Genomic DNA, 115,343 nt, shown 5'->3' on the forward strand with positions numbered 1-115,343 from the left:
GCTTTCCAGATGAGAATCATCATGAAATATGTAAGTTGTGATCTTTGTTCGTTCGGTGTTTCGTACCGCGAACAGTTGATATAATACTAAATCAGACGTCAGATGTCAACACTTTTTTTGACAAAAATTGTATTAAAATAAATACAATCTTATATGTACTCTAACGCCTGACTGATATTCGATACTCCTACTACTTTTATGCCCTCTATACTCTTAAGATGCTCTGCATTTGTCTTTGGCATAATACATGTCTGGAATCCCATTTTTACCGCTTCTCTTACACGCTGCTCTGCTGCGGATACGCCACGGACTTCTCCTGAAAGTCCTACTTCACCGAATACGACCATACTCTCATCCAATGGACGATTACGAAAACTGGAAACAAGTGCAAATACAATTCCAAGATCTGCTGCCGGATCATCAAGCCGCATACCACCGGCTATATTGACATATGCATCACTTCCTGATAACACCATTCCCGCTCTCTTTTCAAGTACCGCAAGAAGAAGGTTCACACGATTATAGTCCAAACCAACTGTTGTACGTCTCGGCAGATTAAAGCTGGTCTGGCAGACCAGTGCCTGGATCTCCAGCAGGATCGGTCTGGTTCCTTCTAAAGAACATACTACAACCGAACCGGATGTCTGAAGCGGTCTACCTGCCAGCATAACCTTTGATGGATTATTCACCTCTGACAAGCCGGTTTCAAGCATTTCAAATACACCAATCTCATTTGTTGAGCCAAATCGGTTCTTTACCGCACGAAGAATACGGAAACCTGCATTACGATCGCCTTCAAAGTACAACACCGTATCTACCATATGTTCCAGATTTCTCGGACCTGCTACCGTTCCTTCCTTCGTAACATGTCCAACGATAAAGATCGCTATATCCATCTGTTTTGCCATCTGCATCAAACGTGCTGTTACCTCTTTTACCTGAGATACGCTTCCCGGCGCCGATGCTATATCCTCTACTACTATTGTCTGAATCGAGTCGATAACAATAACCTTCGGTTTGTCTTTCTTGACATATTCTTCTACATCTTCCAGATTATTTACACACAAAAGCAGCATATCCTTCTGAAATGTACCAATTCGTTCCGCACGCATCTTGATCTGTGACAAAGATTCCTCACCTGAAACATAAAGAATCTTATGACCGTCCGCTGATAGATTTCTGCACATCTGAAGCAGGATTGTCGACTTACCGATACCGGGATCTCCCCCTACCAAAACAAGAGAACCGTTTACGATTCCTCCTCCAAGTACTCTGTTCAATTCTTCCAGTCCTGTGGAAAATCTTGTCTCATCAGCCGTTTTTACTTCTAAAATACTTGTAGGCACCACAGCAGTCCGTCCTCCGGACTGTTTTCTGGCGCCTACCGTTACTTTTTCTTCACAGAACGTATTCCAGGATCTGCATCCCGGACACTGTCCCATCCATTTTGCTGACTCAAATCCACATTCCCGGCAAAAAAAGATCTGTTTTTCTTTTGCCATATAAACTCCTAGTCAAATGCTTTTCTGACGTCTACCTTTACTTCTCTGCCCGGCTCAAGATCTACACTGATGCTTAACTTGCCACCGAGATTTGTTTTATTCTTTCCTACATATATATCATCAATATGAATCTTGTAATCTGTTTCCGGTTCCAGCTCCAGTGTAATAGATGAGGTCTCTGTTCCTTCTACTATAAATGATACATCTTCTTCTGATGAACGGAAGCCATGTACTGCTGTACCCGGTACTGATTCATATACAAACATACCATTCTTCTCAAGCTTGGTGATCTCATTGAAAGTCTTGATCTTATAGATATCACCTTTATATTCAATACCATCTTTCTTTGTCTTTGTTGCTAATTCATAATTTCCGAAATCCAGTGAATCGGACTCTATGTTAATTAAATCGTTGATTACTGACATTTTTATCCTCCTGTACATTATACTCATGCCTTACCCGGCACTTTTATAATCTGATTATACAATAATGCTCCGGCTTTTGCCACACCAAATATAATCAGTTCACAATTATTTTATAGATTTGGAAGCAACTACTTTTCAGGTTCATTTTTTACTACAAACTTCACCTTATCGTTGCGCACAGTCACCTGAACGGTATCTCCCCGTTTGATCTCACCTTTTAAGACTGCTTCTGCAAGCTCATCTTCTATATTCGTCTGAATCGCACGTTTCAACGGTCTTGCTCCGTATTTCTTATCGTAGCCTTTCTCAAAGATCAGTTTCTTAACTGCATCTCCAAACTTCAACTGAATCTCCATCTGCGATGCAACACGCTGCTTTAATTCTTTTAATAGAAGATTCGAAATATTTCTTACATCCTCCTCCGTCAGTGCACGGAATACGATAATGTCGTCAATACGGTTCAAGAACTCCGGCTTGAAGTTCTGTTTTACCTCATCCATAACATTCTTCTTCATATCTTCGTGCTCTGTATCTGCATTTGACGCGGTAACAAATCCAAGCTTCTTCGGATCAATAATCCTCTGTGCGCCTGTATTAGATGTCATGATAATAATCGTGTTCTTAAAATCTACTTTTCTGCCCTGAGAATCTGTGATATGTCCATCATCCAATACCTGTAATAATATATTAAACACATCACTGTGTGCCTTTTCTATCTCATCAAACAATATAACAGAGTATGGATTGGAACGAACCTTCTCACTAAGCTGTCCACCTTCCTCAAAGCCAACATAGCCCGGAGGTGACCCGATCAGCTTCGACACACTGTGTTTCTCCATGTACTCCGACATATCAACACGGATCAATGCGTCCTCACTGCCAAATACTGCTTCTGCAAGAGCTTTCGACAATTCAGTCTTACCTACACCGGTAGGCCCAAGGAATAAGAACGAACCAACCGGACGTTTTGGATCTTTTAAGCCTACACGGCTTCTCTTGATAGCCCTTGCTACCGCATCAACTGCCTCATTCTGACCGACAACTCTCTTATGCAACTCCTCTTCCAGACGTTCCAGACGTTTGGATTCCTGTTCGGTCAGTTTGTTTACCGGAATCTTCGTCCATACAGATACAACATCCGCAATATCCTCTGCATCTACTACAACACTTTTCGCATTTTTATTCTGCTTCATTTTATCGAGCTTTGTTTCCAGCTTTCTCTGTTTCTTTAACAGTTCTGCCGCTTCATCAATATCTCCAGCCTCTAAAAGGTTCTCAATATCATCGGAAAACGCCTGTATCTCAAGCTCCAATGGCAGTGTCTTCTTTGCTTTCTTTCCGAATCCCAGACGTTTTCTGGAACAGGCTTCATCCATCAGATCAATAGCTTTATCCGGCAGGAAACGGTCACTGATATATCGAACCGATAATGATACCGCTGCTTCCAGTGCCTGATCACTGATCTCTACATGATGATGTTCCTCGTATGCAGAGCGAAGTCCCTTTAAGATCTCTACTGTTTCTTCATTGGTCGGCTCTTCCACATAGACCGGCTGAAATCTTCGCTCCAACGCTGCATCCTTTTCTATATATTTTCTGTATTCTGCACGCGTCGTCGCTCCGATCATCTGGATCTCTCCGCGCGATAAGGATGGTTTTAAGATATTAGATGCATCGATTGCTCCCTCTGCTCCACCGGCTCCGATGATCGTATGAAGCTCATCCACAAACAGAATGACGTTTCCGGCATTTTTTACCTCTGCGATCACCTTCTTGATCCGTTCCTCAAATTCTCCACGGTACTTGGAACCCGCTACCATACTGGATAAATCTAGCGACAACAGTCGCTTATCCCGTACTGTATCCGGCACATCTCCCGCAGCGATCAGGTAAGCAATCCCCTCTGCTACCGCAGTCTTACCTACACCCGGTTCTCCAACCATACATGGGTTGTTCTTCATACGTCTGCTTAAAATCTGAAGCACACGCTCTATCTCTTTCTCTCTGCCTATAACCGGATCTAGATTTCCCATACGGGCATCCATCGTCATATCTCTGGAGAACTGATCCAACGTCGGTGTTGCCGATGCCTTGGATTTATTCTTTCCCTTTTTCAGACTTACAAATTCTTTCTTTGCCGTACTGCCATCCACTCCACATGCAGACATGATGTCTACATATATTTTCTGTATATTTGCCTTTAATGACAGTATGATTTTTACCGCCGTACAATCCAGATGCTTCAAAATGGCAATCAGAAGATGCTCACTTCCTACCTCTGTACTTTCCAGACGTTTTGCTTCATTTCCCGCAAGCTCCAGAATCGACTCTGCGGATTTTGTATATTTGCTTTTCTCTGCGCCAAAGGTTCCTCCGGCTAATGGTATCTGGCTTAAGATATTAATGATCGACTGTATCGTTACTCCATTTTCCTGTAAAACAACAAACGGTGCCGTATCACTGACAAAGGTAAGTGCCATCAACAGATGTTCACTTCCTATATAGTTCTGCCCCAGCTTCTTGGATATCCGTTTGGCTTCTTTTAATATTTCCTGTAATTTTTCACTGTTCGGAAGTTTCAAATTATGTCACCTCTTTTTTCATAGTATATGACATTTTCTGCCTACTATCTTCTGTTATGATACAAAAGTCCCCGGCTCCCATATATTAGTATGTTCCCCAGAGACTTTTTTCTTTCGTATATCTTTCAATAATAATTAACACTCATCAATCGCTTTACCGATATCATGACGCATATATTTATTCTCAAATGTGATCCACTCGGTTGCCTTGTATGCATTTGCACGGGCTTCATGAAGATCCTTTCCTGTAGCTGTTACTCCAAGTACACGACCGCCATTTGTTACAACTTTGCCGTCTTCAAACTTAGTTCCGGCATGGAATACATAGTATCCGTCCTTGTCTTTGAATGTCTCTAGACCTGAGATCGGATATCCTTTCTTATAGGAAACCGGATAACCGTCAGATGCAAGTACTACACATACAGCAGCGTTGTCTTCAAATTCAAGTTCTACCTGATCCAGAGTTCCGTCAATACACGCCTCAAATACATCAATGATATCATTCTTCATTCTAGGAAGAACAACCTGCGCCTCCGGATCTCCAAATCTTGCATTATATTCCAGTACCTTTACGCCCTGTGGCGTGATCATAAGTCCGCAGAATAATACACCCTTGAATTCTCTTTTCTCTGCCTTCATGGCTGCCATTGTAGGCTTGTATATATTCTCCATGCAATAATCTGCGATCTCATCTGTATAAAATGGGCTTGGTGAAAATGTTCCCATTCCACCGGTATTCAATCCTTGATCACCGTCCTGTGCACGCTTATGATCCTGTGCGGAAGTCATAGGTTTGATCGTTGTACCATCACAGAATGCAAGAACAGACACCTCACGTCCTGTCATGAATTCCTCGATAACCATAGTATTTCCCGCATTTCCAAAATGCTTATCCAGCATGATCTCTTTTACACCGGCTTTTGCTTCTTCCAGATCCTTACAGATCAGAACACCTTTACCAAGTGCCAGTCCATCTGCTTTTAATACGATCGGGAAGCTTGCCGTTTCAAGATATGCAAGTGCTGATTCTGCATCTGTAAAATTCTCATATGCGGCTGTAGGTATATTGTATTTTTTCATAAGATCCTTGGAAAATGCCTTTGAGCCTTCGATGATCGCTGCATTTGCTCGAGGGCCGAATGCGCGGATGCCCGCTGCTTCAAATGCATCAACTGCACCGGCAACCAACGGGTCATCCGGAGCTACAACTGCAAGATCAACTGCTTCCTTCTTTGCGAAATCAACCAGTTTATCAAATTCCATAACACCGATATCCACACATTCTGCCAATTCTGCAATACCTGCATTTCCCGGTGCACAATAGATTTTTGTTACTTTACTGCTCTTTGCAATACTTGTAATAATAGCATGCTCTCTTCCGCCGCCACCTACAACTAAAATCTTCATTTGTTTTCCTCCTGTCAGTCTTCCACAACTGTTATACCGTCTTCGATCCGAACCTTTCCATGTGCAATCTTATCAATAGCAGCAGGTAGAATATTCCACTCTGCCTGCTCCATGACTCTCTGCTGAAGCACCTTCGGAGTATCTCCGTTTTGTACCGCAACCGCTTTCTGCATAATGATCGGACCGGTATCGGTTCCTTTATCTACAAAATGTACCGTAGCACCTACTACTTTTACACCTCTTTTTAACGCTGCCTCATGAACCTTGAGTCCATAATAGCCTGTACCACAAAAAGCAGGAATCAGAGAAGGATGGATATTGATAATCCGGTTCTCAAATGCATCAATCACAATCTCCGGAATAACTACAAGGTATCCCGCAAGTACGATCAGATCCGGATTCACTTCCTGTAAAATCTTCAACAGATTCTCATTAAATACATCTCTTGTTTCAAAATCCTTTGGTGATACTACGATATCTTTTATACCTGCCTGTTTTGCACGTTCCAGTGCATAGGCATTTCTATTATTACTGATAACTGCTGCAATCTCGGTGTCTGTGATCTTTCCTGCTGCGATTGCATCAATGATCGCCTGTAAGTTCGTACCGCCACCGGAAACCAGAACTGCTATTCTTAGCATAAATCTACTCCCTTTTCACCGGCTACTACTGTACCGAGAACAAATGCCTTGTCTCCGGCACTCTCTATAGCTGCTATTGTCTTATCTGCATCTGTAGGATCTATTGCAAGGCACATACCAACTCCCATGTTATATGTATTGTACATCATATGCTCATCTATATCGCCCTTCTTTGCAAGGAGCTTGAATATAGCAGGCACTTCATATGAGTCCTTCTTCACCTGCGCACGAGCTCCGTCCGGAAGCATTCTTGGAATGTTCTCATAGAAACCGCCGCCTGTGATATGGCTGCAACCCTTAATCATTACACCGGCATCCTTTACTGCCTTTAATGCTTTTACATAAATTCTTGTCGGAGCAAGAAGTGCTTCGCCAAGTGTTGTTCCAAGTTCATCATAATATGTATCCAGAGATTCCTTTGTCATCTCAAATACTTTACGAACCAGTGAAAAACCATTGCTGTGTACACCGCTTGAAGCGATACCGATCAATGTATCTCCGGCTTTGATATTCTCTCCTGTGATAAGTTCATCCTTCTCTACGACACCAACAGCAAATCCTGCAAGGTCATACTCATTCTCCGGCATAAGTCCCGGATGCTCTGCTGTCTCGCCGCCAACTAAAGCTGCGCCGGACTGGTTACAGCCTTCTGCAACACCACTTACGATCGTAGCGATCTTTTCCGGATAATTCTTACCACATGCTATATAATCCAGGAAGAAAAGAGGTTCTCCACCAGAACATGCAATATCATTCACACACATAGCCACAGCATCGATTCCGATCGTATCGTGCTTATCCATGATATATGCAAGCTGTACTTTTGTACCGCATCCATCTGTTCCAGACAGTAATACAGGCTCTTTCATCTCTTTGATCTTTGCAAGACTGAACGCACCAGCAAAACCTCCGATACCACCTAATACCTCTGGTCTCATGGTTGTCTTGATGTGCTTCTTCATAAGTTCTACTGACTTATATCCTGCCTCAATATCAACGCCGGCATTCTTGTAATCCATTGTAAAATCCTCCTGTTTTATCCATTATAAAGTGCATTTTCATGCCAATTGATTCTTATAAATTATACGGGATTAATTTCTGTTTGTAAAGAAGCCATTCTCACAAATATACCAGCCCAAAACAGGTCTCTGTTCGGCACAATTTTATTTGTCAGCAAAGCGTGTTTCTTTTTTTTGAAAAATACTATATAAATATCAAATATAATTTGATAATGATTCCCATTTATGGTAATATAACGTTATATGCAGAGTAACTGTTTTTTTCGTTAACAAGAGGTAGTTGTATGACAAATAATAGATTAAACATCGGATTATTCATATGTCATCTCGACAATGAATATGCAAATGAAATATGTAAAGGAGCTGAATACGCAGCGAAAGAGCTAGACGTGAATCTTATCGTCTTTCCGGGCATGTTTTTAAATGCTTCATTTAACGATCCTGAAAACGAAATTTATGATTATCAGTACAACTCTGTTTTTTATTATGCTAAAAAAGAAAATCTGGATGCCCTGATCGTGTCCGTTGGCACGATCGCATCTTTTATATCACAAAAAAGTATTGAAGCATTTTTGGATACTTTTAAAGATATTCCGATCCTTACTCTGGAATCTAAGGTTTCAGGTTATCCTTGTTTACAGACCGACAGTACTGCCGGTCTTCGAGATGCCATCGAACATCTGATTATTCATCACAACCGAAAGCATATCTGTTTTGTTGCCGGAAGAAAGACAAATGAAGATGCTCTGGAACGTTTGAATGTATACCGAACTACAATGAAAGCTCACAACATACCGGTCACCGAAGATATGATCGTATACGGTGATTATTCTGAATACAGTCGTGAGATTGTCGGCAAACTGCTTGATGATAATCCGGATGCTGATGCAATTATTTTCTCTAACGATCAGATGGCTATCGGCGGCTATCAGGAATTGAAAAGCCGTAACATCCGAATCGGAGTTGATATCAGTGTAATCGGTTTTGACAACGCTCCCGGTTCCGTAACTATGGTTCCACCCCTTACAACCGTAAACGCGAACACCCCTGCATTGGGCTATCGTGCCGTTGGCAAGATCATTCAGGATATTAAGGCAGGCGAATTCTGTTCTTCTGTCTTGGATTCCCACTTTGTAAAACGATTATCATGTGGGTGCAGTCTGCATGAAAATACCGAACATATGCCGATTGACAATTTCTCTACTGTAACAGATATTCTGGAATACTGTGATGATTCTATTTTAGGCAACATTAAAAACAGCTTTTTTGGTACGATTGTTCTTGATCAGATCAACAGCATCTGGAAGGATATAATAGAAATTGCTGTTTTACCAAAGGCAAAACCATATCCAAAGAATCTGATTGTAGACAAACTGATGTCATTATTGTCATCTCCTGTCACAAGTTTCTTTTCAGTAACCAATATTGCATTTTCATTCCGTTGTTTTTCCGGTGTCATCATAGCATTAATCAACGATCCGGATAAACGGTCTGAATACTATCGGCTAAATTCTCATATTACAAGTGCTATCGCACAGTTTTTGTCAACTTCTTTGTACCAACAGGAACATGACAGCAAAACGGGATCATGGTCTTCAATCTATATTACAAGAGATACTCTTACATATGGAACCGATACAGCAAAAACCTTTTCATCTATGCTTGCTAAATTAAAAGACCTTGGATTTGCAGCATCTTATTTATATGCGTACGATGAACCCGTCGCCATTCAACCGGACGGAAGCTGGAAAACGCCGGATACTTTGTATCTTCAAGCTTTTTACAATCCAAAACATACAGCTGTTTTATCAGGTGAAACACGTCGTATTGCATCTACCGATATCTTTGACAATGAATATACCGGTTTTGAAGATAGATTTACCGCTGTTATTGTTCCTATTTTTACAAATGAACAACATCATGGTCTGTTTGTATGTAATACAGATGTAGATCACTTTGGACACATTTATACAACTTCTCTTCATCTTGGGGCTTCTTTTAAATATTTATCACTTTTAAAAGAACAGATCCAGACAAAAGAACAATTAGTAATGTCCTTAAATGAGATCCATGAAAAAAATGAGCTGTTAAATCACCTGTCTACCTCCGATGAACTGACCGGCGTCAATAACAGACGTGGATTAATGGAAAAAGTAGAATACCTGATCAATAAACCTGCCAATCATGGACGTAAGGCAATGCTACTGTTTGCAGACATGGACAGCTTAAAGATCGTAAACGATAAATTCGGACACAACGATGGAGATTTTGCTTTAAAGAATATTGCAAATATCCTGATGACAAGTTTCCGGGCGAGTGACATTGTCGGTCGAATCGGCGGTGATGAGTTTGTATGTTTTGCTTTCATTGATGATCTTGATTTTCCTAAGACTGTACAGGCAAGGATTCAGGAATTGTCCACTGAATTAAATGAAACCTGTGGCAAACCATATTATATCGAAATGAGTGTCGGTGTATCGGAATTTTCCTGCGATCCGAATATCAAGATTGAGGATCTGTTAAGCCAGGCAGACAGCGCACTGTATTCAAATAAACGATATAAGCGAATGTCTGTTTTAAAATAATAAAATACGATACGAATACTAACTTCTTTATAAAAGCACAGATAAACGCTGTGAAATAAAATAAACCATATAAATGATAGTTTCTCTCCCATGTTCAGGATGATGAATCCACTCTCATTTATATGGTTTATTTTTTATTTTTCCTCTTTAAACGGCTCATTTAACATCTCTGTTCCCGGAAGAACAAATCTGCCATTTTCGATAATGGCAACTCTCGTTCCATCTGCATGAACCGAATAAATGCCTCCGATCTCATCATATGGTATCGTAATATCGGTATGACAGTTAAAATATGCCTTGCTGATATCCGTCTTTCGAAGGATCGAGCACTCATTATCCTTTGCAACGATTTCCTTGCCGTCCGGATTATGAAGGATATTTTCTTCGCTCCAGCTATAGCAGGTATCACCGACTGCAAAATGCGGTCCCATCTTCTCTACGATCAGTATCGGCAATTTATATACCATGTTATATTTATTTGCAAGTACATATGCGGTCGTATTCGTTCCGATCGCAAACTCTCCGATCGGCAGTGTATCCCGTCCGCCCAAAAGATTATCCTTTACAAATTTTACATTATCTTCTTCTCTGTCAAAGTTCTTACAGGTGTAAGTTTTGATCTTTCCATCTTCAAAGGTCAGCTTAAGATCAACATATTTCAGATCATTCAGATAGACCTCACTCACATTTAAAACTCCATGCGTTCCGGTAAGCTTCGGCGATGTAAAAACCTCGCCAAGAGGAATATTCACATCCGCCAGACAGTTCTCAAAATTTGTCTCTGTCTCCGGGCGCTCTAACACATGCATCGATACCTTCATATCAGTCTGATTACCATTCTGTCCAATCACATGTACCCATTCTGCCTGATCCAGCTCATCGATGATCATCTGGTGAACCGGACGGTATACATCACTTTCCAGATTGTTGATCCGGATGATCTGTTCAAATATTTCTTCATAATCATCTCCGATCTCCGGCATTGGATATGCGATGATCGTAAAGCTGTACTCATCCCCCGGTATATATTCATTCACGATCTGTGACAGTTCATTGGTATATTCCACACCAAGCTCCTGCTGCTTCTTGCTAAGCGTAAGCTGTCCCGGCTTGCTTACCGGTTCAAACGGTGTCTCACCAAAGATCTCGATACACGCCGGTCCTGCATATACAGACGCCTCATATCTGTATTTCTCATAAGCGCCACGCATTATCTCTAACTTTCGTTCCATCAGCTTACGATCAAGGAATAACGCCTGATCCATCTGATGATCGTAATCCATCTGCTTATTTACCGGAGTACCTACATAACCAATCCGGTTCATTCTGATCCGATTGATCCGGTTGGTATCATAACGGAAGCATAACGGTTCCAGCCCCATATCACGGAACTGGAGGATTGCAGCTTTTACGATGCGCTCCATACCAATCGAATACCGGATATTTACATGCTTCTTTTTTGACATATCAATTCCGGCCGCTACAAAGCCCTGTCGAAACCCTTCTGTATAAGTCCGGGCAATCGACGCCACTTTTTCTGATGACATCCTGCGAAGAAACGCTTCCGTTTCCAATTCATTCTTTCCGATGTATTCGCCATATTCATATAAATAGCTGTTATCTCCGTCTTCACATTCCATGACAATATCTGTCGCAAAGGAAAGAATCGGATCCATCTTCTCACGCACACGATAATCCATGAAGAACTCCGCATAATCATGTTCAAAATAATAAATGGCATCTTTTACTGCTTTAACAGATGGAAAATCCTCAAAGATCCCATATACCTCCACAAACAATTCAAACCATACAGTAAGGTCTACAACTCTTCCTTCAAATGCTGCCGCGATCAGTCCATGGAATTCATAACAAAGAAATGTCAGATAGTCAGCAAATAAATATTCCCGCTTGTCTATGTCTTCAATCTCGTCCTCTGCTATTTTCTCACCAAACATCTGTCTGGTGTATTCATAGTTGCAATAACTCGTTTCGTAATTTTCAGGCATAACATCCTGATAAAGTGCTGCATTTATCTGCTGTAATTCTCCCGCTGTACAGCTCTCCGAAATGGACATCCCACTTTTTACCTTTTCGATCACTTTATCTAACTGCAGTAAAAATTCTCCAGTTCTTACAAAATAATCCCGATACCGCATGTCCACTGTTTCTTCTTTTGTGATCGAACGGATCCGCTCAACCATCAGTTCGTAACGATCTTCGATATCTTCATATTCTGCTGTTATATCCTTATAATATGTCATTTATTGTCTCCCTTTATGTTTCCAAGTTGAATGTTCTTCCGGAACACCTCATCAATCACCTGATATAACGTCTCTGATCCCTCTGGTGTCCGCTTGTTTCTACCATACACCTGGTTCTCGAAAACGCCATGCTCTTTCCAGCTTTTTCCTCCAACGGCATCACTTAACATAACCGGCGCCAGATTATCCATTACATGTGCAAATTTGGCTTCCGGCGTCTGATACTCCTCAAATTCATCCCAGAGTCCACGAAGCTTCTTCGCCTGATCTTCCGGCAGGATATTAAATATCCGGTCAGCAGCCTTTAATTCCCGTTCTCTTTTTGTTGCATTTGCATTTTTATCATATGCATATGTATCACCTGCATCTATCTCGATCAGATCATGAACCAGCAGCATGGAAACCACTCTTAATACGTCAACCGGTTCATTTGAATATTCCGCCAGTAAGATTGCCATAAGTGCAATATGCCAGGAATGTTCTGCATCATCTTCTTTTCTGATTCCATCTGTCAGATACGTCTGTCTGACTACAAATTTGCTCTTGTCAACCTCCAGTATAAAATCCAGTTGTTTCTTCAGTCTCTCATCCACACTCTTATATTCCCTTCATAAAAAAGATGCCTGATATAATAAAAACTATGATATTCAGATAAACCGCCATTTTCTTAGATGTAACCCCACCTTCTTCTGCATGATACCCGATCACGCCGAATACAATTCCGGTAAATGCCATCAAAAATGCACTGATCATCAATACCCCATAGATACGTTCTACCGTACCTCTTGATATAATGGATTTGATCACGGAAAGTATTATAAAGATTCCGCCCAAAATTCCCAATATATATGAAATGATCGTATCTCCTGAACTTCCGGGTGGAGAAACCCTGAAATCACTGTTTTTCAATCTTTTTTCTCCTTTTTCTGTCAAATCGTGCCAGAATATAATATATGATATATCCAAGCATGCCGCCAAAGGTATTCATGATAATATCATCAACATCAAACACCCCAAGTTTTGTTATCAACTGTACCAGTTCAATACTTAACGAAAACGCAAATGCCGCCAGAGTCGCTGTAAAAAATCCGGTCTTTTTACCTCTGACCCAACGGATCAACATTCCAAATGGTACAAAAGCAAGAACATTTCCAACCAGATTCAACATCACGCTTGTGTTCGTCATATAACTTCTGTACTTTACGAAACGCTTAATCTCGAGAAACGGTGTCAGATTGTACCGCATCTCTTCATATCCATGTCCCCTTCCAAACATATCGCTGAATATCAGGAAATAAACAATGGATATACTGTATAAAATGAATAGCACCAGGCATAACACCCGCAGCTTTTTCTTATTTTCTATGCTCAACGCCAGCCTCCAGGTTAATATTATTTCCTCATTTTTATTAACTGGGTAAGAAGTCTGTCTGCACACTCCTCTTTACTCATCTGTGGCAATTCAATATCTTCATCCTGTGTGATCAATGTCAGCACATTGGTATCTGTTCCAAATCCAGCTCCCGCTGTCTTTAAGTTATTTGCTGCGACTATATCGATCTTCTTCTTTTCCAGTTTCTTTCTGGAATTCTCCAGCAGATTCTGTGTCTCCATCGAAAATCCGCATATAATCTGTCTGGCAAGTCTGCTGTCCCCATCTGTCTTTCTTGCCTCTTCTCTCTGCATTCCAAGGAATGCAAGAATATCTTTTGTTCTTGTAAGTGGAATGCTCATATCAGCATCCGATTTCTTGATCTTGTTATCTGATACTTCTGCCGGTTTGTAATCTGCAACGGCGGCAGCCTTGATAATGATATCCTGATCTGCACTGGCAGCCGTTACTGCTTCATACATATCCTGTGCAGAGGTAACCGGCACTACTGTTACGAATTCTGGCGGTGTGATCGCTACCTTTCCTGTTACAAGTGTCACATCCGCCCCACGAAGCATCGCCTGTCTGGCGATTGCATATCCCATTTTACCGGTTGAATGATTGGAAATAAAGCGAACCGGGTCGATTGCTTCCATCGTAGGACCTGCAGTAACAAGTACTTTTATTCCCTGCATATCCTTCTCTGCTGCAATATACTTTAATATATAATCAACTAACAACTGTTCATTCGGAAGCTTCCCCTTGCCTGTATCTCCACAGGCAAGGTATCCGCTTGCCGACTCTATGATCTCATAGCCGTAGGACTGTAATTTCCTGATGTTATCCTGAACGATCGGATTCTCTAACATATTCGTGTTCATTGCAGGTGCGATCAGTTTCGGACATTTTGCTGCCATGATCGTAGTACTCAACATATCATCTGCAATGCCGCCTGCGATCTTCCCAATGATATTTGCCGATGCAGGAGCAACCATAAAGATATCTGCCCGTTTTGCAAGTGCAACGTGTTCTACGTTAAACTGAAAATTACGGTCAAAGGTATCCACCAGACACTTATTTCCTGTTAAGGTCTCAAATGTGATCGGATTGATAAAATTGGTCGCATTTTCTGTCATGATGACATTTACATCTGCATGCAGTTTTACAAGCATACTGGCAACATTTGCCATCTTATATGCTGCTATACTTCCTGTTACACCTAAAACAACGGTCTTATTCTTTAACATCATTTTCTCCATTCTGCATCGTATCATTGAAAATCATTCTGTCCGGGGCGAATGCTGATCCGGCTGTTATTTGTTCATATCAAGGATAAAGTTATCGATCAATCTTGCCTTGCCAAATCTGACTGCCATAGCACAAAGGACATGTCCCTCTACTATATCGATTGACTTCATGGTATCCATATCCACCATCTCAACATAATCAATATCTGCAAGTGGCTCTGATCCGATCAGGTCTTTCATTGCTGCTACAATCTTCTTCGCATCTCGCTCACCATCTTCGATCATTTTCTGTCCAAGCTTAACTGACTTGCTCAGTACAACTGCTGCCTGACGTTCTTCCGGCTTCAGATAAATATTTCTGGAACTCTTGGCAAGGCCATCTGCCTCACGGATGATCGGACATCCAACAATCTCAATATCCATGTTCAGATCTGTAACCATACGCATGATGATCGCAAGCTGCTGTGCATCCTTCTGACCAAAATAAGCACGATCCGGCTGAACGATATTGAATAATTTATTTACAACTGTACATACACCTTTGAAATGTACCGGACGAGTCAGTCCGCATAATGCATCCGGAAGCCCTGTCATATTGACATAAGAACAAAATCCCGGCTTATACATTTCTTCCGGTTCCGGATGAAAAATCACATCTGCACCTGTTGTCTCGCATAACTTTGCATCTGCATCAAGATCTCTTGGATAACTCTCCAGATCCTCTGTTGGTCCAAACTGCATCGGATTGACAAATACAGATACAACGGTTCTGTCATTCTGTTCTACGGATTTCCTGATCAGACTCTGATGTCCCTCATGGAGATATCCCATTGTTGGTACAAGTCCAACACTTAAGCCCTCTTTCTTCCATGCCTTAACCTGACTTCTTACTTCATCTACTGTTTTTAAAATCTTCATTTCTGATTTCCAGTCCTTTCCTGATCCTGTCTCCCGGTTTTTACCGGTTCAGGCAGCTTCTATCTCTTAGTATAATTTATCGATTACTTCATCATCAATTTTGTAGCAGTGTTCTTCTGCCGGAAATGTTCCATCGTCAATCTCTGCTATATAAGTCTTTACTGCTTCACGAATCACGTCTCCTGCATTAGCAAAATGCTTTACAAACTTCGGCTTGAAATCACTGAACATGCCAAGCATATCGTAAATTACAAGAACCTGTCCGTCGCATCCTGCTCCTGCTCCGATTCCGATCGTAGGAATGTTGATGCTCTCTGTTACAAGCTTTGCAAGCTTTGCAGGGACACACTCCAGCACCAGTAAAAACGCACCTGCTTCTTCTACTGCCTTGGCATCCTCGATCAGCTTCTTAGCTGCTGTTTCTGTCTTACCCTGAACCTTAAAGCCACCAAAAGTATTGATCGACTGCGGAGTCAGTCCCAGATGTGCAACAACAGGGATTCCTGCTGATACGATTGCTTTAATCTGTGGACAGACTTCTTTACCACCTTCTAACTTTACAGCTCCGGCTCTGCCTTCCTTCATCAGACGACCTGCATTTACGACTGCGTCATATACACTGGTCTGATAGGACATAAATGGAAGATCGGTTACAACCAGTGCATTCTTGGCTCCTCTTGCAACGGCTGCGCTATGATGGATCATGTCTTCTACGGTTACAGAGATCGTATCCTCATATCCAAGGATTACATTTCCGAGGGAATCACCGACAAGAATCGTGTTGACTCCTGCTTCATCCAATAATCTTGCTGTCGTATAATCATATGCTGTCAGCATAGAAATCTTATGCCCGGAATTCTTCATCTGCATAATTGATGTTGTTGTGTTCTTCATACGTCTTATTCTCCTATTCTGAAATCATTTCATTTTTTGTTCATTTCAAAATCCAGCATTGCCATAACTTACTGCTTTCCCTGCCATCGTTCCCGGCATTGCAGTATTCCCATTTCTCATTCCTGTCCTGAAAGAATTTTCTTCATCTCAGAATAATCACGGTTGGGATATTTCTGCTCTGCTAAAGCAAGTACAGCTCCTGATACGCTGATATAAATATGTTTCTCATTTGCATCAAGAACATTCAGATGTTTCTTTACTGTCGTTGTGTCATTTCTCTCGATTGGTCCGGTCAGACCTGCCACTGGGCCATCTTCTGCTATATGCGATGCATTTCCCATAAATAACGGAACAAGTGCCTGCTCTGCCTGTTTCTCTTCAAATCCGCAGTCTTCCAGTAATGAAACTGCCGATCCATACAGACCATTCACCAGATTGCTGGCAAATACTGCAGCTGCATGATATTTTGTTTTATTTTCTGTTGAGAGAAGTACACAGTCATTTCCTAAAAGACGAATAAAGCGGCAAAGTTTATTTCCCCACTCTTCAGCACCTTCCACGGTAAAAAAACATTTCTGCATTTCCCTGTAGGATTTTGTCGTTGAACTGATTGCATACATAGGATGAATCGAATAACCAAAGGCTCCTGCCTCTGTTACACCTGAAAAAATATTAGATGTCATCGCACCACTACAATGACAGATCAGTTTGCCCTTGATATCAAAGGCTTTTATGCTGTCCCATACTGCTTCTATCCTTCCATCCGGAACGGTAAGCATCAGGACGTCACTTGCGCAAACGATCTTCTTCAAATCATCAAATGCTTCGGTATTGGTAAATGCTGCAGCTTCTTTTGCACTCTCCACCTGTCTGCTGTAATATCCGGATACGGTTACTGTCTCCGGAAGGTTCTTTTGTATCTCTTCTTTATTCAGCTTCTGTTCAAGATACTTTCCAAGTGTAAAGCCTACTTTGCCTGCACCGATAAATCCAATCCTCATATGATCACCTGCTATCGCCTGTTCTATCTGTGGTGTACAATCAGGTATAGTTTCTTTCGAATACCATCCGCCATTTACAATACCATTTACAAGGTAAAAAGTAAAGCAGGAGAACCTGAATTTATCATCATTTTTTCTCCTGCTTTTCTTATGTTTTTCCCATACAGATCATAGATCCATATCGGAAATCATCATTTTTATAATACATAAAAATTAGTTATATTTTGCAATTACCTCTGCATTCGCCTTCATGGCTGCAACTTCCATGGACTCACGCTCTGCCAAAAGTTTCTTTCTTACTTCTGCATTGCTGTTTCCTATGATCTGAAGTGCCAGATATGCTGCATTCTTGCTTCCGTTTATTGCTACAGTTGCTACAGGGATACCGGATGGCATCTGAACGATAGAAAGAAGTGCATCCATTCCATCTAATACAGAACCGGAAATTGGTACTCCGATAACCGGGATCACTGTCTGGCTTGCTACAACACCCGGAAGTGCTGCTGCCATACCTGCGGCAGTAATGATAACCTGTGTTCCATTATTATTTGCTTCTTCAATAAACTCTGAAAGTCCTGCATGTGCTCTGTGTGCAGACAGACATCTTACATCAACTGCTACTCCATACTCCTTTAAAATGCCGATTGCAGGCTCAACCTTTGGCAGGTCACTTGTTGATCCCATAATGATCGCTACTCTCATGTTTTTATCCTTCTTTCTTTCTTTTTATGTGTCATATCCCTGTGTCATACATGGCTCCATGCATGGCACAATGGTATTTTACTTACTGTTCAGATACTGATCGATAATCTCACTTGCCCCTTCATAATCCATGGCATCCACCGTCATCTTCAGTGCATTTAAGAACTCAATATCAGCATCATTATACTCGTATCGGTCGATTTCTGCCAGTATTTCTTTTACAGCTCCAACATCGGCATCCCGTAAAAATGTACGCATATCTTTGAGCTGTCCACGATCCACTGCATCCCTGACTGTCTTTTCCTGCTGTTCAACCGGATTGATCTTCGCCAGATATAGTCCGATATCCTTAAACATACGCTTCAGCATGGATACAAATTCATGCGTATTTTCCTTTGCATACTGCATATTTCCTATATTGATCGCCGACTCCAGATTTGCTGCTTTCCGTTCGATGCTGTATGCGCCGATATTTCCACTGCTGCTCTTGATATCATGAATGATATTCCGATACCGTCTGACATCATCATCAATATATTCTTCCAGACGATCTACATCCGGCTCATAGTCTTCCTTGAATGCCGCAATAAAACGGTTAAAGGTATCAAAATTGCCTCCGATCATCTTCAATGCATTTTCAACTACAATACTGTTCTCCAGAATATAAACATCATCCTTAAATCTGGATTCGCTGATATACTGTCTGATATTGCTTGTCTTTTCCTTGATCTTGTCCTCCGGAAGGAACAGACGGAAAATCCCTTCGATTCCATCCATTTCCAATGGTTTTACAAGTACGTCACTGAAGCCCTGCTTTATGATCTCATCTCTGCTGCTGTCTATATTGTTTTCTGAAAGTGCAATGATCGGAACCCGTTTGTATTCTTCTCCATCCAGGCTCCGGATCTCACGGACGGTATCTGCACCATCCATAACCGGCATGACTGTATCAATGAAGATCATATCATATGGAGTTACCATAACCTTGTCAATCGCTTCGAATCCGGATGAAGCAGTATCACAGATCAGCTCATAGGAATCAAATATAACCTTCTGGATCTGTATACTGACATCAGAATCGTCCACAAGAAGGATCCTGACATCCGGAAGCCAAATTCTTGAATTCGAATTACGGAATGCCTGCTCCCGTCGTTTGCTTACATTATAATTAACATAGCTGTAATCAAATACCTGCTGTATAATGGAAAAGCGTATCGTGGTTCCTGCTCCATAGGTACTGTCAACCTCCGGGGTTCCACCCATACTCTCGATCAACTGTCTTGCGATTGCCAGTCCGATACTGATATCAAAATTACCGATATCAGTTCTGTCATAAGAATCGTCCAGATCAAAGAAACTGTCCAGACGTTCTTCCTTTACTCCGGTTCCAGTATCTGATATCACGATATCCAGATAAATGCTGTCCGGTCTGTCGCACTCTTCCGGAGCGATCTTTCTCCAATCCACTTCAATGCTGATCGAACCTTCTTTGGTTGTCTTTGCCGCCCTCTGATACAGATTCATCAGGATCTCCTTCACCTTATCACGATCGCCGATCAGACCATTTGGTATATCATCCTCAATGCTTACCTTTAAGGCAACCAGATCCCGGTTGATCATTTCCTTAAACTGAACCGCAAGCTCCTCGATCATATCTGAAACCGCATATTCCTTCTCCTGCAATTCCAGTGTTCCATCCTGTAAATTCGATAATCTGGAAATTCCATCAATTATACCAAGGATCTCGTAGCTGGAACCATATACCGTGGATAACTGTTTTACCTCTTCTTCCGTTTTTGCCTCATCATTCCGCAAAAGCATCTCGCTGATCGCAAGGATCGAATTTAACGGTACACGGATCTCATGATTCAGATAGTTCACATAATCGTTCTTTGCACGGTTAGAACGCTCTGCCTGTTCATTTTTCTTGCTGAGTTCTTCTACCTGCTCCGTCTTTTTGCCAAGCAGATGCATCACATACCGAGCTACAAATATCACTGCCACGCAGATTGCTATGATCAATACCACAATCAGAACTCTGGAAAATGGAGTCTCCCAGAATTTCAACTGTTTTACAATAACAAAAGACAGCGGTTCTTCACAGGCAACACCATCAGAATTCTCTGCCGAAAGCACAAATGTATAATTTCCGCCCTCCAGATTTGTATACTCTGCTTCCAGATTATCCGTACCCGAAACAACACGATCTTTATCGTCAAATCCATCAAGATAATATTTTACCTGAATATCCCCACGATTTACATAACTCAGAACAGAGAACTTGATCACGATTCGGTTCGTATCACCCGGAACGGTCATCTTACCATCCAGATCCGAGAACGCATACTCTTTATCATCTATCGTAACAGAAGCTATCCGTACCTTCGGTGGAACTTCATTTGTAAATACCTGATTCTGATCCAGCATACTGAAGCCGGTATCACAACAAACATAGACGACTCCATCTTCACTGATATAATTCGTTGAATTATCCGTAATATCAGAGATCAGTCCATCATTTTTCGTATATATCTCGCATTTCGGATCTGCCGAGCTCAACAGATCTCCTTCGTAATATTTCTGGATGCCACGGGAACCGAAGATCCAGAGGTCTCCTGCCTGATCCAGTATCAGATTTGCCACAGAATTCGATGGATCAACTGCACTGATCTGACGGATCACGCCCTCCTGATAATAAAGTCCATTATCTGTTCCGATCCAGATACCATTGCTTCCACCAACAATGGAAGAAACAACATTCGAATTCAGTCCCTCTGACATAGATATCTTTTTCAGATTAGATTCCATGTCTATCGTATAAAGACCGGAACCATTGGACCCTGCATATAAGGTTCCATCCTCCGCCTGATACAGGGATATGATATCTGCATTTTCCATACCGGAAAATCGGCCGTAGCTGACTGTTACCTGTTCATCCTTCAATATGGAAATACCGCTCTCGGTTCCGATCGCCATACTACCATCCTTTAATTCAATGATACAGTTGACAGCATTACTGGTCAACAACGCGCCACTCTTATTATAGAATTTGTATTTACCCTTACTGTTCACCTTGATAACACCATAAATTCGGTAGGAACAGATCCACAGATTATTCTTTGAATCCACACAGAAATCACGGATACTTTTTCCATTTAACATTGTGACAAGATCAGAGTCACGGTCAAGAGTTCCGTCTGCATTTATGATCCGCAGGCCATCATCTGTACCGATATATAACTTTCCGCAATACTCCGTAATGCAGTTGACGATTGTCTCATCCAGACCATATTTCATGCTTCCATTCTGGAATTTGCTTCTGGATAACAGCATCAGTCCTTTTCGATATGAGGTCATCCAGTAGTTCCCTTCAAAATCCTGGATTATGTCACTCATCGACTCATTAAATTCCAGACCGGTAACATACTTCATTTTTTTATTTTTGTTGATATAACCAACACCATCATCCGCAAGAACCCACAATTTATTATCAATCCGCTGAATCTTATTGATACCACTCAGTGCCGCTGTTGATAATAATTCAAAATCTTTGTTCGTCGTAAGATGTATAATTGTATGACCTACCGTACCAATATACCGTTCCCCATTCTCATCTACAAAAAGGCTGTTCAGATCTTCTTCTGTGTATTCCATCTTACTGATCTTGCTTACGATCTGATCATCCTTGATATTTACGATCGTATCGTTATTCACGATCGCATATACATAAGAACGATATCCACTGATCGCTGTTACATCCGGTGCAACAACATCATCATCCGCAACCAGCGTCATTTCACCGGATTCGTAATAATAAATACCGGATGAAGTAGCAAGCCATATTTTTCCTTCTTCATCTTCATACAGTCCACGGACGGTCGTAATCTCATCCTCTGTTGAATTCGATATACGATTAAAGCATCCGTCTTTGTAAATAAATAAGCCATAGTTTTCCGTTCCTACATACAGATCCCCATTCGATGCCGCAAGAATACTGTTGATCATATAGGAACTGCTGTCGCTGTCTTCTCCCAGTGAAAATTTCCGAAACTGACTTCCATCATAACGGTACAGTCCGCTGTCCGTGCCGACCCATATGTATCCACTGGCAGACTGGCTGATGCAGTTTGCTTCCCCACTTTCAAAACCGTCATCTTCTGTGTACTTGGTCTGACTGTAATCTGATGTAAAATTCTCCTGTGCAAACACAGCAAGCCGTGGTGAAAAAAGTATCATCACGGCTACTGCTATTAATATGATCATTCTGATTTTTGAATGTAACTGCTTCATAGTTTTCTTATGCACCTAATAAAAATGCTACATATCCTTTTTTAGTTTCATAAATATCTGCTTTGGAAGTGATCTCCCATGGAGCATGCATGTTTAATACGGCCACACCACAGTCCACAACTTCCATTCCATATAATGATAAAATATAAGCGATCGTACCGCCACCGCCAACATCTACTTTACCAAGCTCTGCAGTCTGATAGTATACTCCGGCATCATCCATTACCTTACGAATAGCTGCAAGATACTCTGCATTTGCATCATTGGAACCGGATTTGCCTCTTGCTCCTGTAAACTTGTTAAATACCATACCTTCACCAAAGATAGCCGCATTCTTCTTGTCAAATGCACTTGCAAAGGTTGGATCATAACCTGCAGATACGTCAGAGGATAACATTCTGGAGGATGCCAGACATCTTCTGAGGGCCAGTTCATTATAACAACCCATCGCATTCATGATCTCAGCAACTGTATTCTCAAAGAAATGAGACTGCATTCCGGTTGCACCCACGCTTCCGATCTCCTCTTTATCTGTCAACAGACAGCAGGTCGTCTTTTCTACATCTTCTGCCTCCAGCATCGCAACCATAGATGTATATGCACATACCCTGTCATCCTGTCCGTATGCCATGATCATACTCTCATCAATTCCGCAGTTTCTTGCCTTTCCTGCCGGAACGATCTCAAGCTCTGCTGAAATGAAATCTTCTTCCTTTATTCCATATTTCTTCTTCAGAAGTGCAAGCACCTGTTCCTTTACGGCTTCTTTCTCTTTTCCCTTTAATGGCTTGCTCGCAAATAAAATATCCAGTTCTTCTCCCTCGATAACTTTATTTGCCTTTTTTTCCATCTGAGCACCGGCAAGATGGATCAGCAGATCGGTAACACAAAATACCGGATCATTCTTGTCTTCCCCAATGTTTACTTCTACAACTTCTCCGTCTGTCTTAGCAACTACACCATGAATAGCAAGTGGTAAGGTTACCCACTGATACTTCTTGATTCCTCCATAATAATGCGTATCCAGATAAGCAAATCCCTCTTTCTCGTATAATGGAATCTGTTTGATATCCATACGTGGGGAATCGATATGTGCGCCAAGAATGTTCATACCCTTTTCGATATCCTTCTTACCGATATTGAACAGTGCTACGGTCTTATTCATCCATACCGCATATACCTTTGAACCTTTTGTCAGCTTCTTTCCTTCTTTGATCACATCCTGAATATCTTCATATCCGGCTTTCTTTACCTGTTTTACGATCTCTTTTACACATTCCCGCTCCGTCTTTCCTGTATCCAGGAATTCACGGTAGGATTTACATAATTTTTCCAGCTTTGCAAGTTCTTCCTTGTCATAACTGTTCCATGCATTTTTATCTTTCATTTTTATGCCTCCTAAACATATAAGTCATTGCTTATACTCTTTTTTATATATATAATGGCACTTCTGCGGATCCTGTATGTCACAAGTCCGAGAATTACCAGATAGATTGCAAAGATCATAAAAGAATCCATCTTTGTAAACTTAAATAAACAAAAACCGACTCCACAAAGGATCATGGATACCAGAATAGCAATCGCCATATTAAAGAATGCATTCAGATTGCCCCTGAGCGCTCCGTATTCATCTTCCCAGTTCAGCTTCGGATGTGTTGCATCCAGCCAGAGTCCGATATAGGTGCAGCATACAACCGATAAGAACCCGATCACAATAAAGTAAATGGCCGAAGGCACATTGATATGCATACAGATGCACAACACAATGATCGTTACTGCAACTGTGATGCCGCTGTATACCAGACTGACACCTGCCTTGATCCCAATCTGCGTCCGATAGCTGACCGGTGCATATTTGATAAAGCTGAAATGATCTCCCTCTCTTGTAAACGAGGTCGATGCAATACTGTTCATTGCTGTTGCAAAGAAGGAAATGATCAGTACCAGCAATAATACGATCAGATCGGATGCTACAAAACCTTTGGAAAGCAGCTTCTCAAATGAAGTCATAAAGTTCTTCGTCGCAGGCAGAACAAACAATGCCACCGCAAGAACCGGCCATATAATATTTACCATTACACAATATTTGCGATATGCCGGTGTCCGGTATAGTATCTTACATTCCTTCAGAAAATATGCTTTGCGAATACTTTTTTTCGCATAAGCTGCATCAGAAACCACATCTTCTTTCTTCTCTGCTTTTCCGACAGATGAAACCAGATATACGCCACGCAGATACAGCTTGCTTCCAAGGAAAAACAACAGACCTGCCATAACCGCATTTAACAGGATGAACAGCAGGGAATATGCAATGTTGTTCGTTTCAAGTGCTTTTAAGAATACAGGAACCGTAAAGAATATCTTTCCCATGATTGCTGTAAACATATTGTTATGATTCATCAGACCATCAATATAATTGTTAATATTGATGCTGTCCATCTGAATAAACGATAATAAAAAGAGTCCGAGGAAAATAACGGTTACCAGTCCTGTCATGGCATCCACATTCCGAAACAGTTTTATCCGGCTTAAAAACGCCATACAAAGTAAGGCAAAAATTCCGCAATATACAAGTGGAAGGATCGGAAGCATCGCTACTCCGACTAATGCCGTCAGTACAGATACCGGCTTGAATCCGGCAGCTATGAAGTAACCTACAAAGCCGCTGAATAAAACCATAAACTCCATAACACTCTCTGCAATATATGCATTTACAAATTTGGCTGCTACGATCTCACCCGGCTTTACCGGAAGCGGAAGCAGATGATCCAGATCCGATGAAAAAAACAGTACATTAAACAGTACCATCACCGAAAAGATCATGCCAAATACGGACATCAACTGTATGATCAGTTCTACGCCTTCCGTCATTCCTCCTGCTTCTATCAGTGCTTCTGTCATAATATATACAATAAATCCAACGACCAGACAACAGGGAACCATGATACAGAACATGGCAAGTGAACCAAGTGTCTTATATGCCTTCGCTTTTTCTCCGGTGTCCGGCATCGTCATCTCTGTATCCTTTGCCATCACTCTGGTCAAATACAAAAAATTCTTCATAAGCACTCTATTCCTCATGTGTCATTTCTATAAATATATCTTCCAGTGACTTATTCTTATGTGCAACAACCAGATCATCCAGCGTTCCCTGATAGATATCATGACCTTTCTTGATCATGATGATATTATCACACAATTTCTCTGCAACTTCCAGAACATGCGTTGAGAAAAATACGCAGTTACCTTCATCCGCATGCTCCCGCATCATCTTCTTTAATTCATATGCCGCATTCGGATCCAATCCGGTCATCGGTTCATCTAAGATCCAGACCGGTGGTTTATGTACTAATGCGCCTATTACCATCATTTTCTGGCGCATACCATGCGAATAGCTGACCATTTGTTTATTTAAGCTGTCTTCCATACCAAAACGCCCAGCCATTTCCTCTAACCGCTTCTTACGGTCAGTCTCTGATACACCATAAATATCTGCAATGAAATTCACATATTCCAGTCCTGTTAACCGTAAAAAGATATCAGGATTATCTGCAATATATCCAATCGACTGTTTTGCCTCAAGCGGCTCTTTCCGGATATCATGACCATTGATCTGAACGCTGCCCTCTGTCGGTTTTAAAATACCGGTCAGCATCTTGATCGTTGTTGTCTTCCCCGCACCATTCTGCCCTACGAATCCGACGATCTCACCTTTCTTAATATGAAAGCTTAAATTGTTTACGGACACAAAATCTTTACCGTAAATTTTCTTTAAGTTATTGGCTATTATCATTCTTTATCTTCTCCCGGTTCTTATCTGTCACACCATCGTTTCTATCTGGTCTGTCATTTATCAAAATACTTCTTTCCATTTGGTTTTAATTATACCAAGCCCCTAATCTCTTTACAATATAAATATACCAAAGGCAGCCTGAAAATACTCTGCATAGTAACAGGCTGCCATCTTCTTTATATGATTGTCCGCGGACATTTTACTGTTTATAAGTTGATACTGTCATCAAAATGAAAGGCATAGATGATCTTCTCTGTTACCATTCTTCCGGTAAGCTGATGTATCGTCTTTGCATACATATCAAGCTGTACATGATAACGGCTGACCAGATCCGATATCTGATCCACCCGGTCTGTCTTGTAGTCCATTAAAACCACCTGATCTCCTTCCAGAAAATAGGCATCGATCACTCCCTGAACTACGACCATATCCTTGCTGTCTTTATACTCCGGTGATATATCTTCCGGCTTCATGCCGATATAAAACTGCTGCTCCCGGTATAAGGTATGGTTCTTCTGTGCTTCTGCCATACGGATTCCGAGTGGGCTGTTGACCATGTTATAAATCTTATCTGCACGAACATGCTCTCTGTACCGTTCTTCCAGATATCCATGATCAAAAAATGACCGGATCTGCTCTCTAATCTCATCCATGCTGTTTCTTGTAAAATCAATAAGCTCCATGATCTTATGGATCACAGTACCCATCTCATTTCCTTTTACAGGCTCCTCCTTCATGCGGGAATGAAGCGCCGGTATTGTAAGCTCTGCTTCTGTCACAGGCGGCTGATACAGGTCAGATCCCGGATTCTCCTCTCCGCGGTGTGCAAGTCGTTTGATCTCTGTAACGGACATCTTATTTTTTACTGCCTGCTCTGTTTTATATGGGTAGGTATAATCTAAAAGTTCCTTATACTTTTCATATAACTGCAGTTCACCCTCTGTCTGTACAGCTTTTTTTTCTGACATATCTATATTTGTCCCGGCAGGTATCTGATTCTGATAGCCGGTCTTTGCAAGTACCCAGGTTGCATAAGTATCCTTTCTGCATACAGTATCTTCTGATACGATATGCATAGATAACGCCGATAAGATCCAGTCCATAAAACAGCCGGCTTCCATTCTGGTGATATATGGAAGCTCCATCCGCATCTGTCCGGACGCTTCAATAAGAAAATCAGTCTGCAGCGGATAATCAAAGACTGCCTTTTCCGCTCCGGGGTCTTTTACCGCCGCTGTCATATATAACTTCTCTTTTGCTCTTGACAGGGCAACATATAAGATACGGATCTCCTCCGCCAGCTTCTCTGCATTCATGACACTGAGCATGGCCGCTCTTGCAAATGTTTTCTTCTTCGCACGGTTCTTCCGGTCAATCGCATAACCTGCCAGATAGCTGTCTGCATTTACCGTCACCGGAGATAAGGCATCCAGATTCGAAAAACGATTTGCCAGTCCACTGACAAATACAACCGGAAATTCCAGTCCCTTGCTCTTATGCATCGTCATCATCACAACAGAATCGTCATCATCTCCAAGCACCGACGCTTCTGCAAAATCCAGATCATTCGTCTTCAGCCGGTCCATGTAACGCAGAAAATTAAACAGTCCACGAAAACTGCTGTCCTCATAGGTATCCGCTTTCTGGATCAGCATATCGATATTTGCCTGTCTTCGTTTTCCCGACTGCATCGCGCCAACAAACCAATAATATCCGGTCTGCTCCAATATCGAATGAAGCAGTTCACTGATACTCATATAGTTTTTATCTGCCTTCCAGCTATCCAGCATACGAAGAAACTGTCGAAGCTCCTCTGAAGCTTCTGAGTCCGGCTTTTCTGCATAATAACAGACCTTCTGATAAAAACTCGCCGTCCGCGCCAGATTCTTCTCATGATCCTTGAAGTCCCGGTCATAGATACCTACAATCTCTGCAAGCTCCTGTTCCTTTACACCTGCAAGCGGTGAACGAAGGACTGCTGCAAGTGCATAATCCTGATGGGAATTATCGATCACCGCCAGCATATCAAGCAGGGTACTGATCTCGATCGCATCAAAATATCCACTCTCGCTCTCTACAAATAATGGAATCCCACGCTCCGCAAATGCTTCCTCAAAGGCTTTCGCATTCTTCTTCACACTTCGCATCAATACCGCAATATCCCGGTAAGAAACCCTTCTGGTCTCTCCGTTATCTCCATCCGGAATATAAAGTGGTTTATCACCCTTCACTAACTCATAGATCTCATCTGCGATCATCCGTGCCTCTATATCCACATTTGTTAACGACCGTATCTCTTCCGGCTGGGATTTCTCCGGATCTGCGCAATCATTCCTTACGATCAGGATCTCGGATCCATACCCCATATTATTCTTGTCCTGTCTTCCGATATGCAGCTTTGCCGATTCATCATAATCGATCCCGCCCAGATTCTCTGACATCAACGGTTCAAAGATCTGGTTGATCGTATCAATCACCTTTCCTGCACTTCGGAAATTATTCGAAAGCAGGATCTTCTGATCTTCTGCATCTTCCCGGTCAGAATATGTATTATATTTATTCAGGAACAGATCCGGTCTTGCCATACGAAAGCGGTAGATGCTCTGCTTGATATCACCTACCATAAACATATTCTTCCGATCTTCTCCGTGACCTGTCACACAATTTAAGATATCTTCCTGTAAAAAGTTGCTGTCCTGATATTCATCGATCAGGATCTCACGATACCGTCTGGCAACCGTCTTTCCTGCTTCCGATGGAATCACACAGCCATTCTCATCCGTTCCTGCACACAGGATGTCATAGGCAAATTCTGAAATGTCCCGGAATTCATACAGATTCCTGTCGAGCTTCTCTTCCTTTAACCGATCCATATAGGAACGTGTCAGGGATAATAACGCTAACAATGGTTCCTTCATCATCGCACATTCTGCAAGTATGACATCTGTCGGACGAAACAATGCTATCATGTCCTTTACACTTCCACGATAGGTCTGCATAGTCGTCTTTACATACTGCTGTTTCTCCGGATCACAGGCTGCGATACGCTTCAGATTGGAAAATTTGGAAACCCGTTTATATGCCTCATCCATATCCTCGGCCTGTCTCAGATTCCGCAGTAATTCCAGATCTGAACGTATAATAGGATCATAACCTGCAGGGCCATCTGCTTCGCCTGCGATCTCTAAGCACTGTTCTGCCTGACCGATCGCTGAATCAAGCGTGTCTGCTACGATCTGCATATAATCCCGATACCATTTTAAGGTATACAGTTCTTCCTTCATTGATACTTCAAGTGCCGCTTCTGCTTCATTTATCCAGCGTTCCGGCTTCGGATAACCGGAAGCAACCCGGTAGATCTGATAGACCAGCTCCCGGATCTTCTCATCCGATTCTTTTCTCGCAAAGCTGTCTACCAGTCCGATAAATTCATCGGATGCTTCCTGATATTTCTGTTCTAATACTTCATCCAATATATCATTCTTGATCAGATCCATCTCTGCATTATCTGCTATATCAAAAGAGGAATCGATCCCGATCATCTGAAAATAATCTTTTACGATTCCAAGGCAGAAACTGTCGATCGTCATAATATCTGCCCGTGGCAGCAGGGATAACTGCTTAACGATATGCTCATCCTCCGGATGATCTTCGGCTGCCTGCTCAAGCTTATCCGCAATCTTCTCTTTCATCTGGGCTGCCGCAGCTCTGGTAAATGTTACAACCAGAACCTCATCAATATCGATTTTCTCCTCTGCCTTATTGCCATCCGCATCAACTCCCATGACCATCTCAAGAATCCGTTCTACAAGGACAGCCGTCTTACCGGAGCCTGCCGCAGCAGATACCAGAAGATTACCATGTCTGGAATTAATGACTGATTTCTGTTCATCTGTCCATGAAATACCCATCTCTGCTACTCCTCCCTGTACCGCTTAAGCTTCTCGTTATCCGGTCTGCGATATTGATTTCCGCCATTCTTGACATCAAAATGACAGATATTCTTAAACTCACAATAATCACAGCCTGTATTGCTCTTATTCTTATATGGCTCGATCGCGATCTTTCCCTCTGCAATCTGACTTCCAAGTTCTTCTATATTCTCTCTTGTCAATTCCATGATCGTCCGGATCTGGTCTGCCGATACCACATTCTCACTTTTCTTGATGTCACCATTTTTATCAAGTTTTACCGGAAGTGACTGATTGCAGGTATGATCCATCTTCTGTATCACGGCAGGTGATTCATTGACAAATCCCTGCAGCTTCATTTTCTCCATTCTCTCAGCGTCTAATTTCTCCTGATCCGAGAATTCCGGCTGCTCTGTATCGGTATCAATCTCCGAAGATTCAATCTCGATCACCGGATCATCAAAGCTGTAATATAATAAACCGGCGATCTGAATATTCTTATCGGGATAGATCATTTTTTCAATCTCATATGCGATCGCAGAATAGGTCACAAGCTGAAGCTGTTCTCCATTCAGGACTTCCTCCAGACTGAGTTTTCTGGTGGATGATTTGTAGTCGATCACCTTGATATAAACCGTTCCATCCTCTTCTTCCACATCTACACGGTCGATCTTACCATTGATACTCATCTGTATCTGATTTGGAAGCTCAAACAGATAAGAACCGACTTCATCCTTTGCGGAATCAAAGGTCTTTTCCAGCATTCCAGGCTTCATGCTGCCAAGTCTTATATGCTTCTGTAACATACCAGCGGATGTCTGTGCCATACGTTCGATCATCTGAAGCATGTAGGCATTTCTTGCATTATCTTCAAAGAAATCTCCTGCCGATTCCTCTGCTGCACGATTTACAAGCTCCGTGACCATCAGCATTCTCTCATCTTCCGGAAAATTCTCCCAGTCATTATTTCTGGTGTCTCTTACCTGCTTAAACAGTCCTTCCATTACACTGTGAAGGATAACTCCGACATTTCTGACATCGACCTGATACATTTCCCGCTCTTTTAAACGCAGACCATATTTTAAGAAATATGCAAATCCGCATCTGGCATATAATTCAAGCTTCGATACTGATGCATGCAGATATCTGCCATATAACAGGGCGATCGTCTCCGGTGGAAGCTGTTCTGCCACGTTTCTGTATGTTCTGCCTTTATAAATGGCTGTCAATTCTCTGGCAAATCCTTTTTCCGTCAAAATTCTTGTCAGAATCCGGCTCTCTGCATCTTCGCTATCATCTTCCTCTGTCCGGAGTATCCGTCTTAATGAACGGTTGACGGTATCCGGCATACAGGAAGCAGCATCATACTCCTCTGCCTGAAGGGATGGAAAAATACTGCTGATCCTTCCAAGCAGATAAGACGGACGCATGCTTTCAAGTGATGCGCTTAATTTATGATACGATATATACAGATGATCGGATGGTTTCGTCAATATCGTATAGATATAAAACTGCTCGATATAGCTGTTCTGTTTGTCGGATGGAGCAAGTTCCAGGCCGCAGTCTGACAAAATATCCCGGTCTCTGTCACTTAGGATTCTTCCCTTTTTCGGTGCTTTTGGCACGATTCCATCATTGACCGATGTAAAGAATAACACCTTTATGTGATTTAATCTTGACCTTGTGATATCTCCGATCAACACCCGGTCAACCGTAGGCGGTACAACACCGACTTCAATATCTGAAAGTCCGGTATCCACGATCTCATAGAACTCTTTCACGCTCATCTTCGTATCGCCTAAGAGTTCCGCGATCTTATCAAATAACCGAACCGTTTTCTCAAAGATCTGACCATAAGCATCTCCTTCACTGATCCGGTTTTCTTCATATAATTCATTCTTTCTGGCTTCTAACTTCTCATACATATGGATCTGAAGCAGAAAGTCATAAAGGGCTTCCACATAATCTTTTGTGACTGCCTTTTTATCTGCAAAGGCCTTACGGATATCCCCAAACATCTTCATAAATGCCTGACGGATCTCTTCTACATTTACCGGAGAGGTCTTCTCATAGTTTTCAGATACTGCCCGGTTCCATCTGCTGTAGCCACGGACACCACGCTTTAATGCATAATTTTCCAGAAGCTCTATATCCTCAAAGGACAGATCTGTCATACCCGCTTTTAAGAACCGGAACACACTGTCATAGGAGAAATCATCTGCCAGAACCGCCAGTACACTTCGGATCGTTTCCGCACATGGATTTGCTTTCAGGCAGGCATTTGCATCGATAAATACAGGGATCTCATATTCATCCATCACCCGTTCATAGATGTGGGATGCCTGTTCCAGCTCTCCCGCTACGATCGCGATATCCTTATAACGGTATCCTTCCTCCCGTACGAGCCTCCTTATCGTAGATGCGACAAATACGATCTCGTCCTGCGCATCTCCTGTCGCTGTCAGATGGATCCGCTCCAATGGCTGCTTCCATTTCTGATACGGACTACGGAACAAATTCCGCTCCAGGAAAAACAGTTCCCGGTTCTCCCCCAGACGATAGTTGATTGTTCCAGGCAGAACGACCGGAGACTCAATCTCCACACCAGCGGCTGCTGCCGCTTCTGTTAATTTCTTTATCGTAGTCTTTGTCAGATAGAATAATTCGTAGTCTTTTATATGCTCATACTTCTGATCTCTGTCATCTAATGTAAAGGAAAAGGTCAGATCATCCGCACAGGTCATCAACTTCTCAACAAGTTCAAGCTGTACCGGCGTAAATCCGGTAAACCCATCAAAATACAGCGAACTGCCACACACAAGTTTAGACTGGCCAACATGTCTGGTCAACAGTTCCACCAACTGTTCTGCCACAATATAGCGTTCACCTGCAAATGCTTCAAATTCTTCGTAAATGTGTCTGATATCCTGCATTTTACCTGCAACAACGCTATCCTCCGGAATCTGCTCCATGATCTCATCGATCGTATCCTGCTTGATATTATACTGAAAGATCTCCGACATCATGGATTTCATCTCATCCACAAATCCAAGCTTGTCGTAATAGCTTCCATATACCTGTAAGGTGTCCTGCTGTTCACATAAGATCTTCTTGATCAGCATACTTTTTCCAAAGTCTTCCAGCACCTGTCCGGTGCTGATCCCCAGTTCATCAAATACACGATATGCCAGCCGGTTCATGCCGATCGCATCAATATTCATCATGCCTCCGGCCGGATGCATGGTAACCAGTTCTCTCTGTGCTTCCATCGTATACTGTTCCGGCACGATCAGATAAAAATTCCGCTCCGGTTCTTTTATCGATGCCTGAATGATTTCATTGTAAATCTGTCTGGATTTTCCTGAGCCGGATGCTCCAAGTAAGAATCGAACTGACATAACGGTCTCCTTTCACTCATCTGTCAAGCAATACTCTTTTTCTGGCTTTCTCTTTGCTAAGCCATATTTACTTCAATATTGTTTTACTAACCATCTGTTCTTTGGTTATATTTTATTTTCTCTGTGAATACAATATAGTAATAATAAATGAGGGGAATATTTATATGGCATCCACAAAGCTTATCGTTTTAAAATCTAAAGAAATCATATACACGGTTATTTTTCTCGGACTTGTCGCCCTGTTTATCATCATACTGACGATCATGTTCAAAAAACCTGCCACCGTTTCAGAAACTGCTTCTTCGAATACCGCTTCTGAAACAACGGAGCCTTCTTATAACCCCGGTACATATGATTCAACTATCACGCTCGGCGAATCTACTCTGTCTGTTATGGTTACGGTTGATGATCATTCTATCCAGGATGTTGCGCTCTCCAATCTGGACGAAAGTGTCACCACCATGTATCCGCTCCTGTCGTCTTCTTTAGAGGCGATCAACACTGACCTGCAGTATGTGTCATCGATTGACGACCTCACTGTTTCCGGCGATACCAAGTATACCTCGATGCTGCTGATCAACGCCATCAAAGAGGCACTCGCCAAGGCTGTGGTTCAATGAAATAGAACGATATATGCCAGACAACTGACTATTGTTACGCAAAACGTTCCCACTCTATCCTCGACGTAGCGGTACATAAGGCTGCAAAAAACGCAGCCTAAGTACCGACGCTCGGACAGGTTTGCTACACAATATCAGTTATCCGGCATATATCTGTTTATTGACATAACACCGTTTCCAGCCTTGGCTATTGATACGGTACAACCACCTAAGTAGTATGCTCCTTATGTAGCAGAACGCTCTCATAAGTCCTTGAATCAAAATGAAAGATACATTACATATTATTCCGTAAGACGCTTCCGCTCGTATCCTCGTGCAGCGGTACATAAAGTTGCAAAAAACGCAACTTAAGTACCGGCCTCGGATAATGCTTACGTCATAATAGTAATGCTATCTTCCATTTTAACTTAAAGTACTAACATCTGGACAGGTCTGCTACATAAGGACATTCTACTCAGGTGATTTGTGTTTCTATACCAAGATGTGTTATGTAACATTTCTGTACGTCAGATTTTTGTGCGCTGAGCCAGTATTCTTCCCATCCTTGTCTGCGCTGCCTTTTAATCATAAATTATGTAACCAAGCATCTCTTTGTATGCTTACCACAATACAGAAGGATGATAGGTGTAGCCGGTACGCAGCTTTGTATCAAAGACAGAGAATGTGTGTAGATATTTTTATTTGACGGCCTTTTCTCACGTCGGTACTTAACGAATCGCATAAGCGATGAGTTTAGAACCGCTACGTGAGAATAGAGTGAAAACGACCGGAAAATAAAAGATATCTACATCACATTCTCGTCCTTATACCATATCGTAACGGCTAGCGTCTAATGCTTGGTTACGATGTCGTTCCGGTCTTTGTAGATGCTGTTTGATGACACATAGCCTCTGACACGGGACAATGGGTAGATGTTTGAATGTGAACCGATCACGGTTCCCGGATTTAAAACGCTGTTACAACCAACCTCTACATAGTCACCAAGCATTGCACCAAATTTCTTCATACCGGTTGCAATATCGAAGTCCGCGCCTTTGACATGCACCAGTGTTTTGTCTGACTTGACATTAGAGGTAATGCTGCCTGCTCCCATATGAGAATGGAAGCCAAGGATCGAATCACCTACATAGTTATAATGTGGAACCTGCACATTATTAAAGATAATGACATTCTTTAACTCTGTGGAGTTACCAACAACGCAGTTATCTCCCACTAAAGCACTTCCACGAATAAATGCACACTGTCTGACCTCTGTATCTTTTCCAATAATACATGGGCCTGCAATATAAGCAGAATCAAATACAGTTGCTGATTTATGAATCCAGATATTTTCACCACGTTTCTCATACTCTTCCGGATCTAAGCTGTTTCCAAGTTCAATGATAAAGTCCTTGATCTTCGGAAGCGCTTCCCACGGATATGTAACGCTTTCAAGCAATGGCTTTGCTGCTGTTTCTGTCAGATCATATAATTCTTTGATCGTTACCTGTTTTACTGTTTCATTATTCATTTTCTTATACCTCACTATCTTTTTCAGAATTTAATAGAAAACAATCATTCGCCCGCAAAGGACAATTTTTATCTAAAAAAAATCATTTATCCGCAAAGAATAATTCTTTTCTAAAAAGCAATCATCTATCCACAAAGGATAATTCTTTCTATTAAGCAACTATGTTCAAGGTTATTTTTTATAATATACCCTTGTTCTGTCAAATACTGTTGTAATCTGGTTCTGATTGCTGATTCCCTTTACCAGATTTGTATATTTGATCACAAAGGTGTTCATCTTGTCTGTATATTCTTCTTTCGTGATCGAACCATCAGCGACACCACACAAGCCTTTTTCCCAGCTTGCTGTCAGATCCGCCCGAAGCAGTCCATTGATCGAATAATAAACAACATCATAAATGATCTCGCCGAGAAATGTCGGTGTTACAATCTGCGTTTTCTTATTCAGAGCAATGTATTTGTTATTTACAAGCTTGGTGATGATTCCATCTCTGGTCGCACTGGTTCCGATACCTGCGCCCTTGATCTGCTCACGAAGCTCCTCGTCCTCGATAAACTGTCCGGCATTTTCCATCGTCAGGATAAGCGTACCGGAATTGTACCGTTTTGGAGGTGATGTCTCACCCTCTTTGATCTCGAATTTGTCAAGTGAAAGGATATCTCCCTTTTTCAAATGTCCGATCGTCTCGATGAATTCCGGGCTGTATTTGGTATCATCCTTTTTCCTTGCAAAGCGGTTCGTGGCAACCTTCAGGTAACCTTCTTTTAACATATATTTGAAATTGGCAAATAAGAATTCATCCTGCTTTGCCAGTGTCATTGAAAGCTTCTGATATTCTGCTGCCGGATAAAAGATGCTTAAGAATCGTCTGCAAATGATCTCATACACATTTGCCGCAATCTCAGACAGTCCTCTTAACGCACCCATGCCCTGTCCGGTCGGAATGATCGCATAGTGGTCTGTGATCTGTTTGTCATTTACATACTTGGTCTTTGCGATCGTCTTATAGCTTCCCATGTTAAGAACCTCATCAGCATAGGCAGCCATCGGTGTATATCGTTTCAAACCGGATATATTCTTATAAATTTCCTTTGCCACAGCCGTTGACAACACTCTGGCATCCGTTCTCGGATATGTCACCAGCTTCTTCTCGTATAACTCCTGCACGATCTTTAAGGTGTCGGACGGACTGATCTTAAAAAGTGAAGAACAGTCATTCTGAAGCTCGGCAAGATTATACAGCATTGGCGGAGCCTTCTTTTCTTTCTTCTTCTCGCTTGCAACAAGAGTGGCTTCCATTCCATTTGCCGACAGCTTTTTCACCAGATCTTCTGCATCCTTCTTCTGCTTGAAGCCATTTTCTTTATACAGAAGCGGTGAATTAAAATACGGTGTATCCTTTACCGCTTTCCATTCTGCCTCAAATGTCTGCCCGGTAACATTTACCGTACCAACAACACGGTAAAATGGTGTCTTTACAAATTCACGGATCTCCCGCTCCCGCTTCACGATAATGCCAAGAACACAGGTCATAACACGTCCAACCGCGATCACGCATTTATCCAGTTTTAGATAATTTCTTATCACATAGCTGTATTTTAACGATAAGGCTCTGGAGAAATTAATACCCATCAGATAATCTTCTTTTGCACGAAGATATGCGGCATCGCTGAGCGAATCGTACTCTGAAAGCGGCTTGGCTTCCCGGATTCCACGCAAGATCTCTTCCTCTGTCTGGGAATCGATCCAGACTCTCCGCTTCTCTTTATTTCCAACCTTTGCCATCTGATCCACCAGACGGTAGATATATTCTCCCTCACGTCCTGAGTCGGTGCAGACATAGATACAGCCTACATCATCCCGGTTCAACAGCCCTGCTACGATCTTGAACTGCTTGCTGACATCTGGTATCACTTCGTATTTGAATTCTGTCGGAATAAAAGGAATCGTAGCCAGATCCCATTTTTTTAATTTCTCGTCATAGGCATCCGGATAGCTCATCGTGATCAGATGTCCCACACACCAGGTCACAACAGAATCTTCCGATTCCAGATAACCTGCTCCGGCATTTCCTTTTACACCAAGCACATCTGCAAACTGCCTTGCAACACTTGGTTTTTCTGCTATATATAAGTTTTTCAAATCAAACTCCTGATTCTTTTATATTTGATCAATATTACACATCACATCTTTTTATAATACCAGAAAAACAAGGTTTCGACCATAGCTTTTGTGATATCCGCACAGTAAAAAAGCACCCCGCCTTCGATTCAGAAAACGAGATGCCCTTTGACTATTTTAGGTTGTAATAAACATTTACTGTATTTGATCTTACTGCTCGAATAATAACTGCTCGTATGTAGGGAATGGCCATGCTGTCTTTGGAAGTTCTTTTTCCAGTTCGTCAGCAGGTGTTCTTACAGAATCAAATGCTGCAAATACTACGTTGTGATAGTATTTTGCCCATGCTTCGATATCATCTTCGTAATCAGCAGCTTTTGCAACAAGCTCTTCCAGTTTTACAGTTGCTGTCTTCAGCTCTGTAAGCTTTTCAGAGATTGTATTCAACAGAGATACCTGTACGCTTGGCTCGATACCAAGAGCTTTGATCTCAGCAGCACCCTTTGCAAGCTCTGCCTGATATTCCATAACTGCCGGGATAATCTCTTCATTTGACATCTCGATCATTGTGAGTGCCTCAATGTTGATCTTCTTTGCATAATTCTCAAGCATAACTTCTGCTCTGGCTGATAACTCTGCTTTATCCATAACGCCAAGGCCTTCAAAGATCTTAACGCTCTTATCTGCTGCCAGATATGGAACTGCATCTACCATACATTTGATATTTGGAAGTCCACGTTTCTCAGCTTCTGCGATCCATTCATCTGAATAACCATTTCCGTTGAAAATGATCTTCTGATGCTCTGTCAGAGTCTTTCTGATCAATGCCTTACATGCTGTCTCGAAATCTTCTGCACCTTCCAATTCGTCAGTCATCTTCTTTAACTGATCTGCAACGATCGTATTTAATACCATCATTGGGAATGCGATGGACTGTGTAGAACCTACCATACGGAACTCGAATTTGTTACCTGTAAATGCAAATGGTGATGTTCTGTTTCTATCTGTAGCATCCATTGTAAATGTAGGAAGTGTGGATGCACCGGATACATAAGTCTTGCCCTTTGGTGATTCTGTAGCTTCACCCTTCTCAATGATCTGCTTAACGATGGATTCAAGCTGTTCACCAAGGAATGCCGAAATAATTGCTGGAGGTGCTTCATTTGCTCCAAGTCTGTGGTCATTTCCTGCGGATGATGCGGACAGTCTTAACAGCTCTGCATTATTATCAACGGCTGCAAGAACGGCTGCAAGGAAGAACTGGAACTGAAGATTTGTCTCCGGATGTTTACCAGGATCGATCAGATTCTCGCCCTCATCTGTTGAGATTGACCAGTTGTTATGTTTACCGGAACCATTGACACCTGCAAATGGCTTCTCATGAAGAACACATTCCAGATCATGCTTTGCTGCGATCTTCTTCATAGTAGCCATAACCAGATGGTTCTGATCGGTTGCTATATTTGTTGTTGAGAAAATAGGTGCTAACTCATGCTGAGCAGGTGCAACTTCGTTGTGCTGTGTCTTAGCAAGGATACCGTATTTCCATAATTCTTCATTTAACTCGGTCATGTATGATGCAACCTTATCTTTGATCGCTGCAAAATACTGATCGTCAAGCTCCTGTCCTTTTGGAGGCATCGCACCGAATAAGGTACGTCCACAAAGCTTCAGGTCTGTTCTCTTGGCGAATTTCTTCTTATCAATCAGGAAGTATTCCTGCTCAGGACCAACAGAAGCTGTAACCTTCTTTGCTGATGTATTTCCAAATAATGCAAGTGCCTTTAAAGCTTCCTTGCTAATCGCATCCATGGAACGAAGAAGTGGTGTCTTGTAGTCAAGTGACTCACCTGTATATGATGTGAATGCTGCAGGGATACAAAGGATACAGGTTCCTGCATCTGTTGTTTTTACAAATGCCGGTGAGGTACAATCCCATGCTGTATATCCTCTGGCTGCGCATGTCTCACGAAGTCCACCAGAAGGGAAGGATGAAGCATCCGGCTCGGATTTGATCAGCTCTTTACCTGTGAACTGAAGAATAACTCCGCCATCACCTACTGTACTTACGAATGAATCATGCTTCTCGGCTGTTGTCTCTGTCAGTGGCTGGAACCAGTGAGTATAGTGTGTTGCGCCAAGTTCCATTGCCCATTCCTTCATTGCTGCTGCAACAGAATCTGCAATAGATGTATCAAGAGGTTCGCCCTTATCGATTGTGTTCTTCAAGGATTTATAAACTGCTTTTGGAAGACGCTCTCTCATAACCTGATCGGAGAAAACGTGTGAACCGAATACGGCTGAAATTTTGTTCATCATAATTTTGTACTTCCTTTCTTCTGATAAAACAAAAAAAGAAAGGTGTCCCAATGATTTGGAACACCTTTGTTCATTTCGTCTATTTATTTGATACAATATATATACTCCTTTTGATTTGAAAAATCAAGAGGGAAAATAAAAATTTTGAGGAAAAATTTACAGACTCATGACAATCATTAATAATCCTATAGGAATCTGAAAAAAATATAATCTGTTTCAAAATGTCTTAGTATTCATAAAACTCTGCATAAACGATATCAGCAAAGTGGAACGGGACTAACAGGCACCATTTGTTGAATTTATGCATTGAATTTCTCTCTATTTTAATTTGCTTAGTATAACGATGAATTTTAGCAGCAAGAGTACTGATCAGATGGAACATACCCTCTTATCTCTTGAACTCTAGATAATTTTCAAAATAAATAAATTGGTTTCATTTAACATTTTATCATAACAAAATAATCTATAAATAAGTTCGAAAAGGAGTAATAAAAAAACACCTCATCACTATAAGTTATGGCATACTTTTATTTAACAGTGATTTTTATAATAACTCCTCCATTTTAACATGTCCGCCAATTATATATCTGAAAGCTGTTTAATTAGTCCACAACATTTATAATTGTTAAGATATGTATATTCAACATCTACGTTTTTTTCTCTCGACAACTGAGCGATATGATCCAACTCACGGCTATTCTTAAATCTACGATCTATCAGTACTTTCCATGGTACACGCCGTAACAGAACACGAGTAGTCTCACCTATACCAGGCTTGATATAGTTAAGATTTTCAATCCCATATATTTCAGATATTCTTTTTACTTCTTCAATTCCAGGTTCCCCATACTCTTTAGGTTCAGGATTCAAGTTATATTGGAATTTTTTTTCAATATAATCTATGAATTCGTATGTTTTATCCTCTGAAATAAGGTTTCTGTAGAATGCAGCTCCGTGAAAATCATTCTCCTTTATTATATCATTTCGCAGAAAAGTTCTGCTAAGTAAACCACTTACAGTGCAATTCAAGCATGAACTTGGAATCATAATGTCTTCGTGCGTCCCACATAGGTCTGTAAGAAATGCTGGATCCGCTAATACTGCGAGTTCATCTGACACACCTTCGAAAGAAGATATTTCCTTCCGAAGCTCTTTATATATAGCACCTTTACCAGTCCATCCATCAACAAATTGAATACTCTCAGCCTTATGCCTTTTTAGAATGAATTCAATTGCATTTCGGTCTATTCCTCTATCTCTTATTATCGAAATGGAGTAATGTGGACACTCAAACTTATATTTCTTTTTTATGTACCTTCTGATCAGAATCCCCAATGGCGTACCCGCTCTTGCCAAAGAAACAATAACAACTTCTTTCCCTTTCTTGGTCACTATTTTATCTGCCACTCTAACAACAGCATCAGCCGTTATCTGTCCAAATATATCCAACGACGTCTCATATATTCTTATATATTCTTCAGATGGTCTATATTCAAGCGGAAGCATTTCAGAATAGTGGATACCACTCTGTATTCTTTTTTCTCTCTCTGCTGTTGGCAACGGCTCAACTAAACCGCTTATATCCTTTAGCAAAAGAATAACATCATCTTTTAAAAAACTACTATTCATTCATAACTCTCCATTTATCAAAAATAGATCCATCTTGAAACCAAAATATTTTTATTTCCAACACTTCTTAATGCAACAAGTAAATCATTCATTCCCTCGGCTACAATGCCTGTATCTGTGACAACTATCACTTTATCGTATTTCTTTAAATTATATACATATGTATCTCTCTCTTTATCGTATACGCTTCGAATCTGATACCTATGATTTAATGGATAACCGTCTTCGCATGAAGCAATAATAGGGCTTCTTGTAGTTGCGTGAACTTTAACCGCCTCAGCTACACCATCTTTTTTTAGGATTTCTCCCAACCGTATAGCCGGATACATACATTCCTCGGTGCCAAGAACAAGCAACCTTCCATAATGTTCATATCCTATTATTTTTTCGATTTTACTTACAAATCGGTTTATTTCACTTTCATACTCATAAAAAGAAATCGTACTGCGAACGTTTGCTTTCGTGTCAAATTCTACGCAATCAACATTCTCCATCTCGTCGGCCTTACACAGCGTATCTCTGTCTTTCTCATAAGATATATCCATGATACTATTTTTTTTATATTCGAAAGGGAGATCAGAAATAAATAAGCATTCAATCCCTTTGTCTTCAAGCTGATTAACCCGAAAATTTGTCATACTGTTAAGAATTGAAGCAATACTATACTTTATCTTACTTATTCCACATTTATCCTCTAGCCTATCTACCAATTTGCATATGGTATTTCCGGTAGTCACTTCATCATCAATAAAAATTATCCTGTCCACATTTTCAAAACAATGATCAATGCTGTTTGTTCTCAGCATCTGATCCGTTGCATGACTATGAGACTCAGTAAAATACAAGTATTCCTCATTGTCGGCTTGCTCTCTTGTTGTATTTTGATAATAAACCACATTATCCAAATAGTGACAAACGCCGGCAGCTATTCCCGTTGCAGTTTCTGCAAATCCTATTACGAATAACCGATCAGATGGATATGCCGCTTTCACCATGTTTGCTAAAGTCCGACACATCATCATCGTGTCTTCAGGATCTGTGGGAATATGCTTCCCTTGGATAGGATTAACATAAAGGTAAGGACGAATGTTGTTATTGTCCCTTTTTGCTAATCTTACCAAATCATCTATTGAATACTGCAATTTAATTTCCTCCTGTAATTACCATTTCAATTCACCCCGTATATTTCTGCAAGTGCAATTGTCTTATATGCCCAGTTTATATGAGTCTTTACTTCGTTCATCCGTTCTCCGGCGAAACTCTTTCCAACTTGCAAACCATTCTCATCCCAATTCAGTATCTCCTTTGCGTCTTCGTAATCTTTATGAGAAACTTTAAGTGCTTCATTTACTACGCTTATCTGTTTAGGATGAATTACAGTCTTTCCTATAAACCCATTAACCTTATCTAATTTCAATTCATTTCGGAGCCCACGTTTCCATTCTTCATTATCACTTGAAAAGAATTCCCACACTGGTCCTGACACGACATACTCTCTTGAAAAAACAGTCAAAATATCACCCAACAACTGCGAAATAGGAAGTATGTCGTATATAGTCTCATCATAATGCCTTCTGGCAGCAAACTCATTTGAAAAGTCATTTCCTCCTACACGAATATTAAGAACTAGGTCTTTGACCGAATCTATCTTTCGTTTAAGATCAGACAATACTGTATGTCGCGTGGAATACTCAACTATATCCCCGCTTTCCAATATCGGCATCATGTAGACAGGCTTCTGAGCTTCAGAGTTTATTTTTCTCATTGCTTCGTTGTATGGATCGGCATTTCCTACTGAATATTTCGGAAAGATAAAACCGGTAATCAACTCAGAGCAATCAGCCAACTCCTTCCATAGCCTTAACAGTTGTTCGCAGCTTCGAACACGGATAAAAATCATAGGCACATAAAACTTGCTACTATGACTTGCTTCTAATAGTTTTCTCAATGTGCTTCCGAGTTGTTTTTCAGCAAATGCCACACTGTCATCAGCAATTGTATCTTCAAGGCATAGTGCTAGCGAATATGGCTGACTGAATTTTTCTGCAATTATCGAGTCTGCCACTTTTCTATTTAGTGCCGGTGAATAAAGCAAAGCTCCGACCCTATATTTTAGTTCAATATTCTCTATCATTTACAGCTACCGTTATAATTTTCCTTTCATTCTCATTTCGGAAATAGATTTACAAATTCCATCTGAAAAGATCTCATCAATAATTTTAATCTTATTCTTGCATGTCGTTAAAGCAAAAATACTCTGATTGGCAAATGCAATATCTGCTCTATTTAACATGGAGACATCCATCAAATTATCACCAGCAGCTATAATTGTTTCAGACTTCCTGCCATCAATAAATCTTTTTAAAGCCTCTCCTTTTGTTATTCCATTTGCAAATATATATACCTTCCTGCCATCTCTTTGTATGTTGACCTTATTTATATCTATCACCTTGCGTAACTCTATATAAACACTCTCCGGATTATTGCATTTCGCATAACTCATATACTTCTCTGGTCTGTGTACAGCCTCATCGTTACAGAGATGAGACAAGACTTCCGTTGCATAATCTATACTGTCATAACAATCCCTTGCAAGTACATCTGTCTTACGCGACCACCCCAGATCCTCTTTTCCGTCTATGAGTAATTTTCCACCATTACATATAATCGCATATTTAAAGCGTAGTTCCTGAGCGCACTCAATTCTACGATATTGTTGCTCAGTTCTCGTGGTAACCGGAATAGTATTTAACCAATCCGCCTTAGTAAAGAAATCATAGGTGAATCTGGTCATAAAGCTCTGCGCTCTTCCATCTAAGTGTTCAACAACAATCTTTTTATTACCGATTTCCCTATGATGAGAAAAAATCATTGTATTGTCTAAATCAGAAAACAAAACACTCATACAATCAACCTCAATCTATTGTCACCGGTTGTAAAACCTGAGCCAGTATCTTCTCTTCATATTTGCAACTCCAATCCAATTCTTCACCGGATATCTTTTTCAATGCAAGTTGGGGTATATTAACACCACTGGCATAACAAGCCATCTGTATCCCACCAGACATTCTGGTATTAACCTCCAGAAAATACGGTATTCCATCGAGATATTTAAACTGTATATTATATGGACATTTCAGTCCTACTTTATTTTGAAAATCCCTGCATATGCTTATAATATCCTCATCAAACCTCAATAGTTCATACTTATTATTCCCTTTGATCCTCGGCAGAGCAATTAAGCCCTTTTCTGTATCTAAACAATCTACACTAACCTCTTCATCTGGTAGAAATGGCATAATCATTATCGGAGAAAACACCTCTCTCTCTGAAAGCGCATCAAGAACATCGTCTAATGTCATCCTGGTATTCTGCTTCTTAAACAATGCCGCATAGCCTTTCCTTTGATTGTCTATAAGTCTGAAACTCTTTCCTCCCTCATCCCTTTCAAATTTGAAACAAACCTGTTTGTACTTTCTTAATAAGTCCTCGTAAGCGTTCTTAAATTCTTCCAGTGTTTTAACTATGTAGAAATCAGGAACCGTTCCTATGTTCTTCTCTTTAAAGAAACGATACGCCATTTCTTTATGGTTAAGAGTTGAAACGATGGGATAATCATCCATCATAACCCTTACCCCTATTCTTTCAAATTGATCTTTGCACTCACTGATTTTTAGCATTCCTCTTCTCGGCAGAAAGTACTGAATATTATGTTCTTTGCAGAATTCTAAACAAAACTCAACGTACTCGTCATCCTTAAGAACAGGTTCTCGATACCACTCATCACAACCATTCTTTATCACAGTATACTCGTTTTCGTTGCTACCAATTATGCAAAGATCAACATAATCCTGACGCATTAAATCAATAATGTTCAATGCCGTGCTGAACCAGTGGTTCATCCATACTCGTTTCATTAACTATCTCCAATCAACATCTATAAATTATTTTCTTTAATCTCGCCTAAATCCGCCCAAGATCAAAAAATACACACCTACTAACATAAGTATCATGGTTAAAATTGCTGGAAATCCGGCAACTATAACTGTAAAGAAGTATGTCAAACCCACCGTCATTTCAATTACCACAGCCAAGAACAGTATGACTGTCGTAATAAAGAAAGAACTAGCCAGCCATTGAACCGGTCTGCTGTTTAACAGGTTATCTCTTAGCACTTGTTGAGCCATCGATCTCGTTATGATTCTTCTTAAAGGTGATGCAAATACCGCCCCTAAACCGCCCATCACAACCGAAAAGATTGCAATAAACATCTGTAAAATCTCGCCCGTCTTATCCGAGAATACAATGTTCCTAACAAACCACATTGAAACCAGATAGAGCACTATGTAGCCTATAATAGTTATTATTACTCTTCTAAAGCCCCTTCCTGCATTAGCTGGCACAAGGTTTTGAACAAATACAACGACAAAAATCACGATAATTGTTTGACCAAAATCTTTGGTCAATGTTGCAATAGTTTCTCCGGAGAATCCATTCTCTATGAGATCCGCTGTACAATTGATTAGTGGCAACCCTCCCATAGACTGAAGAATCTGCGATGAACCTAAAAAGGCATATATAAGAAAATATGTGAAAATAACCATGAAACCTATAACTATATTGTCTCTTCCGTTACCGTTCAAATTATACAAACCTCCTTAGCGTATCTCATTCCGCATCTTTTTGCATAGTCCATCAAGCCAGTCTTTCATAGGAGTCGAATACGGTCTGAATTTCTCTTTACCACGTCCATTCTCGTAGAAATAGGCATTATTACGGTTAATACTTTCATCCTTTACAACATCGGCAAGGGCCAGCGCATCCTCATCTGAAACATTAAATACAATTCGCTTTCCAAAAAGTTGAATCAGATTTACAAATTTAGCTTTGAACAGAGTAGGATCATCGCACCACGCCACAGTAAAAATACCTTTTGCCGGGCCCTCTCTAAGGATTTCCTCAAAGTAATTCGCCGTCTCGCTATAACTACCGTAAACACTACCGCTTTGTAAGTCGGTAGCCACCATCAAATTGGAAATAATAAGCCATGCTTCAGGATCCTGTGGAGTCTTCTGCTTATAGTATTGGTAAATCTGATTAATGGCATTTACAGCCTGTGAACTGTCAAGATAAGCAACTGACGGCAGTTTTACCTCGCTGAGTTGCTTAACTCCATCAAACATAACATTTCCAGTGCCATCTGTATAATTGAGAACAAAAATGTATGGATGTCTTGCACCCTGACGCATATCATCAATGCTCTGAATCATCAGATCCATTAATGCAAAAGTCAGCATATTCTGCGCTTTCTGAGCATTGCTTCCAAATAGAATCAGATTGTTCCCTGCAGCATTTCTAAACTTTGCTTCCAGTTTTGCATCAACTCTAAGCGGTTCTCCAAAATGCAAAACATTCTTTTCGGCCGTAATCTTTGATAAAGAATAATATATCTGGAAGACGCTATTTCTGCTGTCAGAAACATCCGATACAAGAATCCTGGCATCAGAGTTTTCGTTCTTGGAATTGTAATAATCATTCAGTTCTTCAAGAAGCTTCATGTGTTCGTCAGATGTTAAATAACCCACTCTGAATTTATTACTGGTCTTTGGAGAACTAATTGCGGGCATATAGATTGCCGAACCGGCATCATTTTCTTCAATCTGAGCAATAGCATCAGATCCTTTACCAAGCACAATATCAGCATCTTCCTTCGGACACTTTAGAGCAATTCTAACCGCAATTTGTGCAAGTGCAGCTTCGTTAATCGCATTCATTCCACGAATACTTTGTGAGCAAAGAACCATATGAAATCCATAGCTTCGATCAAGCCTAAGTATTCCATCCATTATCTGTGATGCTTCAGTAGCTACAGCCTGATTCGCATTACTAAAAAGCATATGGAACTCATCAATAACAATCAGAACCCTTGCCATCTTTCCATACTGCTGCGATGCACTACTATTGTTATAAGATGTTATATCACTCTTCGTAACCGTATTAAAAATCTGCGCTCTTCTTTCACTCTCTTTTTTTATATCCCTCAAAACACTTAAACCGAATTCTTGCTCACTCTCAATCGCTATTACTTTAAAGTTCGGTAGGTTATAATCCGCATAGATTTTAAATTCAGTACCACTCTTAAAATCTATAAGGTATATCTGAAGTTCATCCTTGGTATACTGAAGCAATGCTCCCGTAATTATTGCATGCAATAATCTACTCTTACCGCTTCCGATCTGACCACAGATTAAAGCATGAATCGACTGACTTCCAGGCATTCCAAGGTTGAGTTTCTGGGTCTCACTGGCTCCACTAAGTCCAATAGGAATAGATATTCCTTCTGCTGTAGAACATTTTAAGAAGGAAGATTTCTTTGGTCCTATATCACTGTATTTAACTATAATACGTCCGGCCTTCTGAATTCCTTTCTTCATCACAGGAGCAAGTCTGGCAACACCGTCAATACTCATAGGTGGATCAATCCTGTGAATGACATTGTCTTTACTGCTCTTCATATCAACATAGCCCAGTTTTATGAGCTGATAGGCATTACACATTGCTGCGATGCTGTCTGCTGCATTCTTAAGTTTAGGTTCAAGACTCATCAGCTGATCACCGTTCGCCATGATTATGACATAAACACCACACTCTTTACCTGTTGCAACAACCTGACTGAGGAGTTCAATCGACTGAGCTGTAAATCCGGCAGGAAAGTCCATGATTCCAATAATATTATAGGGCTGAGGATTGAGTACGTTTGCAGCATTATACTCTCTTATGTTTTTATACTGACCTTTGAAAGTGTTAACCTGCATTGACTTGATATGATCAACCACAACTTTCAAATCCTGCTGTATGGACTGAGAATCTGTTTGAATTCCGTTTGGAATAATGCTGTAGCTGGAGCTATTCTCTTCCTCAAACAGCTTAAACTGAGCAAAACTTTGTCCTGATTTCAGAGGGTCAATAAAATGGAACCTCATTTTATTCGGAGGTGTACTCAGAAAAGTGTTTAAGCAGAGTGTCTGCATGTGCGTTTTTGCTGTCTCGCTTAGGTCTGTTTTATACTCATAGTATTGTGCAAAATTCTCATTAATCCCGATTGTATATGGGAACACAAAAGCTCCATTCTTCAGTATGAAGCTATACTGGGAATTCATAAACTGCGCAACAATCTTATTTTCGAGGAACTGCTTAAACTGAAAATATATGTATCCAACAGGGACATTTAAGGGCTCTTTATCTGCGGTAACATAATCCTCTGCTCTTGCGATTCTTCTTGATTGGATTTCATCAATAAAACTCTTTAGTATTCCAGGAGGAAACGATCTAAGCATATCATCCTGATACTGTTTCAGAGCATCCATCAGATTGCGTTTACGTCTTTCATCTCTCGCCTGTCCTTCATTCTGGAATCTCGTGTTTTCCTGCTGAATCTGCTGCCTATGCTTAGCGTCAAGTGCTTCCTTTTTCTTTGCAAAGTCAGTTATCAGTTCCTGCCTGTATTTAGCATATGCTGCACGCTGCTGTTCCGCCGTAGAATTCAGGTTGCGCATTTCTTGCGTAAGACGCTGATAAGCCGCATCAATCATTCCCTGAACCTTTTTATCTGCATCAGGAATACCGGCATCTAACCTGGCACATTCTTCGTCGTATAATTCCTTCGCTTTCTTTTTCATCGAATAGAATTCTACGCAACTGTCCCTAAGTTTTGAGTAATGAATAACTTTTCTCAAAAACTGCTCATTCAGATAATTGATATTCTTCACCATCTGATCCGGATCTCTTAGCATAATGCTATCGAATGTTGTTTCCAGAATAGGATATAGTTCTGTCCCTTTCTTGACTATTTTTTGATATCGCCCTGCCTGAATCTTAACCTCTGCCTGATCGATACGCGTAAGGAAAGCACCCATCTGCTGCTTTCTATTGTTTATGGACCTGACTACATCCTGTCTAAATTTCGAGGAATCATCTTGAACCTTTTCATTATCTTTCTTTGCCTGGTTCTGCTTCTTCTTGGTTTCGTTTTCTTCGGCCTCATGCTTTTTCTGCCATTGTTCTAATGCAGAACTACGCTCGTACTCAAGAGATGAACTGTCTGTGGAATATTGATTTTCGATTCTCTGCAGTGCCGAATTATGATTACGTCCAGCAGACTCAACATCATTCTTATACTTATTCTGAATATCCGTACAATTTTGGGTAAACTCATTCGCCTGACGCTCTAATTCCCCCCAGATCTGCATAATAAGCGCATATTCATCTTTTACATTTTCTATACTGCTTTCTCTCAGCTGAAACTGACTGGACATTTGTATTACTCTCCCTGTACTTAAATATTGATGATAGATGAAACGATCACACGGTCTTACTTTCCATTAAAAAGTCCCACTTATTTCGCTCAGATCATGGCTAAATGCTTGTTCAGCCCGTTCCATACTCTGAGTGTTGTCATTAATTGCATTATTAAATTCCTGTGTTGAATGTTCAATATTATCACGTCCTGTCTCTCGAGCTGCACTTCCAAAACTACCCACACTATCCATCTGTTGAAAAATTTGAGAAGCTCTTTCGTTATTCTGAATCTGCTCCTTTGCCATATCTGAAGAAGCCTCCATTGTCCTCTTGCCCTGCTCAACCCGGCTTTTAACTTCCGAATTCATATATCCCTCAGCGTCGGATTTAGTTCCTTCCTTGACGGTTTCTGCTGCCTGAATAATTTCATCATCAACATCCGCCGGGAGAGAATCAATAAGCCCCTTCATTTGTTTGACATCACTTACAGCTTTCTTACTAATTGTGTCTGTCTCTCTGAAGGAATCACTACCCTCTCTTGACTTGTCCTTAACTGAATCTAACTTTCTGCCCATAATGTGTTCTCCTTTCAAAAAATAGTATTTTTATGCTTGTTCTAATTCTTTACATACCCATTCAAAAAACTCAGGATATATTTTTTCATAGAATGAATAAATTACACTTCCTGAAAATAACTTCAAATTATCTAAATAAATTCTTAGTAACGCTTTCTCTTCATCATCACATTTTTTGTACACAAACTCTCTCACTCTTGGATACACTTCCGAATATTTATCAAACGCTTCAAAGCTTTGATCCATATTAATCTCATCCGATGATATATAATCCTTGTCTTCAAACTCAAACTCTCTACCCAAATACGCAGTTTTTTCTTTATCTGTATACACCCCAAACCCAACAAGCGGTTTGGTAAAATGTCTACCTTCACTGTCGCATCCATAAACAAAGTAATTATCTATCAATCCATTTTCGTCCTGTGTTATTATTGGTTCAGAGCATTCCAATCCTTCTTTTATACACTTTCCGCATTCTGTGCTAAAAATTGTACTTCTCGCTTTTTTTAATGAAATCATATCCATCTCCTATCTTATATGTGAGTATGTTACATTCATACCATTTCCAGTAAGTGCGTTTTGAATTTGTAATGCTGTATAGAATTTTGTTCCTCTACCCGGATTCGAATCGGCAATATAAAAACCAGCTACATCTCCAAACTTATTTTTTACTACACTTGTAACTATTACGGCATGATAATCGCTCTTAAATGGTCGTCCATAATACAATTCTCCAGCGTGTACAGATAATATCACTCCGCGACCTTCAGCGATATGATTTGCAATTTCATCTATAGACTCTTGTGTAGCTACTCCATACGAATCCATTTTTATTGGAAAGACACCACTACTAATTCCAAAGTGTTCAAGAATTTCCTTTCTTGACTCTGGACTCGTTGCTCCACTCGCAGAAGGAGAAAAGATGTGATAATCTATCAATCCTCTCTGTGTTTTTGCATAATCTAATATATCTTTTTCAGAATAGTTTACACCAGAAAGACGTAATATATTTGCGCATGAACAGAGACCACATGTTCCTTGATATGCCGGATCCGCACTTCCCTGGTTTTTATACAAATACTCTGACATCTCTAATGGAGAATCATAGACCATATTACCATTGCCATCATCCGTAAATCCAAATTCTGTGGCGGGAAGATCTCTTGGTGTGCTTCTCGTTGGTGCTAAGTTATTAGAATGTGGTACCTGAACAGTGTTGCCTTCCACCCAGTTGGTATCACTATCTGAGACTGTTTCAAACGATTCCATGCTATCAGACGATGTTTCAGTGCTTGAATCTCCTTTGGTATCGCTAGAATCCTCAAGCTCATCAAGTAATTCCTTGAATTTTGAAATCTCAGTTCTGTATGTCTTCTCTGCAGCATTCACTGATTTTTGACCAAACTCAAAACTCCGAAGTTGATCCAATTTTGATACACCGGCATCAAGCTTATCTATCTCAGCATTTATATCCGCTGTGATTTTTTCCTTCTCTGCGTCGGCCTCTTCCTGCTCTGATACAAGCCTTTCGGTTTCGGTTACCTGAACTGTTTCAAGTTCCCTAACCGAATCTACAATATCATCATCCAAGGAATCAATCATTCCTGAGAGTTCCTGTAAGGATGCAAATTCCTCAGACAGGATTCTCCCCTCTTCACCAATTCTTCTTCGAGTTTCTCTATTCTCGGATACGCTATTTCTATTTTTTTCGTATCTCTGACCCACTAAATCACCTTCTTACTTCCATTGAGCAAGTATATCTATTCTTCTTTGCCTTTGTTCTTCGGTTCTCTCAAAGCCACACATTTCCTTAACTTCAATAGAAAAAGCCCTATACTCCAACATCAAATTATATGAGAATGCATTAACTTTATCTGCAAAATACCGATTCTGTTTTTTATATGATGCCAAACTGAAAATAACCTCTTCCATCTGATCGCATATATTGTTAAACGCTCTTTTGGCAGTCTCAATTCTATCTCTTTGTTTACGAGCCTCTTCTTCTGCCCTGTCGAAAACCTCCTTTCTCTTTTCAGGAGAAACTTTAGCCCAGTTATATTTTTCTAATCTTTGCTTGCTTTCTTCTATTTCGCCGGAAAGCTCTATTATTGTATATAAATCGTCTATGTAATCCTTACTTCTATTTTTTACTTCCTCCCACTTGTCGCTCATCTTCTTGGTCGTAATAATGTAACTCTGCTCCATATCACTGATAAACGGGGAGCCTTGATAACACAAGATATCATAAAGTTCATCATCCTTTGGTGAATCATACAACTCATCTCTCACTACTTCTCTTTCTCTTCCAGTCTCATCCTTTTCCTTAACTCTTGACCACTGTGCCATTTGAAGCTCAAAAGGCTTTAAGAGCCCCTCATAAATGCATAGTGTCTTACCTTGTGAGAATGTAGCCATTCGCTCAAGTTGTACATCATCTGCAGACATGGTTCCCCCTAAAAGCTGGCGATCATCTTGAGAAGTCATCCTGTGACCAAGCTTCAGAGATGTATTTTTGATTACCTCCGGTGCCATTGCTGTAGGTAATTGATCGGCAATTATTATTGCTTCATTTAAGTTACGAACCTCAGCAAGCATCTTTACAATGAATGCAGTTGCAGCAATTTTGGGGTCTGCTCCCTCTCCGCCTTCCTTCTGTGCCTTTGGTCCAATTAAGTTATGTGCCTCTTCAAAGAAAATCACATGTCGTGGTCCATTTTCCTTTGCCTCTTTCGGTTGCGGATTCATTTTTAATGATTCCCTGATAAGCGTTGACAACATCAAAGTCAAGAAGTTTGCAGGACCGCTTCCCATTGCCTCCAGTTCAATTACTGCCGGCCTTTTTAACCAATCATCTGGAGCAATTGTAGATTCTGGAACATCAAACACATCTCCCATTTCTCTGGATAGCAAGCTACCGATACGCACCTGTAAAACGGATTTTAAGTTGCCTTTTACTTCTCCTTCATAATCTGTTTCATCAAGGATCTTTTCAAGCGTCGTATACAACTCACCCATTGTTGGATATGGAAGATCTCCGTTATTCAACATATACGGAAGCCAACCTTTATTTCTATATACACGTTCTATCGCTCTATCCAGCAAGAAAGGCATAGGTGGATCCATGGAGAATGCACCATCAAATACATTCTTTAAATTGCCAATATGTTCTGCAAGTGCCATTTTTTTAGGAAACTGAAATGGATTAATGTGCAGCAGAAACTTCGTTCCTGAAGACGGTGAAAAAACCGTTATACCTTTCATTTCAGGTTTATTCACTAATGCCCTATATTCCTGCTTAGCCGGTTCAAGTATTAAAAAAGGAATTCCAAAGTTTGAATACAATGTAGTAGCTAGATGTAGCATGCTATTTGTTTTTCCAGAACCCGGAACACCAGCTAAAAAGGCATGCTTTGGCAAATTCTTTAATGGTATATACACTTTATATCCATCACTATCTTTACCAAGAAACAACCCATTATCATCATGATCTGGCGCTGTCTCCTTAGGCATTTCGATGCTTTCTCCAGAATACAACGTTGGAAGTGTCACAAACGGTAACAGCTCTTTCAATGTAAATAGTGTTGGCCAAAATCTAAGTTCTTGTGGGGCTTTCTGGTTACAAAAGTCATACACTTTTGCTTCTATAATATCATTATACTTAAAGGCTCCTCTTTGGTGGATTACATCGTGTGTACCCTCATCAAGTGCTTCAGAAGCCGCAGCATCCAAAAGCATTCCAGCATATATACTATCCTGTGCATAAACCCTGACATTAACCTGAAAGTGAGGATTAGCAGCTAATTCCTTTATCAAATCCTTATATCTATTCAATGTATAATCAGCACTTTCATCCCTTTGAAAAGATGTACCTGAATTATTTTTTTCTACACGTAAAGTTAACATCCTCCTTAATGCCGCCATGGCACTCCCTAGCATGCGAGGATCTTCAATCAGATTGGTATAATCTACTGGCTTAAAATCAACACAATACACGCATGGTGCATTCATTTTCTGCATCATCGTTAACATGCCATATAATCTGGCATCTTCATTCATCTTCCATTCATTAACAGAATAAAAGTATCCATTTTCCTCTTTGTCAGCTTTAGAAAATTTCTCTCGCTTTATGAGTGTGGACATGCACCCATATTCTATGTCGTTCATCTGAAGAGCAAGCTTCTCCTGCTCTGCTTTTAATTTTTTCTGCCGTTCTTTTTCTTTTTTAGGATCGCTTTCAGCTTTATTTACCCATTCATACCCAGAATCAACTTTTCCAAGCCACTGCATATAAGGAAGTACTTGTGCAACAGGAACAACTCTCACAATGTCGAAATATGGAGCCAACGGAGAGTTTTTTATCAGATTATCGGCATATTTGTTGACTTTATCTGAGTCAAATTTTAAATATATTTTCAGCCTGTTTCCCTTCTTCTCTGCAGGGTTGTACTCATAAATCCAATGAACCGTTTCATTGGCATCTATCGCCTGCCTGTGTATTTGCCGCAAAAAAGCGAGATGTTTTTTAAGCACACCATCTACACCGCTTTCATCTAAAGCACTATACTTGCTTAATGTAAGATCCGGTATTCTTTTAATCTGATATAAAATGCTTTCCATTAAACACAACACCTTTCGTAATCATTCTTCATATTCAAGAAGGCTCATCTTCTCCTTCTCAGCAAAACAAGTCTCAAAAGCTGGAGAATCGATGACACAAGCGCCGCCACATATGTGAGTGCAGCTGCTATTAGCACCTTCCTAGATGCATCAAGTTCCTGTCCATATAAGATATTCCGTTCCCGTAAAATCGATAACGCCCTTCCCGAAGCATTAAACTCTACAGGAAGCGTAATAAACTGAAAGAGTACCACCAAGGAAAAAAGGATTATTCCCACATCTATCAACCCAGTCCATCCAAAAATTAATCCCAAAAGAATAACTGGCCATGAAAGGGTGGAGCCAATGTTTACAACAGGGATAACAGCTGACCTGAACGCCAGCGGAACATAACCTTTTGCATGTTGAATAGCATGACCGCATTCATGAGCCGCAACACCTATAGCAGCAACGGATGTTGAACCATAAACACTATCTGACAGGCGAAGCACCTTTTCTCTCGGCGAATAATGATCCGTCAAACTTCCTAAGACACGTTCTATTCTTACATCGTATATCCCAGCAGAACTAAGAATCGCTTGAGCCACCTGCTCTGCCCTTATTCCACGTAAATTGCCATAGGAACTGTATTTTTTATATGTTCTTTTTACATTCCAGGATGCAATAATACTTATTAATGCTCCTATAATCACAAGTCCATATGACGCATAATAAAAACCTGTCATCTGTTATTCTCCTATTACCTTCTTCGTAGCACCTTTGCACCCATTGAAGCCGTAGAATCTCCACCATTTAGTTCTTGATGGATTCGATCTATCAGAGCCTGCGTACCTGTCAATTCCGCCTGCTTTGTACTCGCTGAAGCTTGAAGCCGCCCCGCAGCTGCCAACGCAGAGTTAGCGAACATGTTCCCAGAAGCCCCTTGGAGAGTTGACGCATATGAACTTTCTGAATTCACCTGCATCTGTAAAACATCTGCCTCCTGTGAAAGTTGAGCACTCATCTGTTCCAGAGCTTGACTGCATTTCTCAACATTTGCCTGAGCCTGCTCATACTGCTGACTCTCCTGCTGTGCTACTAAGTAAGCCTGCCTTGCTTCTCCCTGTGCTTGCTGTAATTGTCCCTGTACTGGTCCAATCTGCCTTTGAGCATCCATATATGAATTTCTGGCTGCTTCTAATCTGCTTCGCAAATACTGATATTCTGAAGCGGAATGCTCCTGCCCATCGTTTAACGAATTCAATTCTGACTCAACATTTCTCATTTCTGCTTCAGCACTTGACATCTGATTGTACAATCTATCTAGCTCATACTGTGCAGAATTTGCTCTCTGATTAGCGCTTGCGTAATCACTCATAGCAGAGTCATAATTCCGTTGATGCATCTCAGCATTCTGAACCCACTCTCTGTGAGCATTGCAATATTTATCTACCAATGCCGTTTTTTGTTCCAATGATGCCATTTCTCACTTCTCCCGAACATCACATTCTATTTTTTTCTTCTGAATAGACCTCCTAAGAAGCCATTCTTTTGGCTCTTCAATTCCTGATTTTCGCTGGCCAGTTCATCTTTTTCTATAATTTGCCTGCTTCCCTCTTGATAATTACTTTCTGCGAACTCTATTGTTGGAGCAGTTGTGTCTTTTTCCTTGCCCGGTTCACTCTTTACTACTTCTGTCGGATTTTCAATATTTAATGAGGTTTCATCAGTATCTTTCAAATTCCTGGCACTATCAATCGCCACAGTTTCTTCCGGTTTTTCATCTGGTTCTTCTTTCAATTGTTCTTCTTTATGTAATCCCTCGATCTCCGCTATCACTTTTCCAAGTTCTTCTTCTGAATATCTGGGTAAATAATCTAAATCAGCATCTTCTCTGACCTCTACGCCATTTTCCTTCCAATATTGGTCGATACGTTCCTTTGTTTCCTTAGCCTTTGGCAGTTGAGCAACAGATTTTTGTAACCGTAAAGTTACATCACGAAGGTTGTTATCAATATTGTTTAGTTCATTCTTTTTATCGATAACCTGTTCTTCCTGTAAAGCGATTTTCTTTTTTAGCTCTTCAATTTCAGCCTCTAATTCAGCCAAATTTTCCAAGGCTTCCCTTTTTGATTCTGTCAGGCTATCAAACTGCGTTTCCTTATCTTTTATATTATCAATCAGTTCCTTTAGTTTTTCTGCCACCTGTTCCGAAGAAGCATATGGCTTTTTGATGTCATTAACTGTGCTCAAGATACAAGCGATGGAAACATCATCTCCGCTGCCGTTGTTAGTAACTTGAGATAGTAACTCTTCCATTTTGGAATCTAATGCTTCTTTCTGTAATGTTTGAACCCAATATCCCAATGTGTAATAGCATCTGTTAAGCCCGCTCTCGTCAAAACTTTCATCGATGCCGTCAGATGCAACAAACAGACCGGTCGGAATATCTGTTCCATATATGTATCTAAATCCGGCAAATGAATTAGAATTGCATATTGAGGTTGATCTATTTCCAACACACCCTACCTCATCCCACGGGATCGGTTGAGTATATAGACCATTGTTCATAGCAACAACACATTTACCATCTCCAATATGAATCCCGAACCAGAATCCATCTATAACCACGCACATGATAAGTGTGCAACCATATACCTTGTTTAAACTGTGTCCAGCACGAATTGCCTCAACTGCATCTTCGGGCAGGCCATTCAACTCATTATCATTTATTGGGTTCGTGCCCAGATCATTGGTTACGCCTTTATTCCACTCGCGGATTATCTCTCTTTCTAACTCGGTTATGATTCGGTCAGGTGATTTTTTCAGTACATCACACGAACTCGGTGAACTTTCGATCAGACTTCTCACGCATTCAATGGAAACATCGCAGGCTATATGCGCTCCCTGTGCACTTCTAAAACATTTTTTATCTCCGTGACCGTCACTGATAACAGCAATGCTTACCTTTTCATTGTCATAGGTTGCAGCATAATCCTCACAACCCATGTTCTTTGCGATGTGAGATACACCTACTTTATATCCAGAATATGACTTGAATCCTTCCATCAGCATCCCTCATTATTTTCTATCTTAATTAAATGTAGGGAAATCATTCTCCCAATCTATGCCCTGAAGTCCTGGTATTTCAGGATTAGCGCCACTTGTAGGATCGAGCGTTGCCGTCGAAGACGGAGTACTTGCCTGAGACCCGCCTCCTACTGATTGTCCTAAATTAACTGTCGAACTGCCCTGTCCACTATTGGATTGCTGCGGCGCATTAACAGGATTCGTCTGCGGACTGCTCACAGCACTTCTAAATTGTCCGTTCGAAGGTGCCGCTCCTGTTGTGTTATTTTGAATCGATCCCCTTTGTGTCACAAAATCGACACCAGTCAAAGTAACTAATTGAATCTGCTTTGCTAGGACATTGGTATTTGATGCAAGTAAAACCATAGATTCATTACTTGTAAACTCAAGAAGAACTTTCCTGCACTCAGGACTGAGTGCACCTTCTTCTATCGCAATTCCTGCCTTAGTCGCATACTGAAACCACGAATTCTGCTTAAGTATATCCAGTTCTTCCTTATACAACGCCAAATCCGAAGGTTTTCCATCGGTCATCAGTATGATCAACGGGGTATAAGAACCCGCCGATGATTTGAGAAATTCATTTCTGGAAAGCTTTTTATTTAGAGCCGAAAATGCTTTTCCAAAATTGGTTCCACCACCGACATAAGTAATCTCGTTATAATTGAACGATGACACCGGTACAGGTTCTGTTGTCCTCCAGTTTGCATTGCTGGAGAATTCCATAATGGCAACCCGAATCTCCGCATTAGTATTTGATGCTTCACGCTTCTTTAGCTCCGGAATCAAGTTCCTGATTGCATCATTAACCGCCTGAATTCGATTTCCTTTCATACTGCCGGAAATATCAATTATGAAAAATACCACCATGGCTCTCTTCTTAAGATCCGGCATAATCGTATCAATACTTGGCGTTTGTTCAATGGGTTGAGTTATCGAGTTGGTGCTCCCGGTTGGGATATCCAATGTAGGAAAATCAAAACCATCCCAAAAATCGTCACTCATCTTTCTTCCTCCTGCCTTTCATATTACTTGCAGTACCATGACGAAATAATCACAACACTGTAGCTTTTACTCCATTAAATTCTATAGTTTCTCCCCTGGCCAATCTTGCAAATCCATTCTTTCCGATTTCAGTTTCATGTCCATCTACAGAAAGCTTCCATACAGTGTCCGTAAGATTTCCAATCCCAAGAACTGCTTTGTCGCTCAGGCTTGCACGTATCACAGCAGCAACAGTGTCATGATCCACGCTTCTGCTGTCCACCTGGCATAAGTACAATTTCGACCCATCAGCTACAATAGATGGATAATCATCAAACTTTATAATCCTACAACCTTCGGGTATTTTTTGTTTTGCATAGCAGTTTACAAATTGTTCTCTTCCGCTGAGGCTCACAAGCATCGCTCTTGTTCGGATAAGCGCTTCTTCCCATTCATTCTCAGTGATACGGTCATTCGGATTCTTCAAGCCTTTTGTAAATGCTCGCACAAAGGTCATCTGAAGATCCGGAGGGAACATGTTCCATCGTTTTATTACGTTCGGTTGAGATTCCGGATCCGGTCTGTTTTTTTCATTTGACGGATCGTAACAGAATATAGGGGATACGCCATACATGTGGGCTCCGGTTGAATCCATCATCGGCAAATTATTCGTATATTTTCCTTCCAACGGATGATCTATGTAAAATAGCCGAAAGAGTAACACTGCAAGTGAAAATCTGTCGGTCTGTGTATTTGGTCTGGTGGCATCTATTACAACCTCAGGAGCCATATATCTTGGCATTCCTCTGACACCAAGATTTACCAGATTAGGAGCAACATTATCATTGTCACAAATAAGCACATCTCCATCTGCGGGATTGATAAAGAAACTTCCTTCATTAACATCCTGATAACTGAACCCCAAGCTATGTAAAAGTCGGAAGCTTTCTACGATGTTCAGTGCCGCCGAAATCATAACCTCATAACTGCCGAATCTTGCCTGATTCAAAAGAAATTCACTAAACTCATGAAACTCCGGTCTACGAAGTTCCATAATATAGCCATAACTATTCTTATATGGCTTTGTTAGCATTAATGGCCAAAGATAATGCTCATTGGGAGCCCCTCTGTCCACATTTTTTGCAAGATTATCGTAGAACACTTGTGGCGGAACAGGAGCCTTATACCATTTAAGAGCGTATTTCTGCCCTTTATAGTCAACTTTATAAACCTCTCCCTGACCGCCTTCTGCAATATAGTCAAGAATAGTTATGTTATTCCCTTTAATCGTTTGTACTGACTCATTCCTTGTCAATGATGGCATACGCTAAAACCTCATTTCATTCTATTAACTGTTTCCATGCGTTATCACTAAAACGCAGACTTGTATCAGAAAATCCCTGTGTAAATACCTGTATAAAAGCATTTTTCAATTGAGAGTTTTCATCATGATTCCATAGTTCCATCGGTACAGAATCCGTATAATAGTCTAACCCGTTTTCCGAATTATCCGGATCAAAAATGAACCGACAATTACTATAAAGCTGTCTTGCTGTGTTTATATCAGTTATTGGCTGCTTCAAGACCTGCCTTCCGTCATACGGGTGTTTACAATACCTTAAGACAAACAGCAACTCAGCAAGTACAAATTTATCTGCATCCATGTTCCAACGAGTGCTCATATTTAATATTTCAGGTGGCATAAACTTGACACTATCGATATCCTGCATAAAAGCATCTCTATCTCCACCTGCCTTCACCTCAAAATGACCGCTTTTCGGATCAATCAGAAGCACATGCAGATTGATAGGTCCTACAAGAGGAGTCCCCTTGCTATGAACCATTTCATAGAACTTAACCGTATTCAACATGACAGATTTTTGTGCTTCTTCATTTGAAAAGTGTTCTCTATGCAGATCCATTTGGTAAAGCCAATGATATAATTCCTGTTTCATTCAAATGCTTGCCTCCAATCATTTACCATCCACTCCGATTATGTCTATCGCTTCCCCTTCTGAAAGCAAATCATCCGGAATAATCAGTTTTTCATCAACCGGATTGATCTCGGAAGACCTGACGATACGTCTTTTAAGATTTGCCGTCGTTTTTTCAAATATTGTTCTTGCTGTTCGACCGTTTGAAAAGTATTCAAGTTCCTTAAGCTTTTCAAAAATCGGAACATAAATGTCATGTATACCTTCTGCAAGTTCAAAACCATTCTTTGTACAAAACAATTTGAATATTTCATAGGTTTCTTCTGCAGAATAATCCCTGAAATGAACCTCCTCTATTCTTGATCGCATTCCACTGTTTGACTTATAAAGACCTTGCATATCTTTTTCATATCCTGCAAAAATCAAGCAACATGTTTGCCTGTTCTCAGGGACATCCATAAAGGCGATAATCTGCTCAAGTGCTTCCTTCTTATAGTTATGATCTGAATGTCCTTCCGCATAGGAAAGGCTGTATGCCTCATCAATAAAAAGCACGCTATTTTTGGACTTTTTCAAAAGCTCATATGTTTTCTTATCAGTTTCACCCACATACTGTCCAATCAAGTCCTTAGCAGTGCACGAATAGAAATTCGGTGTCTTAACTATTCCCAACGAGTGCAAGCATTCTGCAAATAGTTTTGCACTGGTAGATTTTCCTGTACCCGGATTACCAACAAAGAAATAGTATCCCGGTCTGATTGAGCTTTGGTCCCCACCACTCCTTTGAGCATATACAATCTCCTCTTGCTTCTGTACTATGATATCCTTAAGATCAGACATACCTATCTGTTCATTAAGCTCCTGCATAATATCTTCCAAAGTCTTAGGATTAATCTGGTCTTCTACGGACTTAAGAAGATTCTCCGGAATATCCTCTAGTGTGTATTCATATCGGTCAATTGACGGATCGTCATCCGCATATACTCTTTCAAGATGCAGATGTTTCATATCCTGAAACATCTTTTTGACCTCTCCGGCATTTCCAAAATCGTCGCCTCGTACCTCATACTTTCTCTTAAGTATCAATGCGACCCTTTCATGAGCCTCGTCAGTAATTGTGCAACCTTGTCCCTTTAATGTTCTGTCAAAAATCTCTAACAGCTGATCCGGCGTATAGTCCGGGAAATTAACAATTCTCAACCTACGCTTTAATCCGGCATTCATTTTTAGGAACTCTTCAACCTTATTCGAATACATTCCAAAAATCATCTTGAAATCGTTGGCGTTCTCGGTCATCTTAGTCATCATCGCACCAATAATCTCATTTCCATATGAGGATTCACTTATCTGGTATGCCTCGTCTATATACAGCACCTGGTTATGATCTATTGCCTCCTGAATGGCCTCCAGTGTCTTTTTCTTAGATTCGCCAACATGTTCACCGATTAAATCAGAAGCATCCTTAAAAAGCGTTTCAGATCCGCCAAGTACTTCCATCAAATGATAGAATTGTCCAATCATCTTTCCGACAGTAGTTTTTCCTGTTCCCGGATTTCCGGCAAAAATGTAATGATCAGGATACTGTTCGGGCGTAATCCCTCTCTTTTTACTATCGATTGTATCTAATACTTCAAATCTGATATTTCGGAACAGATTCTTAATGAATCCCATTCCAACATACTGGTCAATCTGAGCATAGATATCGTCAATTGAGGAAACGCCATGCTGAACAAAATACTTTTGAAAATTGCCAAAGTCATCGGCAATAATGATTCTTTTCTCATCGTCGCGAAGGCTGCACTGCATTTTAACCTCCTTTGACAGTGCAACGATATCTCTAGCATTACCAAAGTCAGCACGGTTTCGCTGGTTATATAAGTTTTTAAAAAACAACTCTAAATCTAGAGTAGTGCCTTGTCCCTCTTCTTCTCCAGTAAATGAGTAACCATCCTTTCTACAATCGTTTTCAAAAATTTCCTGCAAGAGCTCAGGCTTGTAATCTTCGATTGTAAGAATGTTATTTTTGCTGAAGCGACTCCTTAAGCCAGAGTTCATTTCCAGAAGTTCATCCATTGGTTCCGGATATCCTGCCATTATCATGCAAAACCTATATCTATCCGGATTAGTCATGATGGGAACCAACGTATCAATAGCTTCTTTGGGATAGTTATGGTCATCCCCTTTTTCATTAAGTGAATATGCGTCATCTATAAACAGAACTCCATCCTGTGCTCTTTCAACACATTCTGTAGTCTTTATAGCTGTTCCACCAACATAGGCATCGACAAGATCATCTCTTTTAGCCTCAATAGTTGTTCCCTTTGCAAGAATACCTTCATTATAGAAAATCTGACCAATCAACCTCGCAACGGTAGTTTTGCCAACTCCGGGATTCCCTCGTAATATGAAATGAGGTACCGGGTAGCGGAACGCTGAATCCGGAACGCTATCAATACGTTCGTTTGAATAGGGTCTATCTTTTCTATCCGGCTCTGCAGTAATCTTACCTTGCTTCTCTGCGGCATCACGTTTCATATGATAATCTCTGATTATCTCATCTATCCTCGATGCCACACTCTCCCATCCTTTTGTAGATTTCAATTTCTTAAGGGGATCTGACTCATCAACTTTTTTATATTTACTATAAATCCTCTTTACATCCTCTTCGGTCAACTCAACATGAGTATCAGGAGAAATAGACATAAATTCAGTAATTGAATTAAAAATCGCATGAAGATATCCCGATTTATTGACATCTCTATCTGCTTCCCTGCTCAGATACATAATGGCAGAAGCAATCTTTTTCCTTTTTTTGCTTTCAAAAGTAAGGAATTTGCCATTATTACCTATAATCCGAAGATAGTCCATCAGGTGAAGAATCTCATCAAGGTTTGGTAAGCCGATTTCAAGAGCAGTCCCTCTATTAACTGTTCCATCATCATTAAAAAATCTATTTTTAAGCACATAGCCGTTTTCCATTCCATCAAGCATCTTGTTAAGATCTGTTCTGGTCATCTGAGGTGCAAGAAAGATACAAATATTCTGATTAGCGTTAGCACTGTACTCATCCCATAAATGAGAAACAAGCTCCAAATAAGGTTGCAGGGGAGCAGCATGATCAGTAAAGAAATCCTGAAAAAACGCAAAAACCACAGCTGACTTAACGCTCTCATCGGCCATAATTTTTTTTGCGTCTTCGAGGAATTCTACCGGCGTGATTTTAGGCTGTTTATACACAAGCTTTGTACTATTATATCCCGTCTTTGGCTTGGATTCGTTTCTCTCTCTATTATTACTTTTTGTCGAAGAGACTGCGTTATTGACCGTTGACTGCTCCGTGGCTATCTCTGAAGGATTTCTGCCAGTACCCTGCGCTGCAACAGAATGAGGTGTCATTATTCGCCGGCGCTTTTGGGGCTTACTCACCGTCAGCGGCTGCTCGGCTGTACCAACGTTGCTTACAGCGGAAGTATTGCCCTGTCCGAGAATACTCTCTCTCATATCTTTGTTCTTATTAATGACCCTTACTGCACTTTCGTCATCCAGTACAAACTTTCCAAGGTTCTTTGCACCTGAATAAAAGACAATCTGTTGGTATCCCAGGCTTTTCAGATAGCCATTTAAAAACATGCGAAAATTATCCTTCTGGAGATTTTTTGAAATAAACATGTCATCCAGATGTCCATAGACTAGGAATATTTTATTTAAATTGCTTTTTTCAAGAATAGAACTCATCTTAACCCTATACCTTTAATCTATCTCTAAGCTCTGTTTTAGTTGAGAGCTTGTTTTTAGTATGTTTCCTACAACTTAAACTAATTTTTGCTCCAGGTGTATTTTCACAGATCACCTGCTGAACAGAGTCTCTGTAATATTGTTTTCTTTCTTCATTCGTTTCATCACCTTTGAGCTGATCTATCTCTAACTTAGTCTGAACATCTCCGTTTTCCATAAGCTCAGGAGCTAATGTAACGATAATCTCTTCTCCTGTTGTTTCGTTGGATAATCCAATGTGAAGCGTTCCATCATGGCGGTCATCATCATATGAATATCCTGTAAACTCAAAGTTATGCTCCTCAAAAAAATCAACAATCTGTTCACTTACATTTTGTCTTGAAAATGCGTTGTTCATATTTAAAACGCCCTTATAGCAAGTTGTAGCAGCCGCTGGATACATTTTATTGCTAAGCATATCAACGTATTCTTTCATCTCCTCTACAGAAATACCAGCCGCTTGATCAGATTCAAGAAATGCCTCTATCTCCCGTACTTTCTGCAATAGATAATCAAATTGATTTGTTCCATCCTGAAGACGATCCGTATAATCAGCTATTCTAATTCCAACCACATCGTCCTCCAAGCTTTTTCCTGTTTTACTCTCTACTTCTGCCTTTGCCTCTGCAGTAATAAACTCTTGATGAGTAAGAAAGGCTTCAAGCTCAGCACTCAAAGAAATTGCTACCAAATGATAATTATCAAACTCCTGCTGTTTGCAATCTGCTTTATAGATTTCTTCTATTGTCTGTAACGCAGTATCTTTAGCTGATGCTATTGCGGCTTCATAAAGTCCACAATTAAACTGGGTAATTGCATCATTTAATGCCCTCTGGAGTTCGTGAAGTGCCTCTCCGGAGAACCTTACACCATCATAATCTTTCTGAAGAGACTCCATCAGTGCCTTTGCCTCTTCGAGATACTGCTCGGCAAATTCTCTTGCCTTGCTTTCTTTTGCCTGCATATCTGCATTTAACTGTTCAATTTCATTAACATATGTGGCATACTGCCTATTGATAGTATCAGTAATAGTTGCCATACTGACCTGAATCTGTTCATGGTAATTGCGAACAAAATTGTCCTCGATTTCCATCAACCTTCTGGATGCTCCCTCTCTTGAAGTCCTCATATTAGCTAAGTATTGCTGATATTTAACCGGGTCATTTGGATCTGCCCATCTTTGCATTTCTACACGTTGAGAACTCATTACTGACATCATTTCATCAGAAGCTTGGCGGTTAAGTCTTACCTGCTCATTCATATTTGATGCCAATGTGCTTCTGAATGAGCCAATTGACTCATTAATGCCACTTCGCATTATCGCCTCGCGCTCTCTCCGGCGTTCTTCTGCACGTCTAGCAACCGCATTCGCTCCCGCATTAACAGCAGCTGCTCCTCCGGCGATAACAGCTCCGCCTACCAGAACTGCTCCTACAACCGGCAATGCAAATATAGCCAAGGGCAGTAACACTAAACCGCCTGCTTCACCACTCATAATAAAATCCTCCTATCTTACTCTGTCTTGAATTCTTCTTTCTATCAACTTGCCAGTCGCACGAAGCTCCATATTGGGATTCAACGTTAGATCCGACACATTATTTGTAAATGTGACGATTTCTTCGGCATCATCCAACTCTAATGCCTCAACAATATGGTTAAATATTTGTCTTGCGTAATCAAGGTCTTCAGCACCTTCAAAATCAATGTATAAAATGAATCGATTCTCAACATCTGTGTTCTTCTCATACGGCACGATATATAGCATGATTCTCGTTCCCGTCGAGTTCTCAAAGATGATTTCTAGCCAATCTCTTGTATCAACTAAATCGTACCCAACACCATATTGCATCTCCATGTACTGCTTATAATCAATCTTCGCTAACTTTTCTTCCTCAACAGGGCGAAAACCTCCAATATCCTCCAACCACTCAAGATTTAATTCATCCACAAAGTAGTCTATGATACTCTCGCCCCATTCACTTCTTTGACACGATGCTCTGTATCGATTCTTGTATACGAGTTTCATATGATTGAAATGTTCCACGAGTTGATCTAACTCTTTTATGTATTCTTCAATCTTTTCTGTATCAACGCTGTCAATCGTCTTAAGGTAAGCAACTTCCCCATTTTTCTCAACTTTCCCAATCTCATGACCCATTTCAGCAATTTGATTAGAGAGTTCCCCATACTCGCCTTGACTCCAATAATTTATTTCAATCCCGAGCTTTCTTTCCTGTTCCCTATTCGGTTTGCCGGAGCCATTTATCTCATTGAACCAAGCCTTTATTTCATCCTTTAGCTGTAAATGAAGCAATCCAGTCTTACTTTTCCATAAATAGTACTGCCTTTGCCATTCAGCATATGCCTCATCTGTATCAAATTTCAGTCTGCTAAGGCCTGTTCTTGTTGAAATAGCAATTGCTATCGTCGCCTCAAACAGGCTTGCTTTGTATAATGTTCCTCCCTCACATATTGCTGTATAAAATGAATTAAGTCGCCGTGGATAAAACTTGTCCTGTGGCAGGAATTCAACCTCCTTATACAACAGTGCAGTCTCTGTCATATACTTATTAGCTTCTTGTTTACTTACTTTTGCCTTGTTTTCAGTGCTTTGACGCAGCTGAGTTATTAATTCCTCCATCTCACGAGTTTTTTCCATCCACTCTTTTTCTTTTTCTCTTGTACTGATCAGCAGATTCTGGTACTGCATATCCATCTGAAGCTGTTCATTTTGAATTTCCTGGTCAACACTATTCTGATACTGCCTTAAAAGCCTTTCATACTCTTGTTGAACGTTAGCATCATGCGCATCCAGAGTCGTTCTCATTTGTTCCTGATATTCTTCAAGCTGCCTGCGATTATCAGCTACCAACTGCTGCCTGATTCGATCGGCCTCTCTTTTTTGTTGTTCAACCTGCCTCTGCAACTGATTAATCTGTCTTTCCAGCATTCTAAGATCTGTCGCCATCCATTACTCCTTTTTACCAACTTTCAACGCTTTCTCAATTTCATCAGATTTGTTCTGCTGAGCGGTAACAAACAACCTGATTTGTTCCTCAACCCTTTGAACGAGATCATCTGTTTGTCTGAGAAGATCCTCTGTCGGCACCAAATCCTTATCTTTATAAAATTCTAGAATTGACTGATCAACGGTGTATCTGCCTTTAATCTCATCTATATCAGCCTGGAATTTTGAATAATCTTTGTCATATTCACGTTGCAAAATCTCAAGGTGCGAAATCAGTGAACTTTTGCTGTCAGAAAGCTGCCTTGAACGATTCTCCAATTCTGCTATCTGTTTTTCTAACTTTTCTACTTCCTGTGCTGTCCTGTCGTTATCCTGTTGAAGATTTTGTATCTTGTCTCTTCTTTCACGTATGCCTTCCGTTTCAATATACGGTACCGAAAAACCGGAAATGCTACCGGATGAAGGCATTTCATGTTCTAATGAAGAATCTTGATTAAAATTGAATGGAGACGTTCCAAATCCCGTATTTTGTTCAATTAGCTGTTCCTTCGACACATCCGGTTGAGACTGTGCTTCCGGTTCTCTGGCACTTGTTGATTCCTGCCTTGTTCCCACTGTTGGAAACATATCAGCAAAGAGCGGCATAGTATTATTCGAAGCATTCCCTGTAGTCTGCTGATTTACGCTCGGCTGCTGTGAATTCAAATCAGAATCATGAAGCAAACCAGAGTCGCTTTCACTATTAAATCCTCCGACAAAAATATTCGCATCGTCAATAGGATTTTCCACAACTTCAGAAGGTTTGGAATCAGATGAAGTAACTGTTTGTTGCGGAGTGCTCGAAAATGCTCCACCAAAGAATTCAGGAACGGTTTCCTCTTGTACCGATGGTGCATCCTGTCGTACTTCAGTCGTATTTTCTGGATCAGATAATACTTTACCTTCAACGTTAACCTTATATATACGCATTCCAGCAGGATTCAGTTCTATTTTTGTCTCTCCGGGTTGGAATGTAGATTCATCCCCCAGCGTACCATCCTTCCGAGTGACACTCATACGAAATGGTTTGTTGCTTTTTATTCTAAAGTAAGCCGGACAACCTGCAATGGTAGGACAAAATGTAATGGTATTTTTTTCACTATTTTCTTTAATAATAAAATTATTTAATCTATATTCAGTGCCATCCGTTCGGAGGTCAACCAAATCAACCTCCTTATTATCGATTTCCAGCCAAATAAGGAATTGCGCATTTTTACTTTCAACAACTTCTTTATATAGCCCAAAGCTGATATTATCCTTTGAATTCCACTCAAATTGCATCTCTGTTTCCATCTGCTTTCTTTTTAAACTGTTTCCAAACTTCTATGCCATTTTTAGATGGAACGCCAACCATATAAACACTGTCTTTTTCCACATCAATTTCTATGTTTCTTTTAGTCGTCCCATTATAATAGTCATTAAATACAGGTTTGTAACGGTCTGTCATTAAGTATATATTCTGATTTGATGATCCTCTGTAGGGTTTCCCATCATCCAATTCTTTTATATAATGACCATCAATCAATATGTCTGCATGCAACAAAAGCCTCTGAACACCGTTTTCGTTTTTCTTATCCAATTCTTCCTTCAAAAATCCGGTATAGATGATTACCCCGTAATCTCTCTTGGCTTTTATTCCATCTATCATTGTTGCAAGTTCTTCAGCCTGAAGAAACGGCTCACCACCACTGATAGTGATTCCTTCGGTATCACTAACCTTCAGGAAAACATCTCTCAATTCTTCAGCAGTCATTTCCTTGTATTGTCCGGCATTCATTTCCTTCGCCAAACATCCATCACAAGAAAAACAACATCCATGAACCCACAACACAGATCTCAAATTTGGCCCAAGAACCGATGTTCTTTCAATAAAATGTGATATTCTCATAAACCCATACATAGTTAATAAATCAGAGTGTAGCTTCGGAAATCTTTCAACTTCCAGAAACTCCCCCCATTAAAGTACGTTAGCACTGAAGTCCATAGTTTCTTACTATCGTCGCCAATCCGCCCTGATATCCTTGTGCAACTGCGTTGAACTTCCACTCACCATTGTGTCTGTATATTTCGCAGATAACAAGCGCTGTTTCAATTGAAAATTCCTCAGCCAGATCAAATCTAAGCTGATCCTCGCCTACCGTATCAAACTCATTTGCCAGCTTTGCAACTCTGATATAAGCGCTCGAAACCTGACCAAAATTCTGGTGATTATTTTCTGCATCATAAATAGATACGCAAACAGCTATCTTTTCAATCTCCGGCGGGATTTTTGTAAAGTCAATGATAATCTGCTCATCGTCACTATTTCCATCGCCACCTTTAACCTCATCTCCCTGATGCACAACAGCATTATTTCTACTATTCAAGTTTCCGTAGAATATGAAATCCTCATCCCTTAAACACTTTCCATTAGCACCTATAAGAAATGCCGAAGCATCCAAGTCAAAATCTACGCCATCATATTGATTGGTCTGCCATCCCAATCCAACCAAGGCAAGCTTCATACTATTGTCGAGAGTAACTCTCTGTCCCTTCTGTAGATTTATAGCCATTTTTTCATCCTCCTGTTTTAGTGATATTTATTAACAAGTGCCTCTAAACCACCTGAGTAGCCGGCACCAACCGCATTAAACTTCCATTCGCCGTTATATCTGTAGATTTCACATACAAGCACAGCAGTTTCAATAGAGAATTCTTCACCAAGGTCAAACCGAAGCTGATCTTCTCCGACCGTATCAAATTCATTGCTCAGTTTGGCCACCCTGACAAAAGCATTTGATACTTGGCCGAAAGTCAGTCTTTTGCTTTCGTCATATATAGATACACAAATTGCTATTTTCTGAATCTCATCCGGAACTTTGCTGAAATCAATGATTATCACTTCGTCATCTCCTTCACCAGCTCCCGTAAGGTTATCCCCCTGGTGAACAACAGCTCCATTTCGAGTATTAAGATTGTTATAAAAAACAAAATCTGAATCTAAAATCAATTTATCATTAGCACCCAGTAAAAAAGCTGATGCATCCAAATCATAGTTTCCTCCGGTCTCAAACTGGTTAACATCCCAGCCAAGTCCTACAAGAGCCAGCTTCATTGAGCCATCCAAACTTACTCTCTGACCTTTTTGTAAATTAATCGCCATAAAAGCACCTCCTACTTATTTGTACATTGCAGTCAATTTATCAACATGACTAGCACTTTGAACCGGCTGACCAATCGCATTGAACTTCCACTCGCCGTTGTATCGATAAATTTCTCCGACAATAAGCCCTTCCATACCATAGTAGTTGTCAGAAAGATTATAACGGCAGATTTCATTGTTCTTATCCATATCCACCAGTCTGATAAATGCATTTTGTATCATACCGAAATGCTGCTTGCGATCAGATGCCGAATAAATGTTTACAACAAATACAATTTTCCCAACTGAAGGGCTAACCTTGCTTAAATCAACCATAATCTGCTCATCATCACCATCACCAGCTCCCGTAAGGTTATCCCCCTGGTGAACAATAGATCCGTCACTTAACTGAAGATTACGATAGTACACTAAATCCATATACTTACCATTGCTATCGCAAAGAATTGCTGAAGCATCGCAATCAATGTCCTGCGGCTTTGCTTTAAATAATCCAAAAAATCCACCATCAGAACCGCTCCGCTTCGCTTCATCCCAACCCAGACCTACCATAATATGTTTAAGTCCTATTCCGCCTTTTGTGAGGTCTATTTTTTGACCTTTTTGTAAATTAATGCTCATAACTTACCTCCTCTTTTCAGGCATACATGTTAAGTAATAACTGTAATCTACTTGCTTCCTTAACCGGTTGTCCGATAGCATTAAATTTCCATTCTCTGTTGTAACGGTATATTTCTCCAACCACCATGCCGGTCATGCCATAATAGTTCTCAGAAAGATTGAACTTACATATTTCAGCGTTATTTTCCAAATTAACGAGCCTTATAAATGCATTCTGAATCATTCCAAAATGCTGTCCCCTGACATTTGCATCATAAATATTTACCACAAATACAATCTTTGCCACATCAGCAGGAACTCGATTTAAATCCACCATAATCTGCTCATCATCACCCTCACCTGCGCCAGTCAAATTATCTCCCTGATGCCGTATTGCTCCACTCTTGTGAGTTAAGTTTCCAAAATAAACACAGCAGTCATTTGCTTCTCTTCCATACAGTTTCCCATTTGCATTCAAAAGAATAGCCGACGCATCACAATCGATATCCTGAATTTGCTGTTGTGAATGTGATTTAAATAGTCCAAAAAATCCACCACTACTTTGTTGGGGTGCAGGCTGTGCCTCATCCCAACCTAATCCAACCATAATACGGCTAAGTCCTCCACTGCCTTTCGTAAGATCAATTTTCTGACCTTTTTGCAAGTTTATACTCATTTTGCAACCTCCTTTATAAAATTAGTTTTGTTTTCAATCTTTTCTACCGGTTGTTTTTCATATTCCAACCATAATTCTAATAAATCTGAACATTTATTTAATATAAAAATCTGATATTAATATTAGTTTTCACATGATTTGGGATAAGTTATATGCATTCAGTTTTGAAATTATATCTTCAAAATCCAAATACTGTATCATTGCTATCGCACCTGCTTGTTACCAATTTACAACGCCTTCACAAATGAAAATATAAATAAAGATGTAATTACCATTAATGCAAACATTTTGTTTCCTACGAAATCACTGATTATACCACCACTATCTAGTGCAGTATATGGAAGATTTATAAAAGAGCCAAAAATATTTATTGGACATCATACTAATGTCTACCTCTCCTCCTGCCACCATTCAACTTATAAAGACACCCTAAACCAAGTTCAATGTCAGGTCTCCACCAAACAAGTTCTTTAGAAATTCCTGATTCACCAGTTTAGATTCCCAATTAAAGATCATAAAAATTAATCCAGCTAACAAAGGCAACTTCTACAAGTTAATCTTCTACCCTTGTGATAAATTAATGGTCAAATACCTTTTTCTTCCTTCTATTTCTTACTAACTAAACATTTACGTAACAAATCAACCGGAATCATTGTTGCTGACAAAACAATTGTTATTATCCATCCCATAATTCCAAACGGCACACAACTAAACATATTTCCTATCCATGTAAATACTACAAACGGAACTACGGCTGCATTAACAATAATTGCCTGTACAATTACTATGGTAAACCATACTTTTAAGAAACCTGGATTTGCATTAAGATTTTTAAAAATTCCAAAACCTTCATCACGTACATTAAAGCCATTAAACAATGCTGCTACAATAAATAAAACAAAGTATGCTGTATATTTCTGTGCATCGTTTTCAAAAAACTTATCAAAGAAAGGTGCTTTTAAGAATAAGAAACTTATAATCGTTAACCATGCCCCCATAGTAAGAATTTGAAAAAACATTTTCTTGCTAATAATGCTCTCGTCTCTTCTTCTAGGTTTCTCTAACATATATTTTTCCAATGCAGGTTCATTACCAAGCATTATCGCTCCAAGTCCATCCATTACAAGATTTACAAACAACAAATGTGTGACTTTAAGCGGTTCTTCAATGCCGAAGAAAGGACTAATAGCACTTACAATAACTGCTGCTACATTAATTACCAGCTGAAATTTACAGAATTTCAATATATTATTGTAAATTGTACGTCCATATAAAATAGCATCTTTAATTGACTTAAAATTATCATCAAGAACCACTATCTCTCCTGCTTCTTTTGCGGCTTCTGTTCCACTACCCATTGCAAAACCGACATCTGCTCTCTTTAATGCAGGTGAATCATTAACGCCGTCTCCTGTCATCCCGACAACAAGATTCATTTCCTGACAAATTCTAACCATTCTTGATTTATCTGTAGGAAGAGCTCTAGCTATAACTCTGATATCCTTTATAATGGCTTTTAACTCATCATCCGACATTTGTGCAAGTTGTGCAGATGTTAATGCCACATCTTTTTCGTTTTGAATAAGACCTGCATCCTCTGCAATTGCAATTGCTGTTTCAAGTCGATCTCCCGTAATCATAACAACTTGAATTCCAGCATCCTGTACTTCCTTTATAGCATCTTTAGCCTCTGGTCTTACATCATCTCTTATCGCAACAAGTCCAATAAGGACAACATCATCATTAATACAATCTTGAACCATTTTCCTGTCAGAATATCCAAAAGCCAATACTCTCATTGCCCTTGAAGCAAGTTCATTTATTTTTTCATTAAGAGCATCTGTACTTAATTCAACAACTTCTCCATTTTCATTTAAAGCTTTAGTCGCTTTTTCAATAAATTTTTCGGGGGCACCTTTATAAAATGTCTGATTCAGATCTGTAATTTCAACTTGGCTAAACTTATTAGCTGAGTTAAAACCTTGCGAAACACCTGCAATATAAGTTGTATCACTACTGATAAGTCTATAATTATCTTCACCCAAAAATCTCATTAATGCCTGATCGGTTGCATTACCACCTATTACCTTGTGTGATCCATCATACATTGATGCTGAATTCATTCCAATAGCAACATCAAGCATAGTTTTTATCTTACCGTGGTTTTTTATTTCATCGAATGGAATAGTATCGCCATTTGCAGTAAAAAACTCAACAACCTCGAGAGAACCCTTGGTTATTGTTCCCGTCTTATCACTAAACAAAATATTCAAAGAACCTGCCGTTTCAATACCTACAGCTTTTCTTACTAATACATTGTGTTCTAACATTTTCTTAGTATTCTGCATTAACACTAAAGAAATCATGAGTGGAAGTCCTTCTGGAACTGCACAAACAATAATAACTATTGCAAGAGAAACAGCCTCCACTAAATCCTGTACAATATTTGTCCAACCAGTAGCGAAATAAGCTCTGAATCCGCCAACATTAACAATAAAGAAGGCAATATACAACAATGTAATCACAGCTGCACCAATGTAACCAAATGTTGATATCTGTTTTGCAAGTATGCCAAGTTTAACCTTCAATGGTGAATCTGGTTCTTCATCCTGCATATCTTCAGCCATTTTACCCATCATGGAATTTAGGCCCACCTTACACACATCAAGAACCCCTTCTCCGTCAAATACTACCGATCCTCTAAATAAAGAATATTCATCTACAAAAACATCTCCTGTTATTTCCTCAGCAAATATCTTATCTTCAGCAGTTGCAAACTTCTTACATTCCTCTGCTTCACCGTTCAAAGCAGAATTATCCACTCGCAAATCACCATCAATCAAAATACCATCTGCCGGTATTTTGTCTCCAGATTGAAGAAGCACCTTATCCCCCACAACCACATCATCTACATCAACAATAGTAACCATGCCATTGCGATATACTTTACATGTATCCTTCTTCTGATCCTCTTTCAATTTTCTATATGCGGTATCGCTTGCCACACCAGTTTTCGCTGATACGATGGCAACAATAATCACAGCCACAATCGTACCTACTGGTTCATAAATTTCTGCATATCCAAAAAAGAACATAACAATCATTATACCTGCAATTACTAGCAATATTTTAATCATAGGATCTCCAAAGGTCTCTTTGAATTCATCCCAAAATGTGGTTGGTTCTGAATCTGGGATAATATTAGAACCATTTTTTTCTCTCGATGTTTTAACCTCACTGTCTGTCAATCCGTTATACTTCATTCTCATTCTCTCCTACATTTGTATTAATATTTCTTAATATATAACAATATAAATTTCCTCAAACTCTTGGCTAGTAACATTATATTGTTTTACATTTATCTTTATTTGCCTCTAAAATTAAGACGTTTGAAGAAAATTATGATATGTTATTTTTATCTCTTCTATAATTCTTTCTAAAATAGCCATATAAAAACTTACTTACATATGCAATATTATCATAAATAAGAACGCATAACCGTTCCATGCAAAACTGACATTTTACATTGCATTTTCGACAAAAAACAAAACAGCCCGACATTCCTCCATCCAATTGACAAAGTTCATATCGAGCTGCCTCACGTTTTATATTATTTTGTTACTTAATTCAATAACTATATATCATTCCTCTTTAATGAGATACCTTTTCGTTTGTTTTCCTACTTATACCCTTTCTCCTTCTCATACGCTATTATAAAATCCCGGTTTGCCAGTTCGTATTTATTAAATACTACTGTGTCGTCAAAATCATCCGGCTCGACCGTTCCATGATACCAGCTTTTGGAATTGAAATATGTCTGATAATCGGCGTCTTTGAACTTTCTCCCATGACGGGCATACAGTTCATTGCATGCCAGACGGATCTCATCCGGTGTTAATCCATCCAGATCATCCTCTGTCAAATATTCGCTGTCACTATATGGAAGAATGTAGTCATTGGAAGAATCATCTTCTGATGTTGGATTATAATAAAACGGCTCATACGCTCTACCGCTATATTCACATTCATCCTCCAGATTATCTACACTTAACTGACGAGGATAATAGGATGGTCCTGCAACAGAATATATCTTACCAACTATGCACAACTCACCATCCTCATTTACATAAGGTACCGCATCCCGCACATTGGATAAAGCAACCGTCCAGTCATAGGTTTCTTTCAGAAAAGAATCCGTACCTTCCATATCCTTATATGTATTGGTAAAACAACTATCCATTGCATCCTGAACGTTTTTTTCATATGAATCTTCATCGATATCCAGATAAGCCAGCACGTCATCCTTTGAAAGAAGTACATCTTTACGAAGATTGATCGTATATACATAAAAATCTGTATATTCATTTGCATCAAAATCCACCCGCACAACTACTGACAACAGATCCTGATAAACAGACCATTCGTATCCGATTGCAATACATCCTGTACTATATTCTCCCGCTTTCGCCATATAATCATTTCCGAGCTTCTCTATCTGTGTATTTACATTTTCACAGGCGGTACTGTCATAATTTATGTATGGTAAGTGGTATACAACCTCCCCATCTTTCGTCTGCACTTTCCCGGACATTTTCGAATCAACAACCATGTGATCCGAATACGTTTCCGGCATTTCACCGGTTCCAAATCCCACTTCTTTTTCTTCCGGAAGTGCGGATGCCTTGCCGTCTGATCCTGCTGCAGAAGAAGCCTCCTCTGATGTTTCCGTGTCAGCACCTGTATCCGTACCGGTTGTTTCATCCGTTTTTCCGGTTTCTTCTGTCACGGTTGTTCCGGCCTTTTTGCTGCTGCCATCAGCATCTTTGTTTAAGGAAAAACTGCACCCCATGAGGCTGCCTGCCAGTGCCATACTTAATACTATAAATCCTGCTTTTTTTCTCATCCTTTTTTACCCTCGTTTCTCATTATTTTTTACGCAAAAACCGCTTCTATTTCAACCCCAAGCACATCCCCAAGCGTTTCTGCCACCTTTTCTGCGGCATAAAGTTTATAATACAGTCTGGAATCCTGTTCTCCCATCTGGAAATATCCATCGATGATCGTATCAGAAACAGCCACTGCATAATATACTTCTCCCGGTACACTATCCTGATTGTTTGGATCAATATTGCCCGTTGTACCGGTAATACCGATTCCAATATCTGCACGATATGCCTGTTTACAGGCTCTCGCCATTGCCCGCGCTGTTTCTTTGGAATAGACACCATAAGTTTCTATCACAGCTTCCGGAACACCCTGCATGATCTTTGCTTCGTTGGAATAGGTTACAAATGCCCCCTTTAATATTGCAGATGCCCCTTCAGTATCTGTGATCAGGGAAGCGATCTGCCCGCAGGTGATACTTTCCATGGTTGTAATCGTCATTTTCCGGTCGATCAGACAGCCTGTCAAGTGCCTGTAATTATTCCGTATTACCTTTTCCATCTGTTCATCCAGTTTTTTTCCTGCCATTTATCCTTCCACCTTTGTTGCCTTTATTTTTAAAATCCACCATTCTGATAAGCTCGTGCAATTACATAAGATGGCTCGTAATATGCGCTACAATTATAGTTATCAATTACATCACAGATGGGGTCATTATAAACTCGTACAATTCCGTCTACCTCACTTTCATCAGGCAGCCCTGTATCATAAATAAGCCGCAAATAAACTTTTCCCATTTGCAATGGACTTGGTATTTTTTCTACTAAGTCAACATCAACATTTGTAACATCATTTTCTCCGTTTTTCAGCGCATATTCTTCAATCCAGTCATCCTCTACCTGCAATGGATTCTCCGAATGAAGTACATTTGCCACACTAAGCAAATGCTCCAGATTCTTCTTTCCAATTTGATTTACTACATAACGATTTTTCTGGTGAATCCTTCTGGCAACCCTTTCAATCATATAACATACAAAATAAACATCATCTTTCTGTATTCTTTCTTCAGGAAAATATATGTTGTTCATTATATGCTTTCACTCCCTTCAAATCTTAGAGTTTGCAGAGCTCGTTCTGTGCAAAATACAATCTGATGTGTGGGATATTTAAATTTCACCAACTCCCAAAATGCATCTTTACTTATGACTTTTGCCATATAATCTTCTACATAATCCCATACCTGATCATCTGCCATAGGACCTTCTACTATATCATACGCATGTTCTATTCCCAATCTGCAATCTACAACAAACTGTAGCCAATCTTCTGTCATTTCTTTAAAAGAACATACATTCAAATTCATATCTTCTCTGTAACTATATCTGTTAACAATTGATTTGCCTCTTTTGGTATAGGCCCATCGCTTTGCCTGTTTTTCAATATTTGTACAATAGAATCCATATCCAAAATCTTTATAATGTCCATTTATCATAATTCTAGGATTTTGTACAACCAGATTACTACCATGGTATAATATCTGTTCCCTCACTATATACAAACCTCCTGTCCATATCTTCCGTATCCAGCGTCATATTTATTATAATATATTCACAAAAGGATTTCCACAAGTGGAAATCCTTCTGTCATTTCTATTTATTCTAGTTCTTCTCCACCACCAGGATCTCCTCGCCGTTCTTCACCTTTCCTGTCTTTACCGGACGCAGTTTATAGCCATCCGGAAGCTCTGTTATAATGACAGGGGATATTAAGGATGGCGCATGCTTCTTCAGATAAGGAAGATCAAGCCGCATGATCGGCTGTCCGGCAGCCACTGTCTGTCCGGTCTCAACCAATGCGTCAAAGCCTTTGCCATTTAGCTTTACCGTATCGATTCCGATATGGATCATCACACCGATTCCCTGTTCCGTTACCAACCCTATGGCATGCTTCGTGTCAAAGACAAAAGCAACTGTTCCGGCAACCGGTGCAGTTATTTCAGAATTCGCTGGCAATACAGCGATTCCATCACCCATCATTCCACTGGAAAATGCCTCATCCGGCACCTTCTCCAGTTCACATACCTCGCCTGTAACCGGACTCAATATAGAGACTGTATTATCATCCATATGCTTTTTCTGTCTATTTCTTGCATTTCTTCTGTTCTTCTCTTGGCCTGCAACGACATCCTCTCTTTGTCCTCCCACGTCTGCAATAACCGCTTTCTCATCATCCCCCTCCAGATAATCTTCCAGATTGGATTTGATCACGGACACCTTCGGACCATAGATAACCTGTACGCCATTTCCTTTTTTCACCACACCGGATGCTCCGCTTGCCCGGAGAATATCTTCTTTTACAAGAGCTGCATCATATACCGTACAACGCAGTCTGGTTGCGCAGCAGTCAATATCCGATATATTTGCCTTGCCGCCAAGCCCTTCACAGATCAGCCTGGAAGTCTCCATCTGTGGGCTATGATTCCGGAAAATATCCGTATTCCGGTCATTGTCTGATCCCTGCTCTCCGGCATTTTCTCCATGCTTTCTGGCATCTACATCACTTCGACGATATAATTTTACTTCGTCATTGTTATCTCTACCCGGTGTTTTCAGATCAAACCGCCGGATCAGATAATAGAACAATACATAATATACGATAAAATAACCGATACCGACAATAACGATCCAGATCCAGTTCGTCTTTGCATTTCCTTGCATGATGCCGAACAGGGTAAGATCGATCAGACCGCCGGAGAAGGTCATTCCCACACCGACTTCAAACATATGCATCAGCATATAAGCAAAGCCTGCCAGAATACAATGGATTCCATACAGAGCCGGTGCAACAAATAAAAATGTGAATTCCAGTGGCTCTGTAATACCTGTGATCATGGCTGTAAGGGCTGCGGAAAGAAGCAGTCCGCCTGCTGCCTTCCGTTTCTCCGGTGCTGCTGTTTTATACATGGCAAGAGCCGCTCCCGGCAGGCCGAATATCATAAGCGGGAATTTACCGGACATAAATCTGGTGGCCGATACCGCATACTTTGTAACAGATGGATCCGCAAGCTGTGCAAAGAAGATATTCTGCGCTCCTTCTACAACACGCCCGCCAACCTCCAGCGTTCCTCCGACCGCAGTCTGCCAGAATGGTAGATAGAACACATGATGCAGGCCAAATGGTATCAGCAGACGTTCCATAAATCCATATACCCAGGTTCCTGCATAGCCGGAATTTAAAACCAGATCACCTACGGTATAGATGCCTTTCTGGATTGCCGGCCAGATAAAGAACATCAAAATACCAACTCCGGTATATACCAATGCTGATACGATCGGAACGAATCTGGAACCACCAAAGAAAGACAACACCTGTGGCAGTTCAATCTTATAAAAGCGGTTATGCAGGGCAGCCACACCAAGTCCTACCAGGATACCGCCAAATACACCCATTTGCAAAGATGTGATACCGCAGACAGAAACAACCGCCCCTGCAAGCATTGATTCCGTACCACCATTTATCGTGATCAGCGCACTGATCGATGCATGCATGATAAAGAATGCAATAGCCGCTGATAGCGCAGCAACTTCCTTCTCCTTTTTTGCCATACCGATCGCCACGCCCATGGCAAACAGGATCGGCAAATTGGCAAATACCACATTTCCTGCCTCACTCATTACCTCAAATACAGCAGCAAATATCGTTCCCGGCCCAAGGATCCGCATCAGCCCATATGTTTCAAGCATGGTTTCATTGGTAAATGAGCTTCCGATTCCAAGCAGCAGTCCTGCCACCGGCAGGATCGCAATCGGAAGCATAAACGACCGACCAACCCGTTGTAATATTCCAAATATTTTATCTTTCATATAAAAAATCTCCCTGTTTCACAGATACATTCATACGAACTAGTATCTGCACAACAGAGAGAATCATTCTATTTTTATGAAAAAACTTCTTCTTTGTATGGTCTTCCGATCTTTACGACTTCTCCATTATCCAGAGTTACGGTTGATCTGGAATAATGCTTGACGTGCTGACGGTTGATAATACAATTACTGTTTACACGGACAAATATCTTCGGAAGATTTTTCAAAGCATTTGTCAGCGTAATATACTGCACATAATCACCTCTTGTTGTACAGTATCTGGTGAGACGATCATCTCTGTGAATACAGATGATCTCCGAAGCTGAAAAGATATTGATCGTTTTCCCATAGCAGACCCGGATAAAATTACTTTTGCTCATATTCAGGCGCTTGATCGCCGTATCAACGGCATGCACCAGCTTGATATCTCGGTTTCGCTTCATAACACAATTGCAGTGCTCCACGTCATAGATATCCCAGCCATCCGGAATATGGTCTGCATAAAATATAATCTTGCAATTTGGAACAGAACGATTGATGGCTCTGGCCAGACAGATCCCGTTATAGTGCAGATTGTCAAATACGATCTCCGTAATAAATATATCACAGGAAAAAGTACTTTCTTCTACATCTATAGACGCTTCTTCCGGCAGATACAATTCAAACTCTACATTATCCAGATCCATACGGGATTCTATAAAATCCTTCACAGCTTCCACTTCATGCATAGATGAATCACATATACCAATTTTCATTTGTATAACACTTCCCTCTCATTTGAATGCCACTTGTAAATTTTAGTATATTTCTTAGATATATGCAGTATTATTGTTAGTTTTTACATATAATAGAAGTGTCACTATCTGTTTCTTTTTTAATATTTATTAGAAAATACTTAAAAAGAAAAGGAATACCATCATGACACTGAATTATAAAATTATAGGATCACGCATAAAAATACGCAGAAAAATGAAAGATGTCACCCAGGAACAGATGGCGGAAGACCTCAATCTGTCTGTAGGTTTTATCAGTCAGCTTGAACGTGGTATCTGCAAAGTGAGTCTGGATACACTTGCAAATATCACCGAATATCTGGATTGTACTTTTTCTGACATTCTTGAATACAATCAACATTCTGAAAGCTATAATCAATCGAAACTGAATGCTCTTTATTCATCCTTATCCCCTGAAGACCAGCATGTTATGCTCAGTCTGATGGAGGCTTACACAAAACACCGTTAATATCCGAAAATTAGAATACCATAAAACAGACTAAAAAAAACATAGATTGTCAATTCTACGTTTTATCATGCATAAATGACATGTGCAACTGACATTTCTGCTTTTTTTCTGCATAATTTACATCATAATAACAATAACAAAACTCCGATCATCAAAATTAGAATCCTAATTCCAGATAACCGGAGTTTTTATTATGTTTATTTTATTATTCTTTCAAATCTGTTATTTACTTACCTTACGGAAGTTCTTCTTACCACGTCTTACAACGATTCCATCTCCATCAAACTTCTCTTCCGGAATTGTAACTGAGATATCAGGTATCTTGTCACCATCAACAGCAACACCGCCCTGCTCTACCGCACGTCTTCCTTCATTTCTGGAGGATACCAGACCGGACTTTACAAGTACGGATACGATATCGATCGCACCATCCTTGAAATCATCGGCTGACAATGTAACAGATGGCATATCAGCAGCAACACCCTGGGAGAATAATGCTCTTGCACTCTCCTGTGCCTTTACTGCTTCTTCTTCACCATGAACCAGCTTTGTAAGTTCAAATGCAAGGATCTCTTTTGCTGTATTTAACTGACTGCCTTCCCATCTGTCCATCTTGTCGATCTCTTCCAGTGGAAGGAAGGTCAGCATACGGATACATTTTAATACATCGGCATCTGCAACATTTCTCCAGTACTGGTAGAACTCAAATGGTGATGTCTTGTTTGGATCAAGCCATACAGCACCCTTCTGTGTCTTACCCATCTTCTTGCCTTCTGAGTTCAGAAGCAGGGTGATCGTCATGGCATATGCATCCTTGCCAAGCTTTCTACGGATCAACTCTGTACCACCAAGCATGTTGCTCCACTGGTCATCACCACCGAACTGCATATTACAGCCATATTTCTGGAATAACTCATAGAAATCGTAGCTCTGCATGATCATGTAGTTGAACTCTAAGAAGCTTAAGCCCTTCTCCATTCTCTGTTTGTAGCACTCTGCACGAAGCATATTGTTGACTGAGAAATGCGGACCAACCTCACGAAGAACATCTACATAATTCAGGTCAAGTAACCAGTCTGCATTATTTACAAGAAGTGCCTTGCCTTCTGAGAAATCGATAAAACGGCTCATCTGCTTCTTGAAGCATTCTACATTATGAGCGATCGTTTCTGTTGTCATCATCTGTCTCATATCGGTACGTCCGGACGGATCACCGATCATAGCTGTACCGCCACCGATCAGGGCGATCGGCTTATTACCTGCCATCTGTAAACGCTTCATCAGGCAAAGTGCCATGAAATGTCCTACATGAAGACTGTCTGCAGTTGGGTCAAATCCTATATAGAAAACAGCTTTTCCATTATTTACCAGATCTTTGATCTCTTCTTCATCTGTTGTCTGGGCAATTAATCCTCTTGCCACTAACTCGTCATAAACCTTCATTTTTTTCCTCCTGTAACAGCATCCGCTCAGATGCTGACCTCTTATATCATAATTATTATCTACTTATTTATTCTGTGCCCGGATAGCTGCGGCAAAATATATGTCTCCGATCACTTTCCGACCATTATCCATCTATAATACACATACTCCGTGATTATACAACGAAATACAGCACTTTGACAAGACCGTGTTTCAGTTTGCTTTTTTCAGACTGTTTCTGCGGATTCCTGCTGCTATCGCCACAAATAAAAACAGGAACGGTGTCGTGATCGGCTGCTCTACATTGACGAACGCCTGTGTGATATAAGAAACGATAAGCATCAGAACCGCAAGCATCACCGGTTCATCCTTCCAGGTTTTCACACAGTTACGGATCGAAGTAATGATCAGCCCTACATAAGTGATCAGGCCAAAAGCTCCCATCGTGACCAGATACTGCAGATATTCATTATGCGCACTGTCATAAACCGTTCCGGTTACTGCCAGCATCTCATCATAATACCGGGCAGACATCAGCGCATAGATGCTTTCATTTCCATTTCCAAATACCTGATCAACAAATGGCAGATCCTGATAGAGTCGGCATAATCTCGACCAGATGAAGCCTCTGTAATCTCCCCAGAAATCATCAAATACGAAGATCTCCCAATGGTTGATACAGCCGATAACTGTCACGGTGATCCCTGCTATGAGCAATATTCCTGCTATGAGCAAACGGGATAATGCGGATCTTCCTGTATTATATTTCTTCTTTGATAACCATATCGCACACAAGATACCGATCACACAACAGACAGTCAATATGTCTCTTGCATCCACCAGCTTCGCCAGACCGGACAGCTTCTCATATCCCCTTCCGGTTCCTGTCGTGATCCACGCCATGATCGTATAACCGGAAAGAAAGGTGGTACAAACAGTTACAAATTCTGCAAACAGGCTTCGTTTTAATGCGAAAAAGAGTAATAACACCCATGCTACAGCAAGTCCCATATAGGCACTGTCACTGTTTGCCGCGATCAAGGAGGCTCCGCCCAACAAAAGGGCTGCCATATAGCAGATCCGGAATGCCCGCTTTTCTTCGATCAGATACATACCGGAAAAGAACGCAGCACTGGTACAGACAAAGCCAGCAAATATATTAATATTTCCAAAGGTGGACAGGAACATCGCCTGCTGATCCTCTCTGATATGTGACAACAGATGAAACACATCAATATCCAGGTGTTGTAAGCTTCCCATCAAAAATGCAAGTCCACTGATAACAGAAAACACCGGTGCCAGGATCTGCTGCCATTTATATCCGCTTCCAATGCCAATATAAAGCACAAGCACAAGCACCAGAAATTCCAGTCCGCAGCGTCTTCCCATGGATCCGGTGTAGGCTGCCATTTTATCATCTGCCATGATCCATGCAAGTGTGCCTGACAGCACAAAAGCTCCCATCCAGATATCCGACGCCAGAAAATTTCTGCCTCTTCCCGTTTTTTTTGCAGCATCCGTATGCTCTTCCATATGATCCGTAAATCCGAGTATAAATGTCAGACACATCAATATCCCATAGATCAATACTCCATTTTTAAAGAAATTGTATTTTGTGATCGTAATATCCATATATCCATCATGAAGAACCAATGGAAAAACAACAAACATGTACAGCAGGAATGCCGTTGTAATGCTTTCTTTAAAAATCTGAAATGCTGCTTCTTTTTTGAAATCATTCTTTTTTGAAAAAGCCGGCTTTTGATCTCCGGCTTTTTGTTTCTTATTTGTTTTTGTCATTTTCTCTCTTTGCCTTTATTCCTATAACAATGGTGACAGGAGCCTGAGGAAGGCATCCACCAGTGTAATTCTGGACATATGCTTCTTACACCAGTCCAGCGTGATCTTCTCTGATTCCTTCATCGTTGAAAGCATATCATACTTCACTTCTGCAATGATACTGGAATCATATACCAATACACCGCATTCAAAATGATGATAGAAGCTCCGGTTATCCATATTGATCGAACCGATCGAGGTCAGATTATCATCCGTCAGGATACATTTGGAATGGATAAATCCCGGTGTGTACTGATAGATCTTCACGCCGGCACGAAGCAGTTCTTTGTAGCTCGACTGTGTCATACGAAAGATCATCTTCTTATCCGGGATCGCAGGTGTTACGATACGGACATCGATTCCCCTCTTTGCTGCGAGCTTTAACGCTGTCATCATTTCATTGCACACGATCAGATATGGAGTGAAGATGTATACATATTCCTTTGCATCATTGATCATCTGCATATATATGTTCTCACCAAGCGGCTCCTTCTTGAGCGGATTGGTCGTATATGGCTGAAGATATCCATCGTTCAAATGCTCCTTCTGCTCTGCCGGACGATAGCTTAAGATATGCTTATCTTCATTCCGGATGCTGTTCCATAACTGAAGGAACAGGATCGTGAACCGCCATGCAGCATCTCCATCCATACGGATACCGTTATCCTTCCATCTGCCATAAGGTGATTTCTTATTAATGTATTCATCAGACAGGTTAAAACCGCCGGTATAAGCAACCGTACCATCCATAACCGCGATCTTCCGGTGATCCCGGTTGTTAAAGATCGTTGCCAGAAATGGAACCACCTGATTAAATGCCATACATTTGATCCCATAGCTTTCCATCTCACGCCAGTAATACTTTGGCACATAAAAAACTGAGCCGATATCATCATAGATCAGGCGGACTTCCACACCCTCTTTTACTTTCTCTTTTAAGATCTCAAGCACCGTATTCCACATTTCGCCCGGATTGATGATGAAATATTCAAGGAAAATATACTTTTTTGCCGATTTCAGGTCATCGACAAAATCCGGCCAGACATCTTCCCCCATCGGATAATACCGGACATCCGTATTCTGATATACAAGCGAACCTGCATAATCTTCTGTATATTTGAACAACCGGTATGGCGGCTGCCCCTTTATCACATCACTGAAATATGCCATATTTGCATACAGATCCGTCTCGTAGTCCCATTCTGCCGCATGCTTCATATATTTCTCTAACTTCTTCGGCATAATGATATGTCCATAGAGCAGATAAAGCAGACCACCGAGGACCGGAAACATCAGGATCGGAACGATCCATGCCAGTTTAATTGACGGATTCACATCCTTTAATAACAGATGCATCACAGCTATAAAACTTAACAAATGCAGAATAGCCGCCACCAATACATAGTATTGCTGCAGCTTTAATACTTCTACCATAAAGAAGATCAACTGTGCCGCTACCAGCAGACATGTAATTACCATTCGACTAAATAACCTGTTCAATAGTTTCTTCATAGACAATTTCCTTCTTATTAATTTATGACAGGACACAGTAAACCGTGCCCTGCCATTTTATCTTTTATCCCGTATTTCTATTTTACTTGATCGAAGTTACCTTATATCCGGCTTCCTTCACTGTATTTTTGATCTCTTTATCGGATAACTCGCCACTTAAAGTAAGCACCGCCTGCTTCTTCTCATGGCTGACCTCCGCTTCTGTTACCTGTGGAAGTGCCTCAAATGCTTTCTTCACTCTTGCCTCGCAGTGTCCGCACATCATTCCTTCTATATACACCGTCTTATTCATCGTACCAGTCTCCTTTTCTATCTTATTATTTCCCTCAACATTTTTTGATACCATTTTTTGGTGTATTCTGTATTTACTATTATTAACATATATCTTCACGAAATTCAACCGTAATGCATTCATTACTACACAAAAACTGGAAAGGCTCATGGCAAATGCTCCAAACATCGGGTTTAATTTCCAGCCAAACATCGGATACCAGACACCTGCGGCAAGCGGTATTCCGATAATGTTATAAATAAATGCCCAGAACAGGTTCTCTTTGATATTTCGTATCGTTGCCATACTTAACCGGATTGCTGCAGGAACGGTTCGAAGACCTTCCCGCATCAGTACCACATCTGCCGCATCGATTGCAACATCGGTTCCGGCTCCGATCGCCATACCGATATCCGCACGGGTTAATGCAGGGGCATCATTAATGCCGTCACCAACCATGATCACACGGTGCTCCTTCATCAGTTCTCTTACTACCACTTCTTTTCCATCCGGCAGTACATCAGCGATCACGCGGTCAACACCTGCCTGTTTACCGATTGCTTCTGCTGTCTTTGCATTATCTCCGGTTAACATAACAACTGAATAATTCATCTCTTTTAATTCTTTGATCGCAAGGATTCCATCCTCTTTGATCGTATCTGCAACTGCAAGGATACCGATCAGTTTATTCTCATCGATTGCCAGATAGATCGGGGTCTTGCCCTGTGAAGCTAATTCTTCTGCCAGTGTCTTATCCGCCTCGGATAAGGTTACATACTGGCTGATAAATTTTCCATTTCCACCAAGCAAAATATGATCTGATATCTGAGAATGGTTCTGTCCTGCACAAAATCCTCTTTCATTCTGTGAAACCGCCTCACTGCTTAATCTACAGCGGAGTCCATTTCCCGGAAGCACCTGAAAATCTTCAATCTTCTGTGGCTTGATCCATTTCTGTCCGACATATTCCATAATGGCTTTGCCTATCGGGTGCTCACTGTATTGTTCCAGACTTGCTGCAAAGGTAAGCAGGTCTGTCTCACTGTATCCATTTCCCGGAACTACATCTACCACTTCCGGCGTTCCATTTGTGATCGTTCCTGTCTTATCCAGTACAACCACATCTGTTTTTCCTGTCATCTCAAGTGCTGCCGCATTCTTAAATAGGATACCTTGCTTTGCTCCGACACCGTTACCTACCATAACGGCAACCGGTGTTGCAAGTCCAAGTGCACATGGACAACTGATCACAAGCACCGATATACCTCTGGCAAGTACAAAGCCTGTGCTCTCTCCTGCAATGATCCATACAATAATAGTGATCAAGGAACAGATCAGGACAGCCGGAACAAAGATACCGGATACCTTATCTGCAATCTTTGCGATCGGTGCTTTTGTTGCTGCTGCATCACTGACCATCTCTATGATCTGGGATAAAGTCGTATCTGTACCGACTCTGGTTGCCCGACATTTCAGATAACCGGATTTATTGATCGTTGCGGCAGATACCTTATCTCCTTCTGCTTTATCGACCGGAAGACTCTCACCGGATAAAGCAGACTCATCAACCGCACTGTTTCCTTCTATAACCACACCATCTACCGGAACACTGGATCCCGGACGGACGATAAATACCTCTCCAACTACCACATCTTCAGCAGCAACTTCCTGTTCTTCTCCATCACGAAGAACAAGGGCTGTTTTGGGTGCAAGCTTCATTAATCCCTTTAAGGCATCTGTCGTACGACCTTTGGAATATTCCTCGAGTGTCTTACCAACCGTTATAAGTGCAAGAATCATCGCTGCCGATTCAAAATAAAAATCATGCATCAAGGTCATAACACGGTCATTATCCTGCCGCATCACGGCATCTGTCATTGCAAATAATACATATGTGCTGTAAATAAAGGATGCGCCTGAGCCAAGTGCTACTAATGTATCCATACCCGGTGCTCCATGGATCACACCCTTAAATCCATTAATAAAAAACTTCTGGTTTACAACCATGATCGCAATTGCAAATAACATCTGGATCAGTCCCATAGCGACATGGTTATCACTGATAATCGCCGGCAGTGGCCATCCCCACATCATATGTCCCATGGAAATGTACATCAGCGGAATTAACAGAACGATAGATGCGATCAGCCGGACCTTCATCTTGTGCAGGGCTGCATGATTATTCAATTCATCTGCATCCGCTGCCTGCTTCTTCCCGACATTCTTCCGGTCTTCTCCTGTCATCAGACTTGCTCCATATCCTGCCTTTTCTACTGCTTCAATAACTGTCTTAGGATCAGCATGTCCTTCTACTGTCATCGAATTTGTAAGCAGGCTGACGGTACAACTGTCAATCCCTATTACTTTCTTCACTGCCTTTTCTACGCTTGCGCTGCAGGCACTGCAGCTCATTCCTGTTACGTTATATTTATCCAATTCATTCACCCTCTTATCAAGCTTTTATCATGTGCTTCGCACATTCTATGCCTTCATTATATCTTAAACACATTTTTATTATGTTTCATATCCAAAGCAATCATACGAACATATTCTCATACGATCTTCCAGACAGAAAATTTCTATGTGTTTATTTCATTAATTTCTTAATGGTATCTACCAGATCATCCACCGTATCTTCTTTTCCTGCTTTGATATCCTCGATCACACAGGTTCGGATATGCTCTGCAAGAAGTTCCTTATTAAAGCTGTTCAATGCAGAATTGACAGCGGCAACCTGTACTAATATGTCCGTACAATATGCATCCTTTTCCAGCATTCCCTTGATTCCCCGGATCTGTCCCTCGATCCGGTTCAGCCGGTTCATCAGCTTCTTATATTCACCTTCTGTTCTCTGTTTTGTTTTATGACAATGGCAACATGGTTCTTCCATTCTTGTCCGCTCCCTTCTGTCTGTTTCCTGAATTTTTTCATCCATCTGTATCTGTACATTTATTTTTTGTATCCAATTTTAATGATCCCGGATACGATATTATATATACCCCATAGGGGTATTTTTGTCAATACCAAAACCAATAAAAAACGCAGGGCAAATGATAAAAAATATCACTCGTCCTGCATCTTTATAGTCTGGCGTCGTATGACACCTTATTTTCCTGTAGGATTGTATTATTCTACAACATCATCCTCTAACAGACCTTCGTCGTCAATGATCCCTTCATCGGATCCATCCTCTATCTCATCTGATGAATCATCGGATCCGTCATCACTGCCATCTGATGAATCACCGGATCCGTCATCACTGCCATCTGAATCTATACTTTCCATATCACTGTCATCATATTCGTATCCATCGATCATATCACCCTGATCATCGTAATAATCACTGTATGAGATCGAACCGGCCTCCAGAACATCTTTCAGATTGTAGATTGTTCCATCGGTTGCATTTACCATAAGTGCCTGTACCGGATAGTCAAAATCATATGTTCCATCATTTTCGTCTGCCTGTGCAAATATCCATACAGGAACATAATTATATACATCATCCTGAGAATCATCCTTAATACAGTAATATGTCAATCTGACATCGTTAAATTCAATATCGCTGTAGGAAGTCTTATTATCTGTATAATACTGTGCAACATTCTTATCCAGTTCCTTTAAAAGCTCCTTCCAGCTCAAAAGATCTACATTTTTTTGATCCTCACCGGTTGAAACTAACAATGGATAACAGCTTGCGTTGATCACGCCATTGGAGTCGATCTGAATGGAGAACGTCTCTGTTGGAGCATCATACCAGGCATCATCCTCATCGCTTGAAAGAGTGTCAACCATAGACAGATCCGCACTGTATGGAGCAGTTCCATTGACAGAACGTCCAAAGTTTACGATATAGCCTTCATACTCTGTTGCAATCACATTATAAGAGCTGTCATAATACTCCCATAATAACGGAGATTTATCTGTAACGATCACATCATCAATTCCACATCCGGCAAGAAATTCCTGTGCCAGTGATACGGCTTCATCTTCAGAAAATGTACAAGTATTTACAATGCTGTCATCAATCCCCTCTTCTCCATACTTTGCGTCATAAGCATATACAAAGGATGCACCCTCATATGGTCTGTAATTGATCATGCTTTCGGATGGATAATAAGAAAGATCAAAGCTTGCATTTAACCCTTCTGTTCCCTCTGAAAATGAGAGCATGAACTGATTATCGCCAATCTGTCCGATATAATCCGATGCACTGTAATCACCGGCTCCTTCTCTCTCATCCGTTGCCGTTGCCATTTCATTTTCCAGATAGGATATGTATTCCTTACAATAATCCTCTGTATCTGTATCTCCAGCTTCCTTCGCATCGTCTAACATCGTCTGATATGAATCAATCTGAGTCTGCAGATCACTCTTGGTCTGGTGCTCAAAGTCATATACATAGATACCCTTTGACTTATCAAAGATTGCCTCACAGACCTTCTGCCTGTATGCATTATCAAAGGAATTCTTCTTATAAGACACAATAGACATACTGTCGGAATCTGGTGTTATGATATCATCATCTTTAATGGTAATCTCTTTGATACCGGAATCACCGACATCCAGCTTACCCTCATAAGACTCCGGAACACCGAGACGGGACGATAATTCGCCGCCTTCTCCTGCACTTCCTTCTTTCTGCGTTCCATCACCCATATCGTAATCAACCTTCTTATTACATCCTGAAAAAACAGTTGCTGCAGACAATGCTGTTGCCAGTAACACTGCCGACATTTTTGTTAATTTTCTCTTCTTCATGGTTTCCTCCTCGAAATTCCAAATCAGCTAAACAAAGTTATTATAATCGAACCAACGCACGATAGCAAGAAAAAGCAAGAAAGAAAATGTGAAAATATTGCGAACGGCCCTGAATGCATATGCATCCAGCGCCGTTTTCTGAACTGATATTTATTCTTTTGAAATAACAACCTTGCCATCCACTACCTGAATCTTTACCTTGTTTGTATCAATTCCGGCAGCCTCCAGAATATCATCACTGATCTGTACACGGTGTGCCTTATCCATAATGGAATATTCTTCATGGGAATCGGTTCCATTAAAGCTCTCGCTTTCCATGTCATTGATCCGTTTTCTGTAATCCTCTTTCATGATCTTTTCTGTACTGATCTTACCATCTGCGATCATAACCACACGTCCAACCTTATTTGCAAGACTGATATCATGCGTTACGATGATAACTGTAATACCCATTTCCTCATTCAGTTTCCGGAACAGATCCTGGATCATATCTGAGGTTTTGGAATCGACTGCACCGGTCGGCTCATCTGCCAGCAGGATTTTTGGATTGTTGGCAAGTGCGATCGCAATTGCAACTCTCTGCTGCTCACCACCGGACATCTGTGCCGGATAGGAATTTACCTTTTCCTTTAAACCAACCTTGCACAAAAGATCATAGGCTCTGGCTTCCCGGTCTTCCTTATTGTCTTTATCAAAATACATCGGCACCTGGACATTTTCCAGAGCTGTCATATACGGAAGCAGGTTTCTGGAATTCTTCTGCCATACAAAGCCAACGGTATGTTTCCGATATTCTACCAGTTCTTTGTCTGTCATTGCAAAAAGGTCTTTTCCATCTACATATAATTTTCCTGCTGTCGGACGTTCCAGTCCACCGATCATATTCAGAAGCGTTGACTTACCACTACCGGATTTACCGATAACTGCCATCAACTCACCCTTTTTGATCGTAAGCTCCAGCCCCTGAAGTGCCATTACTTCAACTTCATCTGTTTTATAGATCTTAACCAGACTGTCGCAGTCAATGATATTGCCGGTTTCTTCATATTCTTCCGCAGCCTGACTGTTTCTGTCTGTATCGTCCAAATCTTCTGATGTTTCTGTATCGTCATCTGCTATATCTGCTTCATCAACAGCGTTCCCAGCATCCACTGCAGTCTCCTGCACACCGATATCGTTCATGTCTGTATCTGCGATATCGGCGTCTTCCTGAACAGGATCCTGATCCATTGGTTCTTCCATCATCTGTGCAACATTTTCCTGCATATCAGTTTCCGGAATCGTATTTTTATCTTTTTTCTTAAAAAATCCACTATGCTTTGCCAATGATCTCACCATCCTCTATCTCAAATACTACGTCTCCGAGTTCCATCAGGTTTGGATCATGTGTCGTCATAACGATCGTGATTCCTTCTTTTGCCACCAGATCCTTGAACAGCTTCATAACATTCAGTCCGGATGCTGTATCCAAAGCTCCTGTCGGCTCATCTGCAAAGATTACCCTTGGCTTATGGGCAACCGCTCTTGCGATCGCTACCCTCTGCTGCTCACCACCGGACATCTGGTTCGGCATATGGAACATTCTGGAACTAAGTCCAACCATCTCCAGAACCTCGCGGATACGGGAATCCCGGTTTCCTTCATATTCCGCAAGTCTTAAACCAAAATCTACATTCTCATATGCATTCATGATCGGAATCAACGCTACCGACTGGAATACAAATCCGATATCGTACCGTCTGAGTTTTTCTCTTTCCGGTACAGCCATCTCCGACAGGTCGTGATCCTCTATGATCACCTGCCCCTCCGTTGCTTCATCCAGCGCACTTAAAATATTTAAAAGGGTTGTTTTACCGGAACCGGATCTTCCCTTCAGGATCGCAAGCTTTCCTTCCGGGATATCCAGATCTATTCCTTTAAGAGCATAAAATGGTTCGCCATTTCCAACTGTAAAACACCGCTTTATTCCTCTTGCAGTAATCATATTCATTGTTTAGTCCTCCCCCAGTTTTAATGCCTGTGTGATGTTCATCTTCTTTAAGATTGTCCGGAGAACAATGAAGCAGATAATAAACATTACCACAACTACGATCGTCAGTTTCAATATATCAAATGGGTTGACCGCTATGCTGATCGCTATGTTATGCGACTCCGGCAGATATACGATCGCTACCAGCTTTACAAACAACGCAGTAGCCGCCGCTCCAACTCCATATCCTGCCAGACTGGCAAGAACGGAACTGAACATCTGCTCGTTGATCAGCATCTTGTTAATCTCCTTCATGCTCATACCCATCGCACGGTAGATACCAAACAGAAGCTCCCGCTGCTTGATCGATGTAATCCAGTAGATGAGGAATCCTACTGTACAGAGGATAACTGCTACCAGGAAGCTCAGTGAGAATAACCCATTTGTGATCAGTACAAGCGGAGATTCCAGCATGTTCTGTACTTCCTGATCTACACTCTGATAACTCTTTAATGAAATACCCTGCTTTTCAACCGTATCCAGGACCTCCTGATAATCATGTCCATCTGCAAGCTGTCCCCATATCTGATATGGAGTAAGACCAAATGCACTGACAACATATGCGTAATTAGCAACAACCAGATAACGTTCCTTCTCAACAACCTTTCCACTTTTGTCCTTCTCATATGTGTACTGGTTAAATCCAGGCCATGCATCTACAATTGCGCAGATTGTTCCGGACGGTGATGCGATCTCAACCGGCTCCTTTGTCTTCATCGGGCTGTATCTTGCATATGTGATGCTGTCACCAACAGACAGATCATATTCCTTTGCCAGATTTGATGAAATGATAACACCATTGGAAACAGTTGCAATACTGTTCAGGTAATTATACCAGTGTTCATCATTCAAGCCTGACTTTAATTCGGCTGTCTCACCAAATTCCTTTGTATTAATTCCCATCAGAACAGAGTCCGGAAGTTCAGAACCTCCAACCTTGATCGTTGTATTGTCATCATAGATCACACGGGTCAGATGTTTGCATGAATTGGAAAGATTCTCTGTATACCGTTCAAAATCCGGTTCTTCATAGTACCAGTGACTCTTCTTATCTTTATCCAGATACGCACCCATCTTCCACTGTTCACTCAGAACGATATCTGTTCCAAGATTATATTCGATACGCTCCCGATTGTTCTCATTGATCGTTCTTGCCATATTGGAATTAAACATACCCATGGCGATCGTCATAACCAGAAATACAGAGATAAAGCCCTGCTTCTTCACTGTTCTGGTGATCTGAAGGAAGGAAGCATATACCGCAGGTGACCATCTCTTCTTACCAATGAAATAAATGAACTTGATCAGATATTTGATCAGTCGCAGGATCAGCAGCCCAACTGCAAATATAAACAGGGAGGAATTCAAAAAGATCAATGGATCCGGTTTGTTTCCAGCCAGAATGCTTAATGCAATATCACTCTTCTGTTTATTGTAGTTGTACAGCAGGTAAATGGAAACTGCCACCAGGATCACATCCAGAAATGCCTTCTCCCAGATTGGCTTTGTATTCACCTTTCCAAGTTTACTCTTCTGCTCTACTATCGAATTCTTCGCGTATTTCAATACCGGAAGTGTTATAAACAGGATTGCGATAACTGCAGCAACCAGACTGTATAATAACATTCCCCATGTCAGCTTATAAAAGTGTGTATCACCAAAGCTGAATTTCAGGAAGGAGGTTGCACTTGCACATAATTTACACAACAGATATCCGACCGGAATACCAATAACGATCGCGATCAAAGAAAGGATCGCAGATTCTCCAAAATAGATGCCAAGAATCTGTTTCGTACTGGTACCACGACTCTTTAGCATCGCAATCTCACCGTCCTCCATTTCCAGGATCTGACTGGATACCATATAGATAAATGCCAGAAGCAATACCAGGATTGGAAGCTCCAGTACCCAGATAATGATCATGATCGATGTTGCATCGTCCTGATAATCAGCAAGTATGCTGCTGAAATTCTGAATAAAGTTACCATCTGCTTTTGAAAATGCACTCAGATAATAACGGATATCTGATGCATTTGTATGATCGATATATGCATAATCCAGCATATTATATGTTGCATAATATATTGTCAAAACACCATAGTTTGCAACGGTTGCATCAAAGGATGCCTGATCTGTAAATATCATCTTATCAAAATCTACCGGTGTCTCTTTCCAGTAAATATCAGTGGTATCCTTTGGTTCAAAGATTCCGACAACCGTAAATGTAACCGGCTTTCCATCCTTGTCTACCAATTTATCAATTGATACGGTTTCACCTACAACCAGATCATATGTATCCGCATTCTGCTGATTGATAATCACCGGATAAGTACCTTCAACCGGTTTCCCGGTATCAAGTCCCTCTCCAAACGTGATATTGATATGTTCGCTCATATCCTGCATATAGTTTACACTGAAAAATCTCCTGGAACCGAGCCCGGTCATTGCATAAGTACCTTCTATAAACAATCTGTTCTGTCTGCTTAATACCGGTACGTCAATGTAACTCATCCACTTCTTTTCATATGCATTGATACGGTCAAGTACGGATGCAGAATCCGGGAAATTGTCTGTTGAGCAGGAGCCCTGTCTTCCGACCACGGCTGAATATGTGTTGTTATCTTCTATCGCTGAATCAAACTTGGATGCCAGCGTCATATCCATTGCACCGTTTTTGAACATCGGATTACAGGATGCTACAGCAACCAGAAGCACAATACCAAGAAGAAGGCAGGCATTCAGCCACTTTTTATTCAGTAATTTATTTCTTAAGAATTTAAACATTCCTCTTCTCCCTTCTATTCTTCTGAGCTGCTATCGGCTTTTTTCTTTGTATTGTCACCACTGCCGGAAGAACCGGATTCTTTCAGAATCACATCTCCTTCTGACAATCCGGTAAGTACACATGCATTTGACGACTTTGTATCTGTGCTTGTTGTTACATACTGTTTTACAATCTCATCCTTTGAAAGCTTCCACACATATTCATAGGATTTACCGGATGTCTTATCCGTCTCTGTATAAATAATATTCATTGGAACTGTTACTACATTTTCCAGTGACATTTTTGCAAAGCTTACAAAATATCCCTTTGGTGAATCATAGAAGCTCTTATCATCCACCTGTATATAATATCTGGTATCTTCGGATCCGGAGCTGCTTGTTATATATACCTGACCATCGATCGTTGTTACATAAGCCTTCTTGGAATCCGCTGTTGCTCCGATACATCTTCCGGTCAGCTTCTTGCTGTCATCCTTCTGATCAATTAAAGTAACCTCCTGATTGACCAGAAGTGTTGCATTACTGTTATCACTTCCGGTATCGTCACTTCCGCTATTTCCGTTACGTCTGGAGCTTCCACCGTTATCTGTCAGGGATAAGGACATCATCTTGGATTCATTGCTTCCTATGCTGACAACCTTGTCACCCTCTTTGATCTGTTTTCCCTGACTGGCATATACACTCTGTACAACGCCGTCGCTTTCTGCATATACGCTGATATTACCTTTTCCATCATTATTTTTGTTCAGCTTATCACGCTTTGCGATCAATGGATTCACAGTCGTATTATAATTGATCTTTGCCAGCTCTTCATTGTATTTTGCAATCTCAATCTGGCAGGTAAGCTGCTCAACCATGTATAATGTATTGCCATTATTATCATCTGGATCCGGGATATCGTAATCACCGTCTTCTTCATCCCCGTCATCTGTTGTAGTATCCGTTGTATCATCTGCCGGATCAGCATCTCCCGGTGTTGCCACCTGCTGTTTCTTCCTGCCGGAACGGTAATCTTCAATCTCGGCTCTCAGATCCTTGATCTGCTCTTCATAGCCCGCTACTGTCGAATCATAATCACTCTTTGCATCTGATATCTGGGAGTTTAACTCCAGCAGCTCTGCGCTACCACCACCACTGTCAACAATATACAACAGATCGCCTTTTTTCACTTCCTGACCTTCCGCCAGATCAAGCTGTGTAAAATAGCCTTCTACAGGAGCTTTATAGGTTATCTGATTGGTATCTACCATCTTATAGGATTTGCTGGTTCCTGTTGTCTTAAAAGTTCCCAGCTTAATCTCATATGTTGTATAGTCACTTGGGATCGTTGAATCAGAATCATAATAAACCAGATCTCCCTCTGAAAGACCGCTCTTTACTTCCGTGTAGTTATCATCCTGTGCACCGATCTTGATCTCACGCTTTTCCTTATCACTGCTGTCTGTCTTCACATATACAAAATACTTATCTCCTTCTTCGTATAAGGAATCATTTCCGACTACAAGAACATTTGCAGCAGTTGATGTACTGAAATACAACGGTGTCAGTGTTCCTGTCTTTAAAATCTTGCTGTTATCCACATCCTTCAGTTTAAAACGGACATATGGCAGCTTGGATGCACTCTGTGCTGCTGCGATCTCCTGATTGGAATATTTGTATTCTTCCAGCTCATACCGTTTGCCATCAATCATCGTGTACATGGTGTTAAAATTTGCATATCCATCTCTTGTGATCTGCTCACCGGTGATCTCAATATACGGTGTGTTGTAATCAGATATGATAACAACATTCTCACCACTGGAGATCGATCCGCCGCCTTCATCTGATGAATCTGTATCCGTTAGGCTCTTGGCATATGTAACATAGCCGTCCTGTTCTGCTACGAGCTTGTTATCAGTTTCCAGAGATTCCTTCTCGTCAATCTGCTGCTGGAGCTTCTTGACCTTATAATTGTACAACATGTTATCATACCGGTTATTCTCGGCATTGACTGCTTTTGTGCTCTGGTTTTCTTTCGCACCGGCAGAATCTCCAGCCTCATTACATGCTTTAATCTTATAATCCAGTTCCTTCTGTTTCTGTTCGTATATCTTTTCATTTACATTATGGGTCTGCTGCTCACTGGAAAGAGAGGCTTTCAGGTCTTCAATTCCTGAAGTTGTATCATCGCTGTCTGCCTCTGCAAGAACCGTGCCCTTTTTAACATAATCACCTACATTAACATAAATCTTTGAGAGTGTCGCTGAGGTTTTAAAGAAATAACAGTAATCCGTTGGTACGATCGCACCGTTCTTGATGATCTTCTTACCAACATCGCTCTTTTCGACCGGACGGTACGCTTCATTCGTTGTAACAGGTTCTAACAGCTCCGGTGCCTTTTCTTCTTTTTTCCCACAGCCTGTTAAACCAAGCATCATTGCCATAGCAATCGCTGTCATTCTGACTGCATACGATTTTTTATTGATCATTATTCTCTTCTTTATCAATTTACCGTCACCTGCTCTCCAGCCTTCAATCCAGACTTAATAATCGTATATCCGTCTACCGTTTCACCAATTGTTACATCAACTGCTGTCCGGAAGCCATCATCATTGATCGTGAATACATAATAATTATCTTCTGACTTCTCATTGATTGCTTTTTCATCAACATAGACAACATTGCTGATCACCGGCTTATGGATCGTCATGGTCAGCACATCTTCTTCTGAAATTCCTGCCATACTGTCTACCGGCTCAAATAAGATTTTCTGCATCTGCTTACCGGTTGCCTTATCTTCATACTGACTGACATCAATAACCTTCATATCGTAGGATGCCACTTCATAATCTGCCTGATAGACATCCCCTTTTTTAAATTCATAATCATCATCTGTCGTTGCTGTATAATTAGAGGATCCGGATGCTACGGTCACCAGATTATCGGATGAACTTGCATATCCATATCCCAACCACTCATTGACATAGGTTACAGTTCCATCCTTTTCTGCAATCAGACAATACTCCTTCATCTTCTCGTTCTGTTCTTTAATATATGTATCTGCGATCTGGATATCCTCTTTCAGACTTGCAATATCATCAGAATAATCCTCTGATCCATCAATCTGCATCAGTTTCTGATAATGTTCGATCAGCAGTTCATTCTCTGCCTTCTGCTCTGTATATTCCTTGATCGTATCCTGAATATCATCTGCCTTAAACTGAACCATGATATCTCCGGCTTTAACCCGATCTCCCTTTGATACATTAACTTTTTCTACTTCGTAATCATCCTGTGAAACTTTATAATTTTTCGTTTCAAATTCATCCGGGGAAAGTTTTAAATTCAAGATTGGTGAAATATCTCCTGACTGAACGGTCACCGTATCATATCCCACCTTTGTATATGATTCAATATGAATAGAAGGTTTGCTGCTTTCTGCATTTTTGCTGCTGCATCCACCCAGAAGGGCAGCTACCATGCTGGCACATAATACACATGCCACACCCTTTTTGATTCGTTTCCGCATCGTTGCCTCCTTGCTTGCGCTGTTTTATTTTTATGTATATCTGAAAATACTATATTTTCCAAATTAAATCATTGTAATTTTACTCTCTCTGTCTGGCATAATCAAGCAATCCTTATTTTATTAAACAATCTTAAGGATTCCTGTATTATTTCTGTTACATATCATTTTCTGACAAATGTCCTGATCTTATGCCAGTATAAAATACAAATGTATCATATTTGCATCTTTTCGTTTTACATACAAACTTCGTTATAAGTTTATCATGTAAATGTGTCCATTTTATGATGAAAATCTCTATCATAATGCGTGCATTGGATTTTTTCAAAAAAAAGTAAAAAAACTTGTTGACATTTATATAGCACAGTGGTATTATCTTACTTGCGTCGGCGGTAAGCCGTACGAAATAAGACATGCGGGAGTGCTGGAATTGGCAGACAGGCTAGACTAAGGATCTAGTGCTGGAAACGGCGTGTGGGTTCAAGTCCCATCTCCCGCATCTTTATTTTTTAGAAAACCTTTGAGGTTTTCTTTTTTTATGCACAAAATCCCTGATACAAAGTATTTATATAATTATAATAAAACACTTACATGTATATATCTTTATGAAGCAGACCTTTTTACTCTGTATAACTTCGAACTAACCTCGGCGAGCCTCGCTAAGGTCTCAGTTACAAACATCGGTTCTTAACGATTCATCGCAAGATGAAGAGTTTAGTACCGCTACGTTTGAAATAGAACGAAAGTGTTCTGCGGAATAAATGGTATATACCTGTAAGTGTTTTGTTGTTAATATACTTGTATCAGGGATTTTACTTTCTCAGATTTTTATCATATTGGTAAGCTTCTTTTCTACGTCTTCTAACAGATGTGCCTTAAATGCACTGTAGTACTCATGTGTAAACTGTGTATAAAGGAATTTGTTCCACAGGTTACTGCAATATGTACTGTCAAAATCATAGTAAGAGTCTGTGTACATCATTCCGTTACTGTATCTGGTTACATCCAGATATGGCTCTTTTCCTGCGTAATTTAATCTCATTACAAGATTCTTCTGTTCGCTGCAGCATGCAAATGTCTCCAAGAACATCTTCATCTGCTCTCTTGTTACTCGTTCTACAAACATAATATGTCACCCTCCATGTCCCATAAATTAGCTCAATGTACAGTTCTATTATAGTATGAACAGGACAACTCTGTAAAGGCAATTATGTCAATGTCCGCCTTTTATTTATGATCTTTAAAATAACGGATCACTTGGCCGGGCAAACGTTCCGATAACGCAAAAACAGACCATAACCATCTTCTTCCGAAAATCATCATGATCTGTTTTTTCTGCTTATCTTAAATTAAGCAAGCTTTTCCTTTGCAACAGCAACAAGCTTAGCAAATCCTTCCGGATCACTGATAGCCATCTCTGAAAGCATCTTTCTGTTGATGTCTACACCTGCAAGCTTTAAGCCATGCATTAATTTGCTGTATGAAATATCATTCATTCTTGCAGCAGCATTAATACGAGCGATCCATAACTGTCTGAATTCTCTCTTTCTCTGCTTTCTGCCAGCATATGAACTTGTTAAAGCTCTCATAACTGACTGCTTTGCTACTCTATACTGCTTTGATCTAGCTCCTCTGTAACCCTTAGCCAGCTTAAGTGTTCTGTTATGTTTTTTCTTAGCGCCAACGCCGCCTTTTACTCTTGCCATTCTCTAGTTCCTCCTGATTTATTAGATATAAGGTAAAATCTTCTTCATTACCTTTTCATTTGTTGAATCCGTCATTGTTAACTTTCTAAGATTTCTCTTTCTCTTAGTTGTCTTCTTTGTTAAGATATGACTCTTGTAAGCCTTGCTTCTCTTAAGGCCGCCGTTAGCTGTTTTCTTGAAACGCTTAGCTGCTGCTCTTTTTGTCTTTAATTTAGCCATGTGTGTATTTCCTCCTTAATATATGTCATATTGTAAATTAACGTTTTTCAGTTAAAAACATTATCATACTTCTTCCTTCAAACTTGGCAGGCTTATCGATGACTGCGATGTCTGAAAGCTTCTCAGCAAATTCATCAAGAATGCCCTTTGTCTGTTCTACATGGGCAAGCTCTCTACCTCTGAATCGAAGCGTAACCTTTACTTTATCGCCATGTGTCAGGAACTTTCTTGCCTGATTTACTTTTGTATTCAAGTCGTTAGTATCAATGTTTGGAGATAAACGAACTTCCTTGATCTCCATTGTCTTCTGTTTCTTTCTGGCTTCTTTCTCCTTACGAGCAAGCTCATAACGGTACTTACCATAATCAATAATCTTGCATACAGGTGGTTTTGCCTGTGGAGCGATCTTAACCAGATCAAGCTCTGCTTCCTTTGCAAGCTTCAGTGCATCTCTGGAGGACATAATTCCGATCACCTGACCATCCTCGCCGATCACGCGCACTTCTCTGTCTCTAATCTGTTCGTTAATCATTAATTCGCTAATGACTTTTTACCTCCATTGCATAAAAAATAGTGGACAGCGCAAACCATCCACTATTATATATAAGTACATATTATAATCTACTTAGATATGAACCCAAGTCACTATTCTTCGTGCTAAGGTGAGAGTGGATACTCTGCTTTCTTGTCTGTCTCTGCTAAACAGCTTCTATAGGTTAGCACATACGTGTGCAAATGTCAAGAATTTTTTTACTGTATCCAGCAACTTTTTTCGTTATATTTAGCAACTTTTTAATGCTCGCTCTCTTCCGCTTCGATCGGGATAAATACCCGGTCATGAGAGATTGCAGCATCTGCATCCTCCGGTTTTGCAGAACGCTTACGGGCTTCTTCCGCGAAGTACATCTGGGAATCCAGTTTTACCTTGCCGCGAAGGTCCTGCTTCTCGTAACTGCCATCCGGCTGCATGATGTGTGCCTTTAAAGTATCAGCAAGCTGGATCTTTAAGATGTCCTTGATTCGTTTCTTCAGATCAGGATCTTCTACCGGGAAGGTAATCTCGACACGCTTGTCAAGGTTTCTCGGCATCCAGTCTGCACTGCCCATATAGATATCTTCAAATCCATCATTAAAGAAATAGAAGATTCTGGAATGTTCCAGGAAATTACCAACGATCGAACGAACCGATATGTTCTCGCTGAGTCCCGGCACACCTGCTTTGATACAGCAGATACCACGGACGATCAGGTCGATCTTAACACCAGCAGCCGATGCATCATATAAGGCTTCCATCACCTTCGGATCACAAAGAGAATTCATCTTGGCAATGATCCGTGCCTTCTTACCCTGTCTGGCATTTTCCGCTTCACGGTTAATAAGCATCAGGAATTTATCCTTTAACCAGATTGGTGCAACCGCCAGTTTGTTCCATTTTCTTGGCTCTGAATATCCGGACAGCATATTAAATACTGCCGTTGCATCTTCGCCGATCGGGTCTGAACAGGTCAGGAGTCCCATATCTGTATATAACTTTGCTGTCTGATCGTTATAGTTACCGGTACCAAGATGTACATAGCGCTTGATACCATCTTCTTCTCTTCTGACAACCAGCGCGATCTTGGAATGTGTCTTAAGTCCGACCAGACCATAGATAACATGACAGCCGGCTTTCTCAAGCTTTTTCGCCCATGCAATATTGTTTTCCTCATCGAATCTTGCCTTTAACTCAACCAGAACAGTTACCTGCTTGCCATTCTCCGCAGCCTGCTCTAACGCTGCTATGATCGGTGAATTGCCACTGACACGATATAAGGTCTGCTTGATCGCAAGTACATTTGAATCGACTGCTGCCTGACGGATAAATTCAATAACCGGCGTGAACTCATAATATGGATGGAACAACAGACGGTCATGCTTCTTGATCTTATCAAATATATTGCTGTAGTCACCATTTGAAAATGCCGGCTGTGGAACATATTTCTCATATTTCAGATGATCAAAGCCCGGCAGGCCATTTACTTTCATAAGGAAGGTAAGGTCAAGCGGTCCGTTTATCTTATATACAACACGATCAACCACATCCAGATGCTTCTTTAATTCTTTTAACAGCTTCTTATCCATCGTATCTTCTACTTCCAGACGGATAACCTCACCCCACTGGCGCTGCTTTAACTGCTTCTCGATCTCCTTTAACAGATCGGCTGTCTCTTCCTCATCAATTGAGAAATCCGCATTACGCATAATACGATATGGATGTGCACATACGATATCATAGCTTAAGAACAGCTTATCCAGATTCTTCTCGATCACTTCTTCAAGCAAGATGATCTCTGTCATGCCCTGTCGCTCAGATGGCAGAATGATCACTCTTGGAAGTACAGATGGAACCTGAACGGTCGCGATATCTGTAACATCTTTCTTCTTATCATAGATCAGCGCACCGATATTTAAAGATTTATTTCTTACAAGAGGAAACGGCCTGGACGAATCCACTGCCATCGGTGTTAATACCGGATAGATATCCCGTTCGAATAATTTATCTACATATCTGGACTGTTCCGGTGTCAGATCTTCATAATGTCTGACAATCTTCAGTCCATTTGCCTCTAATAACGGAACCAGTGAACGATTATAGGTCTGATACTGATTCTTCATGAATTCCTTCGTTGCAGGGATCAGCTCATCAAGCTGTTCTTCCGGTGTCATTCCTGCGATATCCTTCTTCGTATATCCCGCATTCTTCATATCCTTTAAGGATGCGATACGCACCATAAAAAACTCATCCAGATTGGATGCTGTGATGCTTAGGAACTTGATCCGTTCAAATATCGGAATATTCTTATCCTTCGCTTCACTCAGGCATCTTTTATCAAATTCCAGCCAGGACAGTTCCCGGTTGTAAAATAAATTCTTATCACTCATTTATATGCCCCTCCTTTGTTTCAATACTACTTTTACACCATAGACCTTTTCAAATAAGATATTATTCGTTTTAAACATGCCTGCTTCAAGTGTAATATCCTCCAGCGTATCTGTATAGATCACCAGTGTATTGTCATGTAATGAAATCCTAAGATTTGTAATCTTCTGTTTATAGCTCTTATCAAGCACATCAGCCAGTCGAAGGATAGCGGTAAGCTTGGCCACTTTCATATAATCTGCCGATCCGATCCGCCCGGATGCCCTTAATTCCGACGGAAGATAAAATCCATTATAATAAACCGCATTTGCGATCTCCTCTCTCTCTTTATGAGAAAGTCCTAGAATCTCTGTCGCCATCACGATATGATAAGAGATCAGGGATACATCCTTCATATTTACAAATTTACCACAGTTATGCAGGATCGCCGCGATCTGTAACTGCAACCGTTCCCGTTTACCAAGTCCGTGTAATTTCCGTATGCTGTCAAATATTGCAAGTGCATTATCCGATACATTCTGGACATGCGCACGATTTACTTTATATTTCTTTGCAATTGTATTCACAGATGCAAGAATATCCTGATCAAAATTCTTGTCCATCAGGAAGGTTCCTTGCTTATCCATATAGTCAGCAATAATGCCATCACAGAAGATCACATTCGGAGTCAGGATCTCCTCTGCCCTGGAATTATCCAGAAATGACTGATAAATAATCGCCATCGGAAGCATCAGGGTGGCACGCTCATATGGAATACCATACCGTTCCGCCAGATCTTCCGGTTTTATGTCAACTACCCGTTTATAGAGAATGCGGAATTGTTCTCTCGATATACTGTTCGCAATCGAAAGCTCCGGACCAACTTTTTTCAGGTTGTTGATACCATCACCAATTGCAATAATACTCTTAATATCTTTATCATTTAAAAACAGATTTCTGAATTCTATGATCGCATTTGATGCGTACTCTTCCATCAGTGTTTCAAGATCTACCGTATCGGAACCGAACCGGGTCAGATAATCACGGATTCGGACTGCACCGATTGGAAGATTCTGTGTCTGTACCAGATTTCTTCTGTCAAAGATCGAAATCTGTAAGCTTCCGGCTCCGATATCAAGCAATGCATTATTCTTATGGGTTGCCACATCCACATCCATCCCGGTTGCCACGAATGCTTTATAATTCATAAAACGTTGTTCTGAATTACTGAGTATCTGCACATCAAAATCCGTACACATCTTAATTCTCTCAATGATCATAGAAGCATTCTCCGCTTCTCTGACCGCACTGGATGCATATGCCCTGTAATCAGATACATCATATTCCTTCATCTTTCTCCGGAATTTAATCAACGTGTCACACAGCTTATTCAAATTATTTTCTTCGATATATCCTTTATTATAAGTATCACTTCCAAGCTCAATGATCGTTTTTACGGTATCAAGCTCCCTAGCACCCTTTCTTGGTGTGATCTCGCAGATCTTCATTGATATCTCATTAGAACCTACATTGATCGCGGCAAATGTCTTTCCTGCCATACTTTCATACACCTCACTTCTTTTTTACACCCCTAATATGTACCGATCAGACGAAAATCCATCGCATCTTCACAGATTCCCTGTAATGCATGTCTTGTTCTTGAATCTAACAGACTGCCCTCCATTGTAACAAAAAAGGCATATTCCCATTTTCTACCGGTAAGCGGTCTCGATTCGATGCTTGTCATATTAATTCCGTTCAGATTTATATGGCTCAATATATTGTAAAGTGTACCACTTTCATCCGGTAAGGAAAAGCGGATACTTATATTTTCAGCCTTTTCCACAAAGATTTTCTGTTTTGACAGGATGATAAAACGTGTCGTATTGTTGTCATTGTTCACAATGTCTTTTGCAAGGATCTGAAGTCCATAAAGCTCTGCTGCAAGCTCGCTTGCAATCGCTGCCTGTGTCTTATCTCCTTCTTCAATGACCTTGACCGCCGCTACTGCCGTATTTGCAACACTGCACTGCTTCCACGGCTTCCGGCTCAGATAATTCGTGCACTGAAGCAAACCCTGTGTGTGTGAATATACGGTTTTGATCCGGGAAAGATCACTGCCCGGCACACCCATTAATGCATGTGCTACATGAACCTCTTCTTCGCCGACGATGGTCACATCATTATTTCCCACCATGTCATAGATTCCATTTACAAATCCGGCTGAAGAATTCTCGATTGGAAGTACACCATAGTCTGCCTTGCCGTTCTTCACCATCTCGATCACATCTCCGAAATCCGGTACATTGATATTCTGGATCTCCTTTCCAAAGAACCTGAACATTGCCTGTTGGCTGTATGCTCCCGGAACCCCCTGATAACAGACAACAGTGTCCTTATCTACTTCTAATTTCTTCACACAGGTAAAATCCTTCATTCCATCACAAACAACCTGAGAGCTGTCATTCGTCAGCTTCTTATTCTCATCTGCCATACCTGCCAGAATCTTATCTCTTGTCTTTACAAGAGAAGCAATCTGTGCTTCTACTGTCCGTAAATCTTCCATATTATATTTATCCATTGTTTTATCTGCTCCAAATACAAGACATTCCGCCTGCAGTCTTTCTATAATATTAATGTTGTCTTTAAAACTATGCCAATACGATCAAATGCGCATGCTCATTTTCCCCGGTTTATTCTTCGTTCCGTTCCAGCTCGTCAAGAAGCTCCCGGATCGTCCTGCCATTGACCGGATGTCTCTTATAGCCTGCTATATTGGATAACGGCTCTAATACAAATTCCCGCTTGCACATCTCTATATGTGGGATATGGAGATTCTCCTCATCACAGATCAGATCATCATATAAAAGGATATCGATATCCAGAGTTCTTGGTCCCCAGTGGATAAGGCGTTCCCTGCCGGCATCCTTCTCGATCGCATTGATCAGATGTAACAGTTCATCCGGCGAATGAAGTGTCTCTACCTCGATACAACCATTTAAAAAATCATCCTGTTCCACGCCACCATACGGTTCTGTCTCGATGAAATCCGAAACCTTAGTCACCTTGGTATATTCATCTTTATTTAATTCATCAATCGCAAAATCAAGATAGGATTCCCGGTCTCCCATATTCGAACCAAGTCCCAGATAAGCAATGTGTCTCTTTCTTCGTATCTTTACTGACACTGTCTGAAGCGGCATTAATACCGGTGCCCATGGTTTCTCAACCTCTACTTCAACCTCTGACATCGTCGGATATGACAGAAGGATATTCGCCGCTACCTCTTCCGCAACTGCTTCGATCAGCTTATAAGTATGCTCTTTCATCGTCTTTTCAACCAGATTACAGATGGCTCCATAATCAATAGACAGCTTCAGATCATCCCGGATCCCTGCCGCCCTTGTCGATGTATACATATCAATATTAATTACAAATTTCTGTCCAAGCACATTTTCTTCTTTAAAAACTCCGTGATTGGCAAATATTTCCAGTCCTTTTATGCTGATTCTATCCATACGACACCTCCTGTCTGTTCTCCCTTTTACCAGATCAAACCTCATCTTTTTTATTTATGATTCAATGAAATTTTCTTCTGTTCATTGAATCATTAAGTACTGCTTCATTTTCTCTTATTGACTGTATTAACTATGCATGATCGCCCATGCCATCTGAAGTGCACGCACATTTCCTTTTACATTATGCACACGGAAGAACTGACAGCCCTTCATAATCCCCATGACCGATGTCGCGATCGTACCTTCTTCCCTCTCTGTAACAGGAAGATCGAGAGTCAGACCGATCATAGATTTTCTGGAAGTACCCAGCAGTATCGGGAAATCCCATTTGTGTAAAAGCTCCAGACGATTCATTAAAGCGAGATTCTGTTCTAAGTTCTTTGCAAATCCGATTCCCGGATCTACCATGATCTTCTCCTTCTTCACACCTGCATTAAGTGCCATCTGAACGGATTCGTCCAGATCTTTAACAACGTCGTTTAAATAATCGGTATAATCCATTACCCTTCTGTTATGCATCAGACAACATGCCACATCATGTGCAGCAACGATATCTGCCATCCTTCCATCCCATTTGAAGCCCCAGATATCATTGATCAGATCTGCACCTGCCCGGATTCCGGCTTCCGCCACGCCAGCCTTATAGGTATCCAGTGAAATTACGGTATCAAATCGTTCCCTGATTGCCTCGATCACAGGAACAACACGACCAATCTCCTCCTCATCTGAAATTAATGTATAACCGGGTCTGGTCGATTCTCCGCCTACATCTATAATATCTGCGCCATCATTTATCATCTGCTCTGTGGCATACAATGCATCATCGAACTTGTTATGTGTTCCTCCATCGGAAAATGAATCCGGTGTCACATTCAAGATTCCCATTACATACGGTTTTTCATTCAGTTTAAATTCTTTGTTCCCTATAATCATCAGTAGACCACTCCTTTGTTCTTTTCTTCTTTCTTCCAGTAACACTCGTCATAGACCTCACAGTCAAAACAGCGTCTGGAAAGCTTGTCTGCCCTGTATATTACATAGGAAAGCCCCTCTGCTTCCTTCCCTGTCGTATTATGTTTGCTGATTGCTTCTAAGATCAGCTCTGTTTCCTTACCGGAAAATCCGGTTGCCAGCAAAATACTCCGGCTGTTACGAACACTTGCCAGATGATGTTCTTCGCTGGTCTGATAGCTGACCGCCCGTCCGATATCATGTAATAATGCTGCCGCATAGATAAGCTCCGGTTCCAGTCCTAACTTCTCCTCCAGATTCATCAGCATTCCGATCCTTGCTACATCCAGACAATGATCGATCCCATGACAGCAGAATCTTCGTTCTTTCTCGGATGTTCGAATCTGCTCCATCCAGTCTTTATATTCTTCATTTGCTAATATTGCGTTGACTCTGTCCATCGTCATTTCTTCTCTGTAGTCCTCTCCTGGTTTATCGTACTACTTTATCCGCGGTATCAGCGGTCCTATAAAAGATAATGAACCAAATACCACGATCACCGGCTCCGTCATTTCTTGTGCCAGTGTTTCCGCCTGTCTCTGTGCAGTAAACACATCCTCTGCCGTATCCACCGACTTTCCGTATGAACGATAGCAGTCTGCCAGAATCTCCTTATCAAGCGCCCGTGGATTATCCGGTGTTACCGTTATGATAAAGCTTGCAAACGGTGCCATGATATCCACCATTTTCTCATACTCTTTATCTGCAAGAACACCACAGATATAGATCAACGGCCGCCCTGTAAAATATGCCCGGATATTCTCTCTGAGGCTTCTCCATCCGCCTTCATTATGCGCTCCATCGATATAAGTCAAAGGCACATCCTTAATCTTCTGGAATCTGCCCTCCCACACCGTCTCTTTTAATCCGTTCTTTGTATTCACATTTTTTAAATCATACTGTTTTTTTAAACAATTACAGACCTCAATTGCGGTTATACTGTTATAGATCTGATAGATTCCGGGAATCCCCAGCTCATACTCCTGTCCTTTATAACAAAACCTGCTTCCATGCAGATTTTCTGCTATGACCTGCAGTTGGTCGGTATCTGCCATGATCGGTTCTATCTGCATTTTATCACATTTTTTTAGCCATATCTGTCTCATCTCATCCTGCATCGGATATGCCACACACGGAACCTGTTCCCGAAGGATCCCCATCTTCTGTTCCAGAATCTCCTGCAATGTATCACCAAGAAACTGCATATGATCTCTGCTGATGCTTGCAAGCACGGTACAAAGCGGCTGTTTCACCACATTTGTCGCATCGTTCTTTCCACCCATTCCGGTTTCCAGTAACACGATATCGACCTTTTTCTGCACAAAATACAGAAATGCTACCGCAGTCTCAAGCTCAAATGCGGTCGGGATCGGAAGCCCGGCTTCCTCCATATCCTCGCAAACCGGGATCACGGTCTCCATGATCCGTGCAAATTCCGATTCTTTCATATAATGTCCATTTATCTGAAATCGTTCCAGATATGTAAAGATCGTTGGGGATATATAACGTCCGACAACATACCCTGCATCCTCCAGAATATGCCCGACAAATGCAAATATAGAACCTTTTCCGTTTGTTCCGGCTATATGAACGACAGGAACCCGATCCTGTGGATTTCCCAGTCTTAAAAGTAGTTCTTTCACTGTCTCCGTTCCGTAGACACTGCCTCTTTTTCCCGCTTCTTTCATATATAGATATGCTTCTTCGTATGTCATTCTTTAGCCTCTTTACTTGATTATGTATAGATAAAATATAATGAACTATTTCTAATGTGTTCTATGTTGGATATGCGGTGTATCATCATCAATCGGAAGGATCTCATATCCATGTTCCTCTAATTGTTCAATCAGTGACGGCAGAGATTCCACTGTTTCATGACAGCAATCCAGATCATGCATCAATATGATCGTGTCATCATAATTTAATGCATCCTTCAATATATTCTTTACAAGCTGATCCGGTGTCTGTCCGGCAATCACCGCATCATTATTCAATGCATTCCAGTCAAAATACGTCAATCCTGCTGAGTCCAGATAGTCGATCAGGTCATTCACCGGTACCTGCGTAACACGGTTTGAACTTCCACCCGGGAACCTGTAATACCGGCAGTCCACTCCTGTAACATCATACAATAATTTTCTTAATTCCTCAACATCATTCACGAAATTGTCATAGCTTGCATAGATCGTACTATATTCATGGGAATATGAATGGATCGCCAGTGTATGCCCTTCCTCCACGATCCGTTTGTACATGGGATAGTATCGTTCATTTCTTCCTATTACAAAGAACGTAGCTTTAACATTATGCTCTTTTAAAATATCAAGGATCTCTCCGGTCTGATCGGATGGACCGTCGTCAAAGGTCAGATATGCCCGTTTTCGTGTCACTGTTTTTGATGACATGGCAGCCACGCTGTCTGAATCCGGAAATTTATCTTTCTGATCGATAATGAATTTTCCTGTAAACAATAAAAATACGATCAGTGCAGCAACCAGAATTATATTTTGCCAATAAGCTGCAAAAAATCGGTCACACTCTTTTAACGCTTCGTTGTCATTTATGTGGGATAAAACTGTTTTTATTTTTTTCCTCATTTTTATAAGATTTTCCGTTTTTTATACATCTATACTCCTGATCTGATATTTTTATTCGAATAAAAAACAGGAAATGTCAGATACTATTTTTATCAAATGGAAAAGGAGAATAAAAAAATGAAAAAAACATTTCTTTTATGTGCATGTCTGGTTGTCATGGCATTTACCCTGACCGCATGCGGCGAGAAAAATAACCCTGAAACAACCGGTACAACAACCGGGAGCAGTACAGAGGACAGCAGTTCCACAGAAAACGGGAATAATTCAAACGGTACAGGTTCTGTAGGTAAGGATCTCGGTAACATGATCGACGATGCCGGAGATGTTGTAGATGATGCAGCAAAGGATGTATCCGATGCTCTGACCGGAAACTATGATACTTATGACCATGCTTATAAGTATTTTATGGATCAGATTCCCGGCGACTCCAAGAACTATGAAGTCCGCAATAACGACAAGGATCTTACTGATTATAACTCCGGCAGCATGGGGTACCACTTTGAGCTTCATGACACCAGAAAATCTGACAACTCTAAGGTTGGTGACTTCTATGTAGATTCTACCTCCGGCAAGGTCTACAAGGCAGTCTCCGGCTCCGGCGTGTCCGAATTTGACTTCTCGACCTTGAAGTAGAGCCCTTTTTGTAAAAAGGACGATAACCATATTCAGACAAATAGAACTGGTCGATGGTTATACTATTATGTAGCAAGCCTATCCGAATGTCGGTCCTTGATGAGCTGTATAAACAGCGAATCTAGTACCGCTACATGAGGATAGAGTGCAAACGTCTTGCGTAATAATAGGTATAACCATCGACCAGTTCGTCCGTTTTAAGATTTATCGTCCTCTTTTTTGACAATCTCATGGGTGATGGGATTTACGACTACGCCCATCTCCTCTGCCATTTTGAGGTAGACATCCATCTCATGGTCTTTTCTCTGCTGTTCGCGTTTACGGATAGCTTTTGACCGGATGATCTCCACGATACCGAATACAATCATACAGCATCCAAAAAAGATCATCACTGGACTTAAGGTTCCTACACAGCCTTTTACCAGACAGATTGTTCCGATCCCGATCATGACGATTCCCATTACCAGATTAAACATTTAACTTTCCTTTCCTGTATAAAATGCATCTTTTCCTGCTTTTTCCATCATTTTGTCATACTGATCGTACATTCTCTGCACGCTGTTTTCGAGTAAATAATAATGCCGGATATATGGAATCAGTAAGACAAACAGTGCTGCCGCTAACAGTAAGATCTGTATTTTTTCCGTCAACACAAAGGTCACACAGCAGCCTACCGTAAGGATCGCAAATAAGATTGTTACAAGAAGATGGATCAGACGCTCATGCATGAAAAATTCAATCTGCACCAGATGTCTCCTCATCTCCTCATCAAAATCAACATCATCCCTTACAAGCAGCTTATCTACATATGCCAGATATTCTTTGATTCGTTTTGCCATATTCGATCACCTAACCCATGTTTGCCTTATTCAGGAAATGATTCCATCCGGCAATTACCTTATCATAATAAAAGCTTACTATATAAGAATCTTCGTCAACATCAATGATCATCTGATAACACTTCTTATCTGCTTCCGGCTTACCACCATAGAAGATATAGTTCTCTTTGAACTTTCCAAATATCTTTTCATACTCATCTTCCGCAAGTTTCTGATCCGGAACTTCTTCTACCAGATTATCATTTGCATCATAATACTTATGACCTTCCAACAATACCGCTTCAATGACCGGATTCTTAAACCGTATCTCCATCTGATCGGCATATTTGTCTGTATAGTATTCGTTCTGAGAATTGTTATCCTTTACAACCGCACCTTCTACATAGAATTCCAGCCATCTTGCCCGAAGCCCTTTAAGGGAAGTTTCTGCATCTCTGACACTCCCTGCCGCGTCGTCTGCTTTCACTTTTTCAACACTCTCTGCTGCTTCGCCATCTGTTTCCACTTCTCCGACTCCGACAAGCTTCATTTCTTTGATCTGTGCATCCCGTAACTGAATGGTTTCTATCTCATTTGTACTCTTAAATTTCATATTTTATACACCGTCCTGAACAATTTTAACTGCCTATAACTATAAACTGTTTTTCATGGCTTGTAAATGGAATTTAAGACAGAAAAATAAGAGGAACCCGTCTTACAGGCTCCTCCTGTTTGTCTAATTCAGCGCATCATAGCCGCTTTCCTTCGTACGAATCTTCATGGCGGTGCGGATCTCATAACTGAAGATCTTGCCGTCTCCGACTTCTCCGGTGTATGCTGCCTTCTGGATTGCATCGATCGTCTTCTTCTCCCATTCTTCCGAAGAAACTACGATCTCAAATTTGATCTTCGGCTGCATAACGACATCAACCTCTGTACCACGTACAAGCTTCTTATATCCTCGCTGTGCACCGCATCCCATTACCTGAGATACTGTAATACCATTTACA

Annotated in this window: 88 protein-coding genes and 1 tRNA gene (1 of these 89 running past the window's edge); 5 read left to right on the forward strand and 84 right to left on the reverse strand. The window is 40.7% G+C overall.

The window, feature by feature from the left end:
* Positions 1 to 149: 149 nt before the first annotated feature.
* The 6 genes from radA to purM form a co-directional block, all read right to left on the reverse strand.
* Positions 150 to 1,502 (reverse strand): DNA repair protein RadA, encoded by a 1,353-nt coding sequence (radA, locus tag WKT03_RS05200; RefSeq protein ID WP_021944052.1) that lies wholly within the window; start codon positions 1,500 to 1,502, stop codon positions 150 to 152.
* Between the two features lie 8 nt (positions 1,503 to 1,510).
* Positions 1,511 to 1,927, reverse strand: a complete 417-nt coding sequence (locus tag WKT03_RS05205; protein WP_021944051.1) for a hypothetical protein — start codon at positions 1,925 to 1,927, stop codon at positions 1,511 to 1,513.
* A gap of 128 nt (positions 1,928 to 2,055) precedes the next feature.
* Positions 2,056 to 4,509 (reverse strand): ATP-dependent Clp protease ATP-binding subunit, encoded by a 2,454-nt coding sequence (locus WKT03_RS05210; protein ID WP_340391067.1) that lies wholly within the window; start codon positions 4,507 to 4,509, stop codon positions 2,056 to 2,058.
* A gap of 135 nt (positions 4,510 to 4,644) precedes the next feature.
* Positions 4,645 to 5,916 carry a phosphoribosylamine--glycine ligase gene (gene purD, locus WKT03_RS05215; protein WP_117823582.1) on the reverse strand — a complete coding sequence of 424 codons (1,272 nt, stop codon included), beginning with the start codon at positions 5,914 to 5,916 and terminating at the stop codon, positions 4,645 to 4,647.
* A gap of 14 nt (positions 5,917 to 5,930) precedes the next feature.
* Positions 5,931 to 6,557, reverse strand: coding sequence for a phosphoribosylglycinamide formyltransferase (gene purN / locus WKT03_RS05220; protein WP_021944048.1), 627 nt, complete (start codon positions 6,555 to 6,557; stop codon positions 5,931 to 5,933).
* A complete protein-coding gene (purM, locus tag WKT03_RS05225) occupies positions 6,551 to 7,576 on the reverse strand; it encodes a phosphoribosylformylglycinamidine cyclo-ligase (RefSeq protein ID WP_021944047.1) in 1,026 nt (341 codons plus the stop codon). The genes purN and purM overlap by 7 nt, the downstream gene beginning before the upstream one ends.
* A 284-nt stretch (positions 7,577 to 7,860) precedes the next feature.
* Between purM and WKT03_RS05230 the strand changes: the two genes are divergently transcribed.
* Positions 7,861 to 10,161 carry a diguanylate cyclase gene (locus tag WKT03_RS05230; protein WP_117785015.1) on the forward strand — a complete coding sequence of 767 codons (2,301 nt, stop codon included), beginning with the start codon at positions 7,861 to 7,863 and terminating at the stop codon, positions 10,159 to 10,161.
* A gap of 134 nt (positions 10,162 to 10,295) precedes the next feature.
* On the opposite strand, the gene WKT03_RS05235 is transcribed toward WKT03_RS05230, so the two are convergent.
* The 15 genes from WKT03_RS05235 to WKT03_RS05305 all read right to left on the reverse strand — a co-directional run bounded on the left by WKT03_RS05235 (position 10,296) and on the right by WKT03_RS05305 (position 33,948).
* Positions 10,296 to 12,422, reverse strand: a complete 2,127-nt coding sequence (locus WKT03_RS05235) for an aminopeptidase (protein WP_340391068.1) — start codon at positions 12,420 to 12,422, stop codon at positions 10,296 to 10,298.
* Complete coding sequence (locus tag WKT03_RS05240) at positions 12,419 to 13,015, reverse strand: HD domain-containing protein (RefSeq protein WP_021944044.1); 597 nt, start codon at positions 13,013 to 13,015, stop codon at positions 12,419 to 12,421. The genes WKT03_RS05235 and WKT03_RS05240 overlap by 4 nt, the downstream gene beginning before the upstream one ends.
* Positions 13,016 to 13,019: 4 nt before the next feature.
* Positions 13,020 to 13,331: a hypothetical protein gene (locus WKT03_RS05245; protein ID WP_021944043.1), complete on the reverse strand. Its 312-nt coding sequence runs from the start codon at positions 13,329 to 13,331 to the stop codon at positions 13,020 to 13,022.
* Complete coding sequence (locus WKT03_RS05250) at positions 13,318 to 13,794, reverse strand: VanZ family protein (protein ID WP_021944042.1); 477 nt, start codon at positions 13,792 to 13,794, stop codon at positions 13,318 to 13,320. Before WKT03_RS05250 ends, WKT03_RS05245 begins: the two co-directional genes overlap by 14 nt.
* Positions 13,795 to 13,814: 20 nt before the next feature.
* Positions 13,815 to 15,041, reverse strand: coding sequence for a bifunctional phosphopantothenoylcysteine decarboxylase/phosphopantothenate--cysteine ligase CoaBC (coaBC, locus tag WKT03_RS05255; RefSeq protein ID WP_021944041.1), 1,227 nt, complete (start codon positions 15,039 to 15,041; stop codon positions 13,815 to 13,817).
* A 66-nt stretch (positions 15,042 to 15,107) separates the two neighbouring features.
* On the reverse strand, positions 15,108 to 15,959 hold the full coding sequence (gene panC, locus WKT03_RS05260) for a pantoate--beta-alanine ligase (RefSeq protein WP_008403076.1): 852 nt from the start codon (positions 15,957 to 15,959) through the stop codon (positions 15,108 to 15,110).
* A 66-nt stretch (positions 15,960 to 16,025) separates the two neighbouring features.
* Complete coding sequence (panB, locus tag WKT03_RS05265) at positions 16,026 to 16,853, reverse strand: 3-methyl-2-oxobutanoate hydroxymethyltransferase (RefSeq protein WP_117808367.1); 828 nt, start codon at positions 16,851 to 16,853, stop codon at positions 16,026 to 16,028.
* A gap of 116 nt (positions 16,854 to 16,969) precedes the next feature.
* Positions 16,970 to 17,935 (reverse strand): Rossmann-like and DUF2520 domain-containing protein, encoded by a 966-nt coding sequence (locus WKT03_RS05270; RefSeq protein ID WP_416810453.1) that lies wholly within the window; start codon positions 17,933 to 17,935, stop codon positions 16,970 to 16,972.
* A gap of 132 nt (positions 17,936 to 18,067) precedes the next feature.
* Positions 18,068 to 18,556 carry a 5-(carboxyamino)imidazole ribonucleotide mutase gene (gene purE / locus WKT03_RS05275; protein ID WP_340391069.1) on the reverse strand — a complete coding sequence of 163 codons (489 nt, stop codon included), beginning with the start codon at positions 18,554 to 18,556 and terminating at the stop codon, positions 18,068 to 18,070.
* Between the two features lie 78 nt (positions 18,557 to 18,634).
* Positions 18,635 to 22,846 (reverse strand): hybrid sensor histidine kinase/response regulator, encoded by a 4,212-nt coding sequence (locus WKT03_RS05280; RefSeq protein WP_179969988.1) that lies wholly within the window; start codon positions 22,844 to 22,846, stop codon positions 18,635 to 18,637.
* A gap of 7 nt (positions 22,847 to 22,853) precedes the next feature.
* A complete protein-coding gene (locus WKT03_RS05285; RefSeq protein ID WP_117785019.1) occupies positions 22,854 to 24,233 on the reverse strand; it encodes an aminopeptidase in 1,380 nt (459 codons plus the stop codon).
* A gap of 11 nt (positions 24,234 to 24,244) precedes the next feature.
* Positions 24,245 to 25,909 (reverse strand): hypothetical protein, encoded by a 1,665-nt coding sequence (locus WKT03_RS05290; protein WP_242997378.1) that lies wholly within the window; start codon positions 25,907 to 25,909, stop codon positions 24,245 to 24,247.
* 7 nt (positions 25,910 to 25,916) lie between these two features.
* A complete protein-coding gene (locus tag WKT03_RS05295) occupies positions 25,917 to 26,639 on the reverse strand; it encodes an ABC transporter ATP-binding protein (protein WP_117785021.1) in 723 nt (240 codons plus the stop codon).
* Between the two features lie 206 nt (positions 26,640 to 26,845).
* Positions 26,846 to 30,550 (reverse strand): helicase-exonuclease AddAB subunit AddA, encoded by a 3,705-nt coding sequence (addA, locus tag WKT03_RS05300; RefSeq protein WP_340391070.1) that lies wholly within the window; start codon positions 30,548 to 30,550, stop codon positions 26,846 to 26,848.
* Between the two features lie 5 nt (positions 30,551 to 30,555).
* Positions 30,556 to 33,948 (reverse strand): PD-(D/E)XK nuclease family protein, encoded by a 3,393-nt coding sequence (locus WKT03_RS05305; protein ID WP_340391071.1) that lies wholly within the window; start codon positions 33,946 to 33,948, stop codon positions 30,556 to 30,558.
* Positions 33,949 to 34,112: 164 nt separating this feature from the next.
* Between WKT03_RS05305 and WKT03_RS05310 the strand changes: the two genes are divergently transcribed.
* Positions 34,113 to 34,568 (forward strand): hypothetical protein, encoded by a 456-nt coding sequence (locus WKT03_RS05310; RefSeq protein WP_021944031.1) that lies wholly within the window; start codon positions 34,113 to 34,115, stop codon positions 34,566 to 34,568.
* Between the two features lie 829 nt (positions 34,569 to 35,397).
* On the opposite strand, the gene WKT03_RS05315 is transcribed toward WKT03_RS05310, so the two are convergent.
* From WKT03_RS05315 to WKT03_RS05490, 36 genes are all read right to left on the reverse strand, one after another.
* Positions 35,398 to 36,078, reverse strand: coding sequence for an acyltransferase (locus WKT03_RS05315; RefSeq protein WP_340391072.1), 681 nt, complete (start codon positions 36,076 to 36,078; stop codon positions 35,398 to 35,400).
* Between the two features lie 171 nt (positions 36,079 to 36,249).
* A complete protein-coding gene (locus WKT03_RS05320) occupies positions 36,250 to 38,220 on the reverse strand; it encodes a DNA topoisomerase (RefSeq protein WP_021943206.1) in 1,971 nt (656 codons plus the stop codon).
* A 189-nt stretch (positions 38,221 to 38,409) separates the two neighbouring features.
* Entirely contained in the window at positions 38,410 to 40,518 is a 2,109-nt protein-coding gene (locus WKT03_RS05325) for a glutamine synthetase III family protein (protein WP_117785025.1), read from the reverse strand.
* Between the two features lie 579 nt (positions 40,519 to 41,097).
* Positions 41,098 to 42,147 (reverse strand): cysteine protease StiP family protein, encoded by a 1,050-nt coding sequence (locus tag WKT03_RS05330; RefSeq protein WP_340391073.1) that lies wholly within the window; start codon positions 42,145 to 42,147, stop codon positions 41,098 to 41,100.
* 17 nt (positions 42,148 to 42,164) lie between these two features.
* Positions 42,165 to 43,289 carry a phosphoribosyltransferase domain-containing protein gene (locus WKT03_RS05335; RefSeq protein ID WP_173783987.1) on the reverse strand — a complete coding sequence of 375 codons (1,125 nt, stop codon included), beginning with the start codon at positions 43,287 to 43,289 and terminating at the stop codon, positions 42,165 to 42,167.
* A 26-nt stretch (positions 43,290 to 43,315) separates the two neighbouring features.
* Positions 43,316 to 44,281 (reverse strand): HpcH/HpaI aldolase/citrate lyase family protein, encoded by a 966-nt coding sequence (locus WKT03_RS05340; RefSeq protein ID WP_173783986.1) that lies wholly within the window; start codon positions 44,279 to 44,281, stop codon positions 43,316 to 43,318.
* Positions 44,282 to 44,293: 12 nt separating this feature from the next.
* Positions 44,294 to 45,052, reverse strand: a complete 759-nt coding sequence (locus WKT03_RS05345) for an HAD hydrolase family protein (protein WP_340391074.1) — start codon at positions 45,050 to 45,052, stop codon at positions 44,294 to 44,296.
* 10 nt (positions 45,053 to 45,062) lie between these two features.
* A complete protein-coding gene (locus WKT03_RS05350; protein ID WP_340391075.1) occupies positions 45,063 to 46,064 on the reverse strand; it encodes an ATP-grasp domain-containing protein in 1,002 nt (333 codons plus the stop codon).
* Between the two features lie 36 nt (positions 46,065 to 46,100).
* Positions 46,101 to 46,790, reverse strand: coding sequence for a hypothetical protein (locus WKT03_RS05355; RefSeq protein ID WP_173783983.1), 690 nt, complete (start codon positions 46,788 to 46,790; stop codon positions 46,101 to 46,103).
* A 15-nt stretch (positions 46,791 to 46,805) separates the two neighbouring features.
* Positions 46,806 to 50,462 carry an FtsK/SpoIIIE domain-containing protein gene (locus WKT03_RS05360; RefSeq protein ID WP_340391076.1) on the reverse strand — a complete coding sequence of 1,219 codons (3,657 nt, stop codon included), beginning with the start codon at positions 50,460 to 50,462 and terminating at the stop codon, positions 46,806 to 46,808.
* Between the two features lie 66 nt (positions 50,463 to 50,528).
* Positions 50,529 to 51,020 carry a hypothetical protein gene (locus WKT03_RS05365; protein ID WP_173783981.1) on the reverse strand — a complete coding sequence of 164 codons (492 nt, stop codon included), beginning with the start codon at positions 51,018 to 51,020 and terminating at the stop codon, positions 50,529 to 50,531.
* A gap of 30 nt (positions 51,021 to 51,050) precedes the next feature.
* The gene (locus WKT03_RS05370) at positions 51,051 to 51,539 is read right to left on the reverse strand and encodes a hypothetical protein (RefSeq protein ID WP_173783980.1); all 489 of its coding nucleotides are present in this window, start codon (positions 51,537 to 51,539) and stop codon (positions 51,051 to 51,053) included.
* Between the two features lie 9 nt (positions 51,540 to 51,548).
* Complete coding sequence (locus WKT03_RS05375; RefSeq protein ID WP_340391077.1) at positions 51,549 to 52,745, reverse strand: C39 family peptidase; 1,197 nt, start codon at positions 52,743 to 52,745, stop codon at positions 51,549 to 51,551.
* Between the two features lie 12 nt (positions 52,746 to 52,757).
* Positions 52,758 to 55,637 (reverse strand): ATP-binding protein, encoded by a 2,880-nt coding sequence (locus tag WKT03_RS05380; protein ID WP_340391078.1) that lies wholly within the window; start codon positions 55,635 to 55,637, stop codon positions 52,758 to 52,760.
* A gap of 44 nt (positions 55,638 to 55,681) precedes the next feature.
* A complete protein-coding gene (locus WKT03_RS05385; RefSeq protein ID WP_173783977.1) occupies positions 55,682 to 56,362 on the reverse strand; it encodes a zinc metallopeptidase in 681 nt (226 codons plus the stop codon).
* Between the two features lie 14 nt (positions 56,363 to 56,376).
* Positions 56,377 to 57,099, reverse strand: coding sequence for a hypothetical protein (locus tag WKT03_RS05390; RefSeq protein WP_340391079.1), 723 nt, complete (start codon positions 57,097 to 57,099; stop codon positions 56,377 to 56,379).
* A 26-nt stretch (positions 57,100 to 57,125) separates the two neighbouring features.
* Positions 57,126 to 58,685 (reverse strand): protein phosphatase 2C domain-containing protein, encoded by a 1,560-nt coding sequence (locus WKT03_RS05395; protein ID WP_340391080.1) that lies wholly within the window; start codon positions 58,683 to 58,685, stop codon positions 57,126 to 57,128.
* Between the two features lie 24 nt (positions 58,686 to 58,709).
* Positions 58,710 to 59,711 carry a vWA domain-containing protein gene (locus tag WKT03_RS05400; protein WP_173783974.1) on the reverse strand — a complete coding sequence of 334 codons (1,002 nt, stop codon included), beginning with the start codon at positions 59,709 to 59,711 and terminating at the stop codon, positions 58,710 to 58,712.
* 49 nt (positions 59,712 to 59,760) lie between these two features.
* Positions 59,761 to 61,014 (reverse strand): protein kinase domain-containing protein, encoded by a 1,254-nt coding sequence (locus tag WKT03_RS05405; protein WP_173783973.1) that lies wholly within the window; start codon positions 61,012 to 61,014, stop codon positions 59,761 to 59,763.
* A gap of 16 nt (positions 61,015 to 61,030) precedes the next feature.
* Positions 61,031 to 61,645: a hypothetical protein gene (locus WKT03_RS05410; RefSeq protein WP_340391081.1), complete on the reverse strand. Its 615-nt coding sequence runs from the start codon at positions 61,643 to 61,645 to the stop codon at positions 61,031 to 61,033.
* Positions 61,646 to 61,663: 18 nt separating this feature from the next.
* A complete protein-coding gene (locus WKT03_RS05415; protein WP_340391082.1) occupies positions 61,664 to 65,359 on the reverse strand; it encodes an AAA family ATPase in 3,696 nt (1,231 codons plus the stop codon).
* Between the two features lie 7 nt (positions 65,360 to 65,366).
* Positions 65,367 to 66,893, reverse strand: coding sequence for a hypothetical protein (locus WKT03_RS05420; protein WP_173783970.1), 1,527 nt, complete (start codon positions 66,891 to 66,893; stop codon positions 65,367 to 65,369).
* A 12-nt stretch (positions 66,894 to 66,905) separates the two neighbouring features.
* On the reverse strand, positions 66,906 to 68,366 hold the full coding sequence (locus WKT03_RS05425) for a hypothetical protein (RefSeq protein WP_173783969.1): 1,461 nt from the start codon (positions 68,364 to 68,366) through the stop codon (positions 66,906 to 66,908).
* Between the two features lie 3 nt (positions 68,367 to 68,369).
* Positions 68,370 to 69,698: a hypothetical protein gene (locus tag WKT03_RS05430; RefSeq protein WP_340391084.1), complete on the reverse strand. Its 1,329-nt coding sequence runs from the start codon at positions 69,696 to 69,698 to the stop codon at positions 68,370 to 68,372.
* A complete protein-coding gene (locus tag WKT03_RS05435; RefSeq protein WP_173804732.1) occupies positions 69,676 to 70,305 on the reverse strand; it encodes a 4Fe-4S cluster-binding domain-containing protein in 630 nt (209 codons plus the stop codon). The genes WKT03_RS05430 and WKT03_RS05435 overlap by 23 nt, the downstream gene beginning before the upstream one ends.
* Positions 70,306 to 70,372: 67 nt before the next feature.
* The gene (locus WKT03_RS05440; protein WP_173783966.1) at positions 70,373 to 70,957 is read right to left on the reverse strand and encodes a TerD family protein; all 585 of its coding nucleotides are present in this window, start codon (positions 70,955 to 70,957) and stop codon (positions 70,373 to 70,375) included.
* A gap of 17 nt (positions 70,958 to 70,974) precedes the next feature.
* Positions 70,975 to 71,547: a TerD family protein gene (locus tag WKT03_RS05445; protein ID WP_173783965.1), complete on the reverse strand. Its 573-nt coding sequence runs from the start codon at positions 71,545 to 71,547 to the stop codon at positions 70,975 to 70,977.
* 15 nt (positions 71,548 to 71,562) lie between these two features.
* Positions 71,563 to 72,165: a TerD family protein gene (locus WKT03_RS05450; RefSeq protein WP_173783964.1), complete on the reverse strand. Its 603-nt coding sequence runs from the start codon at positions 72,163 to 72,165 to the stop codon at positions 71,563 to 71,565.
* Between the two features lie 16 nt (positions 72,166 to 72,181).
* Complete coding sequence (locus WKT03_RS05455; RefSeq protein WP_173783963.1) at positions 72,182 to 72,820, reverse strand: TerD family protein; 639 nt, start codon at positions 72,818 to 72,820, stop codon at positions 72,182 to 72,184.
* A gap of 605 nt (positions 72,821 to 73,425) precedes the next feature.
* The gene (locus WKT03_RS05460) at positions 73,426 to 76,083 is read right to left on the reverse strand and encodes a calcium-translocating P-type ATPase, PMCA-type (RefSeq protein ID WP_340391087.1); all 2,658 of its coding nucleotides are present in this window, start codon (positions 76,081 to 76,083) and stop codon (positions 73,426 to 73,428) included.
* A 416-nt stretch (positions 76,084 to 76,499) separates the two neighbouring features.
* A complete protein-coding gene (locus tag WKT03_RS05465) occupies positions 76,500 to 77,723 on the reverse strand; it encodes a YARHG domain-containing protein (RefSeq protein WP_340391089.1) in 1,224 nt (407 codons plus the stop codon).
* A 29-nt stretch (positions 77,724 to 77,752) separates the two neighbouring features.
* The gene (locus tag WKT03_RS05470) at positions 77,753 to 78,292 is read right to left on the reverse strand and encodes a CinA family protein (protein WP_021943386.1); all 540 of its coding nucleotides are present in this window, start codon (positions 78,290 to 78,292) and stop codon (positions 77,753 to 77,755) included.
* Between the two features lie 29 nt (positions 78,293 to 78,321).
* Positions 78,322 to 78,792 carry a hypothetical protein gene (locus WKT03_RS05475; RefSeq protein WP_021943387.1) on the reverse strand — a complete coding sequence of 157 codons (471 nt, stop codon included), beginning with the start codon at positions 78,790 to 78,792 and terminating at the stop codon, positions 78,322 to 78,324.
* Positions 78,792 to 79,253 carry a DUF3990 domain-containing protein gene (locus WKT03_RS05480; protein ID WP_340391091.1) on the reverse strand — a complete coding sequence of 154 codons (462 nt, stop codon included), beginning with the start codon at positions 79,251 to 79,253 and terminating at the stop codon, positions 78,792 to 78,794. Before WKT03_RS05480 ends, WKT03_RS05475 begins: the two co-directional genes overlap by 1 nt.
* Positions 79,254 to 79,362: 109 nt before the next feature.
* The gene (locus tag WKT03_RS05485; protein WP_340391092.1) at positions 79,363 to 81,567 is read right to left on the reverse strand and encodes a PTS transporter subunit IIABC; all 2,205 of its coding nucleotides are present in this window, start codon (positions 81,565 to 81,567) and stop codon (positions 79,363 to 79,365) included.
* Between the two features lie 74 nt (positions 81,568 to 81,641).
* Positions 81,642 to 82,322, reverse strand: coding sequence for a LytR/AlgR family response regulator transcription factor (locus WKT03_RS05490; protein WP_117808394.1), 681 nt, complete (start codon positions 82,320 to 82,322; stop codon positions 81,642 to 81,644).
* Between the two features lie 163 nt (positions 82,323 to 82,485).
* Here WKT03_RS05490 and WKT03_RS05495 point away from each other — a divergent pair, with 163 nt between their 5' ends.
* A complete protein-coding gene (locus WKT03_RS05495; protein WP_021943638.1) occupies positions 82,486 to 82,809 on the forward strand; it encodes a helix-turn-helix domain-containing protein in 324 nt (107 codons plus the stop codon).
* 222 nt (positions 82,810 to 83,031) lie between these two features.
* On the opposite strand, the gene tyrS is transcribed toward WKT03_RS05495, so the two are convergent.
* The 11 genes from tyrS to WKT03_RS05550 all read right to left on the reverse strand — a co-directional run bounded on the left by tyrS (position 83,032) and on the right by WKT03_RS05550 (position 100,935).
* Positions 83,032 to 84,252, reverse strand: coding sequence for a tyrosine--tRNA ligase (gene tyrS / locus WKT03_RS05500; protein ID WP_340391095.1), 1,221 nt, complete (start codon positions 84,250 to 84,252; stop codon positions 83,032 to 83,034).
* 192 nt (positions 84,253 to 84,444) lie between these two features.
* A complete protein-coding gene (locus WKT03_RS05505; protein ID WP_340391096.1) occupies positions 84,445 to 86,031 on the reverse strand; it encodes an O-antigen ligase family protein in 1,587 nt (528 codons plus the stop codon).
* A gap of 21 nt (positions 86,032 to 86,052) precedes the next feature.
* Positions 86,053 to 87,582: a cardiolipin synthase gene (gene cls / locus WKT03_RS05510; RefSeq protein ID WP_340391097.1), complete on the reverse strand. Its 1,530-nt coding sequence runs from the start codon at positions 87,580 to 87,582 to the stop codon at positions 86,053 to 86,055.
* A gap of 82 nt (positions 87,583 to 87,664) precedes the next feature.
* Positions 87,665 to 90,289: a heavy metal translocating P-type ATPase gene (locus WKT03_RS05515; protein ID WP_340391098.1), complete on the reverse strand. Its 2,625-nt coding sequence runs from the start codon at positions 90,287 to 90,289 to the stop codon at positions 87,665 to 87,667.
* 151 nt (positions 90,290 to 90,440) lie between these two features.
* Positions 90,441 to 90,743, reverse strand: coding sequence for a metal-sensing transcriptional repressor (locus WKT03_RS05520; protein ID WP_008401532.1), 303 nt, complete (start codon positions 90,741 to 90,743; stop codon positions 90,441 to 90,443).
* A gap of 236 nt (positions 90,744 to 90,979) precedes the next feature.
* Entirely contained in the window at positions 90,980 to 92,614 is a 1,635-nt protein-coding gene (locus tag WKT03_RS05525) for a DUF6034 family protein (protein WP_262529597.1), read from the reverse strand.
* Between the two features lie 150 nt (positions 92,615 to 92,764).
* Positions 92,765 to 93,940, reverse strand: coding sequence for an ABC transporter ATP-binding protein (locus tag WKT03_RS05530; protein ID WP_309295078.1), 1,176 nt, complete (start codon positions 93,938 to 93,940; stop codon positions 92,765 to 92,767).
* On the reverse strand, positions 93,927 to 94,604 hold the full coding sequence (locus tag WKT03_RS05535) for an ABC transporter ATP-binding protein (protein WP_117785052.1): 678 nt from the start codon (positions 94,602 to 94,604) through the stop codon (positions 93,927 to 93,929). The genes WKT03_RS05530 and WKT03_RS05535 overlap by 14 nt, the downstream gene beginning before the upstream one ends.
* Before the next feature lie 3 nt (positions 94,605 to 94,607).
* Positions 94,608 to 97,427 (reverse strand): ABC transporter permease, encoded by a 2,820-nt coding sequence (locus tag WKT03_RS05540; protein ID WP_340391102.1) that lies wholly within the window; start codon positions 97,425 to 97,427, stop codon positions 94,608 to 94,610.
* A 14-nt stretch (positions 97,428 to 97,441) separates the two neighbouring features.
* Positions 97,442 to 99,913 carry a biotin/lipoyl-binding protein gene (locus WKT03_RS05545; protein ID WP_021943716.1) on the reverse strand — a complete coding sequence of 824 codons (2,472 nt, stop codon included), beginning with the start codon at positions 99,911 to 99,913 and terminating at the stop codon, positions 97,442 to 97,444.
* Positions 99,910 to 100,935 (reverse strand): hypothetical protein, encoded by a 1,026-nt coding sequence (locus tag WKT03_RS05550; protein ID WP_021943715.1) that lies wholly within the window; start codon positions 100,933 to 100,935, stop codon positions 99,910 to 99,912. Before WKT03_RS05550 ends, WKT03_RS05545 begins: the two co-directional genes overlap by 4 nt.
* 412 nt (positions 100,936 to 101,347) lie before the next feature.
* Between WKT03_RS05550 and WKT03_RS05555 the strand changes: the two genes are divergently transcribed.
* A tRNA-Leu gene (locus tag WKT03_RS05555) sits at positions 101,348 to 101,431 on the forward strand.
* 321 nt (positions 101,432 to 101,752) lie between these two features.
* Here WKT03_RS05555 and WKT03_RS05560 read toward each other — a convergent pair.
* The 12 genes from WKT03_RS05560 to WKT03_RS05615 all read right to left on the reverse strand — a co-directional run bounded on the left by WKT03_RS05560 (position 101,753) and on the right by WKT03_RS05615 (position 112,882).
* Positions 101,753 to 102,058, reverse strand: coding sequence for a hypothetical protein (locus tag WKT03_RS05560; RefSeq protein WP_008401521.1), 306 nt, complete (start codon positions 102,056 to 102,058; stop codon positions 101,753 to 101,755).
* Positions 102,059 to 102,281: 223 nt separating this feature from the next.
* Positions 102,282 to 102,638, reverse strand: coding sequence for a 50S ribosomal protein L20 (gene rplT / locus WKT03_RS05565; RefSeq protein ID WP_008401519.1), 357 nt, complete (start codon positions 102,636 to 102,638; stop codon positions 102,282 to 102,284).
* 21 nt (positions 102,639 to 102,659) lie between these two features.
* Positions 102,660 to 102,857 (reverse strand): 50S ribosomal protein L35, encoded by a 198-nt coding sequence (rpmI, locus tag WKT03_RS05570; protein ID WP_008401518.1) that lies wholly within the window; start codon positions 102,855 to 102,857, stop codon positions 102,660 to 102,662.
* Positions 102,858 to 102,894: 37 nt separating this feature from the next.
* Positions 102,895 to 103,389 carry a translation initiation factor IF-3 gene (gene infC, locus WKT03_RS05575; RefSeq protein ID WP_008401517.1) on the reverse strand — a complete coding sequence of 165 codons (495 nt, stop codon included), beginning with the start codon at positions 103,387 to 103,389 and terminating at the stop codon, positions 102,895 to 102,897.
* 260 nt (positions 103,390 to 103,649) lie between these two features.
* A complete protein-coding gene (locus WKT03_RS05580; RefSeq protein ID WP_340391105.1) occupies positions 103,650 to 105,779 on the reverse strand; it encodes an RNA degradosome polyphosphate kinase in 2,130 nt (709 codons plus the stop codon).
* Positions 105,780 to 107,315, reverse strand: coding sequence for a Ppx/GppA phosphatase family protein (locus WKT03_RS05585; protein WP_008401515.1), 1,536 nt, complete (start codon positions 107,313 to 107,315; stop codon positions 105,780 to 105,782).
* A 32-nt stretch (positions 107,316 to 107,347) separates the two neighbouring features.
* Positions 107,348 to 108,337: a prephenate dehydratase gene (locus tag WKT03_RS05590; RefSeq protein ID WP_340391106.1), complete on the reverse strand. Its 990-nt coding sequence runs from the start codon at positions 108,335 to 108,337 to the stop codon at positions 107,348 to 107,350.
* A gap of 112 nt (positions 108,338 to 108,449) precedes the next feature.
* On the reverse strand, positions 108,450 to 109,274 hold the full coding sequence (folK, locus tag WKT03_RS05595; protein ID WP_021943711.1) for a 2-amino-4-hydroxy-6-hydroxymethyldihydropteridine diphosphokinase: 825 nt from the start codon (positions 109,272 to 109,274) through the stop codon (positions 108,450 to 108,452).
* A 126-nt stretch (positions 109,275 to 109,400) separates the two neighbouring features.
* On the reverse strand, positions 109,401 to 110,207 hold the full coding sequence (gene folP, locus WKT03_RS05600; RefSeq protein ID WP_340391108.1) for a dihydropteroate synthase: 807 nt from the start codon (positions 110,205 to 110,207) through the stop codon (positions 109,401 to 109,403).
* The gene (locus tag WKT03_RS05605; RefSeq protein ID WP_340391109.1) at positions 110,207 to 110,686 is read right to left on the reverse strand and encodes an HD domain-containing protein; all 480 of its coding nucleotides are present in this window, start codon (positions 110,684 to 110,686) and stop codon (positions 110,207 to 110,209) included. The genes folP and WKT03_RS05605 overlap by 1 nt, the downstream gene beginning before the upstream one ends.
* A 39-nt stretch (positions 110,687 to 110,725) precedes the next feature.
* A complete protein-coding gene (locus tag WKT03_RS05610) occupies positions 110,726 to 112,000 on the reverse strand; it encodes a bifunctional folylpolyglutamate synthase/dihydrofolate synthase (RefSeq protein ID WP_340391110.1) in 1,275 nt (424 codons plus the stop codon).
* Positions 112,001 to 112,051: 51 nt separating this feature from the next.
* Complete coding sequence (locus WKT03_RS05615) at positions 112,052 to 112,882, reverse strand: polysaccharide deacetylase family protein (protein ID WP_021943707.1); 831 nt, start codon at positions 112,880 to 112,882, stop codon at positions 112,052 to 112,054.
* A gap of 117 nt (positions 112,883 to 112,999) precedes the next feature.
* Here WKT03_RS05615 and WKT03_RS05620 point away from each other — a divergent pair, with 117 nt between their 5' ends.
* Entirely contained in the window at positions 113,000 to 113,515 is a 516-nt protein-coding gene (locus WKT03_RS05620) for a ubiquinone biosynthesis protein (RefSeq protein ID WP_262529610.1), read from the forward strand.
* A gap of 197 nt (positions 113,516 to 113,712) precedes the next feature.
* Here the strand turns inward: WKT03_RS05620 and WKT03_RS05625 are convergent, their stop codons facing one another.
* The 4 genes from WKT03_RS05625 to WKT03_RS05640 all read right to left on the reverse strand — a co-directional run.
* The gene (locus tag WKT03_RS05625) at positions 113,713 to 113,991 is read right to left on the reverse strand and encodes a DUF308 domain-containing protein (protein WP_117785061.1); all 279 of its coding nucleotides are present in this window, start codon (positions 113,989 to 113,991) and stop codon (positions 113,713 to 113,715) included.
* The gene (locus WKT03_RS05630; RefSeq protein WP_340391114.1) at positions 113,992 to 114,354 is read right to left on the reverse strand and encodes a hypothetical protein; all 363 of its coding nucleotides are present in this window, start codon (positions 114,352 to 114,354) and stop codon (positions 113,992 to 113,994) included. It abuts the gene before it with no gap.
* Between the two features lie 10 nt (positions 114,355 to 114,364).
* On the reverse strand, positions 114,365 to 114,946 hold the full coding sequence (locus WKT03_RS05635; RefSeq protein ID WP_117785063.1) for a hypothetical protein: 582 nt from the start codon (positions 114,944 to 114,946) through the stop codon (positions 114,365 to 114,367).
* Positions 114,947 to 115,069: 123 nt separating this feature from the next.
* A protein-coding gene (locus WKT03_RS05640) for a P-II family nitrogen regulator (protein ID WP_008401503.1) crosses the window boundary here: on the reverse strand, positions 115,070 to 115,343 show its 3' portion. It continues 74 nt past the right edge of the window; only the last 274 of its 348 coding nucleotides appear in the window; its start codon lies beyond the right edge, outside the window; the stop codon is at positions 115,070 to 115,072.

Origin of the sequence: Coprococcus sp. HCN-4056, assembly GCF_037892645.1 — a bacterium.
GTDB classification, from domain to species: Bacteria; Bacillota; Clostridia; order Lachnospirales; family Lachnospiraceae; genus Coprococcus; species Coprococcus ammoniilyticus.

Bases quoted from the DNA above. Each gene is read 5' to 3' on its own strand.
- WKT03_RS05290 (WP_242997378.1), bottom strand. From the start codon at position 25,909: ATGAAGAATTTTTTGTATTTGACCAGAGTGATGGCAAAGGATACAGAG.
- folP (WP_340391108.1), bottom strand. From the start codon at position 110,207: ATGATTATAGGGAACAAAGAATTTAAACTGAATGAAAAACCGTATGTA.
- WKT03_RS05440 (WP_173783966.1), bottom strand. From the start codon at position 70,957: ATGGCTATAAATCTACAGAAGGGACAGAGAGTTACTCTCGACAATAGT.
- WKT03_RS05435 (WP_173804732.1), bottom strand. From the start codon at position 70,305: ATGTATGGGTTTATGAGAATATCACATTTTATTGAAAGAACATCGGTT.
- WKT03_RS05330 (WP_340391073.1), bottom strand. From the start codon at position 42,147: ATGAATAGTAGTTTTTTAAAAGATGATGTTATTCTTTTGCTAAAGGAT.
- WKT03_RS05400 (WP_173783974.1), bottom strand. From the start codon at position 59,711: ATGAGTGACGATTTTTGGGATGGTTTTGATTTTCCTACATTGGATATC.
- radA (WP_021944052.1), bottom strand. From the start codon at position 1,502: ATGGCAAAAGAAAAACAGATCTTTTTTTGCCGGGAATGTGGATTTGAG.
- WKT03_RS05395 (WP_340391080.1), bottom strand. From the start codon at position 58,685: ATGGAAGGATTCAAGTCATATTCTGGATATAAAGTAGGTGTATCTCAC.
- WKT03_RS05465 (WP_340391089.1), bottom strand. From the start codon at position 77,723: ATGAGAAAAAAAGCAGGATTTATAGTATTAAGTATGGCACTGGCAGGC.
- WKT03_RS05430 (WP_340391084.1), bottom strand. From the start codon at position 69,698: ATGGAAACAGAGATGCAATTTGAGTGGAATTCAAAGGATAATATCAGC.
- WKT03_RS05385 (WP_173783977.1), bottom strand. From the start codon at position 56,362: ATGACAGGTTTTTATTATGCGTCATATGGACTTGTGATTATAGGAGCA.
- WKT03_RS05505 (WP_340391096.1), bottom strand. From the start codon at position 86,031: ATGACAAAAACAAATAAGAAACAAAAAGCCGGAGATCAAAAGCCGGCT.
- WKT03_RS05540 (WP_340391102.1), bottom strand. From the start codon at position 97,427: ATGTTTAAATTCTTAAGAAATAAATTACTGAATAAAAAGTGGCTGAAT.
- WKT03_RS05305 (WP_340391071.1), bottom strand. From the start codon at position 33,948: ATGTCAGTTCGATTCTTACTTGGAGCATCCGGCTCAGGAAAATCCAGA.
- cls (WP_340391097.1), bottom strand. From the start codon at position 87,582: ATGAAGAAACTATTGAACAGGTTATTTAGTCGAATGGTAATTACATGT.
- WKT03_RS05635 (WP_117785063.1), bottom strand. From the start codon at position 114,946: ATGAAATTTAAGAGTACAAATGAGATAGAAACCATTCAGTTACGGGAT.
- WKT03_RS05620 (WP_262529610.1), top strand. From the start codon at position 113,000: ATGAAAAAAACATTTCTTTTATGTGCATGTCTGGTTGTCATGGCATTT.
- WKT03_RS05420 (WP_173783970.1), bottom strand. From the start codon at position 66,893: ATGAGTGGTGAAGCAGGCGGTTTAGTGTTACTGCCCTTGGCTATATTT.
- WKT03_RS05525 (WP_262529597.1), bottom strand. From the start codon at position 92,614: ATGAAGAAGAGAAAATTAACAAAAATGTCGGCAGTGTTACTGGCAACA.
- WKT03_RS05490 (WP_117808394.1), bottom strand. From the start codon at position 82,322: ATGAAAATTGGTATATGTGATTCATCTATGCATGAAGTGGAAGCTGTG.
- folK (WP_021943711.1), bottom strand. From the start codon at position 109,274: ATGGATAGAATCAGCATAAAAGGACTGGAAATATTTGCCAATCACGGA.
- WKT03_RS05615 (WP_021943707.1), bottom strand. From the start codon at position 112,882: ATGAGGAAAAAAATAAAAACAGTTTTATCCCACATAAATGACAACGAA.
- WKT03_RS05280 (WP_179969988.1), bottom strand. From the start codon at position 22,846: ATGAAGCAGTTACATTCAAAAATCAGAATGATCATATTAATAGCAGTA.
- rplT (WP_008401519.1), bottom strand. From the start codon at position 102,638: ATGGCAAGAGTAAAAGGCGGCGTTGGCGCTAAGAAAAAACATAACAGA.
- WKT03_RS05410 (WP_340391081.1), bottom strand. From the start codon at position 61,645: ATGAAACAGGAATTATATCATTGGCTTTACCAAATGGATCTGCATAGA.
- coaBC (WP_021944041.1), bottom strand. From the start codon at position 15,041: ATGTTAAAGAATAAGACCGTTGTTTTAGGTGTAACAGGAAGTATAGCA.
- WKT03_RS05415 (WP_340391082.1), bottom strand. From the start codon at position 65,359: ATGAGTTCTATTCTTGAAAAAAGCAATTTAAATAAAATATTCCTAGTC.
- WKT03_RS05235 (WP_340391068.1), bottom strand. From the start codon at position 12,422: ATGACATATTATAAGGATATAACAGCAGAATATGAAGATATCGAAGAT.
- WKT03_RS05380 (WP_340391078.1), bottom strand. From the start codon at position 55,637: ATGGAAAGCATTTTATATCAGATTAAAAGAATACCGGATCTTACATTA.
- panC (WP_008403076.1), bottom strand. From the start codon at position 15,959: ATGAAGATTTTAAAAACAGTAGATGAAGTAAGAAGTCAGGTTAAGGCA.
- WKT03_RS05535 (WP_117785052.1), bottom strand. From the start codon at position 94,604: ATGAATATGATTACTGCAAGAGGAATAAAGCGGTGTTTTACAGTTGGA.
- WKT03_RS05485 (WP_340391092.1), bottom strand. From the start codon at position 81,567: ATGAAAGATAAAATATTTGGAATATTACAACGGGTTGGTCGGTCGTTT.
- panB (WP_117808367.1), bottom strand. From the start codon at position 16,853: ATGAAGAACACAACAACATCAATTATGCAGATGAAGAATTCCGGGCAT.
- purM (WP_021944047.1), bottom strand. From the start codon at position 7,576: ATGGATTACAAGAATGCCGGCGTTGATATTGAGGCAGGATATAAGTCA.
- WKT03_RS05365 (WP_173783981.1), bottom strand. From the start codon at position 51,020: ATGGGCAGAAAGTTAGATTCAGTTAAGGACAAGTCAAGAGAGGGTAGT.
- WKT03_RS05495 (WP_021943638.1), top strand. From the start codon at position 82,486: ATGACACTGAATTATAAAATTATAGGATCACGCATAAAAATACGCAGA.
- purN (WP_021944048.1), bottom strand. From the start codon at position 6,557: ATGCTAAGAATAGCAGTTCTGGTTTCCGGTGGCGGTACGAACTTACAG.
- WKT03_RS05340 (WP_173783986.1), bottom strand. From the start codon at position 44,281: ATGATAGAGAATATTGAACTAAAATATAGGGTCGGAGCTTTGCTTTAT.
- WKT03_RS05585 (WP_008401515.1), bottom strand. From the start codon at position 107,315: ATGGCAGGAAAGACATTTGCCGCGATCAATGTAGGTTCTAATGAGATA.
- WKT03_RS05455 (WP_173783963.1), bottom strand. From the start codon at position 72,820: ATGAGTATAAACTTGCAAAAAGGTCAGAAAATTGATCTTACGAAAGGC.
- addA (WP_340391070.1), bottom strand. From the start codon at position 30,550: ATGGGTATTTCATGGACAGATGAACAGAAATCAGTCATTAATTCCAGA.
- rpmI (WP_008401518.1), bottom strand. From the start codon at position 102,857: ATGGCTAAATTAAAGACAAAAAGAGCAGCAGCTAAGCGTTTCAAGAAA.
- WKT03_RS05315 (WP_340391072.1), bottom strand. From the start codon at position 36,078: ATGAATAATGAAACAGTAAAACAGGTAACGATCAAAGAATTATATGAT.
- WKT03_RS05390 (WP_340391079.1), bottom strand. From the start codon at position 57,099: ATGGCATCATTGGAACAAAAAACGGCATTGGTAGATAAATATTGCAAT.
- WKT03_RS05405 (WP_173783973.1), bottom strand. From the start codon at position 61,014: ATGCCATCATTGACAAGGAATGAGTCAGTACAAACGATTAAAGGGAAT.
- WKT03_RS05605 (WP_340391109.1), bottom strand. From the start codon at position 110,686: ATGGACAGAGTCAACGCAATATTAGCAAATGAAGAATATAAAGACTGG.
- WKT03_RS05625 (WP_117785061.1), bottom strand. From the start codon at position 113,991: ATGTTTAATCTGGTAATGGGAATCGTCATGATCGGGATCGGAACAATC.
- WKT03_RS05310 (WP_021944031.1), top strand. From the start codon at position 34,113: ATGGCATCCACAAAGCTTATCGTTTTAAAATCTAAAGAAATCATATAC.
- WKT03_RS05350 (WP_340391075.1), bottom strand. From the start codon at position 46,064: ATGAAACGAGTATGGATGAACCACTGGTTCAGCACGGCATTGAACATT.
- WKT03_RS05345 (WP_340391074.1), bottom strand. From the start codon at position 45,052: ATGAGTGTTTTGTTTTCTGATTTAGACAATACAATGATTTTTTCTCAT.
- WKT03_RS05360 (WP_340391076.1), bottom strand. From the start codon at position 50,462: ATGTCCAGTCAGTTTCAGCTGAGAGAAAGCAGTATAGAAAATGTAAAA.
- WKT03_RS05580 (WP_340391105.1), bottom strand. From the start codon at position 105,779: ATGAGTGATAAGAATTTATTTTACAACCGGGAACTGTCCTGGCTGGAA.
- WKT03_RS05560 (WP_008401521.1), bottom strand. From the start codon at position 102,058: ATGTTTGTAGAACGAGTAACAAGAGAGCAGATGAAGATGTTCTTGGAG.
- WKT03_RS05445 (WP_173783965.1), bottom strand. From the start codon at position 71,547: ATGGCGATTAATTTACAAAAAGGTCAGAGAGTAAGTTTGGATGGCTCA.
- WKT03_RS05460 (WP_340391087.1), bottom strand. From the start codon at position 76,083: ATGAAGTATAACGGATTGACAGACAGTGAGGTTAAAACATCGAGAGAA.
- WKT03_RS05610 (WP_340391110.1), bottom strand. From the start codon at position 112,000: ATGACATACGAAGAAGCATATCTATATATGAAAGAAGCGGGAAAAAGA.
- tyrS (WP_340391095.1), bottom strand. From the start codon at position 84,252: ATGAAGGTTTATGACGAGTTAGTGGCAAGAGGATTAATTGCCCAGACA.
- WKT03_RS05295 (WP_117785021.1), bottom strand. From the start codon at position 26,639: ATGATAATAGCCAATAACTTAAAGAAAATTTACGGTAAAGATTTTGTG.
- WKT03_RS05370 (WP_173783980.1), bottom strand. From the start codon at position 51,539: ATGATTTCATTAAAAAAAGCGAGAAGTACAATTTTTAGCACAGAATGC.
- WKT03_RS05470 (WP_021943386.1), bottom strand. From the start codon at position 78,292: ATGGCAGGAAAAAAACTGGATGAACAGATGGAAAAGGTAATACGGAAT.
- infC (WP_008401517.1), bottom strand. From the start codon at position 103,389: ATGATTAACGAACAGATTAGAGACAGAGAAGTGCGCGTGATCGGCGAG.
- WKT03_RS05285 (WP_117785019.1), bottom strand. From the start codon at position 24,233: ATGAAAGATAAAAATGCATGGAACAGTTATGACAAGGAAGAACTTGCA.
- WKT03_RS05550 (WP_021943715.1), bottom strand. From the start codon at position 100,935: ATGCGGAAACGAATCAAAAAGGGTGTGGCATGTGTATTATGTGCCAGC.
- WKT03_RS05475 (WP_021943387.1), bottom strand. From the start codon at position 78,792: ATGAACAACATATATTTTCCTGAAGAAAGAATACAGAAAGATGATGTT.
- WKT03_RS05425 (WP_173783969.1), bottom strand. From the start codon at position 68,366: ATGGCGACAGATCTTAGAATGCTGGAAAGACAGATTAATCAGTTGCAG.
- purE (WP_340391069.1), bottom strand. From the start codon at position 18,556: ATGAGAGTAGCGATCATTATGGGATCAACAAGTGACCTGCCAAAGGTT.
- WKT03_RS05325 (WP_117785025.1), bottom strand. From the start codon at position 40,518: ATGATGAACAAAATTTCAGCCGTATTCGGTTCACACGTTTTCTCCGAT.
- WKT03_RS05520 (WP_008401532.1), bottom strand. From the start codon at position 90,743: ATGGAAGAACCATGTTGCCATTGTCATAAAACAAAACAGAGAACAGAA.
- WKT03_RS05205 (WP_021944051.1), bottom strand. From the start codon at position 1,927: ATGTCAGTAATCAACGATTTAATTAACATAGAGTCCGATTCACTGGAT.
- purD (WP_117823582.1), bottom strand. From the start codon at position 5,916: ATGAAGATTTTAGTTGTAGGTGGCGGCGGAAGAGAGCATGCTATTATT.
- WKT03_RS05630 (WP_340391114.1), bottom strand. From the start codon at position 114,354: ATGGCAAAACGAATCAAAGAATATCTGGCATATGTAGATAAGCTGCTT.
- WKT03_RS05590 (WP_340391106.1), bottom strand. From the start codon at position 108,337: ATGGATAAATATAATATGGAAGATTTACGGACAGTAGAAGCACAGATT.
- WKT03_RS05230 (WP_117785015.1), top strand. From the start codon at position 7,861: ATGACAAATAATAGATTAAACATCGGATTATTCATATGTCATCTCGAC.
- WKT03_RS05450 (WP_173783964.1), bottom strand. From the start codon at position 72,165: ATGAGCATTAATTTACAAAAAGGTCAAAAAATAGACCTCACAAAAGGC.